The following is an 83,384-nucleotide window of genomic DNA, read 5'->3' as shown; positions in this document are numbered from 1 at the left end:
CCCCACAAGGGGGAGGGTGAAGACCCCACCATCTGCCTCGCCTTGTCGATCGCCATGTACTCGAGCTGACCGCCGCCGATCGTGCCAAAAATCGCCGCCTGCGATACGAGCATGAAGGCGCCCTTCTCGCGCGGGGTCGAGCCTTTGGTGCCGGCCACTTCGACCAGAGCAAGCCGGCCGGCGCTGGCGAGAAAAGCTCTGAGCCTTTGCACTTTCGACTTCATATTTCGCATTCCCGTACGGGAAATATAGGGTTTTTCAGTCTGAATTGCACGTTTTGCCAGAATCCAGGTCAGAGTCAGGCGCTATTCTTGGCTTCACCCTTCAGCCGTTCGATCGCCATCAGCACCCGTTCTGGTGTTGCAGGAGCGTCGAGACGCGGACAGACCTTATGATCGGCCACACTTGCCACCGCGTCCGACAGCGCATGCAGCACAGACATGCCGAGCGGGAAGGGCGGTTCGCCGACCGCCTTGGAACGGTGCACCGTCGGCTCGTTGGCCTCCGGCCAGTCGGCCAGCGTGACGTTGAATATCTTCGGCCGGTCGGACGCGAGCGGGATCTTATAGGTCGACGGCGCATGCGTGCGCAGCCGGCCCTTGTCGTCCCACCACAGCTCCTCCGTCGTCAGCCAGCCCATGCCCTGGATGAAGCCGCCCTCGATCTGGCCGAGATCGATGGCGCGGTTCAGCGAGCGGCCGGTTTCATGCAATATGTCGGTGCGCTCGACGACATATTCGCCGGTCAGCGTGTCGACCGAGACTTCCGAGCACGAGGCGCCATAGGCGAAATAATAGAACGGACGGCCCTCGCCCTTGTCACGGTTCCAGTGGATTTTCGGAGTCTTGTAAAAACCCGCCGCCGACAGTTGGATGCGGGCCATATAGGCCTGCTTGACAAGGTCGGTGAAGGCGATCTCCTGGTTGCCGATGCGCACCCGGTTGGGCAGGAAAAGCACCTGCTCGCGCGGCACCTGGTATTTTTCGGCGGCGAAGTCGGTCAGCCGTTCCTTGATCTGGCGGGCGCCGTTCTGCGCCGCCATGCCGTTGAGGTCGGTGCCGGACGACGCCGCGGTGGCCGAAGTGTTGGGCACCTTGCCGGTGGTCGTCGCGGTGATCTTGACCTGGTCGAGGTCGATCTGGAACTCTTCCGCCACCACCTGCGCCACCTTGACGTAGAGGCCTTGCCCCATCTCGGTGCCGCCGTGATTCAGATGCACCGAACCGTCTGTGTAGACATGCACCAGCGCGCCGGCCTGGTTGTAGTGGGTGGCTGTGAAAGAGATGCCGAATTTGACCGGCGTCAGCGCCAGGCCGCGCTTGATGAAGCGGCTGTTGGCGTTGAAGGCCTGGATGATGCGGCGGCGCCCCGCATAGTCGGCGCTCGCCTCCAGCTCGGCGACGATGCGGTGGATGATGTTGTCCTCGACCGTCTGGTGATAAGGGGTGACGTTGCGGCCCCCGTCTTTATCACCACTGGTGCCATAAAAATTCTGCTTGCGGATTTCGAGCGGGTCCTTGCCGACGGCAAAGGCAACCTCGTCGATGACCCGTTCGGCGCCGACCATGCCCTGCGGGCCGCCGAAGCCGCGAAACGCCGTGTTCGACACGGTGTTGGTGTAAAGCGGCGCCGATTGCGCATGCACCGCCGGCCAGAAATAGGTGTTGTCGCAATGGAACAGCGCGCGGTCGGTGACCGGTCCGGACAGGTCCGAGGAAAAGCCGCAACGCGCCGCGAACATGAAATCGACGCCTAAAATGTTGCCGTCGTCGTCGAAGCCAACGTCGTAGTCGACAAGGAAATCATGGCGCTTGCCGGTGGCGATCATGTCGTCGTCGCGGTCGGGCCGGATTTTTACCGCGCGATGGTGTTTCTTGGCGGCGATCGCAGCCAATGCCGCAAACTGGTTGCCTTGCGTCTCCTTCCCGCCGAAGCCGCCACCCATGCGGCGGATTTCCACTGTGATGGCGTTGCTCGGCACGCCCAGCGCATGGCTGACCATATGCTGCACTTCGCTCGGATGCTGGGTCGAGGAATAGATGGTGACGTCCTGGTCCTCGCCGGGAATGGCCACGGCGATATGGCCTTCCAGATAGAAATGCTCCTGGCCGCCAATGCGCATCTTGCCCTTCAGCCGGCGCGGCGCCGCCTTGATCGCGGCGGCGGCATCGCCGCGCTTCAAGGTCAGTGGCGGCGTGACCAGCTTGTCCTTGCGGGGGTCGAGGTCGCCAATGTCGGTGACGAAAGGCAATGGACTGTATTCGACCTTGGCCAGCCGGGTGGCGCGGCGCGCCTGTTCGCGCGTCTTGGCAATAACGCAGAAGATCGGCTGACCATAAAACTGCACCTTGTCGTCGGCCAGCACCGGCTCGTCGTGTCGACCGGTCGGCGAAATGTCATTTTCGCCCGGAACGTCCTTGGCCGTCAGCACATCGACGACGCCCGGCGCCGCGCGCACCGCCGACAGATCCATTTTGCTGATCGTCGCATGCGTCGCCGTGGACAGGCCGAGGCAGCCATGCAGCATGCCCGCCGGTTCCGGCATATCGTCGATATAGACCGCGCTGCCGCTGACATGCTTGTGCGCGGAATCGTGGCGCTGGTCGGCGGCGACGCCACCGGAAATCTTCTGCGCCTTGAGATCTGGAGAGGCGTGCTTGTTCATCAGGCCGCCTCGTTGCGGGACACCTGGAACGGCGCCTTGCTGCCGCTGGTTTCGGCAAAAAAGCGCAGCAGCAGGTTCCTGGCCGCCAGCGCCCGGTATTCGGCCGATGCCCGCATATCGGTCAGCGGGGTGAAATCGCCGGCATATTCAGCCATGGCCGCTTCCACCGTTGTCTCCGTCCACGGCTTGCCGAGCAGCGCTTTTTCGACACCGAAAGCCCGCTTCGGGGTGGCCGCCATGCCGCCATAGGCGATGCATATATCGGCCACGGTTCCGTCCTTGGCCAGGTCGAGGAAAAAGGCGCCAAGGGCTGCGGTGATGTCCTCGTCGCGGCGCTTGGTGATCTTGTAGACGGCAAACTTCGTGCCCTTGGCCGGCACGGGAACGTGCACGGCCTCGACGAATTCGCCTGGCTGCCGGTCCTGCTTGCCATAGGCGATGAAGAAATCCTCGAGCGCGATGGTGCGCCGCTTCTTGCCGCGGCGCAGCGTCAGTTGCGCACCAAGCGCGATCAGGGGCGGCGGCGTGTCGCCGATCGGCGAGCCATTGGCGATGTTGCCGCCGATGGTGCCCATGTTTCGTACCTGTTCGCCGCCGATGCGGTCGAACAATGGCCCGAGCGCGGGGATGCGCTTGGCCAGTGTCGCGAAGGCGTCGGTGTAGGTGACGCCGGCGCCGATGGTGATGACGTCATTGTCTTCGGAGATCGCGCACAGCCCCTCGAGATTGCCGATGAAGACTACCGGTGAGATGTCGCGCATGTGCTTGGTGACCCATAGGCCGACGTCGGTCGAGCCGGCGACAACAGTGGCGCCGGGCTCCTTGTCCAGTACAGCGGCGAAATCGTCGACGTCAGCCGGCACAACCAGCCGCTGCTTGCCGGCGCCGATTTCGACGCGGGCACCGTCATGCATAGCCTCGAGCTTGGCGGTGATCGCCTTGCGCTCGGCCGCCAGCGGATCCTTCGCCGCCTTGCCGTAGCTGGAGATGGCACGCGCGGCGCGCATGATTGCCTCATAGCCGGTGCAGCGGCAAAGATTGCCTTGCAAGGCCTTCTCGATCGCCGCATTCGACGGGTCCGGCGACTTCATCCACAGGCCGTAGAGCGACATGACGAAGCCCGGCGTGCAGAAGCCGCATTGCGAAGCGTGGAAATCGACCATCGCCTGCTGCACCGGATGCAATTGGCCAGGCGCGCCGCGCAGATGCTCGACGGTGACGACATGGGTGCCGTCGAGCGAACCGAGGAAACGGATGCAGGCGTTGACGCTTTCATAAACCAGCTTGCCGGCGGACAATTTTCCGACCAGGACCGTGCAGGCGCCGCAATCGCCCTCGGCGCAGCCTTCCTTGGTGCCGCGCAGCGAGCGGTCGAGCCGCAGCCAGTCGAGCAAGGTCGCGTCGGGCGCCACCGACGACAGCGCGACATCCCTGCCATTGAGGATGAAGCGGATCTCGTTGCGTAGTGTGATCTTGGCCATGCGTCAGCTCCCCCTGTAGGTCGAGTAGCCGTAAGGAGAGATAAGCAACGGCACGTGATAATGCACGGATTCCGCCATGCCGAAGCGGATCGGCACACTGTCGAGGAAGGCCGGTTCCGGCAGTTTGGTGCCCTGGCCGCGTAGATAGTCACCGGCGGCGAACACCAGTTCGTATTCGCCGAGGCGAAATTCCGCTCCTGCCAGCAGCGGCGCATCGCAGCGGCCGTCGGCATTTGTGACGATGGTCTTCAAATGTATCCGCGCGTCGCTCTCAAGATGATAAAGCGCGATCGACAGGCCCGCCGCCGGCTTGCCGGTCGCGGTGTCGAGCACATGCGTCGTCAGACGTCCGCCATCGGCTCTCGACGTTTCTGCCACTGGCGCCTCCCATTTCCGATACAGCCGAACAAAGCAGTGAATTGTGCGCCAATTAAAGGCGATGCATAAGTCCCGGTCGAGCGGAGTGGCACAAAAACACTTTCAAAAATTTCGGGGGAATGCGCGAGCAACCCTTTCGACTATCCTGATCACAACTTCCGGCAGCGTCCGGCGGGGAGGGGCAATGCGTTACTCTAGAGACATGCGCGGCTACGGAGCCAATCCGCCGGATCCGAAATGGCCGGGCGGTGCGCATGTGGCCGTCCAATTCGTCGTCAACTACGAGGAAGGCGGCGAGAACTGCGTGCTGCACGGCGACAAGGCCTCGGAAGCCTTTCTGTCGGAAATCGTCGGCGCCGCGCCCTGGGTCGGCCAGCGCCACTGGAACATGGAATCGATCTACGAATATGGCGCGCGGGCAGGCTTCTGGCGGCTGCTGCGCCTGTTCAGCGAGGCGCAAGTGCCGGTGACCTGCTACGGGGTCGCCACAGCACTGGCCCGGTCGCCCGACCAGGTGGCGGCGATGCAGGAGGCCGGCTGGGAAATGGCCTCGCACGGGCTGAAATGGATCGACTACCGCGACCACAGCGCCGAGGACGAGCGCCGCGACCTCGAAGCGGCGATCAAGCTGCACTACGAGGTGACAGGCCAACGGCCGACCGGCTGGTACACCGGCCGCACCTCGGTCAATACGGTGCGGTTGGTGGCCGAAGAGGGCGGCTTCGACTATGTGTCGGACACTTATGACGACGAACTGCCCTACTGGTTCGAGCACAGCGGCGGCGCGCAACTCGTCATCCCCTACACGCTCGATGCCAACGACATGCGTTTCGCCACGCCGCAGGGATTCAATTCCGGCGACCAGTTCTTCTCCTATTTGAAGGACAGTTTCGACACGCTCTATGCCGAGGGCAAAGCGGGCCGGCCGCGGATGATGAATATCGGCCTGCATTGCCGCCTCGTCGGACGTCCCGGGCGGGTGGCGGCGCTGAAGCGCTTCGTCGACTATGTCAGATCGCACGACAAGGTCTGGCTGGCACGGCGCGTCGATATCGCCAGGCACTGGCAGGAGAACCACCCCTACCAGCCGGCGGCGCTCAAGCCGTCGAAGATGGCGTTCGAGACCTTCGTCGACACTTTCGGCGGCGTGTTCGAACATTCGCCCTGGGTCGCCGAACGTGCCTATGAGCTGGAGCTTGGGCCGGCGCATGACAGCGCCGGCGGCCTGCACAATGCGCTCTGCCGCGTCTTCCGCGCCGCCAGCGAAACCGAGCGGATCGGCGTCCTCAACGCCCATCCCGATCTCGCTGGCAAACTGGCCGAAGCGAGACGCCTCACTGCGGAATCCACACGCGAGCAGGCCTCCGCCGGCCTCGACGCGCTGACCGACAAGGAGCGCGAGCTGTTTTCCAAGCTCAACGCCGCTTACGTCACCACCTTCGGCTTTCCCTTCATCATCGCGGTGCGGGGCAAGACCAAGGAGGAGATCCTCGCCGAGTTCGAGGCGCGCATCGGCAACAGCCGTGGCGTAGAACTCGATACCGCCTGCAAACAGGTTGAGCGCATCGCGCTGCTCCGCCTGAAAGACATGCTCCCGCTCTAATGAAATGACTGAGGGGTCAGGACCCAATGGATATGATCAAGACTGACCAGAAAACCTATTATGCACCGCATGGCGGCCATCCCGGCCAAAATGAGCTTTTGACCGGCCGCGCCGTCTTCACCGAAGCCTATGCCGTCATACCGAAGGGAGTGATGCAGGACATCGTCACCAGCCCACTGCCGTTCTGGGACGAGACCAGGGCCTGGATCATCGCCAGGCCGCTTTCGGGTTTCGCCGAGACATTTTCGCAGTACATCGTCGAGGTTTTGCCTGGCGGCGGCAGCGACCGGCCCGAGCCGGACGCCGGCGCCGAGGGCGTGCTGTTCGTGGTTGAGGGCGAGTTGACCGTTTCGCTGGCCGGCAAGAAACATGTGCTGCAAGCCGGCGGTTTTGCCTTCCTGCCGCCGGACAGCGGCTGGACGGTGCGCAACGAAGGTCGCGACGCCGTACGCTTCCACTGGATCAGGAAGGCCTATGAGGCCGTCGACGGCATCGACGCGCCGGAAGTCCTGTTCAGCAGTGACCAGCAAATGGCGCCGACGCCGATGCCCGGCACCGAGGGTCGCTGGGCGACGACCCGTTTCGTCGATCCAGCCGACATGCGCCACGACATGCATGTCACCATCGTTACGCTCGAGCCTGGCGCCGTCATCCCGTTTGCCGAGACGCATGTCATGGAGCACGGGCTCTATGTCTTGGAAGGCAAGGCGGTCTACCGCCTCAACCAGGACTGGGTCGAGGTCGAGGCCGGCGACTTCATGTGGCTGCGCGCCTTCTGCCCGCAGGCCTGCTACGCGGGCGGCCCAGGCAAATTCCGCTATCTCCTTTACAAGGACGTCAACCGGCACGCCAAGCTCGGCGGGGCGGGCTTTGGCGGTCGCGCGCGGTGACCCGCATCACAGCGCGGCCGCTGACCCGCGAAAGCTTTGCCGGCTTCGGCGATGTCATCGACATGGGCGGCGGCAATCACTACCCGATCAATGGCGGCAAGACCGAGCGCTACCACGATCTCGCCACCGCTGAAGCCGCGGGACCGAATGCCCGCGTGCTGATCTCGATGGCGCGCGGCACGCCTTACGACCTGCCGCTGAAGCTGACCATGGTCGAGCGCCATCCCTTAGGCAGCCAGGCGTTCATCCCGCTGTCACCGCGGCCTTTCCTGGTCGTCGTCTGCCATGACGGCAAGGACGGTCCGGGCGAGCCGCACGCCTTCATCACCGCACCCGGGCAAGGCGTCAACTATCCGCGCAATCTCTGGCACGGCGTGCTGACGCCGCTCGGCGAAGCGCAGGATTTCGTCATCGTCGACCGCGGCGGTGACGGCTCCAACCTCGAAGAGTTCCATTTCTCGCACCCCTACGAAGTCCATCTCCCCAACGAGACCTGAGAAATGACCGACATATCGCTGATCGACCGCCTGCTCGATGTCATCGAGCACGACATCGTGCCGAAAACGGCAGAGGGCGTGGCCCATGGGAACAAGCTGTTCGGCGCCGCCATCCTGCGGAAGGGCGACCGCTCGCTGGTGCTGGCCGAAACCAACAACGAGATGGAAAATCCGCTCTGGCATGGCGAGGTGCACTGCCTGAAGCGTTTCTATGAAATGCCGAAAGCCGAGCGCGTCGACACCAAGGACGCCATCTTCATCGCCACGCATGAGCCCTGCTCGCTCTGCCTGTCGGCGATCACCTGGACCGGCTTCGACAATTTCTACTACCTCTTCAGCCACGAGGATTCACGCGACAGCTTTGCGATCCCGCACGATCTGAAAATCCTGAAAGAGGTCTTCACTCTTGATCCCGGCGGCTACAATGCCGAGAACGCTTATTGGAAGAGTTTTTCCATTCGCAGGCTGGTGCGGACGCTGCCCGAGGCCGAGCGCGGCCGGCTTGAGGCAAGGATCGGCAATATTTCCGCCCGCTACGACGAACTGTCCGGCGCTTATCAGGCGCGCAAGGCCGAAAACGACATTCCGCTGAACTGACGCGGATTGCCTAGCCTACCTTCGCGTTTTTCAGCACCTCGTTGATCCTGGCTTGCCAGCCCTTGCCGGTCGCCTTGAATTTACTGATGACATCCTGATCCAGACGGATGGACACGACTTGCTTAGGCTTCTCCACGGCTGGCCGGCCACGAGCACGCCTTATGCTCTCGAAAAGTTCTGGAAACACTTCCGCGAAAGGCCTGGCTTGCGCCAACTGTTCGTCTGTCGTCTCCGCATCGTCGGGATCATCAACAATTTGTCTTTGAATTTCCACTTCCTCCGCATCGGTAAGCGGTCGAACACGCGATTTAGGATTGTTCATATACTGACCTTTCCTTTCGGCTGGCACGGCGCATCGAGATCACCTCCGAACCAAGCGGCTTCAAAATCACGGCCAGGATGATCTCTCCGAATTCGCCAATCGCCTTGAACCGGTCGGCCTTGGCTGGAAGGACGGTTGAAGTCGCAAAAAAACTCAATCGAGTTCGGCAAAATCGAGACCCCGGCTGTCCAGGTTCGTCACGCGCTTTGGCTCATCCCAAACGATTTTCAGGCGAAACCATCCTCATTACGTTGGGTTCAGTTAATAAATGTAATACATTAATTATAATCCTGCAACATCAGGGCAAAACAATCGGGCTACATATCGTGGCGTCGTCGCGGCGACACCGGCCGTCGCCCGTTTGACTTCATGACATGCCCGCTTCATGCGTCACTGACATCCTGGAGCATCGCATGAAAACCATCACCGAATTTCCCCGCAAGGTCGTCGAATTCCCCGATATGGGCATCGTCATGCCGGATGGTTGCCGGCTGTCGGCGCGGGTGTGGATGCCGGACGATGCGAGCGAGGATCCGGTACCGGCAATCCTTGAGCACCTGCCCTATCGAAAGCGCGACGGCACCATCTTTCGCGATCAACTGACGCATCCCTATTTTGCCGGCCACGGCTACGCCTCGATCCGCGTCGACATGCGCGGCAATGGCGATTCCGAAGGTCTGATGGACGACGAATATTCCGAGCAGGAATTGCAGGACGCCTGCGATGTGATTGCCTGGGCGGCAGCACAGCCCTGGTGCAACGGCAGTGTCGGCATGATGGGCATTTCCTGGGGTGGCTTCAACTGCCTGCAGGTGGCGGCCAAGCAGCCGCCGGCGCTGAAGGCGGTGATCAGCCTGTGCTCGACCGTCGACCGCTACGCCGATGACATCCACTACAAGGGCGGCTGCCTTTTGACGGAAAATTTCGGCTGGGCCTCGACCATGTTGTCCTATTCGTCGCGACCGCCGGATCCGCTGATTGCGGGCAACCGCTGGCGCGACCTCTGGCTGACGCGGCTGGAGAACCAGTCTTTCCTTCTGCCGCTCTGGCTCAGCCATCAGCATCGCGACGCCTATTGGAAACGCGGTTCGATCTGCGAGGATTTCTCCGCGGTCAAAGCCGCCGTGCTGTCGATCGGCGGCTGGCATGACGGCTACCGCAACACGATTTCGCATCTGGTCACCAACATCCAGGCGCCGGTGAAGGGCATTGTCGGGCCATGGATCCACAAATACCCGCATTATGCCGAACCCAAACCCGCCATCGGCTTCCTGCAGGAGGCGTTGCGCTGGTGGGATAGCTGGTTGAAGGGCGTCGACACCGGCGTCGAGGCCGACCCGGACTACCGCGCCTATGTCATGGACAGTGTGCGGCCGGCGCGCTGGCACCCGGAGCGGCCGGGCCGTTGGGTGGCCGAACAGGAATGGCCGTCTCCCAACATCAAGGTCGGGGCGATCGAACTCATTGCTGACGGCGTCAGGCCGGCGATCGTGGCGACCCCGCAAAGCTGCGGGCTCGCCGGCGGCGAATATTTTCCCTTCACCTTTGGCCCGGAACTGCCGGGCGACCAGCGCCCGGACGATGCGCTGTCCGTCTGCTTCGATCAGCCTGTGCTTGCCGAGGCACTCGACATCGTCGGCGCGCCGGAGCTTCTGGTCCGGATATCGTCCGATCGCCCGCAGGCGAACATCGCGGTTCGACTGTGCGACGTGCACCCCGACGGCGCCTCGGAACTGATCTCCTACGGCGTGCTCAACCTGACGCATCGTGCTTCGCACGAACAGCCGCAAGCGCTGGTGCCGGGCGAAACGGTTTCGGCGCGCGTTATTCTCGACCAGTGCGCCTACCGCGTGCCGGCCGGACACCGCCTGCGCATCGCTGTTTCCAACGCTTACTGGCCGATGATCTGGCCGTCGCCGGAGCCGGTGCGGCTCGACCTTTCAGCGGCGACGCTGAGGCTGCCGCTGCGCCCGCTCGCAAAAAGCGACGAGACCTCATTCCAGTCTCCCGAAGGCGCAACACCCTGGGCAACCGCGACAGTCCGTGCAGCGAATTCCGAGCGTCACGTCGATCGCGATGAGAAGACCGGCATCGTCACGCTGTCGATCACGGATGATTTCGGAGAAGTGCGCGATCTCGCGCATGGACTGGCCAATGGCAGCATTGCCCGCGAGAGCTGGACGATCCACCCCGACGACCCGCTGTCTGCCTCGGGCCGCACGCACTGGACGCAGACCTTGTCGCGAAACGGATGGTCGGTGCGCACCGAGACGTCGGCTGAAATGCGCTGCGATGCGCAAAACTTCATCGTCAGCGCCAGAATCGAAGCCTATGAGGGCGAAACGCTGGTTTTCGAACGCGATTTCGAAGAGACGATCCCGCGCGACCTGCTCTGAGCGTCCACCCGACTGGTCCAGTTGCGACGCACGATTTACGCCACGGCATGTCGCATTCCGTCTTGCTTACGGCTTTGCCTTCCGGTCAATATCCCTTTGGTAACAACAAGCAAAAAACGACCATAAGGTCGAACCAACAGAGTGAGGAACTCAAATGTCCAACGAACTCGAATATCTGAGCCGGCGCGTTGCGTCCGGCAAGCTGAGCCGTCGTGATTTCCTCGGCCGCGCCGCAGCACTCGGTGTCACAGCGCCCTTCGCCAATATGCTGCTTTCCAGTGCGGCTCGCGCGGAAGGCCCGGTCAAGGGCGGCACGCTGAAGGCCGGCCTCGTAGGCGGCGAATCCACGAACAGCCTGGACCCGGCTTTGTTCATGACGCAAGTGCCGTTCGCCTTTGGCAAGATGTGGGGCGAGCTGATCGTCGAGCTGTCCCCGGAAGGCAAACTCGAGAACCGCATCGCCGAAGAGATCGGCTCGTCGGACGACGCCAAGGTGTGGACGCTGAAAATCCGCGACGGCGTCGAATTCCACAACGGCAAGACGGTGACCGCTGAGGATGTGGCGGCAACCCTCGAGCGCCATTCCGATGAAAAATCGAAGTCCGGCGCGCTGGGCTACATGAAAGGCATCGACAGCATCAAAGCCAGTGGCAAGGAAGTCGTCCTGACGCTGAAGGAGGCCAACGCCGACCTTCCCTATCTCCTCAGCGACTACCACCTCATCGTCCAGCCCAACGGCGGCAAGGACAAGGCGGATGCCGGCATCTCGGCAGGACCCTACAAGGTCACCACCAACGAGCCCGGCGTGCGCCATGGCGGCGAGCGCTTCGCCAATTACTGGCAGGCCGACAAGATGGGCCATGCCGACCAGATCGAGATCATCGTTATCAACGACGCGACCGCGCGCACGGCGGCCCTGCAGGGCGGCCAGGTCAACATGATCAACCGCGTCGAGCCGAAGATCGTCGACCTGATCAAGCGTGTACCGGGCGTCACCATCCGCAACCATGCCGGCCCCGGCCACTATGTCTTCATCATGCATTGCAACACCGCGCCCTTCGACAACAGCGACCTGCGCATGGCGCTGAAGCTCGCGATCGACCGCGAAGAGATGCTGAACAAGGTGCTGCGCGGCTACGGCTCGCTCGGCAACGACTTCCCGATCAATTCGTCCTATCCGCTGTTTTCCGAGATCGAGCAGCGCAAATATGATCCCGACAAGGCCAAGTTCCACTACAAGAAGTCGGGCCATGACGGCACCGTGCTGCTGCGCACCTCCGACGTTGCCTTCCCGGGCGCGGTCGACGCCTCGCAGCTCTTCCAGCAGAGCGCGGCCAAGGCCGGCATCAAGATCGAGCTCAAGCGCGAGCCCGGCGACGGCTACTGGAACGAGGTCTGGAACAAGCAGCCCTTCTGCGCCTCCTATTGGGGCGGCCGCTCGACCCAGGACCAGATGTACTCGACCGCCTATCTGTCGACCGCCGACTGGAACGACACCCGTTTCAAGCGTCCGGACTTCGACAAGCTGGTGCTGGCCGCACGCGCCGAACTCGACGAGACCAAGCGCAAGCAGATGTACCACGACATGGCCGTGCTGGTGCGCGACGAGGGCGGCCTGATCCTGCCGATGTTCAATCAGTTCATCGATGCGACAGGCGCCAAGGTCGGCGGCTGGGTAGACGATCCGCATCAGGAGCTGATGAACGGCTACGCGCTGGCGAAGTGCTGGCTCGAAGCCTGAGCCCGGCTTTGCGGATATGTCCTCACCCGTCGTGAAACTTGTGGCCCAGCGCGTTGCGCTGGGCATCGTCCTCTTGCTGGCCGTTTCGGTCCTGATCTTCGCCGGCACCCAGATCCTGCCCGGCGACGTCGCGCAAGCCATTCTCGGACAGTCGGCGACGCCGGAATCGCTCGCCAATCTGCGCGAGCAGCTCGGCCTGAATCAGCCGGCTTACATCAGGTATTTCCATTGGCTAGGCGGTGTGCTCACCGGCGATCTTGGCACGGCGATGTCGAGCGGCCAGGATATTGCCACGTCGATCAAGGGGCGGCTGTGGAACACGCTGTTCCTCGCCTTCTGGGCTGCGATCGTGGCCGTGCCGCTGGCCATCATCCTCGGCCTGATCGCCGTGCGCTACCGCAATGGTTGGGTCGACAAGCTGATCTCCGGCCTGGCGCTCGCCTCGACATCTTTCCCGGAATTCTTCATCGGCTATGTGCTCGTCTATTTCTTTGCCGTGAAGTATCAATGGTTCCCGGCCATTTCCACGGTCTATGACGGCATGCCGTTCGGCGAGCGCATGCAGGCGATCGCGTTGCCAGCCACCGCGCTGACGCTGGTTGTGCTGGCGCATATGATGCGCATGACCCGCGCGGCCATCCTCAACGTCATGCAGTCGGCCTATGTCGAGACGGCGGAACTGAAAGGCCTGTCGGCCTTCAACGTCATCCGCAAGCATGCTTTCCCCAATGCCATCGCGCCGATCATTAACGTCGTCATGCTCAACCTCGCCTACCTCATCGTCGGCGTCGTCGTGGTCGAGGTGATCTTCGTCTATCCCGGCATGGGACAATATCTGGTCGACCACGTCACCAAGCGCGACGTGCCGGTGGTGCAGGCGGTCGGCCTGGTCTTCGCCGCCGTCTATATCAGCCTCAACATCATTGCGGACATCGGGGCGATTGTCGCCAATCCGCGCCTCAGACATCCGAAATAGGCGGCGGGCATGCTCGACATCAAACGCATCCCCATCCCCGCACTGATCGGCATCGTGCTGACAGCTATGTTCGTGCTGGCGGCAGTTTTCGCACCGTTGATCGCACCGTACGGCAATGCCGAAATCGTCGGCGATGTCTGGGAACCGATGACGGCGGCACATTTGCTGGGCACCGACAATCTCGGTCGCGATCTTCTGTCGCGCATGATCTACGGCGCCCGCATCACGCTGTTCATTGCGGTGCTGGCCACCGCGCTGTCATTCTCGCTCGGCGCCATCCTCGGCTTTTCGGCGGCGGTGTTCGGCGGCTGGTTCGACACGCTGCTGTCGCGCCTTGTCGATCTGCTGATGTCGATCCCGACCTTGATCATGGCGCTCGTCGTGCTTTCGGTGCTGCCGACCAACCTGGTGACGCTGATCCTGGTGATGGGCGTCCTCGACTCGACCCGCGTCTACCGGCTGTCGCGCGCGGTGGCCGTCGACATCAACGTCATGGATTATGTCGAGGCCGCCAAGCTGCGGGGCGAAGGCAGCGGCTGGATCATCTTCCGCGAGATCCTGCCCAACGCGCTGTCGCCGCTGGTCTCGGAACTTGGTCTGCGCTTCATCTACGCGGTGCTGTTCTTGTCGACGCTGTCCTTTCTCGGCCTCGGCGTGCAACCGCCGGATGCCGACTGGGGTGGCATGGTCAAGGAAAACAAGGACGGCATCGTCTTCGGTATCGGGGCGGCACTCATCCCCGCCGCGGCGATCGCAGCACTGGCGATTTCGGTCAATCTGGTCGCCGATTGGGTGCTCAACCGCACGACAAGCCTGAAGGGAGGACGCGGGTGATGGCTGACACCAAAGCAAAGCCCGGCCTGCTGCTCGATATCCGCAATCTGCGCATCGAAGCGACAGTGTTTCCGCCCGGCGAGGCGCCGAAGAACATCGTTTTGGTCCACGATGTCTCGCTGACGCTGGAAAAGGGCAAGGTGCTCGGCCTGATCGGCGAGTCCGGCGCCGGCAAGTCGACCATCGGCCTGTCGTCGATGGGCTATGGCCGTGGCGGCGTGCGCATCACCGGCGGAGAGGTGCTGCTCAACGGCCGCGATATTCTCAAGGGCGGCAAGGAAGGTTTCCGCAAATTGCGCGGCCGCGAGGTCTGCTATGTCGCGCAGTCGGCGGCCGCCGCCTTCAACCCGGCGCACAAGCTGATGGACCAGGTGGTGGAAGCAACGCTGCTGCACGGCACGGCGACACGCGCCGAGGCCGAGAAACGTGCCGTGGCGTTGTTCAAGAAGCTCAGCCTGCCAAACCCCGAAATCATCGGCGAACGCTTCCCGCACCAGGTCTCAGGCGGCCAGTTGCAGCGCGTGATGACGGCTATGGCGCTGTGTTCGGAACCTGACCTGATCGTCTTCGACGAGCCGACCACGGCACTCGACGTTACGACGCAGATCGACGTGCTGGCGGCGATCAAGGACGCCATCCGCGACACCCATGTCGCGGCGCTCTACATTACCCACGATCTTGCCGTCGTCGCCCAGGTCTCGGACGAGATCATGGTGCTGCGCCATGGCAGGCTGGTCGAATGGGGCGGCACTCGCCAGATCATCAAGGAGCCGCGCCAGGAATACACCAATGCGCTGGTCTCGGTGCATGAGATCGAGCATGCCGAGCAGAAGCCCGGCGCCGCGCCGTTCCTGTCGGTCAAGAACGTCACCGCCGCTTACGGCGGCAGCCACGTCAAGGTGCTGAAGAACGTCTCGGTCGACATCTATCCGGGACAGACGCTGGCGGTCGTCGGTGAATCCGGCTCTGGCAAGTCGACGCTGGCGCGCGCTATCACCGGGCTGTTGCCGCCCGAGGAAGGCACCGTCACCTTCGATGGCAGGCCGCTCGCCAACCGGCTTGCCGACCGGCCGAAGGAGGATCTGCGCCAGTTGCAGATGATCTATCAGATGGCCGACGTGGCGATGAACCCGCGCCAGACCGTCGGCACCATCATCGGCCGGCCGCTGGAATTCTACTTCGGCATACGCGGCCGCGAGCGCGACAAGCGCGTCGCCGAACTGCTCGACGAGATCGAGATGGGCAAGGGCTTTCTCGATCGTTATCCGGCCGAACTCTCCGGAGGCCAGAAACAGCGCGTCTGTATCGCCCGCTCGCTCGCCGCCAAGCCCAAGCTGATCATCTGCGACGAGGTGACATCGGCGCTCGACCCGCTGGTGGCCAACGGCATTCTCAAGCTGCTGCTCAACCTGCAGCAGCACGAGAAGGTCGCCTACCTCTTTATCACTCACGATCTGGCGACGGTGAAGTCGATCGCCGATTCGATCGCGGTGATGTACCGCGGCGAGGTGGTGCGCTACGGCGCCAAGAGCAAGGTGCTGACGCCGCCCTTCGACGCCTATACCGACCTGCTGCTGTCGTCCGTTCCCGAGATGGAGATCGGCTGGCTGGAAAAGGCGATCAAGGGACGGCGCATGGCGAGCGCGGGGAATTAGTAGGGAATTCGCGGCCTTTGTCGCGAAAACTTCCTTCAACGGCAAAAGCTTTCCGGAGCCGCCCATGGCGCTCAAGACCAAACTGCTGCTCATCATTCTCGATGGCGTGCCCTACCGGAACTGGCGCCGGCTGATGGGCAATCTCGAGGGCTGGGTGCAGTCGGGCGAGGCGCAGGTGTGGAAGATGCGCTCGGTGCTGCCGTCGACCTCGGCCTGCTGCTATGCCTCGATCCACACCGGGGTTTCGCCGCAGGAGCACGGCATCCTATCCAACGAGAACCGTTTTCTCGTCAACAAGCCGGATATTTTCTCCGAGGTCAGCAAGGCCGGCGGCAAGACCGGCGCAGTGACGCATTCCTACTGGTCCGAATTCTTCCGTTCCTATCCGTTCGATCTGGTCGAGGACATGGAGTATGACGAGCCCAACGGACCGATCGCGCATGGCCGCTTCCACACCATGACCGGCTATAATGCCCGCAACCAGATGACGCCGAGCGATGTCGACCTGTTTGCGACGCTGACCATGCTGACCCGGCGCCATGATATCGACTACGGGATCCTGCACACCTGCACGCTCGATTCGATGGGCCATCGCTTCGGCCATGACTGCCACGAAATGGACCATGCCTGCTATGCGATGGACGGCATGCTGGCAGCCTTCCTGCCGGGCTGGCGGCAAGCCGGTTACGAGGTGATCGTAACCGCCGACCACGGCCAGACAGACCGCGGCCATCATGGCGGCCGCGACGATGAAATGCAGGATTTCGCGCTGTATTATTTCGGAGCCGGCAAAGGGCCGGATCCGGACACGCTGCTTGATCAGCTGCAACTGGCGCCGACGGTGCTGAAGCGGCTGGGTGTGCCGGTGCCGGAGACCATGAAGGCTAAGCCGTTTTTGGGGTGACGGAGGTCGTCGCTGAGCAGTCGTTCGCTACCCCCTCTCCCCGTCACTATACGGGGAGAGGGTAAGGGTGAGGGGCAGCGCTAACATCAAAATAAATACCCCAACGCCGGCGCCGCCCCTCATCCGCCTGCCGGCACCTTCTCCCCGTATGTGACGGGGAGAAGGGAGACGCTCTGGCAACACTCCCTCTCTTCGGTTAGCTTCGCCAAAATTCCTTGGCGGAAGGATGAACCTTTTTGAACCTATCGGCGACAGAGCAGACAGGAGCCAGGCGGCTCGACCGGCCATGACGGCAGCGACCGAGACTGATCGCGCGCTTGTCGACCGGGTCGCGAAGGGCGACCGTGCCGCTGTTCGGCTGCTGTTCATGCGTCACCACGCGCGGGTCTACCGCTTCGTGGTGCGCCAGACGGGATCGGAAATGATGGCCGACGATATCGCAAACGAGGTCTTTCTCGAGCTGTGGCGCCAGGCGCCCGGTTTCGAAGGGCGCTCGGAAGTCTCGACATGGCTGCTCGGCATCGCCCGGTTCAAGGCGCTGTCGATGCTGCGCAAGAAAAAAGAAGACTGGATCGATGACGATGATGCGGCGCAGGTTCCCGATGGCGCCGACACGCCGGAAGTCGCCACCATGAAGGAAGACAAGGGCGCCGCCTTGCGGCGCTTCGTCGATGCTTTGCCGGAGGAACACCGCTCGGTGATCGACCTTGCCTATTACCATGGACAGTCGGTGACGGAGATCGGCGAGGTGCTCGGCATCCCGGTCGCCACTGTCAAGACCCGAATGTTCTACGCCCGCAAGAAACTCGGCGAAGCCCTCAAGGCCGCCGGTTACGACAGGGGGTGGCCATGAGTAATCCTGAAGATATGAGCGCCGCTGGAAAAATGTCACGCCGTGACGAAATGGAAACGCTGCTGCCGTTCTACCTGAACGGCTCGCTGGAAGGCTCGGACCTCGAAGCCGTCGAGGAATGGCTGGCGTCCGATCCGGCGGCGACGGCGGCGCTTGGCGAGGCTGAGGCGGAATTCTCCGGCGCCGCCGCCGCCAACGAGGCGATCCGGCCACCGGCCGATGCGCTCAGCCGCTTTGCCAGGGCGCTCGACGCCGAAGCCGGACCGGTCCGCGCTCCCGCGGGCGGTTCCTGGCTGGCGCAGGCACTCGGCCGTTTCATGGCGGTGCCGGTCGGCGTCGCCTGGGCGGCAGCGGCGGTGCTGCTGGCGTTGGTCGTGGTGCAGTCCTACGTGCAGACCGGCGGCAAGAGCCATGATTTCGAGATTGCCGGCGCCGAGGATGATCTGGCGAAACTGCCGTTCGCGCTGGTCAAGTTCAAGCCGGATGCGAAGATGTCCGACATCGCTGTCTTCCTCGACCAGAACGCGCTGAAGATCGCCGGCGGGCCGGCCGCCTCGGGCGTCTTCCGCATTGCCATCCCGGTCAAGACCGGAGCAGACTACACCAGGCTCGTCGGCCTTATTGCCGCCCAGCCTTTCACGGAGACCGTGATCGAGGGAAGGAAACCCGTTGATGGCAGCTAGGGCGGTCATTCGATTTGCGGCGATCCTGGTGGCGGCGACGACAATCGTCGCCGTGCCGGCGTCGGCGCAGACCAATGATCCCAATGCCGGCCGGGCCGACTGCACCGACGCGGCCGGAGCGGCGGCTGCCGACTGCCCGAAAGACGGCAATAAGGCCAAGGGCGGCGCAGGCGAATCAGGCGCAGTTACCCTTCCGGCCCTGATCGTCGACCTGTTTCCCAACCCACCGGCTCCCGAAGCGCCCGTGCCGACGCCACGACCGTCAACGCCGCCTGCCGACACGCAGGCCGGGCCACCCGCCGGCGGGGCGATCGTTTCGCCGACCGATCTTGTCGCGACCGCGCCGCGGCGTGCCATCGCCGGCGAGTTCGTGCCCGACGAGGTGCTGGTGACCGTCGACGGCGATGCCGGCGCCGTCCAGCAGATCGCCGCCTCCTTCGGCCTTGAAGTGCGCTCGCAGCGCCAGTCGCGGCTGCTCGGCACCACACTGGTGCGCTTCGGCATTCCCGACGGCCGCCCGGTCGGCGCCGTGCTGGCGCAGCTGGCCGCCGATGGCCGCACCCTGCGGCGCGAGCCAAACCATATCTATTCGCTGCAGCAGGCGGCCGGCATCGTCAACTATGCCTTCGAGCGCATTCAGCTCGACAACAAGCAAGCCAGTGGCGAAAACGTGCGCATTGCCGTCATCGACACCGGCATAGACGACACCAATCCGGCGCTTTCCGGCGTCATTGCCGATCAGTTCGACGCCATGCCCAACGTGCCGGTCGAAAAGCGTGACCACGGTACCTCGGTCGACGGGCTGATCGCCGGCGTCGGCGCCCTCGAAGGCATGGCGCCCGGCGCCAGGATCTATCACGCCCGCGCCTTCGAGGACGGCAGGTCGACCATGGATGTCATCCTGTCGGCGCTCGACTGGGCGGCGGACCAGAATGTCAGCATCATCAATATGAGTTTCGTCGGCCCCAAGAACGATCTGCTCGCCACCGCCTGCCGCAATGCGCGCGGGCTCGGCATCATCCTGGTCGCTGCTGCCGGCAACAACGGGCCGAAGGCGCCCTATGGCTACCCCGCCGCCTATGACGGCGTGATCGCGGTCACCGCCACCGACGCCAAGGACGGGCTGATGCAGCAGGCCAATCGCGGCGCTTATGTCTTCATCTCGGCGCCCGGCGTCGAGATGGTGGCGCCGAGCGGCGCCGGCTCTGACGTCGTCACCGGCACCTCATTTGCCGCCGCGATCGTGTCCGGCGCAATCGCCAACCTGATCCACGCCTCACCCGAGCGCTCGGCCGACGATATCGAAAAGGCGCTGGCCGCCACCGCCAGGGATCTCGGTCCGAAGGGACGGGACAATGATTTCGGTTATGGGCTGCTGGATACGAAGGCGGCGGCGAACAAGTAAACGGGCGAATTTCGCGCCACCCAATTCAGAGCGCCGGACCCAGCCGGACAGGGCTGCCATCATGGAAGCGAGACAGCCGGAAGCGGCTGAGGTCGTGCCCGGTCTGGTTTCCCTGGATCATGTCGGCAACGACCCGGCCTATGCCAGGCCCGATGCCGAAGCCGTGACCGCTCATTCCCGTCGCGACGAAAAGACGGCCGACGGCCTGCACATGATCCACGATGGGGACGACGTCCGGCATGGCGTCGATCATGCCGCCCCAGCCTGCCTTCAGGCGAACTGCTTCGAACTGTGGAAAAAGACACCCGAAGTTACGTTCTATCGAACGCAGACCGGCTCGTTCAGGGGGCGGGTTCAGCACTCGCATTTTTTCGAAAGGACTGACGGAATCCGGCACCCAATCGCGCGGCGTCGACCAGGCATCAGGGTAGCCTGACGGGGCGAACGGAAAGTAGCGCGTCCCGAACGGATTGTCCCTGAGGGCGGGAAGGTATTTGGTGGCGTGCCGGAATGCGTCAGGCCCCAGGTAAAGCAAATGGCTGCCGCCCGCGGCGAGCGTATATCCGCCATCCTGCCTGCGCCGGAACGCGATGTGTTCGTCGGCGGCCGCACCTGCATTGACCTCAGGCATGGGCTCCGTTGCGGCTGCGGTTACTCTGACGCTGAGCTGGGGGATGGAGATGCCGTGTCTGCGCAAGAACAGAGATGACCAGGCGCCGCCGGCGACCAGCACGCTGGAGGCCTCGACATACCCCGCCTCGGTCCACACGCCCTTGATCTTGCCGCCTGAGATTTCGAGGGTTCGCGCCGCACAATTCTCGACGATTTTGACGCCTTTTCGCGCGGCGAGCCGGGCAAGTGCCGGCACTGCCAGCCAAGGCTCCGCGCGCATGTCGGAGAGCGTCGTCATCGCGCCCTTGAATTTGCGCGACATGCCTTTGATGAGTGCCGCGGTTTCGTCTGCATCCAGGAGACGCGTGTCGAGCGCATGCGTCGCGGCGATTTTCATGAACGCTTCGAAGCCGGCCATGTCCTTGTCGGTGTTCGCGAGGTAGGTCACACCTGTCTGGGTCAGGCCGATGTCCTCGCCACATTCCTCAGCCAGTTGCCGCCACAGGCGAATAGCCTCGATGACGATGGGCAGCTCGTCGGCGTCGCGTCCCTGCTTTCGAATCCAGCCCCAGTTTCGGGACGACTGTTCGGCCGCAATGCGTCCTTTTTCCAGCAGCGTCACCGGGATGTTCCGCTGTGCCAGGAAAAGCGCCGTCGTCACACCGATGATGCCGCCACCGACAATGACCACCTCCGACGTTTTCGGCGGTGGGCCAGGATGCCGGATTGGATCCGTTTCGGAGAACGGGAATATGGGCAAGTGGCGCACCCTGAGGACTGGTTGATGGCTCTGGCTTACTGGTTGCCACCCACTCGAAGCCAAATCAAGGACAGGTCCAGGCAGACCGTTGTCCCAACAAAGTCAATCTATCTGCGGGCAACATCCACAAGGGTGAACTTGCCCAGCGGAGCGATGGATTAATCCCTAGACGGGGGCGCCTGCGACCGAACCCCTCACCACCAGATCGACTGGCCAGACCTCGCCTCGCGCCCCTTCTTCCAAGCCGGAAATGCGCGCTGCCAGGCGTTCGGCGATGCGGGCGCCGGCGAGGCGGATCGACGAGCGCGTCGTCGACAGCGGCACGGAAAAATTCTCCGGCTTCAGCCATGGAAAGACGTCGTCATGGGCAATCAACGACAGGTCGCCGGGAATGGTCAGGCCAAGGTCGCGCACCGCGCGCACGACGCCGAGCGACATGATCAGGCTGGAGCAGGCGATCGCCGTCGGCCGCTCGCTCTGTTCGAGCAGGCGCCTGGCGGCGCGATAGCCGTTCTCCTCGGTCATCGTCACCGAGCAGACATGGCGCTCGCCGAGCGTCAGGCCGCTCGCGGCCAGCGCCCTGCGCATGCCGCGCTCGCGGTGGATGGCGAAGGTCTCGCGGTCGTCGCCATTGATCAGCGCCAGCCGGCGGTGGCCGAGCTGAACCAGCAGCCGGGCGGCGTCGTGGAAGCCGCCCTCATTGTCGATGTCGGTGAAGGGATAGTCGAAATCGAAGCCTTCGCTGCGGCCATGGACGATGAAGGGAATGCCGAGCGTGTTGACCAGCGCCACCCGCCGGTCGGCCGGGCGCGGCGAGGAGATGTAGACGGCGTCGACCTGGCGGTTGGCGACGATGCGGCGATAGGTGGTTTCCTGGTCGTCGGCATCGGCCGGCGACAGCACTAGGTCGAGTTCGTGCGAGCGGGCATAGTCGCCGAGGCCGGAGAGGAATTCGACGAAATGCGGGTCTATGTCGACGGAGGCGCCCGTCGGCAGGACATAGCCGATCATGCCCGTCTTGCCGGTCGCCAGCCGGCGCGCGCTCGGGTTGGGCCGGTAGCCGTGGCGCTTGGCGGCATCCACCACACGCCGGCGGGTTTCCTCGTTGACCTCGGGATAGCCGTTCAGCGCACGGCTTACCGTTGTCTGCGACAGAGCCAGCATATGAGAGAGCTGCTTCAGGTTCACCGGGAGGTCTCCAAGCCTCAAAGCGGTTTTAATTTTTAATCTCTGTGGCCGCCAAGACGAGCGCAACGGAACCGGGCGACCATACGCACTGGTCCGGCCAGTTTGAAGCAAAATGTGCTGTTGCAGCGCGAAAATACTATGCTGCAGCGCACTTTAACAACGTCTCGCGACTAAAATTAAATCGATTAGCCCACCGCCCTCTTGACTTCCAGCCGATTCAATGGCGAGATCAAAAAGGCCAAAGCGCTTTGGAAGACTCTTCGAAAGGTTGCGGTTCCTTACTGAACGAGTCACAGTCCTGCAGCGTCGGCGGGCGGAATGGAGGTTCCGTCCGGGTGTATGTGTCCACACTGGGAGGAATACCGATGAAGAAGATGCTTCTGCTTGGCGCAGCGTTTGCCACGCTCGTGTCCCTGCCGGCGCAAGCCGAACTGAAGTTCAAGCCCGGGGAAGACAAGCGCTTCAACTGGGCCAATTACGAAGAGCTGAAGAAGGTCGATCTCAAGGGCGAGACGCTGACCATCTTCGGGCCCTGGCGCGGCGAGGACGAAGGCCTCATCCGCACTGTTCTCGAATATTTTCAGGAAGCCACCGGCGCCGAGATCAAATACTCCTCGTCGGAAAATTACGAACAGCAGATCGTCATCGATACCCAGGCCGGCAGCCCGCCCAATATCGCCGTACTGCCGCAGCCGGGCCTGATCCAGGATCTGGCGTCCAAGGGCCTTTTGACGCCGCTGGGCGACGACACCGCCAAATGGATCAAGGACAATTACGGCGCCGGCCAGTCATGGGTCGATCTCGGCACCTTCAAGGACAAGGACGGCAAGCCGGGCTTCTTCGCCTTCCCCTACAAGGCCGACGTGAAATCGCTGGTCTGGTATTCGCCCGACAATTTCGAGGAAGCCGGCTACAAGGTTCCCAAGACCCAGGAAGAGCTCGCCGACCTCGAGAAGAAGATCATCGCCGACGGCGGCACGCCGTGGTGCATCGGCCTCGGCTCAGGCGGCGCTACCGGCTGGCCGGCGACCGACTGGGTCGAAGACATCATGCTGCGCACCCAGGCGCCCGACGTGTATGACAAGTGGGTAAAGAACGAGATCCCGTTCAACGATCCGGCGGTGGTCAACGCCATCGACATTTTCGGCAAGATCGCGACCGACGACAAGATGGTCGACGGTGGGGCCAAGGCGGTTGCCGCGACCGACTTCCGCGACAGCCCGAAGGGCCTCTTCTCGGTGCCGCCGAAATGCTACCTGCACCATCAGGCATCGTTCATCCCGACCTTCTTCCCGGAAGGCACAAAGGTTGGACAGGACGCCGACTTCTTCTACTTCCCGCCCTATGCATCCAAGCCCGAGCTGGGCACGCCTGTGCTCGGCGCCGGCACGCTGGCCATGATCACCAAGGATTCGAAGGGTGCACGCGCGTTCATCGAATTCCTGAAAATGCCGCTGGCGCATGAAATCTGGATGGCCCAGGGCGGCTTCGTCACGCCGCTCAAGTCGGTCAACAAGGATGCCTATGCCAGCGACGCGCTGAAGAAGCAGGGCGATATCCTCGCCAATGCCTCGACCTTCCGCTTCGACGGTTCGGACCTGATGCCGGGCAAGATCGGCGCCGGCGCCTTCTGGACCGGCATGATCGATCTGGTCGGCGGCAAGTCGGCGCAGGATGTCGCCACCGACATCCAGAAGAGCTGGGACGCTATCAAGTAGTCAGCTGGCAAGCAGTCAACTGGCAAGTAACCACTGCCAAGTAATCAGCCGCTTTGGCGGCAAATTCAGGACTTCCTCCACAGACTGGATCCGGGCCGCTATGGCCCGGATCCGACCGGCGCCTTACGCCGGACCGATTTGCGTTCGTTCGTTCCAGAATAACTTAAATCGGCGCAGAGCCACATCGCCAGGGCTGTTCAAGGCCCGGCCGATCATGCGCAGGGAAGAGGGACCCATGGCTGCTCAGATCTTATCGGCCATTTTTGTCATCATCATCGGCGTCGGCGGCTGCGTCGCCTATTTCTGGGGCGCCAACAAGCTGGTCGACCTGATATTCCCGTCGCGCGGCGTGGCCGGGGCTGCGGCCATCGACAATCTGCGCCGGCAAGGACTGGTCCGTCCGTGGCTGTTCGTCGGCCCGGCGATGATCATCCTCACCGTCTACCTGATCTATCCGGTGGTGGCGACGCTCTGGCTGTCCTTCCTCGACCGCGGCGGCCAGCATTTTGTCGGCTTCGCCAACTATGAATGGGCGTTCGGCGACCGCGAGTTCCGCAACTCGATCCTGAACAACATCATCTGGCTGGCGGTGGTGCCCGCCGCCTGCACCTTTCTAGGGCTGATAATCGCCGTGCTCACGGACAAGATCTGGTGGGGCACAATCGCCAAGAGCCTGATCTTCCTGCCGCTGGCGATCTCCTTCGTCGGCGCCAGCGTGATCTGGAAATTCATCTACGAATACCGCGGCGAGGGCCAGACGCAGATCGGCCTGCTCAACGCCATCATCCAGTATTTCGGCGGCCAGCCGCAGGTCTGGATATCGCTGCCGTTCTGGAACAATTTCTTCCTGATGATCATCCTGATCTGGATCCAGACCGGCTTTGCCATGGTCATCCTGTCTTCGGCGTTGCGCGGCATCCCCGAAGAGACGCTTGAAGCCGCGGTCATCGACGGCGCCAATCCGTTCCAGATCTTCTGGAAGATCATGGTGCCGCAGATCTGGGGCACCATCGCCGTGGTCTGGACGACGATCACCATCCTGGTGCTGAAAGTGTTCGACATCGTGCTGACCATGACCAACGGCCAATGGAACAGCCAGGTGCTGGCCAATCTGATGTTCGACTGGATGTTCCGCGGCGGCGGCGATTTCGGCCGCGGCGCCACCATCGCCATCATCATCATGATCGCGGTCATCCCGATCATGGTCTGGAACATCCTGCAGGCGAACAAAGAGACGGGAGGACATTGAGATGGCCGTCGCGACCGGGAAGTCCTTTGCCAGCCGCTTCGGCGTCCACATCGCCGTGCTCGTCTTCGTCGCCATCTGGACCGTGCCGACGCTCGGCATCCTGGTCTCGTCACTGCGCGACAAGGACCAGATCATCGCCTCGGGCTGGTGGAACTCGTTCTCCAGCTCCAGCCAGACTGAAGCCGGCCGCCTGCCGCCTGCCTCGGCGCAGGTCGAGAAGGACGGCAAGTTCGTGCTTGCCGGCAATATCTTCGGCGACGGTGCTGCGCGCAACATCAGCGCCTTCGGCGTCAAGTCGGCGGCACCGACGCAATATCCGGCCGGCACCACTGCCGATCTCGGCGACGGCGTGACCTTGCAGCTCAATGCCGACGGCACGTTCGTCATGAGTTCGCCCAAGGCTTTCGAAGGCGACCGTGGCCAGCGCGTCTATTACGCCTCGTCGGCGCCACCGAAATTCACCACCGACAATTACAAGACCGTGCTGTTTTCGGAGGGCATCGGCCGCTCGTTCATAAACTCGCTGACCGTTACCATCCCGGCGACGGTCATCCCGATCCTGATCGCCGCCTTCGCCGCCTATGCATTGGCGTGGATGCGTTTTCCCGGCCGCGCCTTGCTGATCGCCACCATCATCGGCCTGCTGGTGGTGCCGTTGCAGATGTCCTTGATCCCACTTTTGAAAATCTACAACGGCGTCGGCATATTCTTCGGTGTGCCGTCGAAAACCTATCTTGGCATCTGGCTGGCGCATACCGGCTTCGGCCTGCCCTTCGCCATCTATCTCCTGCGCAGCTATATTGCCGGCCTGCCGCGCGAGATCATGGAATCGGCGCGCATAGACGGCGCCAGCGATTTCGAAATCTTCGTCAAGATCGTGCTGCCGCTGTCCTTCCCGGTGCTGGCGTCCTTTGCAATCTTCCAGTTCCTGTGGGTGTGGAACGATTTGTTGGTGGCAATGGTTTTCCTCGGTACCGAAGGGGACCAGATCGTGCTGACCGCGAAGCTCAACGCGCTGCTCGGCTCGCGCGGCGGCGACTGGGAAATCCTGACGACATCGGCCTTCGTCACCATTATCGTGCCGCTGATCGTGTTCTTCTCGCTGCAGCGCTATTTCGTCCGCGGGCTGCTGGCCGGCTCGGTCAAAGGAGGTTGAGACTTATGCAAGCCGCTTTGAAGGCGACCTCGAAGCCCGATCTCGCCGTCGATCGCGACTGGTGGCGGGGCGCGGTGATCTACCAGATCTATCCGCGCTCCTATCAGGACTCCAATGGCGACGGCATCGGCGACCTCAAGGGCATCATCCGCAGGCTGCCCTACATCGCCTCGCTCGGCGTCGACGCCATCTGGATTTCGCCCTTCTTCAAGTCGCCGATGAAGGATTTCGGCTACGACGTCTCGGACTATTGCGACGTCGACCCGATGTTCGGGACGCTCGCCGATTTCGACGCGCTGGTTGCGGAAGCCCATCACCTCGGCCTCAAGGTGATGATCGACGAGGTGCTGTCGCACACCGCCGACAACCATCCATGGTTCAAGGAGAGCCGCGCCAGCCGTAGCAATCCCAAGGCCGACTGGTATGTCTGGGCCGACGCCAGGCCGGACGGCACGCCGCCCAACAACTGGCTGTCGATCTTCGGCGGCTCGGCCTGGCAGTGGGACACCAGCCGCCAGCAATATTATCTGCATAATTTCCTGTCCGAGCAGCCGGACCTCAACTTCCACAATCTGGAAGTCCAGGACGCGCTGCTCGACGTCACCCGCTTCTGGCTGGAGCGCGGCGTCGACGGCTTCCGCCTCGACACCATCAATTTCTACTTCCACAGCCAGGGGCTGGAGAACAATCCGCCGCTGCCGCCCGAAGAGCGCAACGACCAGACAGCACCTGCGGTCAATCCCTACAACTACCAGGACCATATCTACGACAAGAGCCGGCCGGAAAACCTTGCCTTCCTCGAACGGTTCCGGGCGCTGCTCGACGAATATCCGGCGGCCGCCGCGGTCGGCGAAGTTGGCGATTCGCAGCGTGGGCTGGAAGTGGTCGCCGCCTACACCGCCGGCGGCAAACGCGTCCACATGTGCTATTCCTTCGATTTCCTGGCGCCGGAAAAGATCAGCGCCGCCAAGGTGCCCCAGGTGCTGGAAGCCTTCGGCAAGGTCGCCAGCGACGGCTGGTCGTGCTGGGCCTTTTCCAACCACGACGTGATGCGTCCGGCCTCGCGCTGGGCCGCCGACGAGGCCGACCCGGCCGCCTATCTGAAGGTTATCTCGGCGCTGCTGATGTCGCTGCGCGGTTCGGTCTGCCTCTATCAGGGAGAGGAGCTTGGGCTGGGCGAAGCCGAGTTGCAGTTCGAGGATCTGCAGGACCCCTACGGCATTCGCTTCTGGCCCGAATTCAAGGGCCGCGACGGCTGCCGCACGCCGATGGTGTGGGATGCAACCGCCAGCAATGCCGGCTTTTCGACGGCCAAGCCCTGGCTGCCGGTGCCGGGCAAGCATTTGTCGCAAGCCGTCAATGTTCAGCAGGGCGACGCGGCCTCGCTGCTCGAGCACTACCGGCGCTTTCTCGGTTTCCGCCGCCAGCATCCGGCCCTGGCCAAAGGCGATATCGAGTTCATCGAAAGCGAGGGCGACACCGTCGCCTTCACCCGCCGTGAGGGCAATGAGCAGATCGTCTGCGTCTTCAATCTGGCCAGCAAGCCGGCCGAGGTCGATCTCGGTGGTCAGGCGCTGCTGCCCTTGGCCGGGCACGGTTTTTCGGGACAATCCGGCACAGGTTCCATCCGCCTCGGCGGCTACGGCGCCTGGTTCGGGCGCATCGACTGAGTTTTTGACGAAACTGGATTTTTTGAGAAATCCAGGTTCTCTAGGGAAATCACTGGGAGGAAATCATGGCCGACGTCACGCTGAGACAGGTGAAGAAATCATACGGCAATCTGCACATTCTCCACGGCATCGACCTCGACATAAAGTCGGGCGAGTTCATCGTCTTCGTCGGCCCGTCGGGTTGCGGCAAGTCGACCTTGCTGCGGTCCATCGCCGGGCTTGAGGAGATCACCTCCGGCGAGCTGAAGATCGCCGGCGAGGTGGTGAACGACGTGCCGCCTTCCAAGCGCGGCATCGCCATGGTTTTCCAGTCCTATGCGCTCTATCCGCACATGACCGTCTACGACAACATGGCCTTCTCGATGAAGATCGGCAAGGAAAGCAAGGCCGAGATCGACAAGCGGGTGCGGCAGGCCGCCGAAATCCTGCAGCTGACCAAATATCTCGACCGCCTGCCCAAGGCGATGTCGGGCGGCCAGCGCCAGCGTGTCGCCATCGGTCGCGCCATCGTGCGCAATCCGAAAGTGTTCCTGTTCGACGAGCCGCTGTCGAATCTCGACGCGGCGCTGCGCGTCGCGACCCGCATCGAGATCGCCAAGCTCAAGGAATCGATGCCTGCCACGACCATGATCTACGTCACCCACGATCAGGTCGAAGCGATGACGCTCGCCGACCGCATCGTCGTGCTGAAGGATGGCCATATCGAGCAGGTCGGCACGCCGATGGACCTCTACAAGAAGCCCGGCAATCTGTTCGTTGCCCAGTTCATCGGCTCGCCGGCCATGAACATCCTGCCGGCGACAATCGACAGGACGGGCAACCCGACAATCGTCAGCCATGTCGGCGGCCGCAAGGCAACGGTGCCGATCGCAACGCCGGCGTCAGCAAAGGGTGCGGCAGTCAGCTTCGGCGTGCGGCCGGAGGATCTGTCGGCCGCCACCGGCGCGGACTATCTTTTCGAGGGCGTGGTGGACTATGTCGAGCAACTCGGCGAGGTGCAGCTTGTCTATGTCGATATCGGCCGCGCCGACCTGCCGTTGGTGACCAAGCTGCCCGGCAATGTCGAGGTCAAGCGCGGGGCAAAGCTGCGACTGACCGCGGATGCCGGGGACCTGCACATCTTCGACGCCGATGGGCACTCCTTCTCGCTCAAGCCGGTGGAAGTGAAGGCGGCTTGAGATAGCTGCGTCGTACAGGTATGAAAAAGAGCGGCGGGCCAGGCCCGCCGCTCTTTTTTAAGCTTCGGCTGTTAGTTGTTGCCGAACCGATCCCTGTCGCTGCTCTGAGGAACGAACTTCTGTTGGTCGTTCGACGAGTTCAGCAGCTTGTAGACCGCCGAGTTGGTGCCGGTCGACGAAGTGCGGGTGGTGTCGACGGCAGCGGCCGGCTGGTTGGCGCCATTGGAGCCATAATTGTCGCTGCCGGCAAAGGCAGCGCTCGAAACAGCCAGAAGGGCTGCGGTGGCAAGAACGATCTTCTTCATTTTAGTCTCCTGAATTTTTCTGATGCCGCCAGCTGCAGCGGATAAGCCCGCCGCGTGCTGGGAACCGGCTTTTAACGGCCGAAAAGGTTACGGTCGGCACCGTGGGCAGGCGCCTCCTCGGCTGGAGCCGACTTCTCAACCGAAGCCGTATGGCCACTATCGGTCGACGTAATCGCAGGCTAGTTGGCGCCGTTGGAACCGTAGTTGTCGCTGCCGGCGAAAGCGCTGCCGGAGATGGCCAAAACGGCGGCGGCAGCAAGGATGAGCTTTTTCATTTTCAAACACTCCTGAATTTTTGGGATCCCGAGAGCGACGGGTTAGCCGCTCTCCTTTGGTCGGGATTAGCGATTGCCGTAGAGGTCGCGGTCGGCGCCCTGAACGACAGGCTGCTTGTCAGCGTGCGCCGGCTTCTGAATGGACGCCGTATACGAGCTGTCGACCGAGACGGCTGGCTGGTTCGCACCATTGGAACCGTAATTGTCGCTACCGGCGAAGGCGCTGCCGGTGATCGCCAAAACGGCTGCGGCAGTGAGGATGATCTTTTTCATTTTTAGTACTCCAGTTTGTCTGTCCGTCTAGCGGCGTGTCTTGGGAGGAATTCGCGTCGTTCGGACAGCCCCGATGTGGGAAAGCCATAGGCTGGTTTCCAATCACGAAGTTGTTCCGTGTGGACCACGCTCCTGCACCTTGAAATTGTACCAGGAAGTTCCTTCATGGCTGTTTATTGTATTGTTTTCAGTTGCTTATGTCGAACCGAGTGGTTCGCTCCGGTGTCGGTTTCCGGGCCGTCGTTCACACCGTCCTGCACGCATTGTCAACAGAAACGAACCGTTCGGTTCGATTAGAGATTGCTAATAGTAACTTTTCGATACCGTTGAGCCCTTTTTGCCCCCGATCGAACTGGATCCGCAGCGATTCGAAACGGCGATGATGGCGTCGCAAGAAACGTCTCAGCTCTTTGACCGGCGGCGGGGAGCGTATGCCGCGCGTGTCGCGCCGCATGGATACGATGTCGCTTTCATGCCGACGTCGCGATCGCTGCCGTGATTAGATGATCGCATCTCAGGTGCCGCTTCGTGACGACGCAGCGGAGAATTGGGAAGCCGGTCAGAATCCGGCGCTGCCCCCGCAACGGTGGTGGAGTTGAAGTCGCAACGGGAGACCACTGGGCAAGAGCCTGGGAAGGTGTCGCGATGGTCCGCAAGGACAACTCCAGAGCCCGGAAACCAGCCCGAGATGCATAGACTCGACTGATCGCGGTGGGCGGTCAAGAGGTGGATAGTGCATGTCCGGCGCCGCGCCGGCCTGCGTCCGATCCTTCCTCCATCACCACCAAGTTCAGTCCTTAAACCACGAGGACAGAACTATGGATACGCGCAACGACATGCTGAGGCTCCTGAACGGCCGCAAGCAAGGCTTTTCGCTGGAACAGCCCTTCTACACCGACCCGGACTATTTCAAGCTCGACATGGAGCTTATCTGGTATCGCGACTGGCTGTTCATCGGCCATGATTGCGAACTGCCGAAGCCCGGCAGCTATATCACCGTGCAGATCGGCGATTATCCGGTGGTGCTGGTCCGCGACCAGAAGGGCAACATCAACGCCTTTCACAATTCCTGCCGCCATCGCGGCAGCCGTGTCTGCAACACTGAGAAGGGCATGGCGGCAAAGCTTGTCTGCCCCTATCACCAGTGGACCTACGAGCTTGACGGCCGGCTGCTGTTTGCCCGCCAGATGGCCGACGGTTTCGACAAGAGCCAGTTCGGCCTGAAGCCCGTCGCCTGCGAGAGCGTCGGCGGCTACATCTTCATCTGCCTGGCGAAAGAACCTGCCGACTTTGCGCCGATGCGCGCCATGATAGAGCCCTACCTCAAGCCGCACCGGCTGAATGAAGCCAAGGTCGCCTTCGAGAGCACCATCATCGAGAAGGGCAACTGGAAGCTGGTCTGGGAAAACAACCGCGAATGCTATCACTGCGCCGGCAATCATCCAGAGCTGTGCAAGACATTCCCCGAAGCGCCGACGGTGACCGGCGTGCAGGGCGCCGACAGCGATCCGGAGATGCTGGCGCACTGGGCGAAATGCGAGGCGGCGGGCCTGCCGAGCAAGTTCCGCATCGATCCGGCCGGGCAATACCGCGCCACCCGCGCGCCGCTGCTGCGCGATGCCGTCAGCTACACGATGTCGGGAAAGCGCGCGGTGACGAAGAACCTGTCCGACACTGTTGCCGCCGACCGCATCGGCACCTTGATGCACTACCACTATCCGACGACTTGGAACCACATACTGATCGACCATGCGGTCACCTTCCGGGTGCTGCCGATCAGCGCCACGCAAACCGCGGTGACGACCAAGTGGCTGGTGCACAAGGATGCGGTCGAGGGGGTCGACTACAACCTTGAGGAGCTCACCCATGTCTGGACCGAGACCAACGACCAGGACCGCCGCATCGTCGAGGAAAACGCCTTCGGCATCCTGTCTCCGGCCTATGAGCCCGGCCCCTATTCGGAGCTGCACGAGGGCGGCGTGATCCAGTTCGTCGAATGGTACGCGGCCTTCATCGGCCCGCGCCTTGCCGAAGGTGGCAGGCCGGCGCTGCGCAGCGTCGCGTGAGCTGGAGCAGGCGAAGAAGGACCGGAGGATGAATGCGATGACGGATCTTGGGCTCTATCGCCATCTCGACCAGATGGCGCCCTGGAACGATAGGCTGCAGGTGCTGGAAGTGATCGGCGTCAGCGACGAGGCGCCTGACGTCAAGACCTTCACCTTCCGCTCCGACAACCAGACCTGGTTCCGCTACAAGCCGGGCCAGTTCCTGACGCTGGAACTGCCGACACCGGACGGGCCGCTGATGCGCACCTATACGCTGTCGTCGTCGCCATCGCGGCCGTTTTCGATCGCGGTGACGGTCAAGGCGCAGGCCGGCAGCATCGGCACGCGCTGGATGTTCGACCATCTGGTGCCCGGTTCGCATGTCAAGGCCTACGGACCGGCCGGCGACTTCTCGTTGCACAGCCACCCGGCGGCCAAATACCTGTTCATTTCCGCCGGCTCCGGCGTGACGCCGATGATGTCGATGCTGCGCTGGCTGAACGACTGCGCGCCATGGACCGATGTCGGTTTCGTCAACTGCGCGCGGCGTGCCGAAGAGATCATCTTCCGCAAGGAACTCGAACTGCTCGGCGGCCATATGCCCGGCCTGTCGCTCGGCTTCATGATCGAGGAACGTTCCAGCCGCGAGGGCTGGTACGGTCATATGGGGCGCATCGACGCGATCCGGCTGCCCTTGCTGGCTCCGGATTTCCGCGAGCGCGAAATCTTCTGCTGCGGCCCCGATCCGTTCATGCGCGCCGTGCGCGGCATGCTGGATGCCGCCGGCTTCGACATGACGAAATACCATCAGGAGAGCTTTGCCGCGCCTGTGATGGAGGAAATTCCGGCGCCGTTTGCCTCCCCGGTCGAGGACGGCATCGCTGCACCTGTCGAAGCCGTGACGCCGATCCGCTTCTCGCTTTCGGAGGTCGATGCCGGCTGCGTCGCCGGCCAGACCGTGCTGCAGACCGCGCGCAGCTCGGGCGTGCGGATTCCCGCCGCCTGCGAGTTCGGCCTGTGCGGCACCTGCAAGGTGAAGAAGGTCTCCGGCGAAGTCGAGATGAGCCACAATGGCGGCATCCTCGACCACGAGATCGATGACGGTTTCATCCTTGCCTGCTGCTCGAAACCGTTGTCGGCGCTCGAAATCGAGGCTTGAGCCGGTCGACTTCGCCGCAACGGTCGCCGACGCAGGCGTTGTGTTCGCGGGTCTTTGTCTTGCCAAGCATAGGCCGAGTGATTTAGACGCACTTAGGAAGGGCTGGGCAGACGGTGAAGCCGGCGCATCCCTTCAGGGCGCATGGGACGGGGGACAGAGCGATGCAACAGCGGGTCTACGCGGTCGCAAGCAAGGACATCGTTTTCGAATCATTCGATGGCGAAGCCGTCGTTCTCGATCTTTCGAACGGCAAGTATTTCGGCTTTTCCGATTCCGGCAGCCGGGTCTGGCAGGCTTTGTCGTCCGGCGTCGCCACTGAAGCACTGGTCGGAGCTGCCGCGGGCGCCGCAAAAACAAGCCTGGCCGACCTCGAAAGCTTCGTTGCCCGACTGCTCGATTTCGGGTTGCTTGCGCCAGCCGAAACACCGGCACAACCGCTTTCGGGCGAGCTGTCGGCTGCGCTTGCTGCCAGCAATGAGCCGCTCAAGGTCGATGTCCATGACGACCTTGCCGATCTCATCATTGTCGACCCGATCCATGAGGTTGAGGAACCTCTCGGCTGGCCGGCGGTGAAACAGGCATAATCGTTTCCCTAAAGCGCGTCGCGTTTGAACGGACTCAGGCGACGCGGTTTAGATCTTTGATTTTATGCATGTCGTCGTCTCAAAACCGGGGCCACCCCGAGCGACATGCATCAGGCGACCCGGCGCAATTCTGGACGCTGAACAACCAACACATGCCTTTGATCACGCTGCAAACCCTGCCGGATTATGCCCGCCATGTGCTGGCGGCCGCGGAAAGCGCCGCCGCCTTCTATCCCGTTACCGCCAGCGTGCGGTTGCCGGGACTGGAGCTGAGTGTCCACCTCGACCATGGCACGCTGGCGGAAGCCATGAGCCATGCCTTCATACCGGCCCCGGAAAATCCGTCTGCATCTGACGGCTGCCGCATTTTCGTCGCCCACCCGGGCATCGATGGCGTCCTCGCCCCGGCCACCTGGAGCCGAGGCGATTACAACCATCATGCCTTTGCCAACCGGCTGGAAGAGGCCGGATTGCGCGGCAGCTACTATCATGACCTCGATTTCTGGCAGTTCCATGATCCGCAACGCCATGTCGGGGCGCAGCTGATGATGGCGGCCGAGGCCTTTCCGCCATGGGAACAGGCGGCGCCGCTGCGCGCCTTCCTGCATTGGGAATATGCGGCGCGCGGCATGCGGCTTACCCATGCCGGCACGCTGGGCATCGATGGCAAGGGCGTGTTGCTGGCGGGCTCCGGGGGAGCCGGAAAATCGGGAACGGTCGTCGCCGGCCTGCTCAATGGGCTCGATAGCGTCGGCGACGACTATGTGCTGATCGACCGGACCGGGGGGGTGACGGCCTATCCGCTGTTTGCCACGCTCAAGCAGGATCCGGAGGGCTTCAGGCGGCTGAAGCTGGAGGAGCGGCTAAAGTCGTACCAACCGCTGAACTGGCAAGGCAAGCATGCCTTTCACATCAACGAGATCGCGCCTCGACCAACTCCTGCAAGTCTGGACATTATTGCTTTGATAGTGCCCCATATCAGGGGAGGTGCGAGAAGCTCGGTCATGCCCATATCGCGCAAGGATGCCATGATCGCCTTGGCGCCGTCAGGAATCGTGCAGATGCCGGGCGAGCGGGAAGCGGGCTTTCGCTTTTTCAGCGAGCTTACCCGCGATCTGCCATGCTACCGGCTGTTGCTGGGGACCGAGCCGCGCGAGATCGCCGGCACGATTGCGGATTTCGTCCTTCGGGGCGCTGCATGAAGTTGAGCGTCATCGTGCCGGTCTACAATCGGGAGATCTATGTCGTTTCGACGTTGCGGTCCCTGCTCAGGCAACGCGACGATGCCGATCTCGATATCATCGTTGTCGACGACGGCTCGACGGACAGCTCCGTTGAAGCCGTCCGCGCCATCATGCGGGAAGCGTCGTGCATCCGCCTGTTCCAGCAGGCCAACCAGGGCGTGGCCAACGCGCGCAACACAGGGCTGAAGCAGTTGCTGCCGCAAACCGAACTGGTGTCGTTCCTGGATTCGGACGACGTCTCGCCGGCTGGACGATTCAAGGCTGACCTACCCCTGTTCGCGACCGACCCTGCGCCCGAGCTGACCTACTCGCTGATGACGCGCGTCGATCTCATGGACGACGAAGCCCTTCAGCCGGCACCGGGCGGCGCAGGTCCCACCGTGCGCGGCGTCAGCCTTAGCGCCGGGATATTCCGCAGGGCACTCATCGACCGTACCGGTGCTTTCGACGAGGAGTTCCGGCAGGGCGAAGACGCCGACTATCTGCTGCGCATTTTCGAAACCAGCCCGAAGCACATTTTTCCCGACACCGTCGCGGTATACTACCGGCGCCACCCCGGCAATTTGACCAAGCAAAGGGATGTGGCGGTGCGCGAATATCTACGTGTAATTCAGAAATCCTTGCGGCGGCGCAAGGCCGATCCGTCGCGGCGCCCGGTCGAGGGGCTTTTCGAGATCAAGCGCCCGGCAGAGTGGTGAAAGAATGAACAGATCACAGCCTGGAATGCGTGCGTGAAGCTGAGCGTGATCATGCCGGTCTACAACCGCGAACGCCATGTCGGCTCGGCGCTGCGCTCGCTGCTGAGGCAGCGCGATGCCGCCGATCTCGACATCATCGTTATCGATGACGGTTCGACCGACAGTTCGGTGGCGGTCGTGCGCTCGCTGATCGCGGAGGCGCCGTGCATTCGCCTTTTCCAGCAGCAGAATGCCGGGGTGACGCGGGCACGCAACGCGGGCTTGCGGCAATTGCTGCCGCAGACCGGGCTGGTATCGTTTCTCGATTCCGACGACATTTCCCCGCCGGGCCGCTTCAAGGCGGATCTGGCCTGTTTCGACGCAGACCCCACCCTCGAGCTCACCTATTCGCGCATGACGCTGGTCGACGACATAGATGACGATACGCTGGAGCCGACAGCCGACAGCCACTCGGTGACGGTTCGCGGCATTCACCTGTCGCCCGCTATCTTCGTCCGGCGGTTGGTCGAACGCATCGGCAGCTTCGACGAGGATTTCCACCAGGCCGAGGACACCGACTATCTGCTGCGCACTTTCGAAAGCGGGCCGAAATTCACGATGCCCGACACTGTTGCGCTCTATTACCGGCGCCATCCCGGCAACATGACCAGGCAGGCCGATGTTCCTTTTCGCGAATTCATGCGCGCCGTCTACAAGTCGATGAAACGGCGCGAGGCCGACCGCTCCTTGCACCCTGTCGACGGCATCTTCGATTTCAAGGAACTTGCGAATTGGCGTTTCCTGTGATGGCCAGCTACGGCGTCGTCATTCCGGCCTTCAACGCGACCGCCACCATCGCCGAGACGCTGCGATCGGTCGCGGCCCAGACGGTCCAGCCCGACGCCATAATCGTCGTCGATGACGGCTCGACCGACGATACGGTCGCGGTGGTCAATGCGCTGGGCATGCCGGTGCAGGTGTTGCGCCAGGACAATGCCGGACCAGGCAGCGCCACCACCAGGGGCATCGCCGCGCTGGCGACGCCCTTCGTCGCCACGCTCGATGCGGACGATCTGTGGCTGCCGACCAAGATCGAAAGGCAGCTGGAGCATTTCGAGCGGTTTCCCGCGACGGCAGGAGTCTTTGCCCACTGGCGGACGTTTCGCGATGACAAGCCCGATGTGCAACAGGACGTGGCGGTGGCGGGCTGGTCGCGCACGACGATGATGATCCGCCGGGAGGTAGCCGAGGCCGTCGGTCCGATCATCGACCCGCAAGGCGGTCGCGGCGACATGGTCGACTGGATCGCCCGTGCCCGCGAGGCGGGCTTTGCGCTTGCCATGCTCGACGATGTCCTGACCTTGCGCCGCATCCGGCCCGACAGCATGTCCTATGGACGCGACCCCGTGCGCGACCGCGGTTATGTCGAAGTCGTAAGGCTGGCCATGCAAAGGCGAGCAGCGAAAAAGGCGAGCGCCGACTGATGGCCAATGCCATGCGCCGTATCGGCCGTCGGTTTCCGGACTATGGTTGGTCATGGCCAACTGGCGGACTCGACCAGCTGCTGAAGGCCGCATCGCTGCCCGATGAAGAAGCGGCAGGGCGTTACGCGGCGCGCTGGCTCGACGAGAACGATATCGACCATGTTGCCTTCCGAGAGCATCGGCTGCTGGCCGCGATCTCCGACAGGTTCGGCCGCAAGCTCGCTGGGCATCCGGCCTATCCACGTCTTGTCGGCCTGCAAAAGATGCTGTGGACCAAATCGCGGCTGGCTGCGCGCGAGGCCGAGCCGGCGCTACAGGCCATGATCGACGCCGGCTGCGCGGTGATGCTAATCAAAGGCGCCAGCCGGATCGCCGTCAACGCGTCGGCGCAGCGCGGCCGGGTGGCGCATGACATCGACATACTGGTGCGCCCGCAGGCCATGATTGCCGCCTTCGATGTGCTTAGCGAACGCGACTGGCAGATCGCCACCGGCGTCAGTCCGCAATATCTGCGCACCAGGCTGGCGTCCTTGCGTTCGATGAATTTTTTCAAGGGCAGTTTCGGCGACATCGACCTGCACCAGCTCGCTTATGACGGGTCGCAGCAAAGCGCGGAAGATGATCTGGCGATCTGGCAGCGGGCGCTGTCAGCCGATTTCAATGGCGTCCGCGTGCTTGTTCCCTCTCCGGCCGACCGCATGGCGCTCGCCATCGCACATGGCGGCCTCGATGCCCACACCCACAGCGACTGGCTGGTCGACTGCGCCGTCGCCATCGAGGGCGACGAGGTCGACTGGGACGTGTTCGCCGATATCGTCGCCAGGCGCCACCTGGCCGTAGCCGCGGCGGTGGCGCTGTCCTACCTCAGCCTGGAAATCGGCATTGCAGTGCCGCCGGCTGAACTGGCACGGACGGTTGCGAACGCCGATCACGCCGGCCTGTCGCGCTGGTCCTCGGTGCTGCAGGCCAAGCCGCGCACCGATTTCGGCGGTCTCGTCTGGCTGTCGCGCGGCTTTGCCAAGCAGTTGCGCCTGAAACGCAAGAAGGGCCGACTGCAGCATCCGACGCCTGCTGCCGTCTGGCGCGGCAGGCCGACATTGCGCAAGGCAAGAGCGACGCCGGAACCGTTCGCGCTTTCTCAGGCCCTGCCGCGTCCGGACAGGACTGGAGAGATGATGCTGGACGTCACCGTCAGGATCGTCGTTCCGCCAGTCCGCCGCCGCATCGAGATGGAAATCAATGCCGGCAGCGGTCACGTCGCCCGCTTGCGTTCCATGGTGATCAGCCGCGCCGGCGGCGGACGTGTGCTGCGCTTTCGCGGCAAGGTAACGGCGGACGACACCGGCCGGCCTCTGGTGATCGAGGCACGGCCATCGCGGCAGTTCCGCAACTGGGACAATGAGGCCGAAGTCGCCGCCTATGGCGCGCTGCCGTTCCAATTGCTGTCGGCAAGGTTTTCACCCGCCTGAGAGCGGTTCGCTGTCTCCATGAAACGGTGAACCACTGTGGCCCTCTCAGACGCCATAGCGCTCGGTGCGGATGATTTCCGCTGGTATGCCGGCGTCGATCAGCGCCCGGGCAGCCGCCGAGACGAAGGTGTTCGACCCGCAGACGAAGGCGAGCGCCGGCGGCCGCGGCAGCCGCGTGAGCGCCTGCATGACCATTGCCGTGTCGATGCGCCTCGAATAGTCGGACGGGCGCCGTGCCGCCTCGCGCGTCAGCGTAAGCACCAGCTCGAACCCGTCGCGGCGGTCACCGAGACCGATCAGCTCGTCGCGGAAGATCACCTCGTCCCAGACCCGCACCGAAAACATCAGCGCCACCGGCACCGCCGATTTGCGCAAGGTCCGGTGACGCACCATCGCCATCAGCGGCACCACGCCGGAGCCGCCGCCGACCAGAAGCAGCGGCCCGCCATCCCCATCGGACCAGACGAAATGGCCGCCGAGCGGCCCGCGCAGTTCGATCTCGTCACCGACCGCGGCGATGTCGTGGAAGAAGGGCGAGACTTCACCGTCGTCGAGCTTCTCGATCGCCAGCTCGATCGTGGCGCCGCTCTCCGGCGCCGAGGCGATGGAATAGGAGCGGCGCGCTTGGTAGCCGTCAGGCGCAGTCAGCCTGACATCGACATGCTGTCCGGCGCGATAGGCGAATGGCCGTGACAGCGCGAAGAAGAAACTGGTGACGCGTGGCGTCCGCTTTTCGATCCGGGTGATTTTCGCCGTCTGCCAGGGAGATTGCGGCGCTTCGCTCATGGATCGCCGCTATAGCGCTGCTCGCGCCACGGGTCGCCATAGATGTGATAGCCGCGCAATTCCCAGAAGCCCGGCTCGTCGCGCTCGGTGAACTGCAGCCCGTTCAGCCATTTGGCCGATTTCCAGAAATAGAGATGCGGCACCAGGAGCCGCGCCGGGCCGCCATGGTCGGCAGTGATCGGCTTGCCTTCATAAAGGAGCGCCACCATCGCCTTCCCCGCGGTGAGATCCTTGGCCGGCACGTTGGTGGTGTAGCCGTCATAGCCATGCGCCAGCAGGAAGCCGGTCGGCGCTTCGATACCGGCATCGGCAAGGATGTCGTCGACCAGCACGCCTTGCCAGGCGGTATCGAACTTGGTCCAGGCGGTAACGCAATGGATGTCGCGCGTCATCTTGGTCAAGGGCAGCGCGTTGAACTCGGCCCAGTTCCACTTCTTGATCGGGCGTGGCCCGTGCTTGAGCGTGAACGACCAGTCCTCAGTGCGCACGCGCGGCGTCGGCCCCGCCGACAGCACCGGAAAGCCCTGTTCGAGATACTGACCGGGCGGAATGCGCGCATCGGTCTCCGTCGGAGGCTTTCGACCGGAGGAAAAACCGCGAGTGACCATTTGACTGTCCGTTTTTAGCAGGCCATTGCCGGCCTGCCGTAATGTTCTCGAAGATGTCGCGGCGGGCAACAGGAATTTCGGCGGCCGTGCGGCAGGCCTGTCGGTGGTCCGGCGAGCCTGCCATGATGTCTCAACCGGCGGCGAAGGATACGGCGACGAAGATTTGCGCGTCGCCGCGATCGATCAAAAGCAGCACCGACTTCCGGCCCGATCTGCCGGCCTCGGCGATCGCCTGGTTGGCTTGCCGCGCATTCCGCACCGGCGACTGGTCGACGGCGACGATGACGTCGCCCGGCTGCAGGCCGGCATTGGCGGCTGCCTTGTCCGGATTGACGCGCTCGACCACGGCGCCACGCTGGGTCCGATCACAATGTCGTCAGCGGCCTTCGGTGCCTGAGATAGGTTGTGGCGATCTCGCGCATCCGGTTGCCGTCGAAGCTCGGCCCATGGCCGCCATGGCCGAGGCGAACAGGCAGGTCAAGGAGCCGCTGCATGGTACGGCGATAATCAGGCCGGGAGGAATCCGGCAGGTCGTCGATCAGCGTGGAATCGTAGATGGCGTCGCCGGCAAAGAACAGGCCGTCTGCCTCGTCGAACAAAGCGATCGAATCCGGCGAATGTCCGGGCAGATGCAGGACGCGGAACTGCCGGTCGCCGAGGTCGACGGTGTCGCCCTCGTCCAGCGTGCGCGTCAGCGGCGCCGGCGGAATCTTGTAGTCGGCCGCCGTCCAGCCCGGCGCCGGCAATTTCGAAACGGCGCCGTCGAGATTGCAAAACATGTAGGCGTAGGTCACTGCCTCATTCATGGTCTCGAAATGCTCGGCACTGTGCCGCGGCCCGGCGCGCAGCGGAAACTCGTGCAGCGAGCCGACATGGTCGAGATGGATGTGGGTGGCGACAACAATGAGCGGCTTGCCCTCGGGCGTGTCGATCTCAGGCGCCAGCGGGCAGATGCCCATGCCGGTGTCGACCAGCAGGTCGGCGTCGCGTCCCCTGAAATGCCAGATGTTGGCGCGCACGAAATCATGCACGAACGGCTCGGTCAGCATCGTCGTGCGGTCGTCGATGATCGTCTTGCCGAACCAGTCGCCGACAACGCGCTCGCCACCAAAACGGGTGCCGCCAAAACGGCCGCCCATCAGACGAAGGGCTTTCCCACCTTGTATTTTTCCGGCACCAGCCGCTTCAGGTAAGCCATGCCCGCTTCCGACAGCTGGTTGACATCGGGCTTCATGAAATCGTCGGGCATATGGCGCGTCTTGCCGGCGACGTTCTTCAGCGGCACCTTCTTCAGCACAGTTTTCGTGCCGTCATATTGCAGCGCCACCGAGCCACCGCCTTCGTCGGCAACGGCAACCGCGAAGGCGCCGGCGTCGAAAGCCTCCTGCGCGTCGACGGCGCTGATCGCGCCGACATAGCCGCGCGGCATGTAGCCAAGCGCATCGACGCGGGCGCGCTTGCCGGGGAGGCCTTCGGCGAGCGCACGTTCCAGAGCTGACGGCAGGTCGCTGCCCGACAGTTTGACGTTGCCATGCGCGTCGCGCTCGAGCTTGTCCGGCGGCACCAGGCTTTCGACCAGCGCCTTGCCGTCGGCGGTGCTGACTCCTTCGGAGACGGCGACGATGCAACGCTTGTGGCGGTCGAGCGTGGCGCGCACGTCGTCGATGAAACCGGCGGCGGAGAACGGCCGTTCCGGCACGTAGACCAGATGCGGGCCGCTGTCGGGATCGAGCTGCCAGGCTGCAGCCGCCGCGGTGAGGAAGCCGGCATGCCGACCCATTACGATGCCGACATAGATGCCGGGCAATGCGCGGAAATCGAGATCGACGGACAGGAAGGCGCCGGCGACGAATTCGGCCGCCGAGATGAAGCCAGGCGTGTGGTCGTTTTCCTCGAGGTCGTTGTCGATGGTTTTTGGCGCATGGACGAAAGCAATGCTGCCGCCGGCGGCGTCGGTCAGAATCTGCTGCGTGCCCGACGTGTCGTTGCCACCGATGTAGATGAAAGCGTCGGCGCCGGCCTTCTTCAACCCGTTGAGGATGACTTCGCAATAGGCAGCGTCGGGCTTGTCGCGTGTCGAGCCGAGCGCGGCACTCGGCGTGCCGGCGATCAGCCGCAGCCGGTCCTCGGGGATGGCGGAGAGGTCGACATAGTTGCCGTCACGAATGCCGCGCACGCCGTGGAGCGAGCCCAGCACCTTGGCGCCGGGATGGCGCTTGCGGACTTCCAGCGTGGCCCCGACAACCGTCTGGTTGATGACGGCGGTCGGGCCGCCGCCCTGTGCGATGACAAACGTTCCAGCCATGCTCGATCTCTCCCGGCGCTGTGGTTTTCAAGGCACCTTGGCCTAGCTTGCCGCATCGCGCAACGGGAGTTTCCAGCGGCGCCAAACCGCCGCACAGGATCAGACGACGACGACCGGGTTCTTCTTGGAAACGCGGCTGTAGAGGTCGATGATATCCTGGTTGATTAGGCGCACGCAGCCCGACGACATCGCCTGGCCAATGCTCGCCCATTCCGGCGAACCGTGTATGCGGTAGCCGGTGTCCTTGCCGTCCTGGTAGATGTAGAGGGCGCGTGCGCCGAGCGGGTTGATGAGGCCACCGGGCTGGCCGTTTTGCCATTTCACCAGTTCCGGCTTGCGCTGGATCATCTCCGGCGGCGGCGTCCAGGTCGGCCATTCCTTGCCGTACTGGATGTTGGCGCGGCCGGACCAGCGGAAGCCGTCCTTGCCGATGCCGACGCCGTAGCGGATGGCGTCGCCGCCCTCCTGCACCAGATAGAGCTTTCGCTCCTGCAGATGGACGACAATCGTGCCGGGCGCCTCGCCGGTCTCGTTGACGACGATCTGGCGGCGGAACTCCGGCTTGACCTTCTGATAGGGCACCGCCGGCACTTCGAAGCCGCCATCGTTGAGCGAAGCGTACATGACATCGGGGCCGGTGACGTTCTTGTCGACGCTGATCGCCGGACGGATCGGCCGCACCGAGCCGGTGACCGTGTCATCCAGCTGGAATTGCGGCAGCTCGAGCGTCGAAGTGCTGCAGCCGGCCATGCCGAGCAGCGTCATGGCGCCGGCCCCTGACAGGACGAAGCGGCGGGAATAGAGATGTTCGGTCTCGTTTGCGTCGCCATTTGCTGGCGGCGTCACATTCTGCGGCAACTCACGCATGCACCCAAACCCTACGCTGTCGGCGGGAAACACGGTCCGGCCGGATAGCAGGCAGTTTCGCCAAACATGGTTGAAAAAGGGTGAAGGCCCAACGACCGGCATTAAACTTGTGCCGCCAATAGCCGCAGCGGTCGGGCGAAATGGTCCGCCGTGCATTTTTGGGAGAGGGCTCTTTACATTCCTCCGCACACGAGGATTTATCCTTTTCTTTGCGCTCAAGGAGACAAAGATGTCGTTCGAAAACTGGGCCGCCTTCGCCGCCGCCTCCGCCGTGCTGCTCATCATTCCGGGCCCGACCATTCTTCTGGTCGTGTCCTATGCGCTGGGCCAGGGCTGGCGCACTGCCTTGCCGATGGCCGTCGGCGTGGCGCTGGGCGACTTCACCGCCATGACCCTGTCGATGCTGGGCATCGGCGCGCTGCTGGCCGCGTCGGCGACCGTGTTCACCATTCTGAAGCTGATCGGCGCCTGCTATCTGATCTATCTCGGGGTAAAACTGTTTCGCGCCGGCGGCGCGCTCAAAGCCGAACCACGCACAGATGCCGTCTCGGCCGCCAAGATGATGGCGCACGCCTGGCTGGTCACCGCACTCAACCCGAAGAGCATCACCTTCTTCGTCGCCTTCCTGCCGCAGTTCCTCAACCGGGAAGCCGATTTCTGGACACAGATGCTGATCTTCGAAGCGACCTTCCTGGCGCTCGCCTTCGCCAATGCCTTCGGCTACGCGCTGATCGCGGCGCGCGCCCGCAACGTCGTACGCAACCCCAAGGCGATCCGCATCTTCAACCGCACCGGCGGCACGCTGCTGGTCGGCGCCGGGATCGCCACGGTGGCGATGCGCTCGGGCAATTAGGAACTGCGGAGCATCAGGGCCGATATGGCAGTAAGAGATCCATTCGGCCTGATGTTTTCGGGCGCGACCGAGGCCGGGTTTTCACCCTACAGCCAGGCCGTTCATGAATTGCAATGCTTCGTCGGCGACCCGGTCGGCTCCGTTGACCGCGCCATATCGGCGGATCCCGGTTTCGTCATGGCGCATGTCTTCAAGGGGTATCTGTTCGGCCTCGCCACCGAACGCGAGGCAACGGCGGTCACCCAGGCATGCCATGCTGCGGCACTGCCGCTTGCCGCGACGCCGCGCGAACAGGCGCATGTGGCGGCCGTTGGCCACCTTGCCGAGGGACGCTGGCATGACGCCGCGCGCCTGCTCGAAGATATCGCCATCGACAACCCGCTCGACGCGGTGGCGTTGCAGGTCGGCCACCAGATCGACTTCTTCACCGGCAATGCCCGCATGCTGCGCGACCGTATCGGCCGCGCGCTGCCGTCCTGGCAGAGCGGCATGCCAGGTTACCACGCCATTCTCGGTATGCAGGCCTTCGGTCTGGAGGAGATGGGCGACTATATCAGAGCCGAAAGTTTCGGCCGACAGGCGATCGAGATCGAGCCGCGAGACGGCTGGGCGCAGCATGCGGTCGCCCATGTCATGGAGATGCAGAGCCGGCAACGGGACGGCATCGCCTGGATGCGCGCCAACCCCGAGGCGTGGACCAAAGAAAGCTTCCTGCAGGTGCATAATTGGTGGCATCTGGCGCTGTTCCACTACGATCTCGGCGAGACCGACGAGGTGCTCAAGCTCTATGACGGGCCGATCTATGGCGAGCGTTCGACGCTGGCGCTGAACATGGTCGACGCCTCTGCGATCCTGTGGCGGCTTTATCTCGGCGGTGTCGATGTCGGCGACCGCTGGGCAGCGCTCGCTGCCAACTGGGCGCCGAAGGCTGGAGCCGGCAATTACGCCTTCAACGATGCGCATGCGATGATGGCATTCGTCGGCGCCGGTCTCGAAGCGCCGGTCAAGATCTTGCTCGAAGCCCAGCACGAGGCGATGCGCGGCAGCGACGACAACGCCGCCTTTACCCGGGATGTCGGCCAGCCACTGACGGAAGGCATCAAGGCATTCGGCGAGGGCAATTACAGCGAAGCGGTGCGCCTGATTCGACCGATCCGCGCCATTGCCCATCGCTTTGGCGGCAGCCACGCCCAGCGCGATGTGATTGATCTCACGTTGATCGAGGCGGCGTTGCGCGCCGGCGACACAGCGCTTGCCCGGGCGTTGACGGCCGAGCGCGCACTGGCCCGGCCGGACAGTCCGCTGTCGGCGCTGTTTTCGCAACGCGCCGCCAATTTGTCAGAGAATTGACCCGCGGCGGATCTTGTTTTAAAAACTGGCAAGCCAGATTTTTTCGAGACCCGAAAAAATTAATGGCAATGGGAGGATTGCATGTATCTCGGCCTCGATCTCGGCACGTCGGGCGTCAAGGCGCTGTTGATCGATGCCGGGCAGAAGATCATCGGCTCCGGCCATGCTTCGCTTGACGTATCGCGGCCGCATCCCGGCTGGTCCGAACAAAACCCCACGGACTGGATCCGCGCCTGCGAGACGGCCATTGCCGAGCTGAAAGCCTCGCACCCGAAAGAGCTTGCCGCGGTCAAGGGCATCGGCCTTTCCGGCCATATGCATGGCGCCACCTTGCTCGATGCCGGCGACCAGGTGCTGCGCCCCTGCATTCTGTGGAATGATACGCGCAGCCACGCTGAGGCCGCGGCGCTCGATGCCGACCCGCGCTTTCGCCAACTCACCGGGAATATCGTCTTCCCCGGCTTCACGGCGCCGAAACTCGCCTGGGTGAAGAACAATGAGCCCTCCGTCTTCGCCAAAGTGGCGAAGGTGCTTTTGCCGAAGGATTTCCTGCGGCTGTGGCTGACCGGCGAGCATATCTCAGAAATGTCCGACTCGGCCGGCACCTCCTGGCTCGATGTCGGCAAACGGCGCTGGTCCCCCGAGTTGCTTGCGGCGACATCGCTCGACGAAAGGCAGATGCCGTCGCTGGTCGAAGGCACGGAGAAGGCCGGAGCCTTGCGCGCCGAACTGGCCGCCAGCTGGGGCATAGCATCGGGCACCCCGGTTGCCGGCGGCGCCGGCGACAATGCTGCTTCGGCCTGCGGCATGGGCACGGTCGGCGCCGGCCACGCTTTTGTGTCGCTGGGCACATCTGGCGTGCTGTTTGCCGCCAACGCTTCCTACCTGCCCAATCCGGCAAGTGCGGTCCACACCTTCTGCCATGCCCTGCCCAACACTTGGCACCAGATGGGGGTCATCCTGTCTGCGACCGACTCGCTGAACTGGCTGTCGGAGATTTCAGGCAAGAAGGCCGGCGAATTGACCGCCGAACTTGGCGATGTGCTGAAAGCGCCGAGCGGGGTGTCGTTCCTGCCCTATCTCTCGGGCGAGCGCACGCCGCACAATGATTCCGCCATTCGTGGGTCCTTCACCGGACTGGCGCATGAATCCGGCCGCGCAGTGCTGACGCAGGCCGTGCTAGAAGGCGTCGCCTTCGCCTTCCGAGACAGTCTCGAAGCCTTGAAGACGGCGGGCACGATCTTGACGCGGGTGACGGCGATCGGCGGCGGCTCGCGCTCGCGCTACTGGCTGAAGGCGATCGCCACGGCGCTGCAGGTGCCGGTGGACATTCCGGCCGACGGCGATTTCGGCGCGGCGTTTGGGGCGGCAAGGCTTGGGCTGATCGCTGCAATCGGAGCCGATCCGCTGGCGGTGTGTACGGCGCCGAGGACGGATGCGACGATCGAACCGGATGTCCCGCTTGGCGGGGCGTATGCCGATGCCTATCAGCGCTACCGGGCGCTGTATCCGGCGATCAAGGGCGCCATGGCGTGAGTGAGCGCGAGGCACCCCCCTCTGCCCTGCCGGGCATCTCCCCCGCAAGGGGGGAGATCGGCAGCGTCGGCGGGTATGCCAGTCTTGTAAGGTGGGTGATTAGCGAAGGCGTGGATGCCAGCCAATCTCCCCCCTTGCGGGGGAGATGCCCGGCAGGGCAGAGGGGGGTGTCTCGCGCCACCCTTAATCGATCACTGCGCCGACACCTTGTCGAGAAACCCGGTGACGCTCTTCAGACGGCCGTTCTCGATAACACCGATATCGGTGCCTTCGATAACCGACGGCACGCCTTCCGGCCCAAGATTCCACGAGAAGCGGATGCGGTCGCCAAACCCGTCCGGCTGGCCGTTCAGCGAGAACCGGAAGCCGGCGAAGCGCTGCTGTACACCGTCGATCAGCTTGGCTACGCCGGCATGGCCGTCGCCTTGCATCAGCGGATCGCGGTAGCTGACGTCTTCCGTGAAGGTGGCCTTGAGCAGTTCGGCGCGGCGATCCGCATCGGCCTCGTTCCAGGCGGTGATGTAGTTCTGGGCGATCGTGTTGAGGTCGGTCATGGTCTGTCTCCTTCGTTGAGTGGCTTTGACACGAGCCTTTTCACCCCGAGCGAGAGCGAAACCAATTACGCCTGAGGTAATCAGGGCGAACTATTCGAGAGAGGACAGAAATCATGAGCAGCGGATTTTTCGGCGACATCAAAGCGATCAAGTATGAGGGGCCGGATTCGATCAACCCGCTGGCCTACCGCTTCTACAATCCCGACGAGGTGGTGGCCGGCAAACGGCTGGAAGACCATCTGCGCTTCGCCGTCGCCTACTGGCATTCTTTCGCCTGGCCGGGCGGCGATCCCTTTGGCGGCCAGACCTTCGACCGGCCCTGGTTTCCCAAGGCTGGCGGCGTCGACACGATGGAACTGGCCAAACTGAAAGCCGACGTCGCCTTCGAGATGTTCTCGCTGCTCGGCGCGCCCTATTTCTGCTTCCACGACGCCGACGTGCGGCCGGAAGGCAAGGATTTCTCCGAAAGTGCCGCGCGGCTCGACGAGATCGCCGACTATTTTGCCGCCAAGATGAAGAAGACCGGCGTCAAACTGCTCTGGGGCACGGCCAACCTGTTCTCCAACCGCCGCTTCATGTCGGGCGCCGCCACCAATCCCGATCCGGATGTCTTCGCCTATGCGGCGGCGACGGTGAAAAGCTGCATCGACGTCACGAAGCGGCTGAAGGGCGAGAATTATGTACTGTGGGGCGGGCGCGAGGGCTATGAAACGCTGCTCAACACCGATCTTGCCCGCGAGCAGGAGCAGGCTGGGCGCTTCCTCAGTCTCGTCGTCGACTACAAGCACAAGATTGGCTTCAAAGGCACGATCCTGATCGAGCCGAAGCCGCAGGAGCCGACCAAGCATCAGTACGACTACGACGTTGCCACGGTCTACGGCTTCCTCAAGCGCTTCGGGCTGGAGAAGGAAGTGAAGCTGAACATCGAGCAGGGCCACGCGATTCTTGCCGGCCATTCCTTCGAGCACGAGCTGGCGCTGGCCAATGCGCTCGGCGTCTTCGGCTCGATCGACATGAACCGCAACGACTACCAGTCGGGCTGGGACACCGACCAGTTCCCCAACAATGTGCCCGAGATGGCGCTGGCCTATTACCAGGTGTTGCAGGCCGGCGGCTTCAAGACCGGCGGCACCAATTTCGACGCCAAGCTGCGCCGCCAGTCGCTCGACCCGCAGGACCTGCTGATCGGCCATATCGGCGGCATGGATTCCTGCGCACGAGGCCTCAAGGCAGCCGCCAAGATGGTCGAGGACAAGGCGCTGTCGGGTCCGCTGGCCGAGCGCTATGCCGGTTGGAACACGGCCGAGGGTAAGGCGATGCTGTCGGGCAAGCGCTCGCTGGAAGACATCGCCGAGCGCGTGGTGAAGAAGAAGATCGAGCCGCAGCCACGCTCCGGCCGCCAGGAGTTGCTGGAAAACATCGTCAACCGCTACGTCTGAGGGCGGAAAGCCGATTCGTTGTGCTCAAGGGTGGCTGGATAACATTCCGGCCGCCCCGGAATGGGGTTTGCGCAAGACCCTATCCGACGACAAGGGTTTGCCCTTTGGCGCCCCTCAATGACCTCGCTCTTGCCTTCAAACTGCCGTCACGTATCTCGTATAAGGATGCGGTTGTGGCGGGTGAAAAGGAAGGAGGCGAACCGATATGCAGCATGAACGCGAAATCGACGCCCTGCTCTCATCCGGCGAGACCGGATCGATCATCGACCGGCTGATGGCGCTGCCGCGGCCGACCGACAGCGTGAAAAACGAATGGGATCGTGCTGTCAGCAGCCGATTTGAACTCCGTCTGGCGAGGCAGATGCGCTCGCAGATGGACGCCGGCAGCGATCGACAGAACGCAGCCTGATCTCCCTTTGTCTGTGCATGTCGTAATCCCAAAACCGCGACACACTTTTGGGCGACATGCATCAACCTCGGCGCAGCCTGACCGGGGCTTCGCCGAACGCTCTTGAAAACGCTCTGGAAAATGCCGCGGCGGACGAGAACCCCGTCCGCCCGGCAATATCCGCCATGGCGATCCGCGTGTCGACCACCAGCCGCCGCGCCGCGCCCAGCCGCAGCCTGAGATAATATGCGCCCGGCGTCTCGCCGATCGACTTGCGAAAAATGCTCTCCAATGTCCGCGCCGTCACCCCGGCGCGTTTTGCCACCGCGTCGATGGTCAGCGGCTGGTCGACATGCGATTCCATCAGCCGGATAGCCTGCGCCAGACGCGGGTCGTAGCCGTCGAGCCGGCCGAGCGAGACCAGCGGCTGCGCGTCGGTCGCGGCGCGCGCCTGGTCGTAGATGAAGACGCTGGCGACATCGAGCGCGACGGCCATGCCGAGCCGGGTGCGGATCAGATGCAGCATCAGGTCGAAGGTCGGCGACGCCCCGCCCGAGGTGAACACCGGTCCGTCGATGACGTAGCGGTCCGGACGCACGTCGACGCCGGGAAAGGCGGAGGAAAAATCCTCCATGTCTTCCCAATGGGTGGTGGCGCTGCGGCCTTCGAGGAGGCCGGCGCGCGCCACCAGCCATGTGCCGGCCTCGACGCCGCCGCAGGCGCGAGCCGCGCGGGCCGCTCGCCGTAATCCGGAAAGCAGAGCCGATGTCGCGTAATTCTGGGTGCCGAAGCCGGCGACGACGACAAGCACGTCGGTCGGCTCGGCCGCATCGAAGTGGCCCCTGACCGCCACCGGCAGGCCGCATGTGGTGACCGGCGCCTCGCCGGTGACCGAGACCAGTTTGAAATCGAACAGCGTCTCGCCTGAGATGCGGTTGGCGGCGCGCAGCGGGTCGACGGTCGACGCCACGCACATGATGGACGAGCCTGAAAACACCAGCAGCGTCACCTTGAGCGGCGATCGCTCAGCGCGAAAAATGGTCGGTTTTTCGCTTTTGATCATGAGAGCTTCGTAAATCGCAAAACAGTTTCCGGCAAGTCGGGCATTGTTGGGTCTGTTTCTATGGGAGGAGATGTCCATGCCGCTCGCGATGAACCGTGAGGTTTTCATTACCTGTGCCGTGACCGGGTCCGGCGGCTCGCAGGACCGCTCCCCGCATGTGCCACGCTCGCCCAAGCAGATCGCCGATTCGGCGATCGATGCGGCCAAGGCCGGTGCCGCCATCGTCCACTGCCATGTCCGCGACCCCGAGACCGGCAAGCCGCGCCGCGATATCCATCTCTACCGCGAAGTGACGGACCGCATCCGCGCGGCAGAAGTCGACGTGATCCTGAACCTGACCGCCGGTATGGGCGGCGACATGGTGTTCGGCTCACCGGAAGCGCCGCTGCCGCTCAATGAAAAAGGCACCGACATGGGCGGCGCCACCAACCGCATGGAACATGTGCGCCAGTGCCTGCCGGAAATCTGCACGCTGGATTGCGGCACCATGAACTTCGCCGAGGCCGATTATGTCATGACCAACACGCCCGGCATGCTGCGCGCCATGGGCGGCATGATGACGGCGCTCGGCGTCAAGCCGGAGATCGAAGCTTTTGATACCGGCCACCTCTGGTTCGCCAAGCAGCTGGTCGAAGAAAAGGTCTTGAATCCCGACGCGCTGGTGCAGCTCTGCATGGGTGTGCCGTGGGGGGCGCCGGACGACCTCAACACGTTCATGGCCATGGTTAACAACGTGCCGTCGACCTGGAACTGGTCGGCCTTCGCCATCGGCCGCAACCAGATGGCCTATGCAGCCGCTGCAGTGCTCGCCGGCGGCAATGTCCGCGTCGGTCTCGAAGACAATCTCTGGCTCGACAAGGGCGTGCTGGCCACCAATGCGCAACTGGTCGAGCGCGCCGCCAGCATCGTCACCAATCTCGGCGCCAGGATTCTGGGACCCGAGGAAGTGCGCAAGAAGCTCAACCTGACCAAACGGGCGCCGATCGCAGCAGCTGCGTAAAACGGGAGCGGATCATGGCTACCGTCAAATTCACTGCGATGAAGGATGGCGACAGGCAAGACTACGAGTTCCTGACCGCCCATGAGATCGACTATGCCGCCAGGACCGGCGAGCGGCTGCTCGACGCTTTGGTGCAGCTCGACGAAGGCCTGTCCGGCTACAAGATCACCCGGCTCGGCCATTCGCTGCAGGCGGCGACTCGTGCCTGGCGCGACGGCGCCGACACCGACTGGATCGCCTGCGCGCTGCTGCACGACATCGGCGACATCTACGCTCCCTACAATCACGACGAATACGCCGCCTCGATCCTGAAACCTTTCGTGCGCGAACAATGCACCTGGGTGGTGGAAAAGCATGGCGACTTCCAGCGGCTCTATTACGCGCATCATCTCGGCGGCAACCGCCATGCTCGCGACCGCTTCACCGGCCATGCCTATTTCGACGATTGCGACCAGTTCTGCGAACGCTGGGACCAGTCGAGCTTCGACCCGGACTACGACACGCTGCCGATCGCATTCTTCCGCCAGTTCGTGCTCGAAGTATTCGCCCGCAAGGCCTACGACCCCTCCGTGATCCGCTCCGGCGAGCGCGTGCCTCTCATCGACCCTCAAACAGCCAAGACAAGAACCGGAGCCTGACCATGAGCATCATCAACAAGGCAGCCGCCATTGGCGGCGGTGTCATTGGCGCCGGCTGGGTGGCGCGGCTGCTGCTCAACGGCATCGACGTGTCGATCTTCGATCCGGACCCGGAAGCGTCGCGCAAGGTCTCGGAAGTGATGAAGGGCGCGCGCCGCGCCTACAGGCAGATGGTTCCCGGCGGCCTGCCCAGGGAAGGCAGACTGACCTTTGCCAAGACCATCGCCGAGGCGGTGGCCGACGCCGATTTCATCCAGGAGAGCGTGCCGGAGCGGCTCGACCTCAAACACCGCGTACTGGCCGAGATCGATCTCTACGCGCCGGCCAACGCCATTGTCGGCTCGTCCACCTCGGGCATCAAGCCGACCGACATGCAGGTGGCGATGAAGAAGCATCCGGAGCGTCTGGTTGTCGGACATCCCTTCAACCCGGTCTATCTGCTGCCGCTGGTCGAGATCGTCGGTGGCGAACAGACCTTTCCAGAGGCGATCGAGGTCGCAAAGGAGATCTATGCATCGATCGGCATGAAGCCGGTGGTGATCCGCAAGGAGATCGAGGCCTTTGTCGGCGACCGCCTGCTCGAAGCGGCGTGGCGTGAGGCGCTGTGGCTGATCAAGGACGGCATCTGCACGGTCGAGGAACTCGACGACATCATGCGCTATGGCTTCGGCCTGCGCTGGGCGCAGATGGGCATGTTCCAGGTCTACCGCGTCGCCGGCGGCGAGGCCGGCATGCGCCACTTTATGGCGCAGTTCGGGCCGTGCCTGAAATGGCCGTGGACCAAGCTTATGGACGTGCCGGAGTTCAACGACGAGCTGGTCGATCTTATCGCCACCCAGTCGGACGACCAGGCGCACGGCCTGTCGATCCGCGAACTGGAAAAGATCCGCGACGACAATCTGGTCGCGATCATGGATGCTCTGTCGAAACAGAACAAAGGCAAGGGCTGGGGCGCCGGCGCCTTGCACAAGGACTATACCAGGCAGTTGGCCAAGCTGGCGGCGAAGAAGCCGGCCGCATCCAGGGCCGCAGAAAAGGCCAAGGCATCGAAGCCGGTGAAGAAGGCGGAAAAGCCGAAGAAAAAGAAGAAGGGCTGAGGACCATGGATTTCGGTCTTTCGGAGGAACAGAAGCTCATCGTCGAGACGACGCGCGCGTTCGTCGAGAATGAGCTTTACCCGCATGAACGCGAGGTCGAGCGCACCGGCGTGCTGCGCCGCGAGTTGATCGAGGAGATCAAGGTCAAGGCAATCGAAGCCGGGCTCTATGCGGCCAACATGCCGGCCGATGTCGGTGGCGCCGGCCTCGATACGGTGACTTGGCTGCTCTACGAGAAGGAACTCGGCCGCGCCAACTATGCGCTGCACTGGACCTGCGTCGCGCGCCCCTCCAACATCCTGCTCGCCGGCACGCCCGAGCAGCGCGAAAAGTACCTGTTCCCGTGCATCCGCGGCGAGAAGTGGGACTGCCTGGCGATGACCGAGCCCGGCGCCGGCTCCGACCTGCGAGGCATGAAGGCGACCGCGGTGCAGGACGGCGACGACTGGGTCCTTAACGGCACCAAGCATTTCATCTCCCATGCCGATCTCGCCGATTTCGCGATTTGTTTCATGGCTTCGGGCGAGGAAGAAACGCCGCGCGGCAAGCGCAAGAAGATCACCGCCTTCTTCGTCGACAAGGGCACCAGGGGGTTCACCGTGCGCGACGGCTACCGCAACGTCTCGCATCGCGGCTACACCAATGCCATCCTCGAATTCGACGATTGCCGCCTGCCGGGAGCCCAAGTTCTCGGCGAAGTGCACAAGGGTTTCGACGTCGCCAATTCCTGGCTCGGCGCCACGCGCCTGCAGGTCGGCGCCACCTGCCTCGGCCGCGCCGAGCGGGCGCTCGGTCATGCCATCGAATATTCGGCGCAGCGCCAGCAGTTCGGCCAGCAGATCGGCAAGTTCCAGGGCGTGTCGTTCAAGCTCGCCGACATGGCGACGGAATTGAAGGCGGCGGACCTGATGGTGTTCGAAGCCGGCTGGAAGTACGATCAGGGCACCGTCACCGATCAGGACATGGCCATGGCGAAGCTGAAGGCTACCGAAATGCTCGCCTTCGTTGCCGACGAAGCCGTCCAGATCCATGGTGGCATGGGGCTGATGGACGACCTGCCGCTGGAACGCATCTGGCGCGACGCCCGCGTCGAGCGCATCTGGGAAGGGACATCGGAAATCCAGCGCCACATCATTTCGCGGGCGCTGCTGCGCCCGTTCGGGGCATAACCCATGCACAAGCTTGAGCGTCTGTTGCGCCCAAAATCCATCGCGGTGTTCGGCGGGGCCCAGGCCGCCGCCGTCGTCGCCCAATCGATCAAGATGGGCTTTGTCGGCGAAATCTGGCCGGTGCATCCGAACAAGGACGAGGTCGCCGGCCGCAAGGCCTATCGCTCGGTCGCCGAATTGCCCGGGGCGCCCGACGCCGCCTTTGTCGGCGTAAACCGGCATCTCACCATCGAGGTGATCAAGGCGCTGGCCAAGCGTGGCGCCGGCGGCGCCGTCTGTTTTGCCGCGGGCTTTCTTGAGACCGAGGCCTATGACGATGACGGCGAGCGGCTGCAGGCCGAACTGGTGGCTGCCGCGGGCCAGATGCCGATCATCGGGCCGAACTGCTACGGCCTGATCAACTATGCCGATGGCGCGCTGCTATGGCCCGACCAGCATGGCGGCATCAGGCTGCCCGAAGGCGCCAAGGGCGTCGCCATCATCACCCAGTCCTCCAACATCGCCATCAACATGACGATGCAGAAGCGCGGCCTGCCGATCGCCTTCCTGATGACCGCCGGCAACCAGGCGCAGACCGGCCTCTCCGAAATGGCGCTCGGCCTGATCGAGGACGAGCGCGTCACCTCGCTCGGCCTGCACATCGAAGCCTTCGATTCGGTAGCCGGCTTCGAGAAGCTGGCGGCGCGGGCGCGCGAACTGAAGAAGCCGATCATCGCCATGAAGGTCGGCCGGTCCGAACAGGCCAGGCAGGCGACCGTCTCGCACACAGCTTCGCTCGCCGGTTCGGATGCCGCTTCGGGCGCTTTCCTGCGGCGGCTCGGCATTGCGCGCGTCGATTCCATCCCCGCCTTTATCGAGGCGCTGAAGCTTCTGCACGTCACAGGACCACTGCCCGGCTATAGACTGTCATCGATGAGTTGCTCGGGCGGCGAAGCCTCTGTCATGGCCGACAGCGCCGAAGGCCGCTGGGTCAATTTCCCGGAGCTCACCAGGAAGCACCGCGCCCATGTCAAATCGACGCTCGGGCCGCTGGTCGCGGTCGCCAACCCGTTGGACTATCACACCTTCATCTGGAACAACGAACCGGCGATGACCGCCACCTTCACCGCCATGGTGTCGGGCGGTTTCGACCTCAACATGCTGGTGCTCGACTTTCCACGCCCCGACCGCTGCTCGGTCACCGACTGGTGGGCGACGCTGCGCGCCTTCGAATCGGCGCTGAAGACCAACAAGGCGCATGGCGCGATCGTATCGTCGCTGCCGGAGAACCTGCCGGAGGAATACACCGCCGAGCTGATGGCGCGCGGCATGGTGCCGTTGTTCGGTATTTCCGAGGCCATGGATGCCGCAGGTGCGGCGGCCTTCATCGGCTGGGCCTGGGCCGAGCCGCAGGCGCAGCCGATCGACACGTCGGCTGCAGGTGCTGCCGGCGGTGACCATGTCACCCCTGACGAGGCCGAAGCCAAGGCGCGGCTGATCAAGGCCGGCTTGCCGGTGCCGAAGGCAGAACGTGCCGCTAACGCTGTCGAGGCCGTCATCTCATCCATGGCGCTCGGCTTCCCGGTGGCGCTGAAGGCGCTCGGAGTTACCCACAAATCGGAAGTCGGCGCGGTCAGGCTGAACCTCAAGGACGCCGAATCCGTGAGCACGGCGGCGCATGATCTGCTGCCGCTCGGCACCGGCCTCTATGTCGAGCGCATGGTGCGCGACGGCGTTGCCGAGTTGATCGTCGGCTTCACCCGCGACCCGATGTTCGGCGCCGTCATGACGCTGGGCACCGGAGGCGTGCTGGTCGAGCTGTTGCGCGACAGCGTCACGCTGATGCTGCCGGCGACGCGCGACGACATCGAGGCGGCCCTGCGTGGCCTTAAACTGTTTCCGCTGCTGGACGGCTATCGTGGCCGGCCCAAGGCCGATGTCGGGGCTGCCATCGACGCCATCGCGGGCATTGCCGGCTTCGTGCAGACGAATGCCGGAGAGATCGAGGAACTCGACATCAACCCGCTGATCGTCTGCGCCGAGGGCAAGGGCGCCTGGATCGCCGACGCGCTGCTGGTGCTGGGAGAGAAGAAGAATGTCTGACGTCATTTCCACCCGCCGCGAGGGCACCATCATCGAGGTCACGCTCGACCGGCCCAAGGCCAACGCCATCGACCTCAAGACCTCGCGGCTGATGGGCGAGACCTTCAAGGCGTTCCGCGACGATCCCGGATTGCGCGTCGCCATCGTCAAGACCGCCGGCGACAAGTTCTTCTGCGCCGGCTGGGATTTGAAGGCAGCCGCCGGTGGCGACGCGGTCGACGGCGACTATGGCGTCGGCGGTTTTGCCGGCCTGCAGGAGCTGCGCGACATGAACAAGCCGATCATTGCCTGCGTCAACGGCATGGCGGTGGGCGGCGGCTTCGAGCTAGCGCTGTCCTGCGACCTCATTTTCGCCTCCGACCATTCCTCCTTCGCCCTGCCCGAAATCCGCGCCGGCACGCTGGCTGATGCCGCGACGATCAAGCTGCCCAAGCGCATTCCCTATCATGTCGCCATGGACCTTCTGCTCACCGGCCGCTGGATGGATGTGGCGGAAGCGCATCGCTGGGGGCTGGTCAACGAAGTGCTGCCCAAGGACAAGCTCGAGGAGCGCGTCTGGGAGATCGCAAGGCTGCTCGCCAGCGGCCCGCCGCTGGTGTTCGCCGCGATCAAGGAGACGGCGCGGGTGGCGGAGGCGCTGACCTTCCAGGACGCGATGAACCGCGTGACGCGCCGGCAATTGGCGACGGTCGATGCGCTGTATGGCTCGGAGGACAATATGGAAGGGTTTCGTGCGTTCGCAGAAAAGCGCGACCCGGTGTGGAAGGGGAAGTAGCCTCTTTACCCTCCCCTCGATGGGGAGGGTCGGACCGAAGGTCCGGGGTGGGGTGATGCGCCACCCCCCCCATCAAGGGGGAGGTAAAGGAGCTGCATGACCGACTACAAAACCCTCATCGATGCCGAGACCTGGGCCTTCATCGAGCGGACCAATTCCTATTACCCGCCCGATACGATCGACTACACCATCGCCCAGCAGCGTGCGATTTATGACCGGATGTGCCGCGAGTTCTTTGCCGGCTATCCCAATGGTGTGACGGCGGAAACGACTTTCATTGCCAACCGATCACACGACATCCCGATCCGCATCTATCGCAGCGCTACCCCGAACACGGCGGCGATGGTGCTCTACATCCATGGCGGGGGTTTCATCCTCGGCGGCCTAGACAGCCATGACGATGTCTGCGCCGAGCTCTGCGCCCGCACCGGTTACGAGGTGGGTTCCATCGATTACCGGCTGGCGCCGGAGCATTTGCACCCGGCCGCTTTCGACGATGCTTTACGTGCCTTCGAATGGGCAGCCAAAACCTACGACCGCCCTATTCTGCTGTGCGGCGACAGCGCCGGCGGCAATCTCTGCGCGGCTGTTGCTCACGCAAGGCGTGGCCATGCCAAAAAGCCGATCGGCCAGGTGCTGATCTATCCGGGCCTCGGCGGCGACCGTTCGAAGGGCTCGTATGTCACGCACGCCGAAGCACCGATGTTGACCATGCGCGATCTCGAATTCTACAAGCACATCCGCACCGGCGGCGCTGACGGTACTGGTGACATCACCTTGTCGCCGCTCGCCGACACCGATTTCACCAAACTGCCGCCAACCGTGCTGATCACCGCGCAATGCGACCCGCTGTCGTCCGACGGCGAGGCCTACCGCGACCGCATCCTTACCGCAGGCGGACACGCCAGCTGGTCCGAGGAGCCGGGGCTGGTGCATGGCTATCTCCGGGCCAGGCACACGGTCGGCCGGGCCCGCGCCTCCTTCAGCCGCATTGTCGAGGCGGTTTCCGTGCTGGGCAAGGGCGACTGGATCTGGTGATCCGGCTCAACCGCGGACAAAGGCGATCAGCGCCTCGGCCATGCGATCGTTGAACTCCCGGCGAAAGCGGTTTTTCTTCAGCCATTCCGGATTTGAGCCGACGGTCTTGTTGGCATCGACGACAATACCTTTGCCGTCGACGATGAAATAGTCGATGGCGCCGAAATCCAGATTGAGCCTTTGCCGCACCGCCAGCACCTCCGGCGGGACGGCGCCGCCCACCTCATTGCTCAGGATTTTTGAGCCGGCGCACAACACATCGTCGTAGACCTGCCGCATGTTGACCTCGGCACCGAGCAGGAACATGTAGCGGTGCTTGACGATGGGCAGGTCGAGCGTATCGAAAGCGAACTTTTCCACCATCAGGCGATTGTTGCGCCATACATCCCGCGGAACCTCGCCGATCGTCTGGTAGACCTTATAGGGCGGGCACAGGCGGTCCTTGTAGCCGGGTTCGAAGAGCTTGCGGATGGCATGCGCGCTCCTGGTCAGGCCGTTGCGATGCTGCCACCAGCGCTGCTCTGGTCGGCCCCTGGAGTTGAGGACCGTCTTGACGACAACCGGCCCCTCGTGGCTGTCGCCTGCCTCCAGCTTCAGTGTCGAATAAAGGTGCCGGTGGATGGACAGCGCGCGGCCATTGATGGTGCGGTCGTAGAGGTGGCCGAGCCCGCGGTACGTTGGCGGCACGACTGTCAGGTCGACATGCAGAAAGGCCACCGGCGCCCGATCTCGGCCGGCTGGCCGGTCGAGCAGGCGCACTTTCAATCCAGCCTGTTCCAGGTAAGGCAGCAACTGCGCGATGCTATAGCTCCGCACCAGTCGGAAATTGCGCAGGCTCTCTACATAGACATCGAGATCGGCGGCAGACACCGAACGCTATTCCTTGATATCGACGCCCGAGAAATCATGGTGATCAAAGGGGTCCATGACATAGCCCGTCACCTGTTCGCGCATCGGCATCGAGACCACGGAGTGGGCGATAGCGACCCACGGCATCTGCTCCCTGAAGATCGTTTGCGCCTGCGAATAGAGTTTTGCGCGGGCAGCGGGATCGACGATCCCGGCTGCCTGCTTGAGCAGATCGTCGAAGGCCGGAAAACACCAGTTGGCACGATTGGTGGTGCCGACGCCGGCACAGCCAAGCGGCACCGACAGGAAGTTGTCGGGGTCGCCATTGTCGCCGGTGAAGCCGAACAGCATGGCGCCGTCGCGGTCGCGTGACTTCGAGCGCGCAAGGTATTCTGTCCACTCATACGTCACGACTTCCACGTTGACACCGATCTTTGCCAGGTCGGACTGGATCATTTCGGCCATACGCTGCGCATTCGGGTTGTAGGGACGCTGCACCGGCATCGCCCAGATCTTCATGTGCAGGTCTTTTACGCCGGCATCGGCGAGCCCCTGCCTGGCGGCAGCGGGGTCGAAGACATGATTGGGGCTCGTCTTGTCATAGGCCCAGGAGGTCGGCGGCAGCGGATTGCGTGCGACTTCACCGGTGCCGCGGAACACGACGTCGACCAGCGCCTGCGTGTCGATGGCAATGGCGATCGCCTTCCTCACCCTTGGATCGTCGAAGGGCTTCTGCAAGGTGTTGAAGGCGAGGTATCCCGTATTGAGGCCCTCCTGCCGCATGACCTTGATTCCGGGCGTCGCCTTGATCGCCTCCAGGTCGGCCGGATTTGGATAGGGCATGAGATCGCATTCGCCGGCGCGCAGCTTTTCCATGCGAATGCTGGCATCGGTGGCAATGGCGAAGACGAGATCGTCGATCTTCGGCTTGCCGCGCCAGTAGTCCGGATTGGCCTTGTAGCGGATGACTGCATCCTGCTGGTAGTCGACAAGCTGGAACGGACCCGTCCCGACCGGCTTCAGCGCCAAGTCGAGAAGCCGCTTCTCTGCGACGAGCTTGTCGGCATATTCCTTGGAAACGACCGAAGCGAAATCCATCGCCAGGTCGGCAAGCATCGGCGAATGCGGCGCCTTCAGCGTCATCACCACAGTATGGTCGTCAAGCTTGCGCCAACCGGCGACAAGATCCGGCATGCCGATGCCGTCGAAGTAAATGTACTGGCGTTTGGCGTAATTGTTGAACGGGTTCTGCGCGTTGGCCTGCCGGTCGAAGGTGAACAGCACGTCATCGGCATTGAAGTCGCGACTAGGCGTAAAGCCCTCGACGATGTGGAATTTCACGCCCTGCCGCAGGTGGAATGTGTAGGTGAGGCCATCGTCGGAAATCTCCCAGCTTTCGGCAAGGCCGGGGCGCACCTTGGTGGTGCCGGGCTCGAACTCGACCATGCGGTTGTAGAGAGCGGTGGCCGAGGCGTCGCGGGATCCGGAGGCGAGTGCGGGATCGAACGTATCGGGGCTAACCTCGGTGCAGTAGACCAAGGTCTTGGCTACGGATTGATGGACCGGCAACGCACATGGAAAAAGCGCCGCCAGCAAGAGAACGAAGTGCCTGCGTGTCATGATCCCCCCAGGGTTGGGAAGACGCTAGCAGAAGCCGGCACTGACGGTAAGTAAGCCGGCCGGTCTTTCGCGCGCCAAGACTGTTTTCCACCTTGAGTTGACACAAGGAATTGGCCGCGCCTCTGTGAAATGGCGGACAGACCCGGCCGCCGTTTTGCATGAACCTTTCCGCTTCAGCCTGCGACTGACGACCAGGCGCCGCATGGTGCGGGCCGGAAAGGATGCCCCCATGACCAGGACCCCAGAGGCTCCACGGTCTCCGGGACCAACGCAAGCTCAGCGCGACCACCGCCTTCGGGATGGAGTCGATGCGCTGGGCTTTCGGCTGATTCCGTTGACCCTGCGCAGGAGCAGGCGTATCGTGAAGATGAGGAAAGCAGACAATTCGATCAGGGACGAACGTGCCGGAACGCCGCGCCTTGCCCTGTTTCGCGCGGCCGGACCGGATGTTCCTCCCGAAAACTTCGGGGGGAGTTTTATGTCCTGCGATCGCGGCGCGTCCATGTCGTCTCCAAGCGGCGGTTTGCGCCGTTCGCTCCATCTGGCCGGCGGTTTGCTTGCCCTGGCGCTGAGCGCCACGCTCTGGTTGGACACAGCCGCCCAAGCGCAGGAAACCCAGATCATCTATCCCGGCTCGATGGCGGTCACCGGATTTTCCGGCACCGTCATTCCCAATTTCGACTCTGCCGATTCCGAAAGGGGGGGGCTGCCGCCCGGCGTCGACCCGGTCGACGAAACCTTCATCGACACGACGCGCGCCACCTTGCGCGTCTTCGACGTTTCGGCGCTCGGCGGACCGGCTTCCGGCCAGCTCGTCTACACGCCGCCGCCTTTCGAGGTGACGGCCGAACAGATCGGCCAGGTGTTCGCCATTACCTATGATGACGGTGTGCGCGACGGCGTTCCCACGGGCGTCCCCAACCTCTATGCCGGCGCGACCTCGCTGCACGGCATCCGTATCGTCACCCCGGACGAAGATGCCGACGGTCGGCCCGAGCGACAGCGCCGCGGAACCGCAGGCGCCGTCTTCATGGACGGCCAGTTCGGCACCGAAAGCGGTGGCGGTCCGGGCACGATCTGGAAGATCGACGGCATCACCGGCGCGGTCTCCAAATTCGCCGACATTGACACCAACAGCGGTTCCGGCATCGGCGACATCAGCTTCGACAGCAATCACCGCGAGTTCTTCGCCAGCGACCTCGACACGGGCTTCATCCACCGCCTCGACGCCAACGGCACGCTGATCGACACATTCGATCACGGCGTTGCCGGGCGGCCGGCGCATGGGCTGGCTCCCGTCGCCGATGACGGTGCGGTGATGGACATACAGGGTGCTGCCTTCGACTCGGAAGACCCCGACACATGGGGCTACACGCAGGACGAACGCCGCGTCTGGTCCGTCGCCTATCATGGCGGCCGGCTCTATTATTCGGTCGGCGAAAAGGCCGAGATCTGGTCGGTTGGCATTGCCCGCGATGGCAGCTTTGCCGGTGATCCGCGCTGGGAGCTGACGGTCAAGGCCGACAAGGACTACGCCGTCACCGACATCGCCTTCGACAACCAGGGCTTCATGTATCTGGCGCAGCGCGGCCCGGTCGAGAATCGCTACGATTACAGCCAGTTCGCCGATTCCGGCAAGGGCGAGGTCATCCGCTACTGGCGCGAAAACCCGGACGATCCGGCGACGGAATCGGTCTGGGTGGAAGAGCCGCAGGAATATGCGGTCGGCTTCCCGCAAGGCAACCGGCAGTCGGCCGGTGGGCTCGACCTGCAATATGGCTATGACGCCGACGGCAATCTCGACACCGGCGTGTGCACCGACACGCTGGTCAACACCGGCGACAAGCTGCGCGACAACCCGACACTTGCCGACCAACTCGCCGCCGGCGGGCCGCTTGCCGTGCACGGCGTGCAGATCACGCCGACGCCGTTGGTCAAGCCGGCCAACGTGCCGCCATTCGGCTCGTGGTTCCTCGACTTCGACGGCTATTTCGAAGACCCGGAAGTGGAAGGCCATGTCGGCGACGTCGAGGTCTGGCACCCCTGCGAAGGCCGTGCCGGCTATTATGAAGAGATCCCCGGCGGTTATCTGCCGCCGTTCTATCCGCCGGACTTCCCACCGCCCGGCGATCTGCCTCCGTGCATCGATGTCGAGGATGTTCAGTTCTACTGCACGCCTCGCGGCCTCCAGGCCGACCTCTATCTCCATGACCATGCCGGCTTTGGCGGCGATTCGATCAAGGTCCAGCCTTCCAGTGAGACAAAGTCCAGGACACCAGGCGTCGGGGTGACATCACCCCAGTCGCATGCTCCCGGCAAGCCTTACACGGTCGACATCACCGGCCATTCTCCGGGCGACAGAGTCGATGTTGGACTTTGCTTCTACAGGCAGTCCGACAAGGACAAGGGTGGCTACTACCCTTGCTGCAAGATGACTTTGCCGCTCAGAACCCCAACCGTCAGCTGCGAACGTTGAGGAGGGGAAGATGAAAAATCTCGCACTTTCCCCGACCGCGAAGAGCAGTCAATCCACCGGCAAGCAGCCAACCGTCATGGAGACCATCATGAAACCCCTGTCATATGCCAGGCGCGGCGCGCGCTGGCTGATGGCGGCCGGTATCGCGGTCGCCATGTTCACCCCTGTGGCAAGCCACGCCGAAGATGCAGTCCCGATCACTCCGGAACTGCGGCTCGACCTGGACAATTCAAAAATCGTCAATCCGAGGCCGGAACGGATCGTGCCGTTCTTCACCAAAACAGGCACACAGAGGAGCTGCGACTACGTCGTCTACTCTCTGAGCTTTGGCCTGCGCGGCGACTCGCAAGGCTTTGCCGACCCAAGCTTTTCGGCCAGGCTGAAGAAACTCCAACTCGACTTCAAGGATCAGCTTCCGCACGGTCTTGCGATCGTCAACGTCAACGTGTCCGGCGACGGCACGGATGCGTCTGGCGGACCGCTGCCGGGTGCGACAATCAGCACCTCGGCTAATCCGAACGGTACGGCGACGGTTTCCGATTTCCGGATTTCCGCCACCGATCTCGACGGCGCTGGGGCTGGCAATGAACGCGTCATCAATTTCAAGATCACCGCCAAGATCGACCATGCGGCGTTTCCTTCGCCGACCATCGTCGACAACCAGGGCATGATCAAGGTGACGCCGGGCGTCGGCACGGGGGCCATCATCCCGTCGCAGGATCCGGGCAAGCCCGACGATGGAGACTACAAGACCGGGGCCAAGACCTCGATCAAGATCGACCTCACCAACTGTGACAAGCGGCCTCCGCCTCCCGACCGGGAATGTTTCAAGGTGGAGCGCGGCACGGTCGATTGCGTGCAAGGCGGCGGCGCGTTCATCTACCACATGCCTGTCGGCCCAGAGATGGGCGGCAAATGGGTGCAGGTATCGACGACGACCCCAGGCATCACCATCATCCCCGACACGCAATTGGTGCCGGCGGGCGGCGGTGTGCTGAACTGGAAGATCGTCGGTGCATCGCCCGGCGACGTCATCCACCTCATCGTCACCGGCATCGAGACCTATGCCGGCCCGAAGGAGGGTTGGGGACTATGCTGCACGCAGACCATCGACATCGTCATCCCGCGTGACTTGAGATGTCCCCCCAAGGACAAGGAACCGGACCTCAAGGTCGAGAAACGCGCCGACGTGACGCGTTGCACGATGGGGGGCGGCTGCGACTTCACCATCAAGGTCACCAATGTCGGCGACGGGCCGTATCACGGCAAGATCGTGCTCGACGAGGTGACGCTGCCGGCCGGCTCGACTCTGGATTCAGGGCCCAATCCGCCCTGGGTATGCATGCCCGGCGTGACCCCGATGACGTGCACCTATCCGGTGACCACGCTCAATCCGGGGGCCTCCATCAACCTCAAGCTCGGCTTCAAGCCGGCGGGTGGTTGGCAAGGCAGCGCGCTGCGCAACTGCGCCACCTATAATTACGGCGCCAGCGGCAAGCCGCTGTTCGGCAGCCAGCAGAACGATCGCGGCTGTGCCTCGATCCCGATCTGCCGGCGTGGCGACCGCGACCGCGATTGCCGGCCCCCGGTCGACAAGAAGGTCGACCTGATCCTGAAGAAGCGTGCCCGCATCCCGGTCTGCACGCCCGACGGCATCTGCTACTTCGTGATCGACATCATCAACAATGGCAGCGTCCCCTATAATGGGCCGCTGACGGTTATCGACAATTACCCGGGCGGCGCGCCGGCCTCTTCGACCTTCGGCCCGTCTCCGCCCTGGGCATGCGGACCGAACGGTCCCGGCCAGTTCCGCTGCGACAATGCAGGCATCGTGCTGATGCCGGGCGCCTCGACGCCGATCGTCGTCAAGGCGGTCATGCCGGCCGGCTACCAGTCGGATTCGGTCGAGAACTGCGCGGCGCTGAAGCCCGTCCCCGGTGAGGTCGACCTCACCAACAACAAGGCCTGCGCCAAGGAACGCTTCCGTCATCCCAATGGCGGCAAGCCGACCCTACGCATCACCAAGGTCTGCAACGGCTCGCTCGCCGGTGCGGCGGTGGTTTCTTGCCGCATCACCGTCATCAGCCTTGGCACCGCTGCCCCCACCGGTCCGGTGCGGGTCAACGATGCTGCCACGCTGATATCGGGTGGCGCGCCGGTCCAGATCCAGACCGTCACACCCGACGGTGCGGAATGGGCCTGCGGAGCGGCTCCGGCCAATGCGCTGTCATGCCAGATACCCGGCGCCGCGATGACGCCCGGAACCTCCAGGCACTTCGACGTGACGGTCTTGGCCAATGGCGCGTTCGAGAACTGCGCACGCGGCTCATACGGCCCGGCCCCTGGAGACGACGTCGTCTACCCGATCGGCCAGGCCTGCGCCAAGGGCGGCGGCACGTCCACCGTCAGCGTCAAGAAGACCGGCGATGCCGAGTGCCAGCCGGGGCAACCCTGCTCGTTCGAGATCACCATCACCAATGATGGCCGGACCGCCTTCTCCGGTCCGGTCCGCATCGGCGATGCGATCGGGGTGGACGGGCTGGGGCGGCTGCAAGGCGTCGCGATCACCGCGATCGAACCGCCCATCGGCTGCTCCCCCGAACCGACGACCTTGCCGTTGACCTGCATTGCCAATCTGACGCTCGGCGCCGGGGAAAGCCATGTGCACAAGGTCACGGTGGTCCTTCCCGACGCTCCGCTGGCTAATCTGCGGGGCAACGTCAGCGGCCGGAACTGCATCGGCGTCTTGTCTCCCGACACCAGGGTGCTAGGCGGCGGCGACGTACTGCCCGGCGACCTGACCAACATCCAGGGCGATCGCGGCAAGGCCTATGCCTGCCATCCCTTCACGATCAAGCGCGAGGTGAAGAAGGAATGCTCGCCAGGCTTCGTCATGAACGATGCTGGTCGGTGCGTGTGTCCGGAAGGCACGACGTTCCGCAACGGCCAGTGCTCGCCCGACGGCGGCGTCATCATCCAGCCGAAGGATCCGAGGCCCTGCGTGCTGCTCAAGGGCCAGATCCGCACCGAGGATGGACGCTGTGTCTGCCCGCGCGGAACCGAGCTTGAGAACGGCGCTTGCGTCAAGACCGACAAGCCTGGCTGCGCCATCCCCGGTTCGGTCCCGACGTCGGACGGCAATGGCTGCTACTGCCCGGAAGGCACGCATCTCGACCGACAGGCAAATGCCTGCGTGCGCGACAAGCAGAAGCCCGAGCAGTGCAGCATACGCGGCCAGGTTCATGACGCCGATGGCGATTGTGTCTGCCCGCGTGGGACAGAGGTGCGCAACGGAGCCTGCCGGCCGATCCGGCCAAAGCCTGAACAGTGCTCGATCCGTGGTCAGATCCACAACGCCAACGGCGATTGCGTCTGCCCGGACGGCACAGAAGTCAGGGGCAAGGTCTGCCGGCCGATCCGGCCGAAGCCCGAGCAGTGCTCGATCCGCGGCCAGGTCCATGACGCCAATGGCAATTGTGTCTGCCCGCGGGGTACCGAGGTGCAAGGCAATGCCTGCCGGCAGAAGAAGCCTGTGCTGGAACAGTGCGACATACGCGGCCAGGTGCACAACAAGCGCGGCGAGTGTGTTTGCCCGCGCGGCACCCAGGTGATCGACGGCGCATGCCGCAAGCCGAGGCCGCAGGTGGGAGACTGCGCCCCGGGCTCGCAGATGGTCGGTGGCCAGTGCGTGCCGATCATCAAGCGGCGCTGCCCCGAAGGCACGGTTGGTCGGTTCCCGAACTGCAGGGCGATCCGGCAGCAGCCGTCGCTCGATCCGACCCTGTTGCTCAATCCAGGTGTCCTTCAGCAGTTCATACCGAAGCGCACGCCGCAGACGCAGGTACAGCCGCAAAGGGATCCGGCGGCCAACTTCAAGCCATAGGATCTGAATACGAGTCAAAAGTCAGAACCCCGCCGGAGCGATCCGGCGGGTTTTTTCTTTCAGCGCGATCGCGGTCCGCCGCATCTCGTCGTCGAAATGCCGGTGCAATCTTCCTCGGACACCGGCAAGCCGATGTCGTCCGACGGTCCTTCGATAAAGCCGTCCAGCGACGTCAGCATGGAATAGACGGTCCTTCTCATCTGAGCTCTCGTTTCTGTTTTCGCCAATCAGGCCATACCGGAAGCGAGGCCGAGCAGGTAATAAGCCGGGTCCGCTCCTAGCCAGCAAATACCGACTTTCCCTTTTCGGGATCATGGTCTAGGCAGACGTTTGGATCGCGCCCGCAAACAGGGCGCCCAAGGGGCCGCATCATGAGCAGGAAGACCCTGATCGCGCCATCGGTGCTGGCGTCGGATTTCTCGAAGCTCGGCGACGAGGTCGAGGCGGTGGCGGCGGCCGGCGCCGACTGGATCCATCTCGACGTGATGGACGGGCATTTCGTGCCCAACATCACCTTCGGCCCGCCGGTGATCAAGGCCATCCGCAACCGCACCAAGGCCTTCTTCGACTGCCATTTGATGATTGCGCCGGCCGATCCTTATCTGGCCGCCTTTGCCGATGCCGGCTGCGACGGCATGACCGTGCATGCCGAGGCCGGACCGCATCTCGACCGCTCGCTTCAGACCATCAAGGGTCTCGGCAAGAAGGCCGGCGTATCGCTCAATCCGGCGACGCCGGAAAGTGCGATCGAATATGTGCTCGACCGGCTTGACCTGATCCTGATCATGACCGTCAATCCGGGCTTTGGCGGGCAGGCCTTCATCCCGGCCATGGTCGACAAGGTCAAGCGGGTGAAAGCGCTGATCGGAAACCGGCCGATTCGCATCGAGATCGACGGCGGCGTGTCGCCGGAAACTGCCCCCCTTGTCACATCAGCCGGCGCCGATGTGCTGGTGGCAGGCGCCGCCATCTTCAAGGGCGGCAGCGTCGAAGCCTACCGGGCCAATATAGAAGCCATCCGAACCGCGGCCGACCGGGCTGCCGGCTGACATCAGTTCCAGGGCAAGTTCCCGGCTGGTCGGTTCTCCTCGGCCTGATCTCCCTGCCTGATCCTTCGATCTCCCAAGAAGCCGTCAACGGGTGGCAGCCGCAAGGGCATCGCGGCAAGCGACAGGATCGCGGCATCCGGCACTTGTTTTGGCCCATAAGCCTAGTGGATAACTGCCGAAGGGATCTGCATGCGGGGAGAGGTCAATCCGGCGGCATGACGCGCCTTAAGAAAAAATTATCCGTATTCGGGATCTCGAAGCTGTTTCTCGAGGGCACCTGCCATGCTGGGAGACAAACTTTCTTCAGAAGAACAAGTTTTTCACGATTTTAGTTACTTCCGGCGGATAAGATGCGGTCAACCTTCCTCTTTAAGTCGAATATCGTGATCTTTCGCTTGAGGGGCGGATGCCTTAGGAGTTACAGTAGATTCACACGGGAAATCGTTTGCTTCGCGAACGGCCTAGCGGAGCATGGGAGAGCTACAGGAGTCATATTGACCTACGGATCTGCCGATGTGAGCGAAGGCGCGGGACCCAAGAGCACACTCGCTAGTACGGTCTATCAACAGCTTCGCGACGATCTCCTGCGCGGCGTGTTTGAAAGTGAAAGCAAGCTTCGTGTCGAATGGGTGGTTTCCCGTTACGGCGCCGGCGCCTCACCGGTTCGCGAGGCCCTCAACCGACTTGCTTCGGAGGGTCTGCTCGGCCGCCACGACCAGCGCGGTTTCTTCATCATGCCGGTCAGTGCCCCGGAACTCGAGGAATTGACGCGCACCCGCTGCTGGCTGGAAGAGCGGGCCCTGCGTGAATCCATTGCCAACCGCACCGGCGAATGGGAAGAGCAGCTCGTGCTGGCCTTGCATCGCCTGGCGCGTGCCCCGCGCCGCTTACCGGAGGACCCGTCCTCGAACAATCCGGAATGGGAAAAGCTGCACCGCGCCTTCCATCGGGCACTGATCGCAGGCTGCCGATCGCATTGGCTGACCGGCTTTTGCGACCAGCTTTCGGATCAGGCCTCCCGCTACCGGCTGATCTCCCAGGACGGCAGCGAGCGCGACGAAATCAGTGAACATCGGCTGATTGCGGAGCGCACGGTGGATGGCGATGCCGATGGCGCCGTTGAAGCCCTCCTCAGCCACTACCGTCTGACGGCAGCCATGTGCATGGAGCGCTTCAACGACAGCGGCGATCCACGCGTGAGCGCCACCAAGGCGCTGCGCAGCCGCAGATAGAAGCGCTTCCGGTCCACTATCCAAAATCCGCCAGCTATCCAAGTCCGCTTGCCTTCATCTGATCGGCGGCAAACCCGATTTCACGTTTTTGCCGGACGGAGGCGAAATCGTTTCCTTTGTTCCAAGGCCATGCGCTGGAGCCGAATGATTTCAGGTCGAATCGACCTGAAATCTGGATCCGGCTCGAAATCAGAGGGATAGAGCATGATGTCCTCCGAAAACCGCTTCGCACTTTTCGGCATCATGCTCTAGGGAATGCGCATGACCAATCACCTGTTCGACGCGTTCCGCAGCCGAATTTCAGCCTCCGAGCGCATCCTGATGGCGACCGATGACGGACGCGCGATCGCCTATGGTGACATGCTGGCGCAATCGGCACAGCTGGCACATGCGCTGAGGCATTTCGGCGTCGAGCCGGGCGACCGCGTTGCCGTGCAGGTCGAAAAAAGCCCCGAATGCATTTTCCTTTACCTCGCCTGCCTGCGCGCCGGCGCGGTCTTCCTGCCGCTCAACACCGCCTACACGCTGGCCGAACTCGGCTATTTCTTCGGTGATGCCGAGCCGCGGCTGGTCGTCTGCGACCCGGCCCGCGCCGGCGCTATCGCGCCGTTGGCGCAGGCGTCGGGTGCTGCCACCTTCACGCTTGGCAGCAATGGTGAGGGCTCGCTGACCGAACTGGCGGCACAACAGCCCACGGATTTCGACGATGTGGCGCGCGGGCCGAGCGATTTGGCGGCGATCCTTTACACATCGGGCACGACCGGACGCTCCAAGGGCGCCATGCTCAGCCATGAAAACCTGGCCTCCAATGCGCACGTGCTGGTCGAGCAATGGCGTTTCACCGAGGATGACGTGCTGATCCATGCGCTGCCGATCTTCCACACGCATGGCCTGTTTGTCGCCACCAACGTCACCCTGATGGCCGGCGCCTCGATGCTGTTCGAGCAGAAATTCGACGCCGGCCGCATCGTCGCGCTCTTGCCCCGCGCGACAGTGCTGATGGGCGTGCCGACCTTCTATACCAGGCTGCTGCAGCAGGACGGGCTGGATGCCCAGGCGGCGAAGAACATCCGCCTGTTCGTTTCCGGCTCGGCGCCGCTGCTCGCCGAAACGCACAAGGCCTGGCGCGAGCGCACCGGCCACGACATTCTCGAGCGCTACGGTATGACCGAGACCAACATGAACACGTCGAACCCCTATGAGGGCGAGCGCCGCGCCGGCACGGTCGGCTTCCCGCTGCCCGGCGTTTCGCTGCGCATAGCCGACCCTGACAGCGGCGATGCGCTTGGCCAGGGTGAAGTCGGCATGATCGAGGTCAAAGGTCCGAATGTCTTTTCCGGCTATTGGCGCATGCCGGAAAAAACCAAGGCGGAGTTTCGCAAGGACGGCTTCTTCATCACCGGCGACCTCGGCATCATCGACGCCGATGGCTATATCCATATCGTCGGCCGCGGCAAGGATCTGATCATATCAGGCGGCTACAACATCTACCCCAAGGAGATCGAGAGCGAGATCGACGCGGTTGCCGGCGTCTTGGAAAGTGCCGTCATAGGCGTTGCCCATCCCGATTTCGGCGAAGGCGTAACCGCTGTCGTGGTGCGTGCGCCGGCATCGCAGATCACCGGGGCCGAGATCGTTGGCGCCATTGCCGGCCAGCTGGCCAACTACAAGCACCCGAAGCAGGTGATCTTCGTCGACGAGCTGCCGCGCAACACCATGGGCAAGGTGCAGAAGAACCTGCTGCGCGAGACCTACAAGGGTCTCTACGGTTAATCCGTAGCCGGCTAATGTCTTTGCCCAAGCGCTTCGCCTGGGCATCTGTTCGCGGTTCCGGCAGCGCCGCCTCTTACCTGCGCGGCTTTTTGACCCGAGTGCCGGAACCCCACAAAGCCCGGTTCAGCAGGCTGCGTTTGCGCTTGCGCGGGATGAGGTAGACATCGCTGACGAGCTTGGCGCCGCCCTCGCGCCGCTCCAGGGTGATCTTGCGGCTGTGGAAGGCTTCGAGCTCCGCACGATGCGCCACGCTGATGATGGTGACGTCAGGCAGTTCGCGGATCACCATCAACATCATCGTGTCCTGGCTCTTCTCGTCGAGCGCCGAAGTCGCTTCATCCAGCACCACGATATCGGGCCGATGCAGCAGCAGGCGCGCGAAGGCGAGGCGTTGCTTTTCGCCGCCCGACAGCGTCTGGTCCCATGGCGCCTCTTCCCTGATCCTGCCGGTGAGATAGCCAAGCCCCACCTTGTCGAGGGCAGCCTTGATTTGCTTGATGGTCCACTTCTCCGCCGCCGCGGGATAGGCGACCGCGCGGCGAAGCGTGCCGGAAGGGATGTAGGGGCGTTGCGGCAGCATGAACAGGCGCCTGTCGGTGTGGAAATTGACGCTCCCGCCGCCCCATGGCCACAGGCCCGCGACGGCCCGCACCAGCGTCGACTTGCCTGAACCGGATTCGCCTGAAACCAGCACCCGCTCGCCCGGCTCGATCACGACCTCGGTTTCCTTGACCACAGAGGTGCCGTCGTCGAGTGTCACCGAAAGATTGTCGAGGCTGAGGATGGCGCCGTCTTCCGCTTCGCCCCGGTTGATGCGTCCGAGCGCATCGCTCTGCTCGGCGCGCTCGAGCCCGTCTAGCGACATCATCAGCGACGCGATGCGTCGCGCGGAGGCGTTCCAGTCGGCGAGACGCGGATAGTTGTCGACCAGCCAGCCGAACGCGCCTTGCACGATGCCAAAGGCAGACGCCGCCTGCATCACCTCGCCAAGCGTCATCGAGCCTTCGAGGAATTTTGGCGCGCACAGCAGGATCGGCACGACCGGCGCAAACAGGCTCGATCCCTGCGACACCGCCGCCGTGCGCATGTGCTGTCCGGTCAGCAGCGCCCATTGCCTCAGCACGTGGCCGAAATTTCTGTCGATGCCGCTGCGCTCCTCGTCCTCGCCTCCCAGCAAGGCGATGCTCTCGCCGTTTTCGCGCACGCGCGTCAGCGTGTAGCGCAGTTCGGCCTCCGCCTGGTTCTTCCGCTCGGAGAGCTGGACGAAGTCGCGGCCGATGACCACCATCGAGGTCGAGGTGATGGCGGCATAGATGATCGCGGTGATGACCAGAAAGCCGGGAATGGTGATGCTCTCACGGCCGATCGGCAGGGTGAGCGCGCCGCCGATGGTCCACAGCACGACGATAAAGGTCGAGGCCGACAGGAACGCGTTGAGGACGCCGGCGGTGAAATCGACCGGCGACTCGGTGGCGATGCGCAGATCCTCGGTCATGCGGGCCTCGGGGTTCTGGTGGTCGCCGCCCACGAGGTTCAGCTGGTAGTAGCGGCCGTTTGCCAGCCAGCGCGCGACGACCCCGGTGGTCAGCCAGGAACGCCAGCGGCGCTGGATCGTCATGCGGAGATAGACCTGCGCAACGACAAGGCTGCCGCTGCAGATCACCAGCGGCACGAATACGGCGCTGAGGAGATAGACTGTGCGGGCGTTGCGCTGCTCGAGGGCATCGAACATCGAGCGGTTCCAGACGTTGATGCCATACTGGAAACCGATGTTGATGCAGATCAGCAGCAGCACTCCGATCGTCAAAGGCCAGGCGAGCTTGTCGCCATGCCTCCCCCAATAGCCGCGCCCGCTGATCCAGAAACGCCGCAGCAGATATTTTTTGCGCGCCTGCTCGGCCTGCTCAGGCGTCAGCTTGGGATCGGGTTCGACGGCATCCGGCGGCGGCGCAGCCTCGCCAACGGGCTCGGACGCGGCTTCGGCGGCCGCTGCTTTTTTCTCGCGCGGCGTGTCGTCGCGCGGTCCATCTCCGCGCGTTTGCCGTGACGGCTTTTCCCGGCGCGACTTCGTGGCATCGCGCGCTTCGATGCCGTCGGCCGGTTTCGATTTGGGTTTTGCCTCGGACATATGCCCCGACAACGACCTCCATATCAAAAGGTTTCATGGTATGCGCCTGCCCGACGTTTCAGGAACGCCCGTCATTGCGGATATAAAAGCCCAACGACATGTTCCGCGATGGCGAGGCTGGCGGTAAGGCCAGGGCTCTCGATGCCGAACAGATTGACGATCTGGCCGTCCCCGTGGTCAGCCGGTCCCCGGATGACGAAGTCGGCGGCCGGCTGTCCCGGACCCGACAGTTTCGGCCTGACACCGGCATAGGCCGGTTGCAGGGCGCCATCCGCCAGGCCGGACCAGTAGCGCCTGATTTCGTCGTAGAAGGCAGCGCCTCGTGCGGGATCGACGGTATAGTCGACGCGATCGATCCATTCGACATCCGGGCCAAAGCGCGCGCTCCCCGACATGTCGAGGGTCAGGTGCACGCCGAGGCCGCCATGGACCGGCACCGGATAGATCAGCCGCGAAAAGGGCGAGCGGCCGGAAAGCGCGAAATAATTGCCGCGCGCCAGCCACAGCGGCGGAACACGGTCTTGCGGGAAGCCTTCGATGCGGCCGGCGAGCGCCTGCGCGTCGAGGCCGGCGGCGTTGATGAAGGCGCCGGTCTTCAAGGTGAAACCCTCGCCATCGGCGTCGCGTGTATTAATCCGGATGCGATCGGCTTCGATGCTCGCGCCTGAGACAACGGTGAGCAAGGCGAAAGATGCGCCGGCCGCTTCCGCGTCACCACGCAAGGACAGCATCAGCGCCTGACTGTCGACGATGCCGGTCGACGGCGACAGCAGCGCGCCGGCGCAGCTCAGCGCCGGTTCCAGGCTTTCGGCCTCTGCGCGCGTCAAAAGCGTGAGGTCACCGACTCCGCATTGCACCGCGTTGATCTGGATCGCCCGCAGTTTGTCCAACTGGTCGGGTTCGACGGCAACGATCAATTTGCCGGTGCGACGATGGGCGACGTCGTGCTCGCGGCAATAGGCATAGAGACGCTCGCGGCCGTTGACGCAGAGACGGGCCTTCAGGCTGCCCGGCGTATAATGAAGCCCGGCATGGATGACTTCGGAATTGCGCGAACTGGTGCCGGTGCCGATGGCTGCGGCCTTCTCGACCACCAGCACCTCGCGGCCCGACAGCGCCAGCGCGCGGGCAATGGCGAGGCCGACAACACCGGCGCCAGCGACAACGCAGTCGACATCATGCATGGGTGGACTTTAGCGCGGACTGTCCGCGCCTGCAAAAACCTTGTCGCCGCCAACCCACGCACCGGTGACGTCGAGGTTGTCCGACAAAGCGACGATATCGGCAGCCGTGCCATTGGCGAAGCGGCCGAGCCGGTGGGCCTGGCCGACCGCCTGCGCCGGATAGAGCGAGGCCATGCGCAACGCTTCCGACAGGTCCAGCCCGACGATCCTGTGCATGTAGCGGACGGCCGAGATCATATCGAGATCGGCGCCGGCCAGCGTGCCGTCGGCCAGCCGCAGACTGCCATCCTTGCGATAGATGATGCGGCCGTTGAGGGTGAACGACGTCATGTCGGTGCCGATCGTTGCCATGGCGTCGGTGACCAGCACGATCCTGCCCGGCCCCTGCTTGGCGCGCAGCGCGATTGCCATGGTGGCGGGATCGACATGGATGCCGTCGGCAATGATCCCGGCCGACAGACTGCCTATGTCGATGGCCGCACCCGCCAGCCCCGGCTCACGGTTGCCGATCTGGCTCATGGCGTTGAACAGATGTGTGACCACGCTGGCGCCCGCGTCGGCAAAGGCTCTGGCCGTGGCATAGCCGGTATCGGAATGGCCGAGGCTGACGACGATGCCGGCCTTGGCCAAAGCCGCAACACGGGCGGGCTCGACGGATTCGGGCGCGATCGTCGTCAGCAGCACCGGCAGGTTTTTGCGTGCCGCGACCAGCGCCGCTTCATCCGCATCCGTCATCGGCCGGATCAGCGCCGGTTCATGCGCGCCCTTACGGGCGACGGAGAGATGCGGCCCTTCGAGATGCAGGCCGAGAAATCCCGGCAGTTTTTGCCGTGCCGCCCCGGTGCCGGCGGCAATGGCCGCGGCGGTGATGTCAGGCGTATCGGTGATCAGCGTCGGCAGCAGTGCGGTCGTGCCGAACGGCGCATGCGCCCGGCAGATGGTTGCCAGCGAGGCGACATCGGGATGGTCGTTGAGCATGACGCCGCCGCCGCCATTGACCTGCAGGTCGACAAAACCCGGCACCAGCATGCCGCCCCCGGCGTCGATGCGGGCAACGCCCGACGGAATGGCGCCGACGGGATGAATGCCTTCGACCACATCGCCGTGCACGACAAGGGCGGCGTTGTCATGCCAGTCGTCGCCATCGAAAATGCGGGCGCCAGTCAGGGCAAAACGGTCGCTCATACGGTTTCCGTCACCTTGCGCAGATTGCGTGGCACATCCGGATCGAGGCCGCGGTGGCGGGCGAAAGCCTCGACGAAGCCGTAGAAGGACACGATCAGCGTCAGCGGGTCGGTCAAGGGATGACCGGTGGCGACATGCGGCAGCCGCGCGGCGCTCTTGGCTTTGTCCGAGGTTACAAAAACTGCTGCACCCTTGCCGGCAAGGTTGTCGGCAGCCTCGGCCACGGACGGCTCGGAGGCATCGCGGGCGGCGAGCGCCAGCACCGGGAAGCTTGGCCCGACCAGCGCCAGCGGGCCGTGCATGACTTCGGCTGCACTGTAGGCCTCGGCATGCATGCCGCAGGTCTCTTTGAATTTCAGCGCCGCCTCGTCGGCCATCGCCGCCGACGGGCCACGGCCGAGGATGAACAGCGATTGCGGCGTCTCCAACGCGCCGGCCAGCGCCATCCAGTCGCAGGCGATCGCCTTGCTGAAATGCTCGGGCAGGCGGGCAAGGGCGGCCAGCAGTCTGTCGTCGCCGGTGCAATGCGCCATCAGCGCCAGGCCGGCGACCGCCGAATTGACGAATGTCTTGGTCGCCGCGACGCTGCGCTCGGGGCCGGCCAGAATGTCGATGGCAAAATCCGAAGCCCGCGCCAGCGGCGAATCGGCGGTGTTGGTGATGGCGACGGTGAGCGCACCGCCGGCCCGTGCCGTCTCGGCCATGGCGACGATGTCAGGGCTCTTGCCGGATTGCGAGATGGCGAGGCAAGCGGAACCGGCGAGCTTGAGCTTGGCGCCGTAGATCGAGGCGATCGACGGACCGACCGATGCCACGGCCAGGCCGGCGGTCAGTTCGACGGCATATTTCATGAAGGTGGCGGCATGGTCGGACGAACCGCGCGCGACGGTAACGACGAAGCTCGGATCGCGCTCGCGAATGCCGCGTCCGGCCTCGGTCAGCACCGCCGCCGAGCCATCGAGCAGACGCGCGACGGCTTGCGGAATTTCGTCGATCTCGCGCCGCATATGGGTGGTCTTGGGGATCATGGTCGGCCCTCTTCGCTCGGCCCTGTCAGGCGCAGTTCGGCGACGAAATCATAGGCGTCGCCGCGGTAGATGGAGCGGGTGAACTCGATCACCTTGCCGCTCGCGAGATAGGAAATGCGTTCGATGTGCAGGCCGGCAATGCCGGATGGCACTTCGAGCAGACGCGCATCGGCGTCGCCGAGATTGGCGGCGGAAATGCGCTGCACCGCCCGCACCGGCCGGTTGCCGGTCAGTTGCAGCGCCGCATAGAGCGACGAGCCTATCCCGGCCGGATCCGGCAGCACGCTGGCCGACAACGAGGCGCGCTCGATGGCCAGCGGCGTGTCGTTTGCGATGCGCAGGCGCGCCACGCGCGCCACCAGCTCGTTCGAGGACAGGCCGAGCACCATCATCTCGTCGGGCGAGGGCGGGTAGAGGTCGCGGTCGAGCCAGGCTGAACGCACCGCCATGCCGCGCCTTGCCATGTCCTCGGTGAATGAAGTGAGCCTGGACAGCGACTGCTCGACGCGCTCCATGCGCGGCGCCACGAAGGTGCCGGAGCCGTGGCGCTGCACGAGGATGCCGCCCTTGACTAGGTCCTGCACCGCCTTGCGCACGGTGACGCGCGAAATGTCGGCCTTGGTGGCGATGTCGCGCTCGGAAGGCAGCGCATCGCCCGGCCCGATCAGGCCGCGATTGACGGCGTCCTCGATGCTTTTCCTGAGCTGCAGGTAGAGCGGGGCGCCGCTCTGCGACGACTGCCTCAGCCTGGCGAAGATCTGGTCGGCGGCATCGCTCATCGCGTCGCCTCCGCTTTGACGAAGATGCGGGCCGCCATCTGCACGGCGCCGCCCAGCGCATCGTCGAGCGGCGCTTTCAGCAGCGCCTGGTAGCGCTGGGAAAGGCGCGGCCCATAGAGCGGCGCCAGCCCGCCGAGCAGGCAGAGCGGGGCGTCATCAGAGAGGTCGAGCGCGTGGAGCGACGCCTCGACATCGGCAACCGACTTGTCCACGATCCAGTTGGCGACGCTGTCGCCCTTCTCGGCATGCTCGAAAACCTTGGGCGCGAAGCCGCCGAAATCGCCGGGCTTGGCATTGGTGGTGAACTCGACCACGTCTTCGGGATTGTTGCGGAAAATGGCCATCATGCTGTCGGTCAGGGCTGAGCGCGGCCGGACGCCGTCATGGGCGAGCAGCGTCTGCTCCAGCAGGTCGCGGCCGATCCGGGCGCCGCTGCCTTGATCACCGACCTGAAAGCCCCAGCCGCCGATGGCGCGCGACGTGCCGCCCTTGCGCGCCATATAGGCGGTGCCGGTGCCGAGGATGGCCATGGCGCCGTCACCAGAGCCGACTGCCCCTTCGAGCGCGATCTCGGCGTCCGTCTCGACGCGGCTGATGCTGAACGGCAGGATTGCTTCAAGCTGCTGGCGGTAGGTGCCGACATTGGCGCCGGCAAGGCCGAGAATGGCTGGTGTCTGCGGGATCAGGTCCGGATCTTGCCCGGCGGCGATGAAGGCCTGACGAGCAGCCTCGACGATGTGGGTGCGAGCGCCGGTGAGATCGGTGCGGATGTTGGCGGCGCCGCTTTTGGCACGGCCAATGACAACGCCATCGCCTGTCGCAAGGGCTGCCCTGCAGCTGGTGCCGCCGCCGTCGATACCGAGCACGAATTTCACGCGATGTCTCCTCCGGGCGGATAATACCAATAAAATACCAATAGCCAAGGGATTAATTTCCGTTTCAAAAAGATTAAGGCGTATCAGGTTGAAAAACCCGGGAATTTTGCCGGATCAACGCTTTCCAGTTCGCAATTTCGTTAATGCGTGTGGACAAGTGGTATTTTTTTGGTATTGTTCTTCCATCGGAGGGACAGGGATGGCCGAACCGCGCACCGAAGCGCTTCACAGCAATGCCGAGGGACTGGACATCCAGGCCCCGGACGCCATCCTTTCTTCTTTGGTCAATGCGCAGATCGAGGCCGCCAAGGCTGTGCGCGACGCCATTCCCGCCATCGCCGCCGCAGCCGAAATCATCGCCGGGCGGCTGAACGGCGGCGGCAAGCTCGCCTATGCTGCGGCCGGCAGCTCCGGCCTGATGGCGCTGGCCGACGCGCTGGAGTTGCCCGGCACCTTCGGCATCAAGCGCGAACGCATCGCCATCCTCATCGCCGGTGGCGACGACGCTTTCAAGACCCTGGCCGGCGGACCGGAAGACGACACCGACGAAGCCTCGACGGCAATTGCCGGCGCCGGCATCGGCAAGGGCGACTGCCTGATCGCGATTTCGGCCAGCGGCTCGACGCCCTATGCGGTGCAGGCGCTGAAGGATGCGCGCAGCCGGGGCGCGGCAACCATCGCCATTGCCAACAACAAGGACACGCCCCTGCTCAGGCTGGCCGACGTCGCCATCCTGCTCGAGACGCCACCGGAGGTGATTGCCGGCTCGACGCGCATGGGCGCCGGCACTGCCCAGAAGATCGCGCTCAACATGCTGTCGACGCTTACCGCCATTCATCTCGGCCATGTCCATGACGGCTACATGGTCAATCTCACCGCCGACAACATCAAGCTGCGCGACCGCGCGGCTCGCATCGTCGCCGCTATCAGCGGCCGCGACCGGCAAGACGCCGTGCGGCTGCTCGAAGCGAGCGGCGGCGTCGTCAAGACAGCCATTCTGCTCGCCGCCGGCGCTGCCAACGCCGTTGCGGCCGAGAAGATACTGGAAGGGACCGGCCAGAAGCTGCGGCCAGCCCTTTCCGCGATCGAGGGGAACAAGGGCGCGAAGGCCCCTGTTCTCAAAACCGAACCTGAAAAAGGTCAACAGGGAGACTAGCATGACAACGAAATTACTGACGGCACTGCTTCTCGGCACCAGCATTCTCGGCACCGCCGGGTTGGCTCACGCCGATGACGTAACGCTCAATATCGAAAGCTGGCGCGGCGACGACCTTGCCATCTGGAAGGACAAGCTGATCCCGGCTTTTGAGGCCAAGAACCCGGGCATCAAAGTGGTGTTCGCACCGTCGGCGCCGACCGAGTATGACGCCGCACTCGGCGCCAAGCTCGCCGCCGGCTCGGCTGGCGACCTGATCACCTGCCGCCCGTTCGACAAGTCGCTCGAACTGTTCAAGAAGGGCAACCTTGCCGACCTGTCGGCGCTGCCCGGCATGGAAAACTTTTCGCCCGTTGCCAAGGCCGCCTGGCAGACCGACGACGGCAAGGCGAGCTTCTGCGTGCCGATGGCCTCGGTCATTCACGGCTTCATCTACAACAAGGACGCCTTCGACAAGCTCGGCCTCAAGGTGCCGACGACGCGTGACGAGTTCTTCGCCGCGCTCGACAAGATCAAGGCCGACGGCACCTACATCCCGATGGCCATGGGCACCAAGGACCTCTGGGAAGCCGCGACCATGGGCTATCAGAACATCGGTCCGAACTACTGGAAGGGCGAAGAGGGCCGCGCAGCGTTGATCAAGGGCGACCAGAAGCTGACCGACAAGGACTGGGTTGCTCCCTATGAGGAACTGGCCAAGTGGAAGCCTTATCTCGGCGACGGCTTCGAGGCCCAGACCTATCCGGACAGCCAGAACCTGTTCACGCTTGGCCGCGCCGCCATCTACCCGGCGGGATCGTGGGAGATCGGTCTGTTCAACACCCAGGCGCAGTTCAAGATGGGCGCCTTCCCGCCGCCGGTCGAGAAGGCCGGCGACACCTGCTACATCTCCGACCATACCGATATCGGCATGGGCCTGAATGCGGCGTCGAAGAATGCCGACGCGGCCAAGACCTTCCTGTCCTGGGTCGCCTCGCCGGACTTCGCCACCATCTACGCCAACGCACTGCCGGGCTTCTTCAGCCTAAATTCCACCCCGGTGAAGATGGAAGACCCGCTGGCGCAGGAATTCGTCTCCTGGCGCGACAAGTGCAAGTCGACGATCCGCTCGACCTACCAGATCCTGTCGCGCGGCACGCCGAACCTCGAGAACGAAACCTGGGTTGAATCGGCCAACGTGATCAATGGCACCGACACGCCGGAAGCTGCCGCCAAGAAGCTGCAGGACGGCCTCGACAGCTGGTACAAGCCGGGCAAATAAGAGCTCAGACAACAGACAGGGGCCCCAAGTGGACGGCCCTGCGTTTTTCGACAGCATCATCGACTGCGAACGACGGCGCCGCCCCTCATCCGCCTGCCGGCACCTTCTCCCCGTATAGTGACGGGAGAAGGATTAGCCGAAACGCAGGCGCCCCCTCTCCCCGTCCTTCACGGGGAGAGGGTAAGGGTGAGGGGGCAGCGCTGCCGTCGAAGGCATTGCTAAACCTGATCGGCGGGGACCGCACTCATGGCCGCACAAACACGACCGAAACGACCGTTCCGCTGGCATATCGGCGTCTTTCTGGCGCCGGCGCTGCTGGTCTATACGGCGATCATGATCCTGCCGCTGGCCGGCACGCTGCAGCTGTCGCTGTTCCGCAATGTCGATCAGCATCAGGTGTTCGTCGGTTTCACTAATTTCCGTACGTTGTTCGGCGACCCCAACTGGTCGGTCGGCTTCTGGAACGCGCTGCGGAACAATACCTGGTTCTTCATCATCCACATGGTGGTGCAGAACCCGATCGGTGTCATGCTGGCGGCATTGCTGTCCAGCCCGAGGCTGAGATTCGCCGCCTTCTATCGCACCGCGATCTTCGTGCCGACCATCCTCTCCTTCGTCATCGTCGGTTTCGCCTGGAAACTGATCCTGTCGCCGTTGTGGGGCGTGGCGCCGCATCTGATGGATCTGGTCGGCCTGAAAAGCCTGTTCACGCCGTGGCTCGGCAAAGAACAATATGCCCTGACCGCGCTCAGCCTGATCTCGGTCTGGCAGTTCGTCGGCATTCCGATGATGCTGATCTATGCGGCGCTGCTGTCGATCCCCGAAGAGGTGATCGAGGCGGCCGAGTGTGACGGCATCACCGGCATGTCGCAGTTCTGGAAGATCAAGCTGCCGCTGATCCTGCCCTCGATCGGCATCATCTCGATCCTGACCTTCGTTGGCAATTTCAACGCCTTCGACCTGATCTACACCGCGCAAGGGGCGCTGGCCGGCCCGAACTATTCGACCGATATTCTGGGCACTTTCCTCTACCGCGCCTTCTTCGGCTTCCAGCTGCAGACCGGCGATCCCAATATGGGTGCGGCGATCGCCACGATGATGTTCCTGATCATCCTCGGCGGCGTCTGCGTCTACCTGTTCCTCGTCCAGACGCGCCTGCGTCGCTACCAGTTTTAGAGGGCAGACATGTTACGGCTAAACACCCCCCTCTGGCCTGCCGGCCATCTCCCCCTCAAGGGGGGAGATTGGATGGCACCATTGGCTTCGCAAATCTCCAGCGTTGGAGAAGAGGCGCCGAGCCTCAAGCTGCCAATCTTCCCCCTTGAGGGGGAGATGTCCGGCAGGACAGAGGGGGGTGCCTTGGTGCCGACCTCAACAGTCATCGCTCGTCAGGAGACCTTCCAATGAGCACCGCCACCCGTTCGCTGCCCCGCACCATCGGCGCCCACGCGATCCTTCTGACCTATACGGCGATCGCGCTGTTTCCGGTGATCCTGGTCATCATGAACTCGTTCAAATCGCGCGCCGGCATCTTCAGCGAGCCGCTGACGCCGCCGACGCCAAAAACCTTCGACCTGATCGGCTACACCACGGTGATCGGCCAGGGCGACTTCATCCATTATTTCCAGAACAGCCTGGTCGTCACCGTCGCCTCGCTGTTCTTCGTGCTTCTGTTCGGCGCGATGGCGGCGTTCGCGCTCTCGGAATACCGCTTCCGCGGCAACACGCTGATGGGGCTTTACCTCGCGCTCGGCATCATGATCCCGATCCGGCTCGGCACCGTCGCCATCCTGCAATTGATGGTGGCGAGCGGGCTGGTCAACACGCTGACGGCGCTGATCCTGGTCTACACCGCGCAGGGGCTGCCGCTGGCCGTCTTCATCCTGTCGGAATTCATGAAGCAGGTGTCCGACGATCTGAAGAATGCCGGCCGCATCGACGGCCTGTCGGAATACACGATCTTCTTCCGGCTGGTGCTGCCGCTGGTGCGGCCGTCGATGGCGACGGTCGCCGTCTTCACCATGATCCCGATCTGGAACGATCTGTGGTTCCCGCTGATCCTGGCGCCGTCGGAAGAGACCAAGACGGTGACGCTCGGCGCGCAGTTGTTCCTCGGCCAGTTCGTCACCAACTGGAACGCCATCCTGGCCGCACTCTCGCTGGCGATCATGCCGGTGCTGACCCTCTACGTCATCTTCTCGCGGCAGCTGATCCGCGGCATCACATCCGGAGCCGTCAAGTGAGCGGAGCCCTACAAATCTCTGCTGGAGCCTTCACCCCACCCGGCGCTGCGCGCCGACCTCCCCATCAAGGGGAGGTGAAAGGTCGTGGCTTCATTCACGACCGCCAAAGGGCGACTTTCGGAGAAGCTTCTTTGGCAGTGAGGGTGTTCGCGCCAACGTCCTACCTCCCCTCGATGGGGAGGTCGGCGC

72 protein-coding genes, 3 pseudogenes and 1 riboswitch are annotated in these 83,384 nt (G+C 63.5%); of the genes and pseudogenes, 47 read left to right on the top strand and 28 right to left on the bottom strand.

Annotated features, from left to right (window positions below; all coding sequences use genetic code 11):
- The 4 genes from NKI61_RS10465 to uraH all read right to left on the bottom strand — a co-directional run.
- On the bottom strand, positions 1 to 224 hold a 224-nt coding region (locus NKI61_RS10465; RefSeq protein ID WP_352839334.1), incomplete at its 3' end, for an XdhC family protein.
- A gap of 74 nt (positions 225 to 298) precedes the next feature.
- Complete coding sequence (xdhB, locus tag NKI61_RS10460) at positions 299 to 2,665, bottom strand: xanthine dehydrogenase molybdopterin binding subunit (RefSeq protein WP_023694732.1); 2,367 nt, start codon at positions 2,663 to 2,665, stop codon at positions 299 to 301.
- Positions 2,665 to 4,146, bottom strand: a complete 1,482-nt coding sequence (xdhA, locus tag NKI61_RS10455; RefSeq protein WP_023703643.1) for a xanthine dehydrogenase small subunit — start codon at positions 4,144 to 4,146, stop codon at positions 2,665 to 2,667. Before xdhA ends, xdhB begins: the two co-directional genes overlap by 1 nt.
- A gap of 3 nt (positions 4,147 to 4,149) precedes the next feature.
- A complete protein-coding gene (gene uraH, locus NKI61_RS10450) occupies positions 4,150 to 4,524 on the bottom strand; it encodes a hydroxyisourate hydrolase (RefSeq protein WP_023683492.1) in 375 nt (124 codons plus the stop codon).
- A 184-nt stretch (positions 4,525 to 4,708) separates the two neighbouring features.
- Between uraH and puuE the strand changes: the two genes are divergently transcribed.
- From puuE to NKI61_RS10430, 4 genes are read left to right on the top strand one after another with little or no spacing between them, the layout of a single operon-like run.
- The gene (gene puuE, locus NKI61_RS10445) at positions 4,709 to 6,127 is read left to right on the top strand and encodes an allantoinase PuuE (RefSeq protein WP_023703642.1); all 1,419 of its coding nucleotides are present in this window, start codon (positions 4,709 to 4,711) and stop codon (positions 6,125 to 6,127) included.
- Positions 6,128 to 6,159: 32 nt separating this feature from the next.
- Entirely contained in the window at positions 6,160 to 7,017 is an 858-nt protein-coding gene (locus NKI61_RS10440) for a bifunctional allantoicase/(S)-ureidoglycine aminohydrolase (protein WP_502899889.1), read from the top strand.
- The gene (locus tag NKI61_RS10435; protein WP_352839332.1) at positions 7,014 to 7,514 is read left to right on the top strand and encodes an ureidoglycolate lyase; all 501 of its coding nucleotides are present in this window, start codon (positions 7,014 to 7,016) and stop codon (positions 7,512 to 7,514) included. The genes NKI61_RS10440 and NKI61_RS10435 overlap by 4 nt, the downstream gene beginning before the upstream one ends.
- A gap of 3 nt (positions 7,515 to 7,517) precedes the next feature.
- Positions 7,518 to 8,111 carry a nucleoside deaminase gene (locus tag NKI61_RS10430; RefSeq protein ID WP_023742576.1) on the top strand — a complete coding sequence of 198 codons (594 nt, stop codon included), beginning with the start codon at positions 7,518 to 7,520 and terminating at the stop codon, positions 8,109 to 8,111.
- Between the two features lie 10 nt (positions 8,112 to 8,121).
- On the opposite strand, the gene NKI61_RS10425 is transcribed toward NKI61_RS10430, so the two are convergent.
- The gene (locus NKI61_RS10425; RefSeq protein WP_023671384.1) at positions 8,122 to 8,433 is read right to left on the bottom strand and encodes a BrnA antitoxin family protein; all 312 of its coding nucleotides are present in this window, start codon (positions 8,431 to 8,433) and stop codon (positions 8,122 to 8,124) included.
- Positions 8,420 to 8,664: pseudogene (locus tag NKI61_RS10420) on the bottom strand (BrnT family toxin). Before NKI61_RS10420 ends, NKI61_RS10425 begins: the two are co-directional and overlap by 14 nt.
- A gap of 182 nt (positions 8,665 to 8,846) precedes the next feature.
- On the opposite strand from NKI61_RS10420, the gene NKI61_RS10415 reads away from it, so the two are divergent.
- The 9 genes from NKI61_RS10415 (at position 8,847) to NKI61_RS10375 (ending at position 19,880) form a co-directional block, all read left to right on the top strand.
- Positions 8,847 to 10,829: a CocE/NonD family hydrolase gene (locus NKI61_RS10415; protein WP_352839330.1), complete on the top strand. Its 1,983-nt coding sequence runs from the start codon at positions 8,847 to 8,849 to the stop codon at positions 10,827 to 10,829.
- A gap of 154 nt (positions 10,830 to 10,983) precedes the next feature.
- Positions 10,984 to 12,570 (top strand): ABC transporter substrate-binding protein, encoded by a 1,587-nt coding sequence (locus tag NKI61_RS10410; RefSeq protein WP_023671387.1) that lies wholly within the window; start codon positions 10,984 to 10,986, stop codon positions 12,568 to 12,570.
- A gap of 16 nt (positions 12,571 to 12,586) precedes the next feature.
- Positions 12,587 to 13,546 (top strand): ABC transporter permease, encoded by a 960-nt coding sequence (locus tag NKI61_RS10405; protein ID WP_023671388.1) that lies wholly within the window; start codon positions 12,587 to 12,589, stop codon positions 13,544 to 13,546.
- A gap of 9 nt (positions 13,547 to 13,555) precedes the next feature.
- Positions 13,556 to 14,380 (top strand): ABC transporter permease, encoded by an 825-nt coding sequence (locus tag NKI61_RS10400; RefSeq protein ID WP_023671389.1) that lies wholly within the window; start codon positions 13,556 to 13,558, stop codon positions 14,378 to 14,380.
- The gene (locus NKI61_RS10395; RefSeq protein ID WP_023671390.1) at positions 14,380 to 16,035 is read left to right on the top strand and encodes an ABC transporter ATP-binding protein; all 1,656 of its coding nucleotides are present in this window, start codon (positions 14,380 to 14,382) and stop codon (positions 16,033 to 16,035) included. Before NKI61_RS10400 ends, NKI61_RS10395 begins: the two co-directional genes overlap by 1 nt.
- A 64-nt stretch (positions 16,036 to 16,099) precedes the next feature.
- Entirely contained in the window at positions 16,100 to 16,939 is an 840-nt protein-coding gene (locus NKI61_RS10390) for an alkaline phosphatase family protein (RefSeq protein WP_352521754.1), read from the top strand.
- A gap of 286 nt (positions 16,940 to 17,225) precedes the next feature.
- Positions 17,226 to 17,792, top strand: a complete 567-nt coding sequence (locus tag NKI61_RS10385) for a sigma-70 family RNA polymerase sigma factor (protein WP_023683483.1) — start codon at positions 17,226 to 17,228, stop codon at positions 17,790 to 17,792.
- 14 nt (positions 17,793 to 17,806) lie between these two features.
- Positions 17,807 to 18,475 (top strand): anti-sigma factor, encoded by a 669-nt coding sequence (locus NKI61_RS10380; protein ID WP_352511136.1) that lies wholly within the window; start codon positions 17,807 to 17,809, stop codon positions 18,473 to 18,475.
- Complete coding sequence (locus NKI61_RS10375; protein ID WP_352839329.1) at positions 18,465 to 19,880, top strand: S8 family serine peptidase; 1,416 nt, start codon at positions 18,465 to 18,467, stop codon at positions 19,878 to 19,880. The genes NKI61_RS10380 and NKI61_RS10375 overlap by 11 nt, the downstream gene beginning before the upstream one ends.
- A gap of 25 nt (positions 19,881 to 19,905) precedes the next feature.
- On the opposite strand, the gene NKI61_RS10370 is transcribed toward NKI61_RS10375, so the two are convergent.
- Both NKI61_RS10370 and NKI61_RS10365 read right to left on the bottom strand, forming a co-directional pair.
- Positions 19,906 to 21,252 carry an NAD(P)/FAD-dependent oxidoreductase gene (locus tag NKI61_RS10370; protein WP_352839327.1) on the bottom strand — a complete coding sequence of 449 codons (1,347 nt, stop codon included), beginning with the start codon at positions 21,250 to 21,252 and terminating at the stop codon, positions 19,906 to 19,908.
- 165 nt (positions 21,253 to 21,417) lie between these two features.
- On the bottom strand, positions 21,418 to 22,440 hold the full coding sequence (locus NKI61_RS10365) for a substrate-binding domain-containing protein (protein ID WP_023732606.1): 1,023 nt from the start codon (positions 22,438 to 22,440) through the stop codon (positions 21,418 to 21,420).
- 365 nt (positions 22,441 to 22,805) lie between these two features.
- On the opposite strand from NKI61_RS10365, the gene NKI61_RS10360 reads away from it, so the two are divergent.
- From NKI61_RS10360 to NKI61_RS10340, 5 genes are all read left to right on the top strand, one after another.
- The gene (locus NKI61_RS10360; RefSeq protein WP_023732605.1) at positions 22,806 to 24,158 is read left to right on the top strand and encodes an ABC transporter substrate-binding protein; all 1,353 of its coding nucleotides are present in this window, start codon (positions 22,806 to 22,808) and stop codon (positions 24,156 to 24,158) included.
- A 235-nt stretch (positions 24,159 to 24,393) separates the two neighbouring features.
- Positions 24,394 to 25,407, top strand: coding sequence for a carbohydrate ABC transporter permease (locus tag NKI61_RS10355; protein ID WP_352839325.1), 1,014 nt, complete (start codon positions 24,394 to 24,396; stop codon positions 25,405 to 25,407).
- A gap of 1 nt (position 25,408) precedes the next feature.
- On the top strand, positions 25,409 to 26,563 hold the full coding sequence (locus NKI61_RS10350) for a carbohydrate ABC transporter permease (protein WP_023715517.1): 1,155 nt from the start codon (positions 25,409 to 25,411) through the stop codon (positions 26,561 to 26,563).
- 5 nt (positions 26,564 to 26,568) lie between these two features.
- Entirely contained in the window at positions 26,569 to 28,233 is a 1,665-nt protein-coding gene (gene bglA / locus NKI61_RS10345) for a beta-galactosidase BglA (RefSeq protein WP_352839323.1), read from the top strand.
- Positions 28,234 to 28,298: 65 nt separating this feature from the next.
- Entirely contained in the window at positions 28,299 to 29,411 is a 1,113-nt protein-coding gene (locus tag NKI61_RS10340; RefSeq protein ID WP_352839322.1) for an ABC transporter ATP-binding protein, read from the top strand.
- Positions 29,412 to 29,482: 71 nt separating this feature from the next.
- Here the strand turns inward: NKI61_RS10340 and NKI61_RS10335 are convergent, their stop codons facing one another.
- The 3 genes and pseudogenes from NKI61_RS10335 to NKI61_RS10325 form a co-directional block, all read right to left on the bottom strand.
- The gene (locus NKI61_RS10335; protein WP_352813283.1) at positions 29,483 to 29,716 is read right to left on the bottom strand and encodes a DUF680 domain-containing protein; all 234 of its coding nucleotides are present in this window, start codon (positions 29,714 to 29,716) and stop codon (positions 29,483 to 29,485) included.
- Between the two features lie 71 nt (positions 29,717 to 29,787).
- Positions 29,788 to 29,991, bottom strand: a pseudogene (locus tag NKI61_RS10330) (DUF680 domain-containing protein).
- Between the two features lie 66 nt (positions 29,992 to 30,057).
- Entirely contained in the window at positions 30,058 to 30,264 is a 207-nt protein-coding gene (locus tag NKI61_RS10325) for a DUF680 domain-containing protein (RefSeq protein WP_023668885.1), read from the bottom strand.
- 499 nt (positions 30,265 to 30,763) lie between these two features.
- Positions 30,764 to 30,965: riboswitch (cobalamin riboswitch) on the top strand.
- A 117-nt stretch (positions 30,966 to 31,082) separates the two neighbouring features.
- On the opposite strand from NKI61_RS10325, the gene NKI61_RS10320 reads away from it, so the two are divergent.
- The 8 genes from NKI61_RS10320 to NKI61_RS10285 all read left to right on the top strand — a co-directional run bounded on the left by NKI61_RS10320 (position 31,083) and on the right by NKI61_RS10285 (position 38,926).
- The gene (locus tag NKI61_RS10320; RefSeq protein ID WP_023715520.1) at positions 31,083 to 32,330 is read left to right on the top strand and encodes an aromatic ring-hydroxylating oxygenase subunit alpha; all 1,248 of its coding nucleotides are present in this window, start codon (positions 31,083 to 31,085) and stop codon (positions 32,328 to 32,330) included.
- A 37-nt stretch (positions 32,331 to 32,367) separates the two neighbouring features.
- Positions 32,368 to 33,468 (top strand): FAD-binding oxidoreductase, encoded by a 1,101-nt coding sequence (locus NKI61_RS10315; protein ID WP_023755571.1) that lies wholly within the window; start codon positions 32,368 to 32,370, stop codon positions 33,466 to 33,468.
- Between the two features lie 161 nt (positions 33,469 to 33,629).
- Positions 33,630 to 34,052, top strand: a complete 423-nt coding sequence (locus NKI61_RS10310; protein ID WP_023684294.1) for a PqqD family protein — start codon at positions 33,630 to 33,632, stop codon at positions 34,050 to 34,052.
- Between the two features lie 152 nt (positions 34,053 to 34,204).
- Positions 34,205 to 35,254: a serine kinase gene (locus NKI61_RS10305; protein ID WP_352839321.1), complete on the top strand. Its 1,050-nt coding sequence runs from the start codon at positions 34,205 to 34,207 to the stop codon at positions 35,252 to 35,254.
- Entirely contained in the window at positions 35,251 to 35,994 is a 744-nt protein-coding gene (locus NKI61_RS10300) for a glycosyltransferase family 2 protein (protein WP_352839320.1), read from the top strand. The genes NKI61_RS10305 and NKI61_RS10300 overlap by 4 nt, the downstream gene beginning before the upstream one ends.
- A gap of 33 nt (positions 35,995 to 36,027) precedes the next feature.
- Positions 36,028 to 36,780: a glycosyltransferase family 2 protein gene (locus tag NKI61_RS10295; protein ID WP_023684291.1), complete on the top strand. Its 753-nt coding sequence runs from the start codon at positions 36,028 to 36,030 to the stop codon at positions 36,778 to 36,780.
- Positions 36,765 to 37,457, top strand: coding sequence for a glycosyltransferase family 2 protein (locus NKI61_RS10290; RefSeq protein ID WP_245260725.1), 693 nt, complete (start codon positions 36,765 to 36,767; stop codon positions 37,455 to 37,457). The genes NKI61_RS10295 and NKI61_RS10290 overlap by 16 nt, the downstream gene beginning before the upstream one ends.
- Entirely contained in the window at positions 37,457 to 38,926 is a 1,470-nt protein-coding gene (locus NKI61_RS10285; protein WP_352839318.1) for a nucleotidyltransferase family protein, read from the top strand. The genes NKI61_RS10290 and NKI61_RS10285 overlap by 1 nt, the downstream gene beginning before the upstream one ends.
- A gap of 45 nt (positions 38,927 to 38,971) precedes the next feature.
- Here the strand turns inward: NKI61_RS10285 and NKI61_RS10280 are convergent, their stop codons facing one another.
- The 6 genes and pseudogenes from NKI61_RS10280 to NKI61_RS10255 form a co-directional block, all read right to left on the bottom strand.
- Positions 38,972 to 39,712: an FAD-binding oxidoreductase gene (locus NKI61_RS10280; protein WP_023752436.1), complete on the bottom strand. Its 741-nt coding sequence runs from the start codon at positions 39,710 to 39,712 to the stop codon at positions 38,972 to 38,974.
- On the bottom strand, positions 39,709 to 40,320 hold the full coding sequence (locus NKI61_RS10275) for a sulfite oxidase-like oxidoreductase (protein ID WP_023684287.1): 612 nt from the start codon (positions 40,318 to 40,320) through the stop codon (positions 39,709 to 39,711). Before NKI61_RS10275 ends, NKI61_RS10280 begins: the two co-directional genes overlap by 4 nt.
- Before the next feature lie 130 nt (positions 40,321 to 40,450).
- Positions 40,451 to 40,678, bottom strand: a pseudogene (locus NKI61_RS10270) (PDZ domain-containing protein); the annotation flags it as partial.
- Positions 40,679 to 40,685: 7 nt separating this feature from the next.
- The gene (locus tag NKI61_RS10265; RefSeq protein WP_031246393.1) at positions 40,686 to 41,459 is read right to left on the bottom strand and encodes an MBL fold metallo-hydrolase; all 774 of its coding nucleotides are present in this window, start codon (positions 41,457 to 41,459) and stop codon (positions 40,686 to 40,688) included.
- Positions 41,459 to 42,625 (bottom strand): diphosphate--fructose-6-phosphate 1-phosphotransferase, encoded by a 1,167-nt coding sequence (locus NKI61_RS10260; protein WP_023742561.1) that lies wholly within the window; start codon positions 42,623 to 42,625, stop codon positions 41,459 to 41,461. The genes NKI61_RS10265 and NKI61_RS10260 overlap by 1 nt, the downstream gene beginning before the upstream one ends.
- A gap of 99 nt (positions 42,626 to 42,724) precedes the next feature.
- The gene (locus NKI61_RS10255) at positions 42,725 to 43,492 is read right to left on the bottom strand and encodes a L,D-transpeptidase (RefSeq protein ID WP_352839316.1); all 768 of its coding nucleotides are present in this window, start codon (positions 43,490 to 43,492) and stop codon (positions 42,725 to 42,727) included.
- 229 nt (positions 43,493 to 43,721) lie between these two features.
- On the opposite strand from NKI61_RS10255, the gene NKI61_RS10250 reads away from it, so the two are divergent.
- The 3 genes from NKI61_RS10250 to xylB all read left to right on the top strand — a co-directional run bounded on the left by NKI61_RS10250 (position 43,722) and on the right by xylB (position 47,231).
- Positions 43,722 to 44,345 carry a LysE family translocator gene (locus NKI61_RS10250; RefSeq protein ID WP_352839315.1) on the top strand — a complete coding sequence of 208 codons (624 nt, stop codon included), beginning with the start codon at positions 43,722 to 43,724 and terminating at the stop codon, positions 44,343 to 44,345.
- A gap of 24 nt (positions 44,346 to 44,369) precedes the next feature.
- Positions 44,370 to 45,695, top strand: coding sequence for a tetratricopeptide repeat protein (locus NKI61_RS10245; RefSeq protein WP_352839314.1), 1,326 nt, complete (start codon positions 44,370 to 44,372; stop codon positions 45,693 to 45,695).
- Positions 45,696 to 45,776: 81 nt separating this feature from the next.
- Positions 45,777 to 47,231: a xylulokinase gene (gene xylB / locus NKI61_RS10240; protein ID WP_023703618.1), complete on the top strand. Its 1,455-nt coding sequence runs from the start codon at positions 45,777 to 45,779 to the stop codon at positions 47,229 to 47,231.
- Between the two features lie 191 nt (positions 47,232 to 47,422).
- On the opposite strand, the gene NKI61_RS10235 is transcribed toward xylB, so the two are convergent.
- On the bottom strand, positions 47,423 to 47,785 hold the full coding sequence (locus NKI61_RS10235; protein WP_023703617.1) for a nuclear transport factor 2 family protein: 363 nt from the start codon (positions 47,783 to 47,785) through the stop codon (positions 47,423 to 47,425).
- Between the two features lie 113 nt (positions 47,786 to 47,898).
- Here NKI61_RS10235 and xylA point away from each other — a divergent pair, with 113 nt between their 5' ends.
- Together xylA and NKI61_RS10225 are read left to right on the top strand one after the other, a co-directional pair.
- The gene (gene xylA, locus NKI61_RS10230) at positions 47,899 to 49,224 is read left to right on the top strand and encodes a xylose isomerase (protein ID WP_023703616.1); all 1,326 of its coding nucleotides are present in this window, start codon (positions 47,899 to 47,901) and stop codon (positions 49,222 to 49,224) included.
- 205 nt (positions 49,225 to 49,429) lie between these two features.
- Entirely contained in the window at positions 49,430 to 49,633 is a 204-nt protein-coding gene (locus tag NKI61_RS10225) for a hypothetical protein (RefSeq protein ID WP_023752432.1), read from the top strand.
- A gap of 61 nt (positions 49,634 to 49,694) precedes the next feature.
- On the opposite strand, the gene NKI61_RS10220 is transcribed toward NKI61_RS10225, so the two are convergent.
- The gene (locus NKI61_RS10220) at positions 49,695 to 50,675 is read right to left on the bottom strand and encodes a GlxA family transcriptional regulator (protein WP_352839313.1); all 981 of its coding nucleotides are present in this window, start codon (positions 50,673 to 50,675) and stop codon (positions 49,695 to 49,697) included.
- Between the two features lie 76 nt (positions 50,676 to 50,751).
- Here NKI61_RS10220 and bcoG point away from each other — a divergent pair, with 76 nt between their 5' ends.
- The 7 genes from bcoG to NKI61_RS10185 all read left to right on the top strand — a co-directional run bounded on the left by bcoG (position 50,752) and on the right by NKI61_RS10185 (position 58,474).
- Positions 50,752 to 51,675, top strand: coding sequence for a 3-dehydrocarnitine:acetyl-CoA trimethylamine transferase BcoG (gene bcoG, locus NKI61_RS10215; protein WP_023752430.1), 924 nt, complete (start codon positions 50,752 to 50,754; stop codon positions 51,673 to 51,675).
- A 14-nt stretch (positions 51,676 to 51,689) separates the two neighbouring features.
- Positions 51,690 to 52,313, top strand: a complete 624-nt coding sequence (locus NKI61_RS10210) for an HD domain-containing protein (protein ID WP_352839312.1) — start codon at positions 51,690 to 51,692, stop codon at positions 52,311 to 52,313.
- Positions 52,314 to 52,315: 2 nt separating this feature from the next.
- A complete protein-coding gene (locus NKI61_RS10205) occupies positions 52,316 to 53,410 on the top strand; it encodes a carnitine 3-dehydrogenase (protein WP_023828614.1) in 1,095 nt (364 codons plus the stop codon).
- 5 nt (positions 53,411 to 53,415) lie between these two features.
- Positions 53,416 to 54,579: an acyl-CoA dehydrogenase family protein gene (locus NKI61_RS10200; protein WP_023736236.1), complete on the top strand. Its 1,164-nt coding sequence runs from the start codon at positions 53,416 to 53,418 to the stop codon at positions 54,577 to 54,579.
- A 3-nt stretch (positions 54,580 to 54,582) separates the two neighbouring features.
- Complete coding sequence (locus tag NKI61_RS10195; RefSeq protein ID WP_352839311.1) at positions 54,583 to 56,661, top strand: acetate--CoA ligase family protein; 2,079 nt, start codon at positions 54,583 to 54,585, stop codon at positions 56,659 to 56,661.
- Entirely contained in the window at positions 56,654 to 57,436 is a 783-nt protein-coding gene (locus tag NKI61_RS10190; RefSeq protein ID WP_023668858.1) for a carnitinyl-CoA dehydratase, read from the top strand. The genes NKI61_RS10195 and NKI61_RS10190 overlap by 8 nt, the downstream gene beginning before the upstream one ends.
- Before the next feature lie 96 nt (positions 57,437 to 57,532).
- On the top strand, positions 57,533 to 58,474 hold the full coding sequence (locus NKI61_RS10185; RefSeq protein ID WP_023689944.1) for an alpha/beta hydrolase: 942 nt from the start codon (positions 57,533 to 57,535) through the stop codon (positions 58,472 to 58,474).
- 6 nt (positions 58,475 to 58,480) lie between these two features.
- On the opposite strand, the gene NKI61_RS10180 is transcribed toward NKI61_RS10185, so the two are convergent.
- The gene (locus tag NKI61_RS10180; protein ID WP_023689945.1) at positions 58,481 to 59,344 is read right to left on the bottom strand and encodes a hypothetical protein; all 864 of its coding nucleotides are present in this window, start codon (positions 59,342 to 59,344) and stop codon (positions 58,481 to 58,483) included.
- Between the two features lie 6 nt (positions 59,345 to 59,350).
- Complete coding sequence (locus NKI61_RS10175) at positions 59,351 to 60,943, bottom strand: ABC transporter substrate-binding protein (protein WP_023755582.1); 1,593 nt, start codon at positions 60,941 to 60,943, stop codon at positions 59,351 to 59,353.
- 202 nt (positions 60,944 to 61,145) lie between these two features.
- Between NKI61_RS10175 and NKI61_RS10170 the strand changes: the two genes are divergently transcribed.
- Both NKI61_RS10170 and NKI61_RS10165 read left to right on the top strand, forming a co-directional pair.
- Positions 61,146 to 63,419: an NHL repeat-containing protein gene (locus NKI61_RS10170; protein WP_352839336.1), complete on the top strand. Its 2,274-nt coding sequence runs from the start codon at positions 61,146 to 61,148 to the stop codon at positions 63,417 to 63,419.
- A 10-nt stretch (positions 63,420 to 63,429) separates the two neighbouring features.
- Positions 63,430 to 67,302, top strand: a complete 3,873-nt coding sequence (locus tag NKI61_RS10165; protein WP_352839309.1) for a DUF7929 domain-containing protein — start codon at positions 63,430 to 63,432, stop codon at positions 67,300 to 67,302.
- 59 nt (positions 67,303 to 67,361) lie between these two features.
- Here the strand turns inward: NKI61_RS10165 and NKI61_RS10160 are convergent, their stop codons facing one another.
- Positions 67,362 to 67,502, bottom strand: coding sequence for a hypothetical protein (locus NKI61_RS10160; RefSeq protein ID WP_352839308.1), 141 nt, complete (start codon positions 67,500 to 67,502; stop codon positions 67,362 to 67,364).
- Between the two features lie 171 nt (positions 67,503 to 67,673).
- Between NKI61_RS10160 and rpe the strand changes: the two genes are divergently transcribed.
- From rpe to NKI61_RS10145, 3 genes are all read left to right on the top strand, one after another.
- Positions 67,674 to 68,351 carry a ribulose-phosphate 3-epimerase gene (gene rpe / locus NKI61_RS10155; RefSeq protein WP_023684266.1) on the top strand — a complete coding sequence of 226 codons (678 nt, stop codon included), beginning with the start codon at positions 67,674 to 67,676 and terminating at the stop codon, positions 68,349 to 68,351.
- Positions 68,352 to 68,845: 494 nt separating this feature from the next.
- Complete coding sequence (locus NKI61_RS10150) at positions 68,846 to 69,583, top strand: GntR family transcriptional regulator (protein ID WP_023668851.1); 738 nt, start codon at positions 68,846 to 68,848, stop codon at positions 69,581 to 69,583.
- Between the two features lie 261 nt (positions 69,584 to 69,844).
- Positions 69,845 to 71,356: a malonate--CoA ligase gene (locus tag NKI61_RS10145; protein ID WP_352839307.1), complete on the top strand. Its 1,512-nt coding sequence runs from the start codon at positions 69,845 to 69,847 to the stop codon at positions 71,354 to 71,356.
- A gap of 73 nt (positions 71,357 to 71,429) precedes the next feature.
- Here NKI61_RS10145 and NKI61_RS10140 read toward each other — a convergent pair whose 3' ends face one another.
- From NKI61_RS10140 to NKI61_RS10115, 6 genes are all read right to left on the bottom strand, one after another.
- Positions 71,430 to 73,484, bottom strand: coding sequence for an ABC transporter ATP-binding protein/permease (locus NKI61_RS10140; RefSeq protein WP_352839305.1), 2,055 nt, complete (start codon positions 73,482 to 73,484; stop codon positions 71,430 to 71,432).
- Between the two features lie 71 nt (positions 73,485 to 73,555).
- On the bottom strand, positions 73,556 to 74,668 hold the full coding sequence (locus tag NKI61_RS10135) for an NAD(P)/FAD-dependent oxidoreductase (RefSeq protein WP_352839304.1): 1,113 nt from the start codon (positions 74,666 to 74,668) through the stop codon (positions 73,556 to 73,558).
- 9 nt (positions 74,669 to 74,677) lie between these two features.
- Positions 74,678 to 75,853, bottom strand: coding sequence for an N-acetylglucosamine-6-phosphate deacetylase (nagA, locus tag NKI61_RS10130; RefSeq protein WP_352839302.1), 1,176 nt, complete (start codon positions 75,851 to 75,853; stop codon positions 74,678 to 74,680).
- Positions 75,850 to 76,881 (bottom strand): SIS domain-containing protein, encoded by a 1,032-nt coding sequence (locus tag NKI61_RS10125; protein ID WP_352839301.1) that lies wholly within the window; start codon positions 76,879 to 76,881, stop codon positions 75,850 to 75,852. Before NKI61_RS10125 ends, nagA begins: the two co-directional genes overlap by 4 nt.
- Positions 76,878 to 77,660, bottom strand: a complete 783-nt coding sequence (locus tag NKI61_RS10120; RefSeq protein ID WP_352839300.1) for a GntR family transcriptional regulator — start codon at positions 77,658 to 77,660, stop codon at positions 76,878 to 76,880. The genes NKI61_RS10125 and NKI61_RS10120 overlap by 4 nt, the downstream gene beginning before the upstream one ends.
- Positions 77,657 to 78,535 (bottom strand): glucosamine kinase nucleotide-binding domain-containing protein, encoded by an 879-nt coding sequence (locus tag NKI61_RS10115; RefSeq protein ID WP_023668846.1) that lies wholly within the window; start codon positions 78,533 to 78,535, stop codon positions 77,657 to 77,659. Before NKI61_RS10115 ends, NKI61_RS10120 begins: the two co-directional genes overlap by 4 nt.
- Before the next feature lie 199 nt (positions 78,536 to 78,734).
- On the opposite strand from NKI61_RS10115, the gene NKI61_RS10110 reads away from it, so the two are divergent.
- From NKI61_RS10110 to NKI61_RS10095, 4 genes are all read left to right on the top strand, one after another.
- Complete coding sequence (locus tag NKI61_RS10110; RefSeq protein WP_023696935.1) at positions 78,735 to 79,691, top strand: N-acetylmuramic acid 6-phosphate etherase; 957 nt, start codon at positions 78,735 to 78,737, stop codon at positions 79,689 to 79,691.
- A 1-nt stretch (position 79,692) separates the two neighbouring features.
- On the top strand, positions 79,693 to 80,952 hold the full coding sequence (locus NKI61_RS10105; protein WP_023668844.1) for an ABC transporter substrate-binding protein: 1,260 nt from the start codon (positions 79,693 to 79,695) through the stop codon (positions 80,950 to 80,952).
- Between the two features lie 246 nt (positions 80,953 to 81,198).
- Positions 81,199 to 82,128, top strand: a complete 930-nt coding sequence (locus tag NKI61_RS10100; RefSeq protein WP_023696936.1) for a carbohydrate ABC transporter permease — start codon at positions 81,199 to 81,201, stop codon at positions 82,126 to 82,128.
- Positions 82,129 to 82,355: 227 nt separating this feature from the next.
- A complete protein-coding gene (locus NKI61_RS10095; RefSeq protein WP_023668842.1) occupies positions 82,356 to 83,195 on the top strand; it encodes a carbohydrate ABC transporter permease in 840 nt (279 codons plus the stop codon).
- Positions 83,196 to 83,384: the final 189 nt, after the last annotated feature.

Source organism: Mesorhizobium sp. M0514 (genome assembly GCF_040321145.1).
GTDB lineage: Bacteria > Pseudomonadota > Alphaproteobacteria > Rhizobiales > Rhizobiaceae > Mesorhizobium.
The sequence above is the reverse complement of the archived record's forward strand: the minus strand, read 5'-3'. Positions and strand labels throughout refer to the sequence as shown.

Excerpts from the sequence above, each read along its gene's own strand:
- NKI61_RS10260 (WP_023742561.1), bottom strand. The coding sequence starts at position 42,625 with ATGGCTGGAACGTTTGTCATCGCACAGGGCGGCGGCCCGACCGCCGTC.
- NKI61_RS10405 (WP_023671388.1), top strand. The coding sequence starts at position 12,587 with ATGTCCTCACCCGTCGTGAAACTTGTGGCCCAGCGCGTTGCGCTGGGC.
- NKI61_RS10305 (WP_352839321.1), top strand. The coding sequence starts at position 34,205 with ATGCCTTTGATCACGCTGCAAACCCTGCCGGATTATGCCCGCCATGTG.
- NKI61_RS10205 (WP_023828614.1), top strand. The coding sequence starts at position 52,316 with ATGAGCATCATCAACAAGGCAGCCGCCATTGGCGGCGGTGTCATTGGC.
- NKI61_RS10095 (WP_023668842.1), top strand. The coding sequence starts at position 82,356 with ATGAGCACCGCCACCCGTTCGCTGCCCCGCACCATCGGCGCCCACGCG.
- NKI61_RS10250 (WP_352839315.1), top strand. The coding sequence starts at position 43,722 with ATGTCGTTCGAAAACTGGGCCGCCTTCGCCGCCGCCTCCGCCGTGCTG.
- NKI61_RS10410 (WP_023671387.1), top strand. The coding sequence starts at position 10,984 with ATGTCCAACGAACTCGAATATCTGAGCCGGCGCGTTGCGTCCGGCAAG.
- NKI61_RS10235 (WP_023703617.1), bottom strand. The coding sequence starts at position 47,785 with ATGACCGACCTCAACACGATCGCCCAGAACTACATCACCGCCTGGAAC.
- NKI61_RS10355 (WP_352839325.1), top strand. The coding sequence starts at position 24,394 with ATGGCTGCTCAGATCTTATCGGCCATTTTTGTCATCATCATCGGCGTC.
- NKI61_RS10140 (WP_352839305.1), bottom strand. The coding sequence starts at position 73,484 with ATGTCCGAGGCAAAACCCAAATCGAAACCGGCCGACGGCATCGAAGCG.
- NKI61_RS10225 (WP_023752432.1), top strand. The coding sequence starts at position 49,430 with ATGCAGCATGAACGCGAAATCGACGCCCTGCTCTCATCCGGCGAGACC.
- xdhB (WP_023694732.1), bottom strand. The coding sequence starts at position 2,665 with ATGAACAAGCACGCCTCTCCAGATCTCAAGGCGCAGAAGATTTCCGGT.
- NKI61_RS10275 (WP_023684287.1), bottom strand. The coding sequence starts at position 40,320 with ATGGTCACTCGCGGTTTTTCCTCCGGTCGAAAGCCTCCGACGGAGACC.
- NKI61_RS10105 (WP_023668844.1), top strand. The coding sequence starts at position 79,693 with ATGACAACGAAATTACTGACGGCACTGCTTCTCGGCACCAGCATTCTC.
- NKI61_RS10300 (WP_352839320.1), top strand. The coding sequence starts at position 35,251 with ATGAAGTTGAGCGTCATCGTGCCGGTCTACAATCGGGAGATCTATGTC.
- NKI61_RS10200 (WP_023736236.1), top strand. The coding sequence starts at position 53,416 with ATGGATTTCGGTCTTTCGGAGGAACAGAAGCTCATCGTCGAGACGACG.
- NKI61_RS10100 (WP_023696936.1), top strand. The coding sequence starts at position 81,199 with ATGGCCGCACAAACACGACCGAAACGACCGTTCCGCTGGCATATCGGC.
- NKI61_RS10320 (WP_023715520.1), top strand. The coding sequence starts at position 31,083 with ATGGATACGCGCAACGACATGCTGAGGCTCCTGAACGGCCGCAAGCAA.
- xylB (WP_023703618.1), top strand. The coding sequence starts at position 45,777 with ATGTATCTCGGCCTCGATCTCGGCACGTCGGGCGTCAAGGCGCTGTTG.
- NKI61_RS10110 (WP_023696935.1), top strand. The coding sequence starts at position 78,735 with ATGGCCGAACCGCGCACCGAAGCGCTTCACAGCAATGCCGAGGGACTG.
- NKI61_RS10395 (WP_023671390.1), top strand. The coding sequence starts at position 14,380 with ATGGCTGACACCAAAGCAAAGCCCGGCCTGCTGCTCGATATCCGCAAT.
- NKI61_RS10165 (WP_352839309.1), top strand. The coding sequence starts at position 63,430 with ATGAAAAATCTCGCACTTTCCCCGACCGCGAAGAGCAGTCAATCCACC.
- NKI61_RS10185 (WP_023689944.1), top strand. The coding sequence starts at position 57,533 with ATGACCGACTACAAAACCCTCATCGATGCCGAGACCTGGGCCTTCATC.
- NKI61_RS10335 (WP_352813283.1), bottom strand. The coding sequence starts at position 29,716 with ATGAAGAAGATCGTTCTTGCCACCGCAGCCCTTCTGGCTGTTTCGAGC.
- NKI61_RS10190 (WP_023668858.1), top strand. The coding sequence starts at position 56,654 with ATGTCTGACGTCATTTCCACCCGCCGCGAGGGCACCATCATCGAGGTC.
- rpe (WP_023684266.1), top strand. The coding sequence starts at position 67,674 with ATGAGCAGGAAGACCCTGATCGCGCCATCGGTGCTGGCGTCGGATTTC.
- NKI61_RS10125 (WP_352839301.1), bottom strand. The coding sequence starts at position 76,881 with ATGATCCCCAAGACCACCCATATGCGGCGCGAGATCGACGAAATTCCG.
- bglA (WP_352839323.1), top strand. The coding sequence starts at position 26,569 with ATGCAAGCCGCTTTGAAGGCGACCTCGAAGCCCGATCTCGCCGTCGAT.
- NKI61_RS10245 (WP_352839314.1), top strand. The coding sequence starts at position 44,370 with ATGGCAGTAAGAGATCCATTCGGCCTGATGTTTTCGGGCGCGACCGAG.
- NKI61_RS10265 (WP_031246393.1), bottom strand. The coding sequence starts at position 41,459 with ATGGGCGGCCGTTTTGGCGGCACCCGTTTTGGTGGCGAGCGCGTTGTC.
- NKI61_RS10310 (WP_023684294.1), top strand. The coding sequence starts at position 33,630 with ATGCAACAGCGGGTCTACGCGGTCGCAAGCAAGGACATCGTTTTCGAA.
- NKI61_RS10390 (WP_352521754.1), top strand. The coding sequence starts at position 16,100 with ATGGCGCTCAAGACCAAACTGCTGCTCATCATTCTCGATGGCGTGCCC.
- NKI61_RS10280 (WP_023752436.1), bottom strand. The coding sequence starts at position 39,712 with ATGAGCGAAGCGCCGCAATCTCCCTGGCAGACGGCGAAAATCACCCGG.
- NKI61_RS10400 (WP_023671389.1), top strand. The coding sequence starts at position 13,556 with ATGCTCGACATCAAACGCATCCCCATCCCCGCACTGATCGGCATCGTG.
- NKI61_RS10385 (WP_023683483.1), top strand. The coding sequence starts at position 17,226 with ATGACGGCAGCGACCGAGACTGATCGCGCGCTTGTCGACCGGGTCGCG.
- NKI61_RS10325 (WP_023668885.1), bottom strand. The coding sequence starts at position 30,264 with ATGAAAAAGATCATCCTCACTGCCGCAGCCGTTTTGGCGATCACCGGC.
- NKI61_RS10170 (WP_352839336.1), top strand. The coding sequence starts at position 61,146 with ATGGTGCGGGCCGGAAAGGATGCCCCCATGACCAGGACCCCAGAGGCT.
- NKI61_RS10135 (WP_352839304.1), bottom strand. The coding sequence starts at position 74,668 with ATGCATGATGTCGACTGCGTTGTCGCTGGCGCCGGTGTTGTCGGCCTC.
- NKI61_RS10415 (WP_352839330.1), top strand. The coding sequence starts at position 8,847 with ATGAAAACCATCACCGAATTTCCCCGCAAGGTCGTCGAATTCCCCGAT.
- NKI61_RS10350 (WP_023715517.1), top strand. The coding sequence starts at position 25,409 with ATGGCCGTCGCGACCGGGAAGTCCTTTGCCAGCCGCTTCGGCGTCCAC.
- NKI61_RS10340 (WP_352839322.1), top strand. The coding sequence starts at position 28,299 with ATGGCCGACGTCACGCTGAGACAGGTGAAGAAATCATACGGCAATCTG.
- NKI61_RS10315 (WP_023755571.1), top strand. The coding sequence starts at position 32,368 with ATGACGGATCTTGGGCTCTATCGCCATCTCGACCAGATGGCGCCCTGG.
- NKI61_RS10255 (WP_352839316.1), bottom strand. The coding sequence starts at position 43,492 with ATGCGTGAGTTGCCGCAGAATGTGACGCCGCCAGCAAATGGCGACGCA.
- NKI61_RS10375 (WP_352839329.1), top strand. The coding sequence starts at position 18,465 with ATGGCAGCTAGGGCGGTCATTCGATTTGCGGCGATCCTGGTGGCGGCG.
- NKI61_RS10425 (WP_023671384.1), bottom strand. The coding sequence starts at position 8,433 with ATGAACAATCCTAAATCGCGTGTTCGACCGCTTACCGATGCGGAGGAA.
- NKI61_RS10160 (WP_352839308.1), bottom strand. The coding sequence starts at position 67,502 with ATGAGAAGGACCGTCTATTCCATGCTGACGTCGCTGGACGGCTTTATC.
- NKI61_RS10440 (WP_502899889.1), top strand. The coding sequence starts at position 6,160 with ATGATCAAGACTGACCAGAAAACCTATTATGCACCGCATGGCGGCCAT.
- NKI61_RS10285 (WP_352839318.1), top strand. The coding sequence starts at position 37,457 with ATGGCCAATGCCATGCGCCGTATCGGCCGTCGGTTTCCGGACTATGGT.
- xdhA (WP_023703643.1), bottom strand. The coding sequence starts at position 4,146 with ATGGCCAAGATCACACTACGCAACGAGATCCGCTTCATCCTCAATGGC.
- NKI61_RS10145 (WP_352839307.1), top strand. The coding sequence starts at position 69,845 with ATGACCAATCACCTGTTCGACGCGTTCCGCAGCCGAATTTCAGCCTCC.
- puuE (WP_023703642.1), top strand. The coding sequence starts at position 4,709 with ATGCGTTACTCTAGAGACATGCGCGGCTACGGAGCCAATCCGCCGGAT.
- NKI61_RS10380 (WP_352511136.1), top strand. The coding sequence starts at position 17,807 with ATGAGCGCCGCTGGAAAAATGTCACGCCGTGACGAAATGGAAACGCTG.
- NKI61_RS10210 (WP_352839312.1), top strand. The coding sequence starts at position 51,690 with ATGGCTACCGTCAAATTCACTGCGATGAAGGATGGCGACAGGCAAGAC.
- NKI61_RS10120 (WP_352839300.1), bottom strand. The coding sequence starts at position 77,660 with ATGAGCGATGCCGCCGACCAGATCTTCGCCAGGCTGAGGCAGTCGTCG.
- NKI61_RS10220 (WP_352839313.1), bottom strand. The coding sequence starts at position 50,675 with ATGATCAAAAGCGAAAAACCGACCATTTTTCGCGCTGAGCGATCGCCG.
- NKI61_RS10175 (WP_023755582.1), bottom strand. The coding sequence starts at position 60,943 with ATGACACGCAGGCACTTCGTTCTCTTGCTGGCGGCGCTTTTTCCATGT.
- xylA (WP_023703616.1), top strand. The coding sequence starts at position 47,899 with ATGAGCAGCGGATTTTTCGGCGACATCAAAGCGATCAAGTATGAGGGG.
- nagA (WP_352839302.1), bottom strand. The coding sequence starts at position 75,853 with ATGAGCGACCGTTTTGCCCTGACTGGCGCCCGCATTTTCGATGGCGAC.
- NKI61_RS10430 (WP_023742576.1), top strand. The coding sequence starts at position 7,518 with ATGACCGACATATCGCTGATCGACCGCCTGCTCGATGTCATCGAGCAC.
- NKI61_RS10195 (WP_352839311.1), top strand. The coding sequence starts at position 54,583 with ATGCACAAGCTTGAGCGTCTGTTGCGCCCAAAATCCATCGCGGTGTTC.
- NKI61_RS10360 (WP_023732605.1), top strand. The coding sequence starts at position 22,806 with ATGAAGAAGATGCTTCTGCTTGGCGCAGCGTTTGCCACGCTCGTGTCC.
- bcoG (WP_023752430.1), top strand. The coding sequence starts at position 50,752 with ATGCCGCTCGCGATGAACCGTGAGGTTTTCATTACCTGTGCCGTGACC.